Annotated in this window: 102 protein-coding genes, 2 pseudogenes and 1 riboswitch (1 of these 105 cut by a window edge); of the genes and pseudogenes, 63 read left to right on the forward strand and 41 right to left on the reverse strand. The window is 64.9% G+C overall.

Features of this window, described 5'->3' with window-relative positions; genetic code table 11:
- Nucleotides 1–59 precede the first annotated feature (59 nt).
- Both HU751_RS00450 and HU751_RS00455 read right to left on the reverse strand, forming a co-directional pair.
- Nucleotides 60–1742 carry a GspE/PulE family protein gene (locus HU751_RS00450; RefSeq protein ID WP_186735784.1) on the reverse strand — a complete coding sequence of 561 codons (1683 nt, stop codon included), beginning with the start codon at nt 1740–1742 and terminating at the stop codon, nt 60–62.
- A gap of 99 nt (nt 1743–1841) precedes the next feature.
- Nucleotides 1842–2156, reverse strand: coding sequence for an ACT-like domain-containing protein (locus HU751_RS00455; RefSeq protein WP_186735785.1), 315 nt, complete (start codon nt 2154–2156; stop codon nt 1842–1844).
- Nucleotides 2157–2282: 126 nt separating this feature from the next.
- Between HU751_RS00455 and HU751_RS00460 the strand changes: the two genes are divergently transcribed.
- A complete protein-coding gene (locus HU751_RS00460; RefSeq protein ID WP_050707492.1) occupies nt 2283–2753 on the forward strand; it encodes an Lrp/AsnC family transcriptional regulator in 471 nt (156 codons plus the stop codon).
- A 72-nt stretch (nt 2754–2825) separates the two neighbouring features.
- Here HU751_RS00460 and HU751_RS00465 read toward each other — a convergent pair whose 3' ends face one another.
- Nucleotides 2826–4205 (reverse strand): CYTH domain-containing protein, encoded by a 1380-nt coding sequence (locus HU751_RS00465; protein WP_186735786.1) that lies wholly within the window; start codon nt 4203–4205, stop codon nt 2826–2828.
- Between the two features lie 236 nt (nt 4206–4441).
- On the opposite strand from HU751_RS00465, the gene argE reads away from it, so the two are divergent.
- Nucleotides 4442–5587, forward strand: a complete 1146-nt coding sequence (argE, locus tag HU751_RS00470; RefSeq protein WP_186735787.1) for an acetylornithine deacetylase — start codon at nt 4442–4444, stop codon at nt 5585–5587.
- 109 nt (nt 5588–5696) lie between these two features.
- Nucleotides 5697–6995 carry an amino-acid N-acetyltransferase gene (argA, locus tag HU751_RS00475; RefSeq protein ID WP_050707433.1) on the forward strand — a complete coding sequence of 433 codons (1299 nt, stop codon included), beginning with the start codon at nt 5697–5699 and terminating at the stop codon, nt 6993–6995.
- Nucleotides 6996–7112: 117 nt separating this feature from the next.
- Here the strand turns inward: argA and HU751_RS00480 are convergent, their stop codons facing one another.
- Complete coding sequence (locus HU751_RS00480; RefSeq protein WP_050707432.1) at nt 7113–8489, reverse strand: glutamine synthetase family protein; 1377 nt, start codon at nt 8487–8489, stop codon at nt 7113–7115.
- Nucleotides 8490–9156: 667 nt separating this feature from the next.
- Here HU751_RS00480 and HU751_RS00485 point away from each other — a divergent pair.
- The 7 genes from HU751_RS00485 to HU751_RS00515 all read left to right on the forward strand — a co-directional run bounded on the left by HU751_RS00485 (nt 9157) and on the right by HU751_RS00515 (nt 17455).
- Nucleotides 9157–10515, forward strand: coding sequence for a glutamine synthetase family protein (locus HU751_RS00485; RefSeq protein WP_028688542.1), 1359 nt, complete (start codon nt 9157–9159; stop codon nt 10513–10515).
- Nucleotides 10516–10563: 48 nt separating this feature from the next.
- Complete coding sequence (locus HU751_RS00490) at nt 10564–11925, forward strand: aspartate aminotransferase family protein (protein ID WP_186735788.1); 1362 nt, start codon at nt 10564–10566, stop codon at nt 11923–11925.
- Between the two features lie 169 nt (nt 11926–12094).
- Nucleotides 12095–13192, forward strand: coding sequence for a polyamine ABC transporter substrate-binding protein (locus HU751_RS00495; RefSeq protein WP_011536274.1), 1098 nt, complete (start codon nt 12095–12097; stop codon nt 13190–13192).
- A gap of 161 nt (nt 13193–13353) precedes the next feature.
- The gene (locus HU751_RS00500) at nt 13354–14448 is read left to right on the forward strand and encodes a polyamine ABC transporter substrate-binding protein (RefSeq protein WP_186712570.1); all 1095 of its coding nucleotides are present in this window, start codon (nt 13354–13356) and stop codon (nt 14446–14448) included.
- A 57-nt stretch (nt 14449–14505) separates the two neighbouring features.
- On the forward strand, nt 14506–15648 hold the full coding sequence (gene potA, locus HU751_RS00505) for a polyamine ABC transporter ATP-binding protein (RefSeq protein WP_028688539.1): 1143 nt from the start codon (nt 14506–14508) through the stop codon (nt 15646–15648).
- Between the two features lie 35 nt (nt 15649–15683).
- Nucleotides 15684–16565 (forward strand): ABC transporter permease subunit, encoded by an 882-nt coding sequence (locus tag HU751_RS00510; protein ID WP_186735789.1) that lies wholly within the window; start codon nt 15684–15686, stop codon nt 16563–16565.
- Nucleotides 16562–17455 (forward strand): ABC transporter permease subunit, encoded by an 894-nt coding sequence (locus tag HU751_RS00515; protein WP_028688537.1) that lies wholly within the window; start codon nt 16562–16564, stop codon nt 17453–17455. The genes HU751_RS00510 and HU751_RS00515 overlap by 4 nt, the downstream gene beginning before the upstream one ends.
- A 73-nt stretch (nt 17456–17528) precedes the next feature.
- On the opposite strand, the gene HU751_RS00520 is transcribed toward HU751_RS00515, so the two are convergent.
- The gene (locus HU751_RS00520) at nt 17529–18695 is read right to left on the reverse strand and encodes an AAA family ATPase (RefSeq protein ID WP_186732395.1); all 1167 of its coding nucleotides are present in this window, start codon (nt 18693–18695) and stop codon (nt 17529–17531) included.
- A gap of 140 nt (nt 18696–18835) precedes the next feature.
- Here HU751_RS00520 and HU751_RS00525 point away from each other — a divergent pair, with 140 nt between their 5' ends.
- From HU751_RS00525 to HU751_RS00555, 7 genes are all read left to right on the forward strand, one after another.
- Nucleotides 18836–19924 carry an efflux RND transporter periplasmic adaptor subunit gene (locus HU751_RS00525; protein WP_186732396.1) on the forward strand — a complete coding sequence of 363 codons (1089 nt, stop codon included), beginning with the start codon at nt 18836–18838 and terminating at the stop codon, nt 19922–19924.
- Nucleotides 19921–20988 carry an efflux RND transporter periplasmic adaptor subunit gene (locus HU751_RS00530; RefSeq protein WP_186732397.1) on the forward strand — a complete coding sequence of 356 codons (1068 nt, stop codon included), beginning with the start codon at nt 19921–19923 and terminating at the stop codon, nt 20986–20988. Before HU751_RS00525 ends, HU751_RS00530 begins: the two co-directional genes overlap by 4 nt.
- The gene (locus HU751_RS00535; protein WP_186732398.1) at nt 20985–24038 is read left to right on the forward strand and encodes an efflux RND transporter permease subunit; all 3054 of its coding nucleotides are present in this window, start codon (nt 20985–20987) and stop codon (nt 24036–24038) included. Before HU751_RS00530 ends, HU751_RS00535 begins: the two co-directional genes overlap by 4 nt.
- A gap of 219 nt (nt 24039–24257) precedes the next feature.
- Nucleotides 24258–24440, forward strand: coding sequence for a sulfur starvation response protein OscA (gene oscA, locus HU751_RS00540; RefSeq protein WP_016489716.1), 183 nt, complete (start codon nt 24258–24260; stop codon nt 24438–24440).
- Between the two features lie 48 nt (nt 24441–24488).
- Entirely contained in the window at nt 24489–25496 is a 1008-nt protein-coding gene (locus HU751_RS00545; protein WP_186732399.1) for a sulfate ABC transporter substrate-binding protein, read from the forward strand.
- Between the two features lie 327 nt (nt 25497–25823).
- Nucleotides 25824–26294 (forward strand): GNAT family N-acetyltransferase, encoded by a 471-nt coding sequence (locus HU751_RS00550; RefSeq protein ID WP_186733825.1) that lies wholly within the window; start codon nt 25824–25826, stop codon nt 26292–26294.
- A 258-nt stretch (nt 26295–26552) separates the two neighbouring features.
- The gene (locus tag HU751_RS00555) at nt 26553–26873 is read left to right on the forward strand and encodes a helix-turn-helix domain-containing protein (RefSeq protein ID WP_186733824.1); all 321 of its coding nucleotides are present in this window, start codon (nt 26553–26555) and stop codon (nt 26871–26873) included.
- A gap of 102 nt (nt 26874–26975) precedes the next feature.
- Here HU751_RS00555 and HU751_RS00560 read toward each other — a convergent pair whose 3' ends face one another.
- From HU751_RS00560 to HU751_RS00580, 5 genes are all read right to left on the reverse strand, one after another.
- Nucleotides 26976–27710 carry an ATPase gene (locus HU751_RS00560; protein ID WP_186733823.1) on the reverse strand — a complete coding sequence of 245 codons (735 nt, stop codon included), beginning with the start codon at nt 27708–27710 and terminating at the stop codon, nt 26976–26978.
- Nucleotides 27697–27960, reverse strand: coding sequence for a hypothetical protein (locus tag HU751_RS00565; protein WP_186733822.1), 264 nt, complete (start codon nt 27958–27960; stop codon nt 27697–27699). Before HU751_RS00565 ends, HU751_RS00560 begins: the two co-directional genes overlap by 14 nt.
- A gap of 334 nt (nt 27961–28294) precedes the next feature.
- Entirely contained in the window at nt 28295–28831 is a 537-nt protein-coding gene (locus HU751_RS00570) for a BRO-N domain-containing protein (protein WP_186733821.1), read from the reverse strand.
- Between the two features lie 195 nt (nt 28832–29026).
- Nucleotides 29027–30277, reverse strand: a complete 1251-nt coding sequence (locus tag HU751_RS00575) for a ribonucleotide-diphosphate reductase subunit beta (RefSeq protein WP_050704266.1) — start codon at nt 30275–30277, stop codon at nt 29027–29029.
- A 638-nt stretch (nt 30278–30915) separates the two neighbouring features.
- The gene (locus tag HU751_RS00580) at nt 30916–33795 is read right to left on the reverse strand and encodes a ribonucleoside-diphosphate reductase subunit alpha (RefSeq protein WP_186733820.1); all 2880 of its coding nucleotides are present in this window, start codon (nt 33793–33795) and stop codon (nt 30916–30918) included.
- Nucleotides 33796–34589: 794 nt separating this feature from the next.
- Here HU751_RS00580 and HU751_RS00585 point away from each other — a divergent pair.
- On the forward strand, nt 34590–35285 hold the full coding sequence (locus HU751_RS00585) for a response regulator (RefSeq protein WP_186733819.1): 696 nt from the start codon (nt 34590–34592) through the stop codon (nt 35283–35285).
- Nucleotides 35282–36886 carry an ATP-binding protein gene (locus tag HU751_RS00590; RefSeq protein ID WP_186733818.1) on the forward strand — a complete coding sequence of 535 codons (1605 nt, stop codon included), beginning with the start codon at nt 35282–35284 and terminating at the stop codon, nt 36884–36886. Before HU751_RS00585 ends, HU751_RS00590 begins: the two co-directional genes overlap by 4 nt.
- On the opposite strand, the gene HU751_RS00595 is transcribed toward HU751_RS00590, so the two are convergent.
- Both HU751_RS00595 and HU751_RS00600 read right to left on the reverse strand, forming a co-directional pair.
- Nucleotides 36883–37584 (reverse strand): 4'-phosphopantetheinyl transferase family protein, encoded by a 702-nt coding sequence (locus HU751_RS00595; protein WP_186733817.1) that lies wholly within the window; start codon nt 37582–37584, stop codon nt 36883–36885. The genes HU751_RS00590 and HU751_RS00595 overlap by 4 nt on opposite strands.
- Nucleotides 37585–37708: 124 nt before the next feature.
- The gene (locus tag HU751_RS00600; protein ID WP_186733816.1) at nt 37709–38500 is read right to left on the reverse strand and encodes a dienelactone hydrolase family protein; all 792 of its coding nucleotides are present in this window, start codon (nt 38498–38500) and stop codon (nt 37709–37711) included.
- A gap of 123 nt (nt 38501–38623) precedes the next feature.
- Here HU751_RS00600 and HU751_RS00605 point away from each other — a divergent pair, with 123 nt between their 5' ends.
- The 4 genes from HU751_RS00605 (at nt 38624) to HU751_RS00620 (ending at nt 43114) form a co-directional block, all read left to right on the forward strand.
- Complete coding sequence (locus HU751_RS00605) at nt 38624–39229, forward strand: outer membrane protein (protein ID WP_050704272.1); 606 nt, start codon at nt 38624–38626, stop codon at nt 39227–39229.
- Nucleotides 39230–39357: 128 nt separating this feature from the next.
- The gene (locus tag HU751_RS00610; RefSeq protein ID WP_028690933.1) at nt 39358–40035 is read left to right on the forward strand and encodes a response regulator; all 678 of its coding nucleotides are present in this window, start codon (nt 39358–39360) and stop codon (nt 40033–40035) included.
- Nucleotides 40032–41372, forward strand: coding sequence for an ATP-binding protein (locus tag HU751_RS00615; protein WP_186733815.1), 1341 nt, complete (start codon nt 40032–40034; stop codon nt 41370–41372). The genes HU751_RS00610 and HU751_RS00615 overlap by 4 nt, the downstream gene beginning before the upstream one ends.
- Nucleotides 41373–41791: 419 nt before the next feature.
- Nucleotides 41792–43114, forward strand: a complete 1323-nt coding sequence (locus tag HU751_RS00620; protein WP_028690931.1) for a dicarboxylate/amino acid:cation symporter — start codon at nt 41792–41794, stop codon at nt 43112–43114.
- 68 nt (nt 43115–43182) lie between these two features.
- Here HU751_RS00620 and HU751_RS00625 read toward each other — a convergent pair whose 3' ends face one another.
- Both HU751_RS00625 and HU751_RS00630 read right to left on the reverse strand, forming a co-directional pair.
- Nucleotides 43183–43677 (reverse strand): SprT family zinc-dependent metalloprotease, encoded by a 495-nt coding sequence (locus HU751_RS00625; protein ID WP_186733814.1) that lies wholly within the window; start codon nt 43675–43677, stop codon nt 43183–43185.
- A 140-nt stretch (nt 43678–43817) separates the two neighbouring features.
- Nucleotides 43818–44417, reverse strand: a complete 600-nt coding sequence (locus tag HU751_RS00630) for a Yip1 family protein (RefSeq protein WP_028690929.1) — start codon at nt 44415–44417, stop codon at nt 43818–43820.
- Between the two features lie 264 nt (nt 44418–44681).
- Here HU751_RS00630 and ttcA point away from each other — a divergent pair, with 264 nt between their 5' ends.
- Nucleotides 44682–45506, forward strand: coding sequence for a tRNA 2-thiocytidine(32) synthetase TtcA (gene ttcA / locus HU751_RS00635; protein ID WP_011532643.1), 825 nt, complete (start codon nt 44682–44684; stop codon nt 45504–45506).
- 4 nt (nt 45507–45510) lie between these two features.
- Nucleotides 45511–46182: a DNA-3-methyladenine glycosylase I gene (locus tag HU751_RS00640; protein WP_050704524.1), complete on the forward strand. Its 672-nt coding sequence runs from the start codon at nt 45511–45513 to the stop codon at nt 46180–46182.
- A 61-nt stretch (nt 46183–46243) separates the two neighbouring features.
- On the opposite strand, the gene HU751_RS00645 is transcribed toward HU751_RS00640, so the two are convergent.
- Genes HU751_RS00645 through arsC form a run of 3 tightly spaced genes read right to left on the reverse strand, consistent with a single transcriptional unit; the run spans nt 46244 to nt 47605 of the window.
- A complete protein-coding gene (locus tag HU751_RS00645) occupies nt 46244–46657 on the reverse strand; it encodes a DUF2069 domain-containing protein (protein WP_186733813.1) in 414 nt (137 codons plus the stop codon).
- A complete protein-coding gene (wrbA, locus tag HU751_RS00650; RefSeq protein WP_050704525.1) occupies nt 46650–47255 on the reverse strand; it encodes an NAD(P)H:quinone oxidoreductase in 606 nt (201 codons plus the stop codon). Before wrbA ends, HU751_RS00645 begins: the two co-directional genes overlap by 8 nt.
- Nucleotides 47252–47605, reverse strand: coding sequence for an arsenate reductase (glutaredoxin) (gene arsC / locus HU751_RS00655; RefSeq protein ID WP_186733812.1), 354 nt, complete (start codon nt 47603–47605; stop codon nt 47252–47254). The genes wrbA and arsC overlap by 4 nt, the downstream gene beginning before the upstream one ends.
- A gap of 86 nt (nt 47606–47691) precedes the next feature.
- On the opposite strand from arsC, the gene HU751_RS00660 reads away from it, so the two are divergent.
- Nucleotides 47692–48159 carry a TlpA disulfide reductase family protein gene (locus tag HU751_RS00660; RefSeq protein WP_028690924.1) on the forward strand — a complete coding sequence of 156 codons (468 nt, stop codon included), beginning with the start codon at nt 47692–47694 and terminating at the stop codon, nt 48157–48159.
- Nucleotides 48160–48219: 60 nt separating this feature from the next.
- Here the strand turns inward: HU751_RS00660 and HU751_RS00665 are convergent, their stop codons facing one another.
- The 4 genes from HU751_RS00665 to HU751_RS00680 all read right to left on the reverse strand — a co-directional run bounded on the left by HU751_RS00665 (nt 48220) and on the right by HU751_RS00680 (nt 52905).
- Nucleotides 48220–48624, reverse strand: coding sequence for an META domain-containing protein (locus tag HU751_RS00665; RefSeq protein ID WP_050704527.1), 405 nt, complete (start codon nt 48622–48624; stop codon nt 48220–48222).
- Complete coding sequence (locus tag HU751_RS00670; protein ID WP_028690922.1) at nt 48625–49059, reverse strand: hypothetical protein; 435 nt, start codon at nt 49057–49059, stop codon at nt 48625–48627.
- A 31-nt stretch (nt 49060–49090) separates the two neighbouring features.
- Entirely contained in the window at nt 49091–50080 is a 990-nt protein-coding gene (locus tag HU751_RS00675) for a 2-hydroxyacid dehydrogenase (protein WP_186733811.1), read from the reverse strand.
- Between the two features lie 68 nt (nt 50081–50148).
- Entirely contained in the window at nt 50149–52905 is a 2757-nt protein-coding gene (locus HU751_RS00680; protein ID WP_186733810.1) for a response regulator, read from the reverse strand.
- Nucleotides 52906–53124: 219 nt separating this feature from the next.
- On the opposite strand from HU751_RS00680, the gene HU751_RS00685 reads away from it, so the two are divergent.
- The 7 genes from HU751_RS00685 (at nt 53125) to HU751_RS00715 (ending at nt 61525) form a co-directional block, all read left to right on the forward strand.
- Complete coding sequence (locus HU751_RS00685; protein ID WP_186733809.1) at nt 53125–53841, forward strand: response regulator transcription factor; 717 nt, start codon at nt 53125–53127, stop codon at nt 53839–53841.
- A gap of 3 nt (nt 53842–53844) precedes the next feature.
- Complete coding sequence (locus tag HU751_RS00690) at nt 53845–55239, forward strand: histidine kinase sensor domain-containing protein (RefSeq protein WP_186733808.1); 1395 nt, start codon at nt 53845–53847, stop codon at nt 55237–55239.
- A 166-nt stretch (nt 55240–55405) separates the two neighbouring features.
- Complete coding sequence (cysM, locus tag HU751_RS00695; RefSeq protein ID WP_186733807.1) at nt 55406–56305, forward strand: cysteine synthase CysM; 900 nt, start codon at nt 55406–55408, stop codon at nt 56303–56305.
- Nucleotides 56305–57663, forward strand: coding sequence for a 23S rRNA (uracil(1939)-C(5))-methyltransferase RlmD (gene rlmD, locus HU751_RS00700; RefSeq protein ID WP_186733806.1), 1359 nt, complete (start codon nt 56305–56307; stop codon nt 57661–57663). The genes cysM and rlmD overlap by 1 nt, the downstream gene beginning before the upstream one ends.
- 99 nt (nt 57664–57762) lie before the next feature.
- Nucleotides 57763–60003 (forward strand): GTP diphosphokinase, encoded by a 2241-nt coding sequence (relA, locus tag HU751_RS00705; RefSeq protein WP_186733805.1) that lies wholly within the window; start codon nt 57763–57765, stop codon nt 60001–60003.
- 122 nt (nt 60004–60125) lie between these two features.
- Nucleotides 60126–60959: a nucleoside triphosphate pyrophosphohydrolase gene (mazG, locus tag HU751_RS00710; RefSeq protein ID WP_050704535.1), complete on the forward strand. Its 834-nt coding sequence runs from the start codon at nt 60126–60128 to the stop codon at nt 60957–60959.
- A 26-nt stretch (nt 60960–60985) separates the two neighbouring features.
- Nucleotides 60986–61525, forward strand: a complete 540-nt coding sequence (locus HU751_RS00715) for a DUF2058 domain-containing protein (protein ID WP_050704536.1) — start codon at nt 60986–60988, stop codon at nt 61523–61525.
- Nucleotides 61526–61571: 46 nt separating this feature from the next.
- Here HU751_RS00715 and HU751_RS00720 read toward each other — a convergent pair whose 3' ends face one another.
- From HU751_RS00720 to purM, 4 genes are all read right to left on the reverse strand, one after another.
- Nucleotides 61572–61754, reverse strand: coding sequence for a hypothetical protein (locus HU751_RS00720; RefSeq protein WP_050704537.1), 183 nt, complete (start codon nt 61752–61754; stop codon nt 61572–61574).
- Nucleotides 61755–62009: 255 nt separating this feature from the next.
- Nucleotides 62010–62720: a DUF3108 domain-containing protein gene (locus HU751_RS00725; RefSeq protein ID WP_050704538.1), complete on the reverse strand. Its 711-nt coding sequence runs from the start codon at nt 62718–62720 to the stop codon at nt 62010–62012.
- Nucleotides 62721–62728: 8 nt separating this feature from the next.
- Nucleotides 62729–63373 carry a phosphoribosylglycinamide formyltransferase gene (purN, locus tag HU751_RS00730; RefSeq protein ID WP_186733804.1) on the reverse strand — a complete coding sequence of 215 codons (645 nt, stop codon included), beginning with the start codon at nt 63371–63373 and terminating at the stop codon, nt 62729–62731.
- The gene (gene purM, locus HU751_RS00735; protein WP_050704540.1) at nt 63373–64431 is read right to left on the reverse strand and encodes a phosphoribosylformylglycinamidine cyclo-ligase; all 1059 of its coding nucleotides are present in this window, start codon (nt 64429–64431) and stop codon (nt 63373–63375) included. The genes purN and purM overlap by 1 nt, the downstream gene beginning before the upstream one ends.
- 342 nt (nt 64432–64773) lie before the next feature.
- Between purM and HU751_RS00740 the strand changes: the two genes are divergently transcribed.
- From HU751_RS00740 to HU751_RS00765, 6 genes are all read left to right on the forward strand, one after another.
- Nucleotides 64774–65829 carry a DUF2066 domain-containing protein gene (locus tag HU751_RS00740; protein WP_186733803.1) on the forward strand — a complete coding sequence of 352 codons (1056 nt, stop codon included), beginning with the start codon at nt 64774–64776 and terminating at the stop codon, nt 65827–65829.
- An 11-nt stretch (nt 65830–65840) separates the two neighbouring features.
- Nucleotides 65841–66914 (forward strand): AI-2E family transporter, encoded by a 1074-nt coding sequence (locus HU751_RS00745; RefSeq protein ID WP_186733802.1) that lies wholly within the window; start codon nt 65841–65843, stop codon nt 66912–66914.
- 187 nt (nt 66915–67101) lie between these two features.
- Nucleotides 67102–67806, forward strand: coding sequence for a DnaA regulatory inactivator Hda (gene hda / locus HU751_RS00750; protein ID WP_050704543.1), 705 nt, complete (start codon nt 67102–67104; stop codon nt 67804–67806).
- Nucleotides 67807–67931: 125 nt separating this feature from the next.
- Nucleotides 67932–68567: a C40 family peptidase gene (locus HU751_RS00755; protein WP_186733801.1), complete on the forward strand. Its 636-nt coding sequence runs from the start codon at nt 67932–67934 to the stop codon at nt 68565–68567.
- A 146-nt stretch (nt 68568–68713) separates the two neighbouring features.
- On the forward strand, nt 68714–69247 hold the full coding sequence (locus HU751_RS00760) for a C40 family peptidase (RefSeq protein ID WP_186733800.1): 534 nt from the start codon (nt 68714–68716) through the stop codon (nt 69245–69247).
- A gap of 139 nt (nt 69248–69386) precedes the next feature.
- Nucleotides 69387–71957: a dermonecrotic toxin domain-containing protein gene (locus HU751_RS00765; RefSeq protein WP_186733799.1), complete on the forward strand. Its 2571-nt coding sequence runs from the start codon at nt 69387–69389 to the stop codon at nt 71955–71957.
- 11 nt (nt 71958–71968) lie between these two features.
- Here the strand turns inward: HU751_RS00765 and HU751_RS00770 are convergent, their stop codons facing one another.
- Nucleotides 71969–72547 carry a hypothetical protein gene (locus tag HU751_RS00770; RefSeq protein ID WP_186733798.1) on the reverse strand — a complete coding sequence of 193 codons (579 nt, stop codon included), beginning with the start codon at nt 72545–72547 and terminating at the stop codon, nt 71969–71971.
- Nucleotides 72548–72699: 152 nt separating this feature from the next.
- Nucleotides 72700–72918, forward strand: a riboswitch (cobalamin riboswitch).
- A 112-nt stretch (nt 72919–73030) separates the two neighbouring features.
- Between HU751_RS00770 and cobO the strand changes: the two genes are divergently transcribed.
- From cobO to HU751_RS26750, 19 genes and pseudogenes are all read left to right on the forward strand, one after another.
- On the forward strand, nt 73031–73642 hold the full coding sequence (cobO, locus tag HU751_RS00775) for a cob(I)yrinic acid a,c-diamide adenosyltransferase (RefSeq protein ID WP_028690903.1): 612 nt from the start codon (nt 73031–73033) through the stop codon (nt 73640–73642).
- Nucleotides 73639–74934, forward strand: a complete 1296-nt coding sequence (locus tag HU751_RS00780) for a cobyrinic acid a,c-diamide synthase CobB (RefSeq protein WP_186733797.1) — start codon at nt 73639–73641, stop codon at nt 74932–74934. The genes cobO and HU751_RS00780 overlap by 4 nt, the downstream gene beginning before the upstream one ends.
- On the forward strand, nt 74931–75581 hold the full coding sequence (bluB, locus tag HU751_RS00785; protein WP_186733796.1) for a 5,6-dimethylbenzimidazole synthase: 651 nt from the start codon (nt 74931–74933) through the stop codon (nt 75579–75581). The genes HU751_RS00780 and bluB overlap by 4 nt, the downstream gene beginning before the upstream one ends.
- Nucleotides 75578–76486: an adenosylcobinamide-phosphate synthase CbiB gene (gene cbiB / locus HU751_RS00790; protein ID WP_186733795.1), complete on the forward strand. Its 909-nt coding sequence runs from the start codon at nt 75578–75580 to the stop codon at nt 76484–76486. Before bluB ends, cbiB begins: the two co-directional genes overlap by 4 nt.
- Nucleotides 76479–77471, forward strand: a complete 993-nt coding sequence (cobD, locus tag HU751_RS00795) for a threonine-phosphate decarboxylase CobD (RefSeq protein WP_186733794.1) — start codon at nt 76479–76481, stop codon at nt 77469–77471. Before cbiB ends, cobD begins: the two co-directional genes overlap by 8 nt.
- Nucleotides 77468–78922 (forward strand): cobyric acid synthase, encoded by a 1455-nt coding sequence (locus HU751_RS00800; RefSeq protein WP_186733793.1) that lies wholly within the window; start codon nt 77468–77470, stop codon nt 78920–78922. The genes cobD and HU751_RS00800 overlap by 4 nt, the downstream gene beginning before the upstream one ends.
- 1 nt (nt 78923) lies before the next feature.
- Complete coding sequence (cobU, locus tag HU751_RS00805; protein WP_186733792.1) at nt 78924–79445, forward strand: bifunctional adenosylcobinamide kinase/adenosylcobinamide-phosphate guanylyltransferase; 522 nt, start codon at nt 78924–78926, stop codon at nt 79443–79445.
- The gene (cobT, locus tag HU751_RS00810) at nt 79442–80497 is read left to right on the forward strand and encodes a nicotinate-nucleotide--dimethylbenzimidazole phosphoribosyltransferase (RefSeq protein ID WP_186733791.1); all 1056 of its coding nucleotides are present in this window, start codon (nt 79442–79444) and stop codon (nt 80495–80497) included. The genes cobU and cobT overlap by 4 nt, the downstream gene beginning before the upstream one ends.
- On the forward strand, nt 80494–81063 hold the full coding sequence (gene cobC / locus HU751_RS00815) for an alpha-ribazole phosphatase family protein (RefSeq protein WP_186733790.1): 570 nt from the start codon (nt 80494–80496) through the stop codon (nt 81061–81063). The genes cobT and cobC overlap by 4 nt, the downstream gene beginning before the upstream one ends.
- Before the next feature lies 1 nt (nt 81064).
- The gene (locus HU751_RS00820; protein ID WP_186733789.1) at nt 81065–81799 is read left to right on the forward strand and encodes an adenosylcobinamide-GDP ribazoletransferase; all 735 of its coding nucleotides are present in this window, start codon (nt 81065–81067) and stop codon (nt 81797–81799) included.
- A gap of 255 nt (nt 81800–82054) precedes the next feature.
- Nucleotides 82055–83245, forward strand: a complete 1191-nt coding sequence (locus HU751_RS00825) for a glycoside hydrolase family 5 protein (RefSeq protein WP_186733788.1) — start codon at nt 82055–82057, stop codon at nt 83243–83245.
- Nucleotides 83246–83287: 42 nt separating this feature from the next.
- Complete coding sequence (locus HU751_RS00830) at nt 83288–83692, forward strand: MarR family winged helix-turn-helix transcriptional regulator (protein WP_050704557.1); 405 nt, start codon at nt 83288–83290, stop codon at nt 83690–83692.
- Nucleotides 83693–83756: 64 nt separating this feature from the next.
- Nucleotides 83757–84959, forward strand: coding sequence for an MFS transporter (locus HU751_RS00835; protein ID WP_186733787.1), 1203 nt, complete (start codon nt 83757–83759; stop codon nt 84957–84959).
- A complete protein-coding gene (locus tag HU751_RS26980; RefSeq protein WP_264082593.1) occupies nt 84956–85078 on the forward strand; it encodes a hypothetical protein in 123 nt (40 codons plus the stop codon). Before HU751_RS00835 ends, HU751_RS26980 begins: the two co-directional genes overlap by 4 nt.
- A 46-nt stretch (nt 85079–85124) precedes the next feature.
- On the forward strand, nt 85125–85685 hold the full coding sequence (locus tag HU751_RS00840) for a glutathione peroxidase (protein ID WP_186733786.1): 561 nt from the start codon (nt 85125–85127) through the stop codon (nt 85683–85685).
- A 100-nt stretch (nt 85686–85785) separates the two neighbouring features.
- Nucleotides 85786–86673: an RHS repeat-associated core domain-containing protein gene (locus tag HU751_RS00845; protein WP_186733785.1), complete on the forward strand. Its 888-nt coding sequence runs from the start codon at nt 85786–85788 to the stop codon at nt 86671–86673.
- A gap of 19 nt (nt 86674–86692) precedes the next feature.
- A pseudogene (locus HU751_RS00850) lies at nt 86693–86863 on the forward strand (glutathione peroxidase); the annotation flags it as partial.
- 84 nt (nt 86864–86947) lie between these two features.
- Nucleotides 86948–87232 (forward strand): annotated as a pseudogene (locus tag HU751_RS27095) (RHS repeat-associated core domain-containing protein); the annotation flags it as partial.
- 258 nt (nt 87233–87490) lie between these two features.
- On the forward strand, nt 87491–87832 hold the full coding sequence (locus HU751_RS26750) for a hypothetical protein (RefSeq protein ID WP_225933300.1): 342 nt from the start codon (nt 87491–87493) through the stop codon (nt 87830–87832).
- A gap of 191 nt (nt 87833–88023) precedes the next feature.
- On the opposite strand, the gene HU751_RS00860 is transcribed toward HU751_RS26750, so the two are convergent.
- From HU751_RS00860 to HU751_RS00870, 3 genes are all read right to left on the reverse strand, one after another.
- Nucleotides 88024–89286, reverse strand: coding sequence for an OmpP1/FadL family transporter (locus HU751_RS00860; protein WP_186733783.1), 1263 nt, complete (start codon nt 89284–89286; stop codon nt 88024–88026).
- 144 nt (nt 89287–89430) lie between these two features.
- Nucleotides 89431–89913 carry a hypothetical protein gene (locus tag HU751_RS00865; protein WP_186733782.1) on the reverse strand — a complete coding sequence of 161 codons (483 nt, stop codon included), beginning with the start codon at nt 89911–89913 and terminating at the stop codon, nt 89431–89433.
- A gap of 244 nt (nt 89914–90157) precedes the next feature.
- On the reverse strand, nt 90158–90382 hold the full coding sequence (locus HU751_RS00870; RefSeq protein ID WP_050704563.1) for a hypothetical protein: 225 nt from the start codon (nt 90380–90382) through the stop codon (nt 90158–90160).
- 941 nt (nt 90383–91323) lie between these two features.
- Here HU751_RS00870 and HU751_RS00875 point away from each other — a divergent pair.
- Nucleotides 91324–91743 carry a tetratricopeptide repeat protein gene (locus HU751_RS00875; protein WP_186733781.1) on the forward strand — a complete coding sequence of 140 codons (420 nt, stop codon included), beginning with the start codon at nt 91324–91326 and terminating at the stop codon, nt 91741–91743.
- A 332-nt stretch (nt 91744–92075) separates the two neighbouring features.
- Nucleotides 92076–93434 (forward strand): DNA recombination protein RmuC, encoded by a 1359-nt coding sequence (locus tag HU751_RS00880; RefSeq protein WP_186733838.1) that lies wholly within the window; start codon nt 92076–92078, stop codon nt 93432–93434.
- On the opposite strand, the gene HU751_RS00885 is transcribed toward HU751_RS00880, so the two are convergent.
- Together HU751_RS00885 and HU751_RS00890 are read right to left on the reverse strand one after the other, a co-directional pair.
- Nucleotides 93406–96882 (reverse strand): hybrid sensor histidine kinase/response regulator, encoded by a 3477-nt coding sequence (locus HU751_RS00885; RefSeq protein WP_186712765.1) that lies wholly within the window; start codon nt 96880–96882, stop codon nt 93406–93408. The two genes, HU751_RS00880 and HU751_RS00885, sit on opposite strands and share 29 nt — an antisense overlap.
- 120 nt (nt 96883–97002) lie before the next feature.
- Entirely contained in the window at nt 97003–98184 is a 1182-nt protein-coding gene (locus HU751_RS00890; RefSeq protein ID WP_186733780.1) for an MFS transporter, read from the reverse strand.
- 172 nt (nt 98185–98356) lie between these two features.
- Between HU751_RS00890 and HU751_RS00895 the strand changes: the two genes are divergently transcribed.
- Nucleotides 98357–99496, forward strand: a complete 1140-nt coding sequence (locus HU751_RS00895) for a TDT family transporter (protein WP_186733779.1) — start codon at nt 98357–98359, stop codon at nt 99494–99496.
- A 210-nt stretch (nt 99497–99706) separates the two neighbouring features.
- Nucleotides 99707–101581 (forward strand): MFS transporter, encoded by a 1875-nt coding sequence (locus HU751_RS00900; RefSeq protein ID WP_186733778.1) that lies wholly within the window; start codon nt 99707–99709, stop codon nt 101579–101581.
- 16 nt (nt 101582–101597) lie between these two features.
- On the opposite strand, the gene sugE is transcribed toward HU751_RS00900, so the two are convergent.
- From sugE to HU751_RS00935, 7 genes are all read right to left on the reverse strand, one after another.
- Nucleotides 101598–101915 carry a quaternary ammonium compound efflux SMR transporter SugE gene (sugE, locus tag HU751_RS00905; RefSeq protein ID WP_050704569.1) on the reverse strand — a complete coding sequence of 106 codons (318 nt, stop codon included), beginning with the start codon at nt 101913–101915 and terminating at the stop codon, nt 101598–101600.
- A 181-nt stretch (nt 101916–102096) separates the two neighbouring features.
- Nucleotides 102097–102750, reverse strand: coding sequence for an HAD family hydrolase (locus HU751_RS00910; protein WP_186733777.1), 654 nt, complete (start codon nt 102748–102750; stop codon nt 102097–102099).
- A 13-nt stretch (nt 102751–102763) separates the two neighbouring features.
- Nucleotides 102764–103753 (reverse strand): ABC transporter ATP-binding protein, encoded by a 990-nt coding sequence (locus HU751_RS00915; RefSeq protein WP_186733776.1) that lies wholly within the window; start codon nt 103751–103753, stop codon nt 102764–102766.
- A 1-nt stretch (nt 103754) separates the two neighbouring features.
- Nucleotides 103755–104549 carry an ABC transporter permease gene (locus HU751_RS00920; RefSeq protein WP_186733775.1) on the reverse strand — a complete coding sequence of 265 codons (795 nt, stop codon included), beginning with the start codon at nt 104547–104549 and terminating at the stop codon, nt 103755–103757.
- Nucleotides 104539–105378: an ABC transporter permease gene (locus HU751_RS00925; RefSeq protein WP_011532723.1), complete on the reverse strand. Its 840-nt coding sequence runs from the start codon at nt 105376–105378 to the stop codon at nt 104539–104541. Before HU751_RS00925 ends, HU751_RS00920 begins: the two co-directional genes overlap by 11 nt.
- Entirely contained in the window at nt 105375–106181 is an 807-nt protein-coding gene (locus HU751_RS00930) for an alkaline phosphatase family protein (RefSeq protein WP_186712771.1), read from the reverse strand. Before HU751_RS00930 ends, HU751_RS00925 begins: the two co-directional genes overlap by 4 nt.
- Before the next feature lie 128 nt (nt 106182–106309).
- Nucleotides 106310–107368, reverse strand: coding sequence for an ABC transporter substrate-binding protein (locus tag HU751_RS00935; protein WP_186733774.1), 1059 nt, complete (start codon nt 107366–107368; stop codon nt 106310–106312).
- Between the two features lie 327 nt (nt 107369–107695).
- Between HU751_RS00935 and HU751_RS00940 the strand changes: the two genes are divergently transcribed.
- On the forward strand, nt 107696–108409 hold the full coding sequence (locus tag HU751_RS00940; RefSeq protein ID WP_186712772.1) for a UTRA domain-containing protein: 714 nt from the start codon (nt 107696–107698) through the stop codon (nt 108407–108409).
- A 32-nt stretch (nt 108410–108441) separates the two neighbouring features.
- Here the strand turns inward: HU751_RS00940 and HU751_RS00945 are convergent, their stop codons facing one another.
- From HU751_RS00945 to HU751_RS00955, 3 genes are all read right to left on the reverse strand, one after another.
- The gene (locus HU751_RS00945) at nt 108442–110595 is read right to left on the reverse strand and encodes a mechanosensitive ion channel domain-containing protein (protein WP_186733773.1); all 2154 of its coding nucleotides are present in this window, start codon (nt 110593–110595) and stop codon (nt 108442–108444) included.
- A 44-nt stretch (nt 110596–110639) separates the two neighbouring features.
- Entirely contained in the window at nt 110640–110810 is a 171-nt protein-coding gene (locus HU751_RS00950; RefSeq protein ID WP_167388396.1) for a hypothetical protein, read from the reverse strand.
- A gap of 136 nt (nt 110811–110946) precedes the next feature.
- On the reverse strand, nt 110947–111716 hold the 3' portion of the coding sequence (locus HU751_RS00955; RefSeq protein WP_028690868.1) for a M18 family aminopeptidase. 520 nt of this gene lie beyond the right edge of the window; 770 of the gene's 1290 nt are visible here — the last part of the coding sequence; its start codon lies off the right edge, out of view; the stop codon is at nt 110947–110949.

The raw sequence follows: 111716 nt of genomic DNA on the forward strand, positions 1-111716 counted from the left end.
ATGCCGGTTTGATCCGGTTTACCACTGCCAAGTTCCCGACCACACAGGGGATTTCTTACTTATCCACAGACCCGCAGCACCTCCTCCAAGGAGGTCAGCCGTTGCTCGGCCAGCCGGCGCCCGCAGCGGCGCAGGTCGTGCAGGCCATCGGCGGCCGCCTGCTGGCGCAGCGCCTCCAGGTCGGCGCCCGGGGTGATGCGCTGGCGCAGCGCGCTGCCGACCCGGAGCAGCTCGAATAGCCCGGTGCGGCCATGAAAGCCGCTGCCCCGGCAGGTCTGGCAGGCGGGGCGATCGGTGTGTTCCATGCCTTGGCAGGATGGACACAGGGTGCGCACCAGGCGTTGGGCCATGACCCCGAGTAGCGTGGCCCTGATCAGATAGTCGGCCACCTTCAGTTCCTGCAGGCGGGTGATCGCCGCGCAGGCATCGTCGGTATGCAGGGTGGACAGCACCAGATGGCCGGTCAGCGCCGCCTGTACCGCCACCTGAGCGGTTTCCTGGTCGCGGATCTCGCCGATCATGATGATGTCCGGGTCTTGCCGCAGCAGGGCGCGCACGCCATCGGCGAAGCCCAGGCCCAGGCCGGGTTGCACCTGCAACTGGTTGATCGCCGGCTCCAGGCGCTCGATGGGGTCTTCGATGCTGCACAGGTTGACCTGGGGCGTGGCCAGGTGGCGCAGGCTGGCGTAAAGGGTGCTGGTCTTGCCCGAACCGGTGGGGCCGGTCACCAGCAGGATGCCCTGGCGCCGCTGCAGCAGGGCTTTCCACTGGGCCAGCAAGGGCGCCTCCAGGCCAAGGTGTTCGAGGGCTTCGTGGCGTAGCTGCGGATCGAACAGGCGCAGCACCAGCTTCTCGCCGAATGGCGTGGGCAGCGTGGACAGGCGCAGTTCGATCTGCGCGCCATCCGGCAGGCGACTTTTCAGGCGACCGTCCTGTGGCCGGCGTTTCTCCGCCACGTTCATCCGGCCCAGGTGCTTCAGGCGGCTGACCATGGCCAGGGTGACGCCCGCCGGGAAGGCGTAGACGGGGTACAGCAGGCCATCGATGCGCAGGCGCAGGTGACCCAGCTCGCGGCGTGGTTCCAGGTGGATATCGCTGGCGCGCTGCTCGATGGCGTACTGCAGCATCCAGTCGACGATGCGCACCACATGTTGATCCTCGGTCCCCGCCTGGGCCTGGCTGGCGCCCAGCCCCAGCAGTTGCTCCAGCTCGCCGAGCCCGGCTGCCGGGGGCTGTCCGGCACCGCGCAGCGAATGCGCCAGGCCGAAGAAGGTGGGCGTCAGCTGGCGAATCTGCCGTGGACTGGCCAGCACCCGTTGCACGCGCTTGCCCAGGCCTTGGCTCAGGTCGGCTTCCCAATCACGTCGATAGGGTTGTGCGCTGGCCACGGTCACGCTGCTGTCGTCCACCGCCACGGCCAGAATGCCGTGACGTTCGGCGAAGGCCGCGGACATCAGGCTGGCGACCTGTGCCAGGTCGATCTGCAACGGGTCGATATGCAGGAACTGCTGGCCTACCTGGTCGGCAAACCAGTGGCAGAGCGCATCGAGGCCCAGGCGCTGGCCAGGGTGCAACGGGTCCGGCAGGGCCAGCTCGGCGATCAGCTCCAGGGGATGTGCGTCAGGGTGCTGCCTGGCCCGCTCGAGCGCCTTGAGCGCGTCGCACGCGGCGATCCGCTGTTCGGCGAGCAAGGCGTCCAGCAGCCGGTTCAGGTCCAGGTCTTGGCTAGCGTTGGCGAACATGGCGATATCCCTGCCAGGTGATCCATGACGCTGGCAAGGCTAGCCAGAGGGCGCGGTAGTTGGGTGAATAAAGGGTTTCGGAATCTTGCCGGAGCGCGATCAGGCCGAGGCGGCCTGGGCCAGGCGTGGCTGGCACTCCAGGCTGACATCGGCCACGCAGACCAGGTTGCGCAGCTTCTGCGCGATGACTTCGGCGCGGTGCCAGCTCAGCCCGCCGATGCCGATTTCCATGTCCAGCAGGTCATCGCACTGGTTGACCCGCACGCTGTGCGGCGTGAGGAACTGCAGGGCGAACAGGTTGAGCACCCGGCACAGGCTGTCCGGTTCCACCTCGGCCTGCAGGCGATAGTGGACAGTGCTGTGGGCGGTGTTGGCGGCCCAGGCGTCGATCCTGGGGTGTTCGGCTGCGTGCATGGCGTTTCTCCGCGAAGGTGGAGAAATTCTTGCACGTTGGCGGTGGTATTTTTTCGCTATGATTTGAGTGTTTTGTATTGTTTGCGAATAATTCAATTCGCAAAGTTGAACTTTGGAGAATTAATAATGCATGGCGAACTGGATGCCTATGATCGGCGGATCCTCGAATTGCTGCAGGAGGACGCGTCACTGTCCAGCGCGCAGATCGCCGAGCGTGTGGGCCTGTCGCAGTCGCCGTGCTGGCGGCGCATCCAGCGCTTGAAGGAAGAGGGCGTGATCCGTGGGCAGGTGACCCTGCTGGATCGCAAGAAGGTGGGGCTGAACACGCAGATCTTTGCCGAGGTGAAGCTCAACGCCCACGGGCGTTCGAACTTCGCCGAGTTCACCGAGGCCATCCGCGGTTTTCCCGAAGTGCTGGAATGCTACGTGCTGATGGGGGCGGTGGACTTCCTGCTGCGCATCGTCACCTCGGATATCGAGGCTTACGAGCGGTTCTTCTTCGAAAAACTATCGAACGTGCCGGGTATCCAGGAAGTGAATTCGATCGTGGCGTTGTCGGAGATCAAGTCGACCACCAGCTTGCCGCTGAGACCCTGAAGAGTCGATCGCGGGGCAAGTCGCAACGGCGCACCGCCGCTCCCACGCAGTGCGGGAGCGGGCGGTGCGGACTCAGGCCTTGAGCAGGTGTTTCCAGGCGCGGTTCTGCTCGATGGCGCGGGCCTGCTCGATGCGGGCTTCGAGCAGTTCTTCCTTGCCTTCTTCCACCAGCGGCTGCTCGGCCAGCTCGTGCAGCTTGTTCAGCTCGCCGTAGAGGCGGTCCTGCTGCGGCAGGTCCAGCACCTGGCGGGCGTGGTGCAGCCAGGTCTGCACGCATTCGATGCGCGGCAGCTGTTCGGCCAGGTCTTCCGGACGCTGCACGTACAGCGGCAGCTTCAGGGCGCGGGACTCCTCGCCCAGCAGGTGCTGCAGCCAGCTGGCCAGCTGCGCCTTGCCCTGACGCTCGCCACGGCCCTTGCGCTCGGCGGTCCAGGCGCGGGCGCTCAGCCAGCGCGCGGTCTCCAGGGAGAACTGGCCCCAGCGCGGGTCTTCCAGTTCTTCGGCGAACTGCTCGGGGGCGGCGCGGCGAATGTCCTCGTCATCGTTGCCGGCCAGCACCAGCGGGCGCCAGTCTTCCAGCAGCGCGTCGAGGCTGGCGCGCAAGGCGCGGGTGGTCGGGCGCGGCGCGGCCTGGCCGAGGCTGGCGGTGAGGGCGCGCAGTTCGGCCAGGCAACGAACCCAGTCCTGCAGCAGGCGCCAGTGGCCATTGTGGCGATACTGCTCGGCCAGGCGCTGGCTGCTGCCCAGCAGTTGCCAGGCGAGGGCGGCATAGGCGTCGTCCAGCTGCATCTCGGCCTGCAGTTCGGTCACCGGCAGGCCCAGCTCGTAGCTGTCCGGATCGAGCAGGCGGTAGCCGCGCTCGGCCTTGCTGATGTCGCAGGGCATCAGCGGCAGGCTGGCGGCCAGCTCGGCGGCCAGCTCCAGCAGCGCCTCAGGGGTGCCTTCACGCAGTTCCAGCTCCAGCTCGCAGATTTCTTCCTTGCGCTTGCCTGCGATCACGAAACCTTGATCCAGCGCGGCCTCGATCACTACCTTCGCCTTGCCGCGGCCCCAGGCGATCTCGGCGTACTCGCGGGTGAAGTCGGTGGTGAACAGCGGCTTGATGGTCTTCTTGTCCAGCTCGGCCAGTTGCTCGGGCCAGCAGGTGGCGTCGAGCTTCTTCAGGTCGAGCTTGACCTTGTCCAGGTGCCACTCGTGCTCGTTGCGCTCGGACAGCCCGGCGACGCTCTGGCCACGGCACTTGAGGGTCTGGATGATGACCTCGCCATCACGGCGCAGGCGCAGGGCGACACGGGCGGCGGACAGGTCGCGCTCCGGGGTGTCGAAGTACTGGTTGAGCAGTTCGCGGGTCTGCCAGCCGGACTTGTTGCGCTTCTTCAGCAGGGGGTGCTCGCGCAGGGCGGCAAGGGTCTCGCGGCTGGCGCGGAGTTTGAGTTCGGTTTCTTTGTGCATCGCGGGCTCGGGAAGGGGGCGTCGTAGGCGTGCAGTCTACCGCAGTTACGGCCTGAATCCTTGTTCGTGGGAGCGGGCTTGTCCCGCGATGCTGGCAGATCCGAATGCGAGGGTGTGCAGGCTTGCGCCATCGCGGGGCAAGCCCGCTCCCACCAAGTTGTCTTCATCAGGTTTTCGGCTTGCCCTGTGAAGCTTTCACGTTGTTATGATGAACCACGCTTCCGAGGAGTCCGCGCATGCCGTTGCCGTCGCTGAAAGACCAGTTCGCCGCCCTGATCGCCGCGCCCTCGGTCAGTTGCACCCAGCCTGCGCTGGACCAGTCCAACCGCGCGGTCATCGACCTGCTGGCCGGCTGGCTGGACGACCTGGGGTTCACCTGCGAGATCCAGCAGGTCAGCCCCGGCAAGTTCAACCTCCTGGCCAGTCGCGGTACCGGCCCGGGCGGCCTGGTGCTGGCCGGGCACAGCGATACCGTGCCCTACGACCCGCAGCTGTGGGGTAGCGATCCACTCAAGCTGACCGAGGTCGATGGCCGCTGGGTCGGGCTGGGCAGCTGCGACATGAAGGGCTTCTTCGCCCTGGTCATCGATGCGGTCATCCCGCTGCTCGAACACGATTTCAAGCAACCGCTGCTGATCCTCGCCACCTGCGACGAGGAAAGCTCGATGTCCGGCGCCCGTGCCCTGGCCGAGGCCGGCCAGCCGCTCGGCCGGGCGGCGGTGATCGGTGAGCCCACCGGGCTCAAGCCGATCAGGATGCACAAGGGCATCCTCATGGACCGCATCGATATCCTCGGACGCAGTGGCCATTCGTCGGATCCGAGCCTGGGCCGCAGCGCCATGGAAGCCATGCACGCGGTGATGGGCGAGCTGATGGGCCTGCGCCGCACCTGGCAGGAGCAGTACCGCAACCCGCAGTTCACGGTGCCGACGCCGACCCTGAACTTCGGCTGCATCCACGGTGGCGACAACCCCAACCGCATCTGTGGCCAGTGCGCCCTGGAATTCGACCTGCGCCCGCTGCCGGGCATGGATGTCGAGCAGCTGCGCGCGGCGATCCGCGGCAAGATCGCGCCACTGGCCGAGCGCCACGACGTGCGTATCGACTATGCGCCGCTGTTCCCCGAAGTGCCGCCGTTCGAGCAGAACGCCGACAGCGAACTGGTGCGCCTGGCCGAACGCCTGACCGGCCACCGCGCCGAAGCGGTGGCCTTCGGCACCGAAGCGCCTTATCTTCAGCAGCTCGGTTGCCAGACCATCGTGCTCGGCCCGGGAGACATCGCCTGTGCCCACCAGCCCGGCGAATACCTTGAAATGTCACGAATCGAGCCTACCGTGCGTCTATTGCGTGACCTGATCCGGCACTATTGCCTGAGCCATTGATCTTTCCCTGAGCAGAGGAGACCGCGCGTGACCGCAAGCCTGTTCCGACGATGACTTTCGAACGTTGTGCGCCTTTTCGTTCTCCGTTCACTTATCCACAGGCCCTGTCATGCCCGATTACGTCAACTGGCTGCGTCATGCGTCTCCCTACATCAACGCCCACCGCGACTGCACCTTCGTGGTCATGCTCCCCGGTGACGGCGTCGAACACCCGAACTTCGGCAACATCGTCCACGACCTGGTGCTGCTGCACAGCCTTGGCGTGCGCCTGGTGCTGGTCCACGGCTCGCGCCCGCAGATCGAAAGCCGCCTGGCCGCGCGCGGCCTGACCCCGCACTACCATCACGGCATGCGCATTACCGACGCGGCGACGCTCGATTGCGTGATCGATGCGGTCGGCGCCCTGCGCCTGGCCATCGAGGCGCGCCTGTCGATGGACATGGCGGCCTCGCCGATGCAGGGCTCGCGCCTGCGGGTGGCCTCCGGCAACCTGGTCACCGCACGGCCGATCGGCGTGCTCGAAGGGGTCGACTACCACCACACCGGCGAGGTGCGCCGGGTCGACCGCAAGGGCATCAACCGCCTACTCGACGAGCGCTCCATCGTGCTGCTGTCGCCGTTGGGCTATTCGCCGACCGGCGAGATCTTCAACCTCGCCTGCGAGGACGTGGCCACCCGCGCCGCCATCGAGCTGGGTGCCGACAAGCTGCTGCTGTTCGGCGCCGAACCGGGCCTGCTGGACGCGCATGGCCAGCTGGTGCGCGAGCTGCGGCCGCAGCAGATCGCCCCGCACCTGCAGCGCCTGGGCAGCGACTACCAGGCCGAGCTGCTGGATGCCGCCGCCGAGGCCTGCAAGGGCGGCGTGGCGCGCAGCCATATCGTCAGCTATGCCGAGGACGGTGCGCTGCTGACCGAGCTGTTCACCCGTGGCGGTGGCGGTACGCTGGTGTCCCAGGAGCAGTTCGAAGTGGTGCGCGAGGCGACCATCGAGGATGTCGGCGGCCTGCTGGAGCTGATCAGCCCGCTGGAAGAGCAGGGCATCCTGGTGCGCCGTTCGCGCGAGGTGCTGGAGCGGGAGATCGAGCAGTTCAGCGTGGTCGAGCGCGAGGGCATGATCATCGCCTGTGCGGCGCTGTACCCGATTGCCGACTCCGAGGCCGGGGAGCTGGCGTGCCTGGCGGTGAACCCGGAGTACCGGCATGGCGGGCGTGGCGACGAACTGCTCGAGCGCATCGAGGAGCGGGCGCGCAAGCTTGGGCTCAATACCCTGTTCGTGCTGACGACTCGGACCGCGCATTGGTTCCGTGAACGCGGTTTCGCGCCCAGTGGCGTGGAACGGCTGCCGGCGGCGCGGGCTTCGCTGTACAACTACCAGCGCAATTCGAAGATCTTCGAGAAGCCGCTCTGATGCCATCGCGGGTCAAGCCCGCTCCCACGGTGTACACGGGCTGGCACACGTGGGAGCGGGCTTGACCCGCGATGCGATGGCAAAGAAAAACGCCGCCCTTGTGGGCGGCGTTTTCGTTTACACGGTATGCAGGTACCAGTTGTACTCGAGGTCGGAGATCGAATGCTCGAACTCCTCCAGCTCGCTCTCCTTGCACGCGACGAAGATGTCGATGTACTTCGGATCGATGTACTTGTTGAGGATCTCGCTGTCGTCCAGCTCGCGCAGGGCATCGCGCAGGTTGTTCGGCAGGCTCTGCTCCAACTGCTCGTACGAGTTGCCTTCGATCGGCTCGCCCGGTTCGATCTTGTTGGTCAGACCGTGGTGCACGCCGGCCAGCACGGCGGCCATCATCAGGTACGGGTTGGCGTCGGCGCCGGCCACGCGGTGCTCGATGCGCACGGCGTCCGCCGAGCCGGTCGGCACGCGCAGGGCCACGGTGCGGTTGTCCAGGCCCCAGCTCGGTGCGTTCGGCACGTAGAACTGCGCGCCGAAACGGCGGTACGAGTTGACGTTCGGGCAGAGGAACGCCATCGAAGCGGGCAGGGTCTCGAGCACACCGCCGACAGCGTGACGTAGCGCGGCGTTCTGCTCGGGATCCTCGCTGGTGAAGATGTTGTTGCCATCCTTGTCCAGCACGGAAATGTGTACATGCAGGCCGTTGCCTGCCTGGCCCGGGTAGGGCTTGGCCATGAACGTGGTGTCCATTTCATGGTCGTAGGCGATGTTCTTGATCAGGCGCTTGAGCAGCACCGCGTAGTCACAGGCCTTGAGCGGGTCGGCGACGTGGTGCAGGTTGACTTCGAACTGCGCCGGGGCGCTTTCCTTGACGATGGCGTCGGCCGGGATGCCTTGCTCCTTCGCGCCTTCGAGGATGTCCTGCAGGCAGTCGGCGTATTCGTCGAGGTCGTCGATCAGGTAGACCTGGGTCGATTGCGGGCGCTTGCCCGAGATCGGCGAGCGCGGCGGCTGCGGACGGCCGTTCACGTTCTCCTGGTCGATCAGGTAGAACTCCAGCTCGAACGCGGCGCAGATGGTCAGGCCCATCTCGGTGAACTTGCTCACCACCTGGCGCAGCACTTCGCGCGGGTCGGCGAAGAAGGGCTCGCCTTCGAGTTCGTGCATGGTCATCAGCAGCTGCGCGGTCGGGCGCTTCTGCCAGGGTTCGTTGGAGAGAGTGCCGGGGATGGGGTAGCAGATGCGGTCGGCATCGCCGATGTCCAGGCCAAGGCCGGTGCTTTCGACGGTCGAACCGTTGATATCCAGGGCGAAGAGGGAGGCAGGCAGGTTGATGCCTTTCTCGTAAACCTTGTGGAGGCTGGTGCGCTCGATGCGCTTGCCACGCACCACACCATTCATATCTGCAATCAGAAGGTCAACGTAGAGAACCTCAGGATGTTCCTTAAGGAACGCGTTCGCTTCGTTAAGCTGAACGGCACGCGGGGGTACCGACATGATGCAACACCTTTGTTGTTAAAAATATCAATCAAGGGGGGCTTGCAACCCCAGTCAATCGGAAAGACCAGGTGAAGTCAAGCCAAGCCCATGATGCCCTTAAATGGCACATCTACGGCAGATTTGCTGCATATCGGGGCGTGCCATTATCCGCTATTTTCGCCCTGAAGGGTTATCCCGAGCAGGGCGTGTTTTATTTTTTACGGAGAGGTTGTGTAAAAAAATGAACGAGGATAAGCTCGGTCACAACCCAGAACACAATAATACGAGGGTCACATGGTCCGCTTGCCGAGACCTGTCAGCGCCGCATGCACGGTGCGTTCAGGTACATCTCCCGGTTGCCGTCCGGTCATCGCACGCCTGCATCGAAGGGGCGCCGCGCTGGCCGCAATAATTGACGGTTCGCGTAAAAAAGCCATACCTCGTAACGCTTTACCGCAACACCTCCTTTCTTTCTGCCCTTCGCTTTCTGTCCGGACGCGCCGCCATGGCGTGCTTGCACTGTCGTCCTGCGCGAGGGTTTTTGCTTTAGCCATGCACAGCATCCAGAATCAAGGCGCGGGCCTTTCCAGGCCCCTCGGCGCCCTGCGCGCCGACTTTGCCCGACGCCTGGCGTCAGTGGCCGCCGGTTGCCTTCAATCGCGCCACATTACCTCCTGAGGTATTTATGAGTCACAACCTCGACCAGCTCACCGATTGGTTGAAAGAGCACAAGATCACCGAAGTGGAATGCCTGATCAGCGACCTGACCGGCATCACCCGCGGCAAGATCTCGCCCACCAACAAGTTCATCGCCGAGAAGGGCATGCGCCTGCCCGAAAGCGTGCTGCTGCAGACCGTGACCGGCGACTACGTCGACGATGACATCTATTACGAACTGCTCGACCCGGCCGACATCGACATGATCTGCCGCCCCGACGAGAACGCGGTGTTTCTCGTGCCATGGGCCATCGAACCGACCGCCCAGGTGATCCACGACACCTACGACAAGAAGGGCAACCCGGTCGAGCTGTCGCCGCGCAACGTGCTGAAGAAGGTCCTGAAGCTCTACGCCGACAAGGGCTGGCAGCCAATCGTCGCGCCCGAGATGGAGTTCTATCTCACCAAGCGTAGCGAAGACCCGGACTTTCCGCTGCAGCCGCCGGTGGGCCGTTCCGGCCGTCCGGAAACCGGGCGGCAGTCGTTCTCCATCGAGGCGGCCAACGAATTCGACCCGCTGTTCGAGGATGTCTACGACTGGTGCGAACTGCAGCAGCTGGACCTCGACACGCTGATCCACGAGGACGGCACCGCGCAGATGGAAATCAACTTCCGTCACGGCGATGCCCTGCACCTGGCCGACCAGATCCTGGTGTTCAAGCGCACCATGCGCGAGGCCGCGCTCAAGCACAACGTGGCCGCCACCTTCATGGCCAAGCCCATGACCGGCGAGCCGGGCAGCGCGATGCACCTGCACCAGAGCGTGGTCGACGTGGCCACCGGCAAGAACATCTTCTCCAACGCCGACGGCAGCATGAGCGAGTTGTTCCTGCACCACATCGGCGGCCTGCAGAAGTTCATCCCCGAGGCGCTGCCGCTGTTCGCCCCCAACGTCAACTCGTTCCGCCGCTTCCTGCCGGATACCTCGGCGCCGGTGAACGTCGAGTGGGGTGAAGAGAACCGTACCGTCGGCCTGCGCGTGCCGGATGCCGGCCCGCAGAACCGCCGGGTCGAGAACCGCCTGCCAGGCGCCGACGCCAACCCCTACCTGGCCATCGCCGCGAGCCTGCTGTGCGGCTATATCGGCATGGTCGAAGGCATCGAGGCCAGCGCGCCGGTGCAGGGCCGTGGTTACGAGCGGCGCAACCTGCGCCTGCCGCTGACCATCGAGGACGCCCTCGAGCGCATGGAGAACAGCCGCGCGCTGGTGCAGTACCTGGGCAAGAAATTCATCACCGGCTACGTCGCCACCAAGCGCGCCGAGCATGAGAACTTCAAGCGCGTCATCAGCTCCTGGGAGCGTGAGTTCCTGCTGTTTGCTGTGTGATCAACCCTGAGGCCGCCTGCGGGCGGCCACCGGAAAATGGAGAGGCACATGAGCGTCAACAACCCGCAAACCCGTGAATGGCAAACCCTGAGCGGCGAGCACCACCTTGCACCTTTCAGCGACTACAAGCAGCTGAAGGAGAAGGGGCCGCGCATCATCACCAAGGCGCAGGGCGTGCATTTGTGGGACAGCGAGGGGCACAAGATCCTCGACGGCATGGCCGGCCTGTGGTGCGTGGCGGTCGGCTATGGCCGCGAAGAGCTGGTGCAGGCGGCAGAAAAGCAGATGCGCGAACTGCCGTACTACAACCTGTTCTTCCAGACCGCCCACCCGCCGGCGCTGGAGCTGGCCAAGGCGATCACCGACGTGGCGCCCAAGGGCATGACCCATGTGTTCTTCACCGGTTCCGGTTCCGAGGGCAACGACACCGTGCTGCGCATGGTCCGCCACTACTGGGCGCTGAAGGGCAAGCCGCACAAGCAGACCATCATCGGCCGCATCAACGGCTACCACGGCTCCACCTTTGCGGGTGCGTGCCTGGGCGGCATGAGTGGCATGCACGAGCAGGGCGGCCTGCCGATTCCGGGCATCGTGCATATCCCGCAGCCGTACTGGTTCGGCGAGGGGGGCGACATGACCCCGGACGAATTCGGCGTGTGGGCGGCCGAGCAGCTGGAGAAGAAGATTCTCGAAGTCGGCGAGGACAACGTCGCCGCCTTCATCGCCGAGCCGATCCAGGGCGCCGGCGGGGTGATCATTCCGCCTGAGACCTACTGGCCGAAGATCAAGGAGATCCTCGCCAAGTACGACATCCTGTTCGTTGCCGACGAAGTGATCTGCGGTTTCGGCCGCACCGGCGAGTGGTTCGGCTCCGACTACTACGACCTTGCGCCCGACCTGATGACCATCGCCAAGGGCCTGACCTCCGGTTACATCCCCATGGGCGGTGTGATCGTGCGTGACACAGTGGCCAAGGTGATCAGCGAAGGTGGCGACTTCAACCACGGATTTACCTACTCCGGGCACCCGGTGGCGGCGGCGGTGGGCCTGGAAAACCTGCGCATCCTGCGTGACGAGAAGATTGTCGAGCGTGCCCGCAACGAAACGGCACCGTATTTGCAAAAACGACTGCGTGAGCTGCAGGACCACCCGCTGGTGGGCGAGGTACGCGGCCTGGGCCTGCTCGGCGCGATCGAGCTGGTCAAGGACAAGGCCACCCGCAGCCGCTACGAGGGCAAGGGCGTCGGCATGATCTGCCGCACCCACTGCTTCGAGAACGGCCTGGTGATGCGCGCGGTGGGCGACACCATGATCATCGCGCCGCCGCTGGTGATCAGCCGCGAAGAGATCGACGAACTGGTGGAAAAGGCGCGCAAGTGCCTGGATCTGACCTACGAGGCGGTGAAATGACAGTCTGCTAGGCTGGCGAGGTGACATTAATGTCGTTGCAAGGCCCTGCTTCTGTTGAAACAGCGCCTTGTAACTTGCCAGACTAACGGCTGTTTAGTCGCCCAACGCGCGTCCCGTGGTACCTGGCTGCTGAACAGATGGCTTGATAATAAATTCTGGAGCATTACGCATGAAGAAATTGGGCAAGACGCTGCTGGCCGCCGCCCTGATGGGTGCCATGGCCACCGCTGTTCAGGCTGACGACAAGGTGCTGCACGTCTACAACTGGTCGGACTACATCGCCCCGGACACCGTGGCCAACTTCGAGAAGCAGACCGGCATCAAGGTGGTCTACGACGTCTTCGACAGCAACGAGACCCTCGAAGCCAAGCTGCTGGCGGGCAAGTCGGGCTACGACATCGTCGTGCCGTCCAACAACTTCCTGGCCAAGCAGATCAAGGCGGGCGTCTATCAGGAACTGGACCGCTCCAAGCTGCCCAACTGGAAGAACCTCGACCCGGCGCTGCTCAAGGCCGTGGGTGATGCCAGCGACCCGGGCAACAAGTTCGCCTTCCCGTACATGTGGGGCTCCATCGGCATCGGCTACAACCCGGAGAAGGTCAAGGCCGCGCTTGGCGTGGACAAGATCGACTCGTGGGATGCCGTGTTCAAGCCCGAGAACATCGCCAAGCTCAAGAGCTGCGGCGTGAGCTTCCTCGATGCCCCGACCGAAATGATCCCGGCCGCGCTGCACTACCTGGGCCTGCCGAGCGACAGCACCAAGAAGGAAGACCTGAAGGCCGCGGAAGACCTGTTCCTGAAGATCCGTCCTTCGATCACCTACTTCCACTCCTCCAAGTACATCTCGGACCTGGCCAACGGCAACATCTGCGTGGCCGTGGGTTACTCGGGTGACCTGGAGCAGTCCAAGGCCCGTGCCCATGAAGCCGGCGACAAGGTCAAGCTGAGCTACACCATTCCGAAGGAAGGTGCCGGTACCTTCTACGACATGGTCGCCATTCCGAAGGATGCCGAGAACGTCGAAGCCGCCTACAAGTTCATGGACTTCCTGCTGCAGCCGGAAGTGATGGCGGGCATCACCAACGCCGTGCGCTTCCCGAACGGCAACAAGGCCGCCACCCCGCTGGTGGACAAAGAGATCACCAGCGATCCGGCGATCTACCCGTCCGATGAAGTGAAGGCCAAGCTGTACGCCATCAAGGCACCGGAGAAGACCGCCCAGCGCGAGATCACCCGCAGCTGGACCAAGATCAAGTCGGGCAAGTAAGCCTGATGCAAGGCCCTCTGGGCCGGGGTTTCCCGGCCCGGAGGCAGGTAAAGGCAAATAAGTTTGCGGCATCCACGCCGTGAAGGTAAGTTGCGCGCCGGTTTTGCGTGTGCGGCCGAGTTTTTCCGCCACTTGAGGCACTGATTGTGAGGACCACCCACTTGTCTATTTCTGTATTTCGCAAGGCCTTGATGGCCGGAGCGGGTCTGACGCTGGCTTGCAGCGTCCAAGCGGCGCCCACGGTGCACATCTACAACTGGTCCGACTACGTTGGCCCGAATACCCTCGCCGATTTCCAGAAGGAAACCGGCATCACCCCGAAATACGACGTCTTCGACAGCAACGAGACGCTGGAAGGCAAGCTGCTGGCCGGACGCACCGGCTATGACGTGGTCGTGCCGTCCAACCATTTCCTCGGCAAGCAGATCAAGGCGGGCGCGTTCCAGAAGCTCGACCGTGATTTGCTGCCCAACTACGCGAACCTCGACCCGGCGCTGATGAAGCGCCTGGAGAAGAACGACCCGGGCAACCAGTACGCCGTCCCCTACCTGTGGGGCACCAATGGCATCGGCTACAACGTCGAGAAGGTCAAGGCGGCGCTGGGCACCGACAAGATCGACTCCTGGGCGGTGCTGTTCGAACCCGAGAACATGAAGAAGCTCAGCAAGTGCGGCGTGGCCTTCCTCGACTCGGCCGACGAGATGCTCCCTGCGGTGCTCAACTACATGGGGCTGGACCCGAACAGCAGCAACCCCAAGGACTACCAGAAGGCGGAAGAGAAACTGCTGGCCGTGCGCCCGTACGTGACCTATTTCCACTCCTCGAAGTACATCACCGATCTCGCCAACGGCGACATCTGCGTGGCCGCCGGCTTCTCCGGCGACATTTTCCAGGCCAAGGCCCGCGCTGAAGAAGCGAAGAAGGGCGTGAAGCTGGCCTACGCCATTCCCAAGGAAGGCGGCAACCTCTGGTTCGATGTGCTGGCGATTCCCAAGGACGCCAGCAACGTCAAGGAGGCCCACGCCTTCATCAACTATTTGCTGAAACCTGAGGTGATCGCCCAGGTCAGTGATTACGTCGGTTACGCCAACCCGAACCCCAAGGCTGGCGACCTGATGGACCAGGCCGTGAGGACTGACGCCGCGGTTTACCCACCGCAGGAAGTGCTGGACAAGATGTTCGTCAACGCCGAGTTGCCACCCAAGGTGCAACGTTTGATGACCCGCAGCTGGACCAAGGTCAAGTCGGGCAAGTAACAATCCAGGCCCGCCAGCGCAGCGGCGGGCACATAAATCTTGTTGGGAGTTTCACTCATGGCAGTTGCCTCCGGTGCCTATAAGAAAGCCCTCGAGGGTGGCCAGCAACCCAAGCAGGTGCTGGTCAAGATCGACCGGGTCACGAAAAAATTCGACGAAACGGTAGCCGTGGACGATGTGTCCCTGGAAATCCGCAAGGGTGAGATCTTCGCCCTGCTGGGTGGCTCCGGGTCTGGCAAATCGACCTTGCTGCGCATGCTGGCCGGCTTCGAGCGTCCGACCGAAGGGCGGATCTTCCTCGATGGCGTCGACATCACCGACATGCCGCCCTATGAGCGGCCGATCAACATGATGTTCCAGTCCTACGCGCTGTTCCCGCACATGACCGTGGCGCAGAACATCGCCTTCGGCCTGCAGCAGGACAAGATGCCCAAGGCCGAGATCGACGCCCGCGTGGCCGAGATGCTCAAGCTGGTGCACATGACCCAGTACGCCAAGCGCAAGCCGCACCAGCTGTCCGGTGGCCAGCGCCAGCGCGTGGCCCTGGCCCGCTCTCTGGCCAAGCGTCCCAAGCTGCTGCTGCTCGACGAACCGATGGGCGCGCTGGACAAGAAACTGCGCTCGCAGATGCAGCTGGAGCTGGTGGAGATCATCGAGCGCGTGGGCGTGACCTGCGTGATGGTGACCCACGACCAGGAAGAGGCCATGACCATGGCCCAGCGCATCGCCATCATGCACCTGGGCTGGATCGCCCAGATCGGCAGCCCGATCGACGTCTACGAGACCCCGACCAGCCGCCTGGTCTGCGAGTTCATCGGCAACGTCAACCTGTTCGAGGGCGAGGTGGTCGACGACGCCGAAGGCCACGCGATCATTGCCAGCCCGGAACTGGAGCGCAAGATCTACGTCGGCCACGGCGTCACCACCTCGGTCGAGGACAAGCACATCACCTACGCCCTGCGTCCGGAGAAGCTGCTGGTCACCACCGAGCAGCCGACCTGCGAGCACAACTGGTCGCGCGGCAAGGTCCACGACATTGCCTACCTCGGCGGCCACTCGGTGTTCTACGTCGAGCTGCCCGGCGGCAAGATCGTCCAGTCGTTCGTCGCCAACGCCGAGCGCCAGGGCACCCGCCCGACCTGGGATGACGAAGTCTACGTGTGGTGGGAAGACGACAGCGGCGTGGTACTGCGCTCATGAAACCACGAAAGCTCAAACGAGCCCTCCAGCGCTTGATCCCCGAAGGACGGCACCTGGTGATCGGCGTGCCGTTCATCTGGCTGTTCCTGTTCTTCATGCTGCCGTTCTTCATCGTCCTGAAGATCAGCTTTGCCGAAGCCGACGTGGCGATCCCGCCGTACACCGAGATCTACACGTATCTGGAAGGCAAGGTCCAGCTGGTACTGAACCTGGCCAACTACGGCCTGCTCACCGAGGATGAGCTGTACATCGCGGCCTACCTCGGCTCGTTGAAGGTGGCCTTCTTCAGCACTTTGCTGTGCCTGCTGATCGGCTATCCGATGGCCTACGCCATCTCCAAGGCCAAGAAGGAGTCGCAGACCGTCCTGTTGCTGTTGATCATGATGCCGACCTGGACCGCGATCCTGATCCGCGTCTATGCCTGGATGGGCATTCTCAGCAACAACGGGCTGCTCAACAGCTTCCTGCTGTGGCTGGGCCTGATCGACCAGCCGCTGCAGATCCTCAACACCAACCTGGCGGTGTATATCGGCGTGGTCTATTCGTACCTGCCGTTCATGATCCTGCCGCTGTACGCCAACCTGGTGAAGCATGACGAGAGCCTGCTCGAGGCTGCTTCGGACCTGGGTTCGAGCACCTTCAACAGCTTCTGGAAGATCACCGTGCCGCTGTCGAAGAACGGCATCATCGCCGGCTGCATGCTGGTGTTCATCCCGGTGGTGGGCGAGTTCGTCATCCCCGAGCTGCTCGGCGGCCCGGAAACCCTGATGATCGGTAAAGTGCTGTGGCAGGAGTTCTTCAACAACCGCGACTGGCCGGTGGCGTCCGCCCTGGCGGTGGTGATGCTGGCGATCCTGATCGTGCCGATCCTGCTGTTCAACCGTAGCCAGGCCAAAGAGATGGAGGGCCGCGCATGAAACGCTTCAGTTTCTCCAAGCTGATGCTGGTGCTCGGCTTGCTGTTCATCTACCTGCCGATGCTGATCCTGGTGATCTACTCGTTCAACGCCTCGAAACTGGTGACGGTGTGGGGCGGCTGGTCGGTGAAGTGGTACGTCGGCCTGCTCGACAACACCCAGCTGATGGGTTCGGTGATGCGTTCGCTGGAGATTGCCTGCTACACGGCGGTCGCCGCGGTGGCGCTGGGCACCCTGGCGGCCTTCGTGCTGACCCGGGTCACCCGCTTCAAGGGCCGCACCCTGTTCGGTGGCCTGGTCACCGCGCCGCTGGTGATGCCCGAGGTAATCACCGGTCTGTCGCTGCTGCTGCTGTTCGTGGCCATGGCGCAGATGATCGGCTGGCCCCAGGAGCGGGGCATCGTCACCATCTGGATCGCCCACACCACGTTCTGCGCCGCCTATGTGGCGGTGGTGGTGTCGGCGCGCCTGCGCGAGCTGGACCTGTCCATCGAGGAAGCGGCCATGGACCTGGGTGCCAAGCCGTGGAAGGTGTTCTTCCTGATCACCATCCCGATGATCGCGCCGTCGTTGGCGGCGGGCGGCATGATGTCGTTCGCCCTGTCGCTGGATGACCTGGTGCTGGCCAGCTTCGTTTCCGGCCCGGGCTCGACCACCTTGCCGATGGAAGTGTTCTCGGCCGTGCGCCTGGGCGTGAAGCCGGAGATCAACGCCGTTGCCAGCCTGATCCTGCTGTCGGTGTCGTTGGTGACCTTCCTGGTCTGGTACTTCAGCCGCCAGGCCGAAGAGCGTCGCCGCCGGGCGATCCAGCAGGCCATCGAAGAGGGCGCCGCGGCGAACGTCTCGCAGCCGCAGGTCCGTCGTCCGGCCCAGGCCACTGCGCAGGCCTGATCCGACGCATCGCGGGGCAAGCCCGCTCCCACGCCAATGACCAGCGTGGGAGCGGGCTTGCCCCGCGATCATTTCAGCCTTGGTCCGGCCAGTTCCAGGCCGGCTCATCCAGCATGCCCTGCCCGACGATACCGGTCTGCCCCAAGGTTTTCTCCAGGTGGATCGAATTGCAGTCGGCATCCTCCTCCAGCGCCGCCACCAGCCGGGGCGCGTGCGATACCACCCATACCTGACATTGCTGTGCCGCGCGGCGGATCAGGCGTGCCAGTGCCGGCAGCAGGTCGGGGTGCAGGCTGGTCTCCGGCTCGTTGAGCACCATCATGCTCGGCGGGCGCGGCGTGAGCAGGGTGGCCACCAGCAACAGGTAGCGCAGGGTCCCGTCGGACAGCTCCGCGGCGCTCAGCGGCCGCAGCAGCCCGGCCTGGTGGAAACGCAGGCCGAACAGGCCGCCGGGCTGGGCGTCGACCGCGAGCCGGGCGCCGGGAAAGGCGTCGCTCACGGCGTCCTGCAGGGCCTGCAGGTCGCCGATCTCGTCGATGGTCTGCAGCGCGGCGGCGAGGTCGCGGCCGTCGTGATGCAGCACTGGCGTGCGCGTGCCCAGCCGCGCTTGCCGGGCAGGGGCTTCGGCATCGGTACGAAAATGGTCGTAGAAACGCCAGCTGCGGATCTGTTCGCGCAGATGCAATACCTCGGGGGAGCCCTGGAGACTGCCGACCTGGTCGAACAGGCTGTCGAACTCGGTCATGTGCTGGTGCAACACCTGCCATTGGCGCCCGTCACGGGCCTTGACCATCCCTGCGATACGCTGCACCAGCTGGCTGGCGGGTCGGCACAGGGGCCCGGCCCAGATCGTCTCCTGCTTGATCTGCGGGTCCAGGGCGAACTGCGACCGGCTGGGTTCGGGCAGGCCGAGGCTGATCGCGTAGCCGAATTCTTCGCCGGCGAAGCCCATCTTCAGGCGCCTGGCTTGCTGGCGTGGCCCGCCTTCCACCGGCACCTCGCCGTTGAGCATGCGCCGGGTGAGCTTCTCGGGGCCGGCCCAGAAGGTCGACTCCAGCCCGCCCTCGGCAGCCAGCGCGTTGACCACGCCGCCGCGGGCGGTCTCGGCCAGCAGGCGCAAGGCCTTGTATAGGTTGGACTTGCCGCTGCCGTTGGCACCGGTGATCACGTTTAGGCGCCCGAGCGGCATCACCAGCTGGTTGATCGAGCGATAGTTGGCAATGGCCAGGGTGGTCAGCATCGGCGGTGTCCTTGAGCGTCTGGCTGGCAGTATCGCCGATAGTGCTGTGCTTTGTTGAGCCGACATCGGTGTCGTTTGTCCATCCCTGATCTACGCTTCAAACGCATCCCTCTCTCCCTTTGTCGAAGCAAGGAGCCTGCATGACGGTAACGCGTCCGCCGATGGTCGTTTGCCTGGGGCTGCTGTTCATGCTTGCGGGCTGTGGCAAGGAGGAGGCCGCCCCGGTATTGCCCCGGGTCGCGGTGCAACAGGTGCAGCCCACCGACTTCGCCGCCCGGGTCACCTTGACCGGTGACGTGCAGGCGCGGGTGCAGACCGACCTGTCGTTCCGCGTGGGCGGCAAGATCATCGCCCGCAGCGTCGATGTCGGCGACCACGTCAAGGCCAACCAGGTGCTGGCGCGCCTGGATCCGAAGGACCTGCAGAACAACGTCGACTCGGCCAAGGCCGAAGTGTTCGCCGAGCAGGCCCGGGTCACCCAGACCAGCGCCGCGTTCGTGCGCCAGCAGAAGCTCCTGCCCAAGGGCTACACCAGCCAGAGTGAGTACGACTCTGCCGAAGCCGCGCTGCGCAGCAGCCAGAGTGCGCTCAAGGCCGCCCAGGCGCAGTTGGCCAACGCCAACGAGCAGCTGAGCTACACGGCGCTGGTGTCCGAAGCCGACGGGGTGATCACCGCGCGCCAGGCCGAGGTCGGCCAGGTGGTGCAGGCGACCATGCCGATCTTCAGCCTGGCGGTCGATGGCGACCGTGACGCGGTGTTCAATGTCTACGAATCGCTGCTGGTGAAATCCCCCAGCGACGAGGGCGTCGTCGTCAGCCTGCTGGACAACCCGGCAATCAAGGCCGAAGGCCGGGTCCGCGAGATCACCCCGACGGTGTCCGCCGAGAGCGGCACGGTGCAAGTCAAGGTCGCGCTGCGCAACGTGCCGGCCGGCATGCAGCTGGGCTCACCGGTCACGGCCACTGGCAACACCCAGGGCCGGCCAAGCATCGAATTGCCGTGGTCGGCGCTGACCAAGGCGCTGAAGGAGCCGGCGGTGTGGGTGGTGGGCGAGGGCGACAAGGTCGAATTGCGCAAGGTCCAGGTCGCGCGCTACCTCACCGGCAAGGTAGTGATTGCTGACGGTATCAAGGGCGGCGAGATCGTGGTGGTGGGCGGTGGACAGCTGCTGCACCCGGACATGCAGGTCGAGAAGGTCACCGCCAAGGACGGAGGGGCCGCGCCATGAAACGTCAGTTGCTGATACTGTCCGCCAGCCTGATGCTGGGGGCCTGCGGGAGCGATGAGGCGCCGCCTGAGGCGATACGCCCGGTGCTGTCGACGCTGGTCGAGCCGCAGGTACAGTCGCAGCTGGGCCGCTTTGCCGGCGCCATCCAGGCCCGCTTCGAAAGCACCCTGGGGTTCCGGGTGTCCGGACGCATCGCCCGGCGCTGGCTGGATGTCGGCGCCCGGGTAAGCCCTGGCGACACCCTGGCCACCCTCGACCCGACCGACCAGCAGAACCAGCTGCGCGCCGCCGAAGGCGACCTGGCCAAGGTCCAGGCGCAATGGATCAATGCCCAGGCCAATGCCCGCCGCCAGCAGCAGCTGTATGACCGCGGTGTCGGCGCCCAGGCCCAGCTGGACATCGCCCAGACCGACCTGAAAACTACCGGTGCCGCGCTGGAGCAGGCGCGCTCGGCGGTCAGCCAGGCCCGCGACCAGCTCGGCTACAGCACCCTGCGCAGTGATCATGCGGCAGTGGTCACCGCCTGGCAGGCCGAGGCGGGGCAGACCGTCAGTGCCGGTCAGGCCGTGGTCACCCTGGCCCGCCCTGACGTCAAGGAGGCGGTGATCGACCTGCCGATTCCGCTCGCCGAACAGCTGAACAAGGACCTCACCTTTACCGTCGCTTCGCAGCTCGACCCGGGCATCAATACCACCGCCACGCTGCGCGAGCTCGAGCCACAGGCTGACGCCACCACCCGTACCCGCCGCGCCCGCTTGACCCTGACCAGCACGCCCGATGCCTTCCACCTGGGCACCGCGGTCAGCGTCACCCTGACCTCGGCGGTGAGCCCGCGCAGCGAATTGCCGCTGACCGCGTTGCTTGAACGTGATGGCAAGACCCAGGTGTGGGTGGTCGATCCGCAGCAGAAAACCGTGGCCACCCGCGACGTCGCGTTGATCGAGCGTACCGCCGACAGCATCGTCCTGGCCTCCGGCGTGCAGCCCGGCGAGCGCGTGGTGACCGCCGGGGTGAACAGTCTCAAGCCCGGCCAGAAGGTCACCTTCGACGAGGACGCGCAATGAAAGGAAGCTTCAACCTCTCGGAGTGGGCGCTGAAGCACCAGTCCTTCGTCTGGTACCTGATGTTCGTCGGTCTGCTGATGGGGATCTTTTCCTACTTCAACCTTGGTCGTGAGGAGGACCCGTCCTTCACCATCAAGACCATGGTCATCCAGAGCCGCTGGCCGGGCGCCACCCAGGACGAGACCCTGTACCAGGTCACCGACCGCATCGAGAAGAAGCTCGAGGAACTCGACTCGCTCGACTACGTGAAGAGCTACACCCGCCCGGGCGAATCCACGGTCTACGTCTACCTGCGCGACACCACCAAGGCCAAGGACATCCCCGAGATCTGGTACCAGGTGCGCAAGAAGATCCAGGACATCCGCGGGCAGTTCCCCGCAGGTATCCAGGGGCCGGCCTTCAACGATGAGTTCGGCGACGTGTTTGGCTCGATCTACGCGTTCACCGCCGACGGCCTCACCCTGCGCCAGTTGCGCGACTATGTCGAGGTGGCGCGGGCCGAGGTGCGCGAAGTGCCCAACATTGGCAAGGTCGAGCTGATCGGCACCCAGGACGAAGTGTTGTACCTGAACTTTTCCACCCGCAAGCTGGCCGCACTGGGCATCGATCAGCGCCAGGCCATGCAGGCCCTGCAGCAGCAGAACGCGGTGACCCCGGCCGGGGTGATCGAGGCCGGGCCCGAGCGCATCTCGGTGCGCACCACCGGGCAGTTCGCTTCGGAGAAAGACCTGGAGACGGTGAACCTGCGCATCAACGACCGGTTCTTCCGCCTGGCCGACATCGCCGATATCGAGCGCGGCTATGTCGACCCGCCTTCACCGATGTTCCGCTTCAATGGCCAGACCGCCATTGGCCTGGCGATCGGCATGAAGGCCGGTGCCAACATCGAGGTGTTCGGCGCGGCCCTGAAGGCGCGGATGGACAGCATCGTCCGCGACCTGCCGGTGGGCGTTGGCGTGCACAACGTGTCCGACCAGGCGGTGGTGGTCAAGCAGGCAGTCGGTGGCTTCACCAGCGCGCTGTTCGAGGCGGTGGTGATCGTGCTGGCGGTGAGCTTCGTCAGCCTGGGTATTCGCGCGGGGCTGGTGGTGGCTTGCTCGATTCCGCTGGTGCTGGCCATGGTCTTCGTGTTCATGGAGTACAGCGACATCACCATGCAGCGGATCTCGCTCGGTGCGCTGATCATCGCCCTGGGGCTGCTGGTGGATGACGCGATGATCACCGTCGAGGTGATGGTCACGCGCCTGGAGATGGGCGAGACCAAGGAGCAGGCGGCCACCTTCGCCTACACCTCCACGGCGTTCCCCATGCTCACCGGCACCCTGGTGACGGTGGCCGGCTTCGTGCCGATCGGCCTCAACGCCAGTTCCGCCGGCGAGTACACCTACACGCTGTTCGCGGTGATCGCCGTGGCCTTGCTGGTGTCCTGGGTGGTGGCGGTGTTCTTCGCCCCCGTGCTGGGCGTGCACATTCTCAGCAGCAGCAAGCTCAAACCCCACGAGGCCGAGCCCGGGCGTGTCGGCCGGGCGTTCGAGGGCGGGCTGCTGTGGTGCATGCGCCACCGCTGGCTGACCATCATCGGCACGGTGCTGCTGTTTGCCCTGTCGATCTTCAGCATGCGCTTCGTGCAGAACCAGTTCTTCCCGTCGTCGGACCGGCCGGAGATCCTGGTCGACCTGAACCTGCCGCAGAATGCCTCGATCGAGGAAACGCGCAAGGTCGTCGACCGCCTGGAGGCGAGGATCAAGGACGACCCGGACCTGGTGCGCTGGAGCACCTATATCGGCCAGGGCGCGATCCGCTTCTACCTGCCCCTCGACCAGCAATTGCAGAACCCGTACTACGCCCAGCTGGTGATCGTCAGCAAGGGCTTCGAGGAGCGCGAGGGCATGATGCAGCGCCTGCAGAAGCTGCTGCATGAGGAGTTCGTCGGCATCGGCACCAACGTCCAGTCGCTGGAGATGGGCCCGCCGGTGGGTCGACCGATCCAGTACCGGGTCAGCGGCAAGGACATCGACCAGGTGCGCAGGCACGCCATCGAGCTGGCGACCCTGCTCGACAGCAACGAACACATCGGCGAGATGATCTACGACTGGAACGAGCCCGGCAAGGTGCTGCGCATCGAGATCGCCCAGGACAAGGCGCGCCAGCTGGGCCTGTCGTCCGAGGACGTGGCCAATGTGATGAACAGCATCGTCAGCGGCGTGCCGGTCACCCAGGTCAACGACAACATCTACCTGGTCAATGTGGTGGCCCGCGCCGAAGACAGCGAGCGCGGCTCGCCGGATACCTTGCAGAACCTGCAGATCGTCACGCCCAGCGGCGCCTCGATTCCGCTGCTGGCCTTCGCCACCGTGCGCTACGAGCAGGAGCAGCCGCTGGTATGGCGCCGCGACCGCAAGCCGACCATCACCATCAAGGCCTCGGTGGTCGGTGACATCCAGCCCACCGACCTGGTGGCCGAGCTCAAGCCCGGCATCGATGACTTCGCCAGCAAGCTGCCGGTGGGCTACGACGTGGCCACCGGCGGTACGGTGGAGGAGAGCAGCAAGGCCCAGGGGCCGATCGCCGACGTTATCCCGCTGATGCTGTTCCTGATGGCGACCTTCCTGATGATCCAGCTGCACAGCGTGCAGAAGCTGTTCCTGGTGGTCAGCGTCGCGCCCCTGGGGTTGATCGGCGTGGTGCTGGCGCTGGTGCCCACGGGCACGCCGATGGGCTTTGTGGCGATCCTCGGGATCCTCGCCCTGGCCGGGATCATCATCCGCAACTCGGTGATCCTGGTGACCCAGATCGACGAGTTCGAGGAGCAGGGCTATTCGCCCTGGGATGCGGTGGTGGAGGCGACCAATCACCGGCGCCGGCCGATCCTGCTGACGGCCGCGGCGGCGAGCCTGGGCATGATCCCGATCGCACGGGAAGTGTTCTGGGGGCCGATGGCCTACGCCATGATCGGCGGCATCATCAGTGCAACGCTGCTGACGCTGCTGTTCCTGCCGGCGCTGTATGTGGCCTGGTACAAGATCCGCGAGCCAAAGCGCGAGTCCTGACGCGCACTTCGTGGGAGCGGGCTTGCCCCGCGATGACGATGGTGAACCCATTCATGTCATCGCGGGGCAAGCCCGCTCCCACGATTCGCAAAAGCAGTTATATAAACATTCTTAAACAGTATTTTTAAGAATATCCGCGCCTCACTAGTATTGCCTTCAAGCCAGGCGCAAATCCCCTTCAAACCTCTGCCCGGCACCCTTACTCACAGGAGAACGAGCATGAGTGCATCTCTGCGCAGCATCGACGGTCAGGACGAAGCCACCATTCTGCGTGAAATCCAGAGCGCACTGCGCGACCTGCGCTTCGGCGCGGTGGAGATCACCGTGCACAACGCCCAGGTGGTGCAGATCGAACGCAAGGAGAAGTTCCGCCTGCAGCAGCCCGGCAACAAGTCCGGCTGACACCGCATCACTTCAAAAACTAGAAAAATGCCAATCGGGAGCTTCACCATGTCCATCCGCCGTTATGCGCTTGCCGCCCTGGCCAGTGCCGTTTTTGCCGGTTCCGCGATCGCCAAGGACTACGAACTGCTGAACGTGTCTTATGACCCGACCCGCGAGCTGTACCAGCAGTACAACGCCGAGTTCATCAAGCACTGGCAAGCCGCCCACCCGGGCGACAAGGTGAAGATCCAGCAGTCCCACGGTGGTTCGGGCAAGCAGGGGCGCGCGGTCATCGACGGCCTGCGCGCCGACGTGGTGACCCTGGCCCTGGCCGGCGATATCGACGAGATCGCCAAGCTCGGAAAGACCCTGCCGGAGGACTGGCAGAAGCGCCTGCCGGACGCCAGCACGCCGTATACCTCGACCATCGTGTTCCTGGTGCGCAAGGGCAACCCGAAAGGCATCAAGGACTGGGGCGACCTGATCAAGAAGGACGTCTCGGTCATCACTCCCAACCCGAAAACCTCCGGCGGCGCCCGCTGGAACTTCCTCGCCGCCTGGGCCTACGGCCTGAAGGCCGGCGGCAATGAAGACAAGGCCAAGGCCTACGTGCAGGAGCTGTTCAAGCACGTGCCGGTGCTCGATACCGGCGCCCGTGGCTCGACCATCACCTTCGTCAACAACGGCCAGGGCGATGTGCTGCTGGCCTGGGAGAACGAGGCCTTCCTGGCGCTGAAGGAAGACGGCGGCGCCGACAAGTTCGAGATCGTCGTGCCTTCGCTGTCGATCCTGGCCGAGCCACCGGTGGCGGTGGTCGACAAGAACGCCGAGAAGAAGGGCAACGAGAAGATCGCCGAGGAATACCTCAAGCACCTGTACAGCCCAGCTGGCCAGAAGATCGCCGCAGAGAACTTCTACCGTCCGCGTGACGCCAAGGTCGCCGCCGAATTCGGCAAGCAGTTCCCGAAACTGGACCTGGTGACCATCGACAAGGACTTCGGCGGCTGGAAGACTGCGCAGCCGAAGTTCTTCAATGACGGTGGGGTGTTTGATCAGATCTATCAGGCACAGTAAGCGGTAAGGAGAAGCGGGGCCGCTGTGCGGCCCTTTCGCGACACAAGGCCGCTCCTACAAGAATCCGCGATCCCCTGTAGGAGCGGCCTTGCCGGGGCGCCGGACCGGTCGGAAAGGGGCGCAATGCGCCCCCGGCAATCTCAAGCCTTGCCCCTATCCAGAGTCCCAAATTGGTCTGGCAACTACCAGCTAATTGGCAGGTAAAAACCAACCATTTATCCGCTATAAAACCCAAGCCCGCAAGCAACCACCAAGGAAGGCAAGCGCTACGGGCAGGCCGGCCCCCTCACTCATCCACACTGCTTTGCCCAAAAAGGGGTTCCACCAATGACCACCACCCAACCACCCGTCTTCATCCGCGAAGTGAAGCAAACCGACCTCCAGCCCTGGCACGACTACTGGGCGCAATACCAGGCCTTCTACCAGGTAGACCTGGGCCCAGCCATCACCGAGCGCACCTGGGCCCGTTTCTTCGACCCTGCCGAACCCATGCACTGCGCCGTGGCCACCGACGGCGAGCGGCTCTTCGGCTTCGTCCACTATGTGTTCCACCGCTCGACCTGGGGACGCAACGACTTCTGCTACCTGGAAGACCTGTACGTGTGCCCGAGCGCCCGGGGGCGGATGATCGGCAAGAAACTGATCGAGTACGTCCAGGACCAGGCCCGGCAGCAGCAGTGCGACCGGCTGTACTGGCATACCCAGGAGACCAACCGGACTGCGCAGCGGTTGTATGACTGGATTGCCGAGAAGCCGGGGGTGATCGAGTACCGGATGCCGTTGGATGTTGCTCACTAAGGCCATTGTGCTAAGTCCATTGTGAGCAGATAAGGGCGTGGGAGCGGGCTTGCCCTGCGAAGGGGAGCACCGGCTTTGCGGTGCAATCTCCTGCGGCGCAGTGCCACTCCCACGCCCCAGCCATTAGAAATCCTCCTTTGAAATCTGCCTGAGTCTTACGGTGTTGTCAGACCATTCAGAAAGACGATCCTTTTTATGGCAGAGGAATACTTAATCCAATATTTTGTGCCTTAACTGCGATTTATTGAGTTAACACACATGAAGTTGGATTTAAGTCTTACCAAACCCAGCGAACTCATGAGGGCGTTGTGCGAGCGTTTGCGCACCGAGCGGCTTGCCCAGCAGATGACGCAAGCGGAGGTAGCCGGTCGCGCAGGTATCGCTACCAATACGGTGTCGAACCTGGAAGCAGGGCGTAATGTCGGGTTCGAAAACCTGGTGCGGGTTGCCATGGTGCTGGGACGTGGCAAGGAGCTCGAGACCCTGTTCCTGCCCAAGCTCGACAGCCTTGCGCAGTGGCAGCGTTATGAACTGGGGGCCAAGCGTCAGCGCATTCGCAAGAAACTTGACCAAGATTGAGTCTGACAGCCAAGCTACCGACCTCTTGGCGTGGATTCGCGGATCCTGCATCCCACACGACTGTCGGGAGGGGTTGATGAAGGGGCAGTTACTACGCTGGCTTCACGTTTCCAGCACTTTGCTCACATATGCATCCAGGAACCAATCCGGCATTTCATCCTGATGGAATTCGAGTGCCGTGCCATCGGTTATCTCAGCCAAAAAAATCGATTCGTCACCGGTGTTATCGAAAATGTAGGCGCGGTTGGTGGTCGCGATAGCCTCGGGCAGCAGTGCCAGGGTGCGGGCGTAGCGCTGGACGATTTTGTCCTTAGGTACGTCGTGTCCGCCGTCTTCGACCCTGTTAGCCACCCTCAGGATATTGATCTGGGGTGAGTTGGTTGCGACGAAGTACAGGTAGGTTCGATAACCCTGTTGTTGGGCCTCATTCATGAACCTGACCTTTTCGGCCGACGACATGACAGTCTCGAAGGTGAAACTGGCTTTACGCTCGAGAAGCTCATGCCGGATGAAGTCCGCAATGACCGAGGCATAGTAGGAGTTCATGGTGATAGCGCGAAGGTCTATGCACTGCCCACTAAGCGCTATTGCACCTACGGTGTGCTGCAGCTGCGCCTTGATCAGCAAGGGGTGATTAGCCAGGAAGGTAGTCAGCTTCTGGAGAGGCGGGCTGATACTGAATTCGGCCAGATTGATGAAGCCGGTTGCACGTGCAGCTTTTTCCAAGTCATCTGCATTGATGTAGGTATTTATCAGGCCTGCCGGGATCTGATCCTTGATGGTGCTTTTGCCGGAGCCATTGGGCCCGGCAAAAACCCTCAGTTTAGGCGCGCCCATCGATCTTGCGAACGGTAAGGACCTGGCCTTTCTGGACCTTGCGCCGTGGCCGGGATTCGACCAACACCTCAACCTGCCCGTCAGCGTGGGTTGCTACGATTCGATCCTGCTCGACGGTAACCACGGTGTGCCCTGCTGCGACGGCGCGGTAGTAGGCAAGGCGCGTAGCAGCAGCTGCCATTTCTGGAATCTGGCTTTCCAGATTTTCGAGTGCTGCGTCACTGAGCTGTTTTTTCTGAACGGTTGCCATGGGGTCTCCTGGGCCAGTCAGGTGCGAAGACGCGATGTGTGCCATTGTAGCGCTGGCTAGCGTTACCAAACAGGGGCGCGAGGTGTCTTATTGGTACAAGCTATGAGCGCATCGCTCTGCATCGGGTCGTGTCGGTTGTGCATGCCTTCGATGTCGCAAGGCTCATGATCTGCTTTAAACTCATCAATGGTCTTGCCCTCGACCACGTGACTGGCATGTTCCAGTCCGGCACATCGATGCCCTTTGTGGCGAGGGCAAGCCCTTCTTCTGCCATTACCGCTTTGAGTGGGAGCGGGGTTACCCGCGAAGGGCCGCAGAGCGGCCCCTGGGATCTTCAATCCCCAACCCCATGCAACCGCAACGCCCGCTGCGCACATTCCTTCCAGCTCAGCTTGCGCCGCTCGGGCACCACCACGGGCCTCTCCGCCGCCATCACCACCGGCATATCCCGCATACGTACCCAAGGCTCACTCTGCCAATACAACAGACTCGCCGTATGCCCACCCGGCCAGCACATCCTGCCCAGGCGCGGCAGGTCTTCCAGCGCCGAGTCCTGCCCATCGCGCAGCACCGCCACCACCTCATGGGTCAGCCAGTGGCGCAGGTGGCGGTTTTCCGGAATGTGATGATGGGCCAGCAGGGTATAGGCACCGGACTCGCTGACCATGGTGGTCTCGCTGTACTGGCCGTAGCGCAGCAGCTGAATGGTGCAATGCTGGTCCGGGTCGAGCTTGCGGATGCAGTGTTCGTCGAAGAAGCGCCCGGTCATCCGGCCGAGTTCGTGGGCGCAAAACCAGGCTTGGGATTCGAGCCAGAGGGTGTGGAGGGGGCGGTTGTGGCGGGTGAAGAGGGTGGAGGAGTAGTGAGTCATGATGGGCTATCCAAGTCAGGGAGAGCCGTTTCTAACGGGAACGGAATTCCGCCATGTGAGCGTTCTTAGCGCTCAGACAAACTACCGTGGTTTCCTTTGGTTAAGTAGTGATACGTATGTAGGAGGTTTCTTGATTTTGAGGCTCGGTAAATAAAAAAGGCTGCCCAAGGGCAGCCTTTCTGGATAGCTGGACGATCAATCCCAGCTCAGAGCACCACCAGTCTGATACTCGATAACCCGAGTCTCAAAGAAGTTCTTCTCCTTCTTCAAGTCCATGATCTCGCTCATCCATGGGAACGGGTTGGTAGTCCCCGGATACTCTTCCTTCAACCCAATCTGAGTCAGTCGACGGTTGGCAATGAACTTGAGGTAATCCTCCATCATCGCCGCGTTCATGCCCAGCACGCCGCGTGGCATGGTGTCACGGGCGTATTCGATCTCCAGCTGGGTACCCTGCAGAATCATCTGGGTAGCCTCTTCCTTCATCGCGGCATCCCACAGGTGCGGGTTCTCGATCTTGATCTGGTTGATCACGTCGATGCCGAAGTTCAGGTGCATGGACTCGTCGCGCAGGATGTACTGGAACTGCTCGGCGACGCCGGTCATCTTGTTGCGGCGACCCATGGACAGGATCTGGGTGAAGCCGCAGTAGAAGAAGATGCCTTCCAGGACGCAGTAGTAGGCGATCAGGTTGCGCAGCAGCTCTTTGTCGGTCTCGACGGTGCCGGTGTTGAACTCCGGGTCCGAGATGGCGCGGGTGTACTTCAGGCCCCAGGCGGCTTTTTTCGCGACCGACGGGATCTCGTGGTACATGTTGAAGATCTCGCCTTCATCCATGCCCAGCGACTCGATGCAGTACTGGTAGGCGTGGGTGTGGATCGCCTCTTCGAAGGCCTGGCGCAGGATGTACTGGCGGCACTCCGGGTTGGTGATCAGGCGGTACACGGCCAGGGCCAGGTTGTTGGCCACCAGCGAGTCGGCGGTGGAGAAGAAGCCGAGGTTGCGCATCACGATGCGGCGCTCGTCTTCGGTCAGGCCGTCCATGCTCTTCCACAGGGCGATGTCGGCGGTCATGTTGACCTCTTGCGGCATCCAGTGGTTGGCGCAGCCGTCGAGGTACTTCTGCCAGGCCCAGTCGTACTTGAACGGTACCAGCTGGTTGAGGTCGGCGCGGCAGTTGATCATGCGCTTTTCATCGACCGCGACGCGGGCCGAGGAGCCTTCCAGCTCGGCCAGGCCTTCGGCGATGTCCAGGGCGTCCAGCGCAGCCTTGGCGCGCTTGACGGCGTCGGAGTCGGCGGCGGTGGCGGCGCGGGCTTCCAGGGCGGCGGCACCGCCGGCGCTGTCGAGCTTGTCGAGGGTGGTGGCGGCTGCGGCCTGCGCGGGGGTGTTGCCTTTGGCGGCGACTTCACCGTCTTCTTTGTCGAATTCGTCCCAGCTCAGCATGGTCCTGGCTCCTGCTAGAGGGTTGCGCGGGGCAACCGGTTGGATTTTGAAGTGATGCCTGTACGGCGCGACGCCAACGGGCGCTGCGGCAAGCAGTGAGAGCGGGCTCTCGTCACGTTTGAAGGTGTTCGGGTCGGCGCCTGGCCTGCACTCGGGCGAGGGGGCAGGGCACCTGGAAGCTGTACGGCAACGATAAAACCTGCGGTGTGGCCCCGGGGGGCTTGCTTCACGCAGTCGATCATTGGCTCATCCCTTTTTGGGGCCGCGAAGTATACCGGAAATCACTTTGGATCGGGGCGGCGCAGAGGGCGCAGGGCGGTAAATTTTCGACCTGCATTACGTGCTTCCGTTCACTGGATACCGGTGGTTCGTCACGGGGTAAGAGTCTAGCCCTAAATGGGATTAGATCCTATATGTAGTAGGATTTTTTTTGTTTGGCGCTACATATGGTGTTTTGATCTTGGTCAGGGCCTAGGGGGTGCATTGCCTGTAGGGGCCCTGTCGCGGGGCAAGCCCGCTCCCACGTGCCGTTCCCACGCACCGCTCCCGCAGGGGGATGTCGGGGCGCAAAAAAATGCCGCCTCAGCCACCCGTGAGGGCGATTGAGGCGGCATGTTCAGCTCAGCGCTGCGAAGGCCTTATTGGCAGGCTTCGCAATCCGGCTCGTCGATGGCGCAGGCCTTCGGTACCGGGGCTGGGCCGGCGGCCTGGACCGGGGCGCTGTCGCCGCCGCTCGACACGGCGTTGAGCTTGCCGGTGTTGATGGTGGACTTCTCGGTGCTGGTCGCGGCCAGGGCACGGAGGTAGTAGGTGGTCTTCAGACCACGGTACCAGGCCATGCGGTAGGTCACGTCCAGCTTCTTGCCCGAAGCGCCGGCGATGTACAGGTTCAGCGACTGGGCCTGGTCGATCCACTTCTGGCGACGGGAGGCGGCGTCGACGATCCACTTGGTCTCGACTTCGAACGCGGTGGCGTACAGGTCTTTCAGCTCTTGCGGGATACGCTCGATCTGCTGCACGGAACCATCGTAGTACTTCAGGTCGTTGATCATTACCGAGTCCCACAGGCCACGGGCCTTCAGGTCGCGGACCAGGTACGGGTTGATCACGGTGAATTCGCCCGACAGGTTCGATTTCACGTACAGGTTCTGGTAGGTCGGCTCGATAGACTGCGACACGCCGGTGATGTTGGCGATGGTCGCGGTCGGCGCGATGGCCATGATGTTCGAGTTACGAATACCTTTCTTGACGCGCTCGCGCACCGGTGCCCAGTCCAGGCTCTCGGTCAGGTCGACGTCGATGTACTTCTGGCCACGGGCCTCGATCAGGATCTGCTGGCTGTCCAGCGGCAGGATGCCCTTGGACCACAGCGAACCCTGGAAGGTCTCGTAGGCGCCGCGCTCGTCGGCCAGGTCGCAGGAAGCCTGGATCGCGTAGTAGCTGACCGCTTCCATCGACTTGTCGGCGAACTCGACGGCAGCATCGGAACCGTACGGGATGTGCTGCAGGTACAGCGCGTCCTGGAAGCCCATGATGCCCAGGCCGACCGGGCGGTGCTTGAAGTTCGAGTTGCGCGCTTGCGGCACCGAGTAGTAGTTGATGTCGATCACGTTGTCGAGCATGCGCACGGCGGTGTTCACGGTGCGTTGCAGCTTGGCGGTGTCCAGCTTGCCGTCGACGATGTGGTTCGGCAGGTTGATCGAGCCCAGGTTGCAGACCGCGATCTCATCCTTGTTGGTGTTCAGGGTGATCTCGGTGCACAGGTTCGAGCTGTGGACCACGCCCACGTGCTGCTGGGGCGAGCGCAGGTTGCACGGGTCCTTGAAGGTCAGCCATGGGTGGCCGGTCTCGAACAGCATCGACAGCATCTTGCGCCACAGGTCTTTGGCCTGGATGGTCTTGAACACCTTGATCTTGTTGTACTCGGTCAGGGCTTCGTAGTACTCGTAGCGCTCTTCGAAGGCCTTGCCGGTCAGGTCGTGCAGGTCAGGCACTTCCGATGGCGAGAACAGGGTCCACTTGCCGTCATCGAAGACGCGCTTCATGAACAGGTCAGGGATCCAGTTGGCGGTGTTCATGTCGTGGGTACGACGGCGGTCATCACCGGTGTTCTTGCGCAGCTCGATGAATTCTTCGATGTCGAGGTGCCAGGTTTCCAGGTAGGCGCACACGGCGCCTTTGCGCTTGCCACCCTGGTTCACGGCGACGGCGGTGTCGTTGACCACTTTCAGGAACGGCACGACGCCTTGCGACTTGCCGTTGGTGCCCTTGATGTACGAGCCCAGTGCACGCACCGGGGTCCAGTCGTTGCCCAGGCCACCGGCGAATTTCGACAGCATGGCGTTGTCGTGGATCGCGTGGTAGATGCCCGACAGGTCGTCCGGCACGGTGGTCAGGTAGCAGCTGGACAGCTGCGGACGCAGGGTGCCGGCGTTGAACAGGGTCGGGGTCGAGGCCATGTAGTCGAAGGACGACAACAGGTTGTAGAACTCGATCGCACGGGCTTCTTTATCTTTCTCTTCCAGCGCCAGGCCCATGGCCACACGCATGAAGAACACCTGCGGCAGCTCGAAGCGCACGCCATCCTTGTGGATGAAGTAGCGGTCGTACAGGGTCTGCAGGCCCAGGTAGGTGAACTGCTGGTCGCGCTCGTGGTTGATCGCCTTGCCCATGCGCTCCAGGTCGTAGCCTTTCAGCGCCGGGTCAAGCAGTTCGAACTCGACGCCTTTCTCGACGTAGGCCGGCAGGGCCTTGGCGTACAGGTCGGCCATCTCGTGGTGGGTGGCGCTGTCGGCCACGCCCAGGAAGCCCAGGCCTTCGGCGCGCAGGGTGTCCATCAGCAGGCGGGCGGTGACGAACGAGTAGTTCGGCTCGCGCTCGACCAGGGTACGGGCGGTCATTACCAGGGCGGTGTTGACGTCCTTCAGGGCCACGCCGTCGTACAGGTTCTTCAGGGTTTCGCGCTGGATCAGGTCGCCATCGACTTCGGCCAGGCCTTCGCAGGCTTCGCTGATGATGGTGTTCAGGCGGGCCATGTCCAGAGGCGCCAGGCTGCCGTCGGCGAGGGTGATGCGGATGCTTGGGTGCGGCTCGACCACGGCGTCGGCATTGGAGCGGGTGGCGCGCTCTTTGGCACGCTGGTCGCGGTAGATCACGTAGTCGCGGGCGACTTTCTGCTCGCCGGCGCGCATCAGGGCCAGTTCGACCTGGTCCTGGATTTCTTCGATGTGGATGGTGCCACCCGATGGCATGCGACGCTTGAACGTGGCGGTGACCTGCTCGGTCAGGCGCGCGACGGTGTCGTGGATGCGCGACGAGGCGGCGGCGGTGCCGCCTTCAACTGCGAGGAACGCCTTGGTGATGGCAACGGTGATCTTGTCGTCGGTGTAGGGGACGACAGTGCCGTTGCGCTTGATCACGCGCAGTTGGCCAGGCGCGGTGGCTGCCAGATCCTGATTGGAATCGGCGGCCTGCGGCGCTTTGCCCTGCGGGTTCTCGCGAGTTGTGTCGGTTTGCATGGGTGGGTGTCTCCACAGTTTCTAGTTTGTTCAGGCGCCTTGTTGGGGCGCCCACCGTTCCGTCCACTTGCTCGATGGCCCGGGCGGGGAGGCGTCATGCACGCGCATACGCCCGCTCGGGCTTACCGACTTCGGGACAGACTCAGGAATAAGGGGCAATAACCTGCCGCTCCCTGGCCGAAGTCAAAGGTTCTGGGCGTACCCAAAATCTGTTGCTGATGAGTGGCAAGGCACCGCCTGCAACACTCATACCCGAACAAGGCCGTCTGCGGCTTGCCTCGGTCGCCCTCCGCAGGAGCGGTTTGGCTGTTGAAATCACGTTAAGTTCAGTCGGTAAATTCGCTTGAATTTGCCTGGCGACTTGTGTTTGTGATTTTGCGCGAAACCCAACATCTAGTGGTTCGCTGCGATAGGGATACAAGATAATGCGGTCTCGGGGGCTTTGCAAGGTGAGCGCCTGTGGATAACTTGTGGGTACTTTGTGAGTGATCCGTGGGTATTCGCTGTAGCCCTTGTCCCAAGAGGTTTGCACTATTTTTTGTCTGTGCTATGTCGCCGCGCAGATTTTTTCGGGCGCGCACCCTATCACAAAAAACGGTTCAGTCGTGGGGCGTTCTGGGTGGTTGGCAGGGGTGGGGGCGGGACGTAGTATCCGGGGCTGATGTTGCGCTTTGGTGAAGGTGGATTTTCACTGGAATCAAAGGGTTGTACCGGCCGCATCGCGGGCTTGCCCCGCGATGAGGCCGGAACAGCCAACAGCAAGGCCCGAAAAAAACCAGAAGAAGGGTAAGGCCATGGACCAGCCAATCAACCGCATCCTCATCGTCGAGGACGACCAGCGCCTCGCCGAACTCACTGCCGAGTACCTCCAGGCCAACGGCTTCGAGGTGGCGGTGGAGGGCGATGGCGGCCGTGCCGCCCGGCGCATCATCGACAGCCAGCCGGACCTGGTGATCCTCGACCTGATGCTGCCCGGCGAGGACGGCCTGAGCATCTGCCGCCGGGTGCGTGGCCAGTATGCCGGCCCGATCCTCATGCTCACCGCCCGCAGCGACGAGCTGGACCAGATCCAGGGCCTGGACCTGGGCGCCGACGACTATGTGTGCAAGCCGGTGCGCCCGCGCGTGCTGCTGGCGCGCATCAACGCCCTGTTGCGCCGCAGCGAGGCCCCGGAGCGGCGCCAGGAGCTGAGCTTCGGCCCGCTGCATATAGATAGCCGCCAGCGTGAGGCGCGCCTGAGCGGCCAGCTGATCGAGCTGACCGGCGCCGAGTTCGACCTGCTCTGGCTGCTGGCCAGCAACGCCGGCCGGGTGCTGTCCCGCGAGGAGATCTTCACCTCGCTGCGCGGCGTCGGCTACGACGGCCAGGACCGCTCCATCGATGTGCGCATTTCCAAGATCCGCCCCAAGATCGGCGACGATCCGATTACCCCGCGGCTGATCAAGACCCTGCGCAGCAAGGGCTACCTGTTCGTCGGCGAGGCGCCATGAACTCGATCTTCCTGCGCATCTATGGCGGCATGCTCGCGGTGCTGGTGCTGGTGGCCGTGCTCGGCGTGCTAAGCCTGCACCTGCTCAACGAAATCCGCGCCGGCCAGCACCGCGAGCGCCTGGCCCAGGGTACCTTCAGCCTGATGGCCGACAACCTGGCGCAGCAGAACGCGGTGGAGCGCACCCGTTCGCTGGTGATCTGGGAGCGCCTGCTGGGCGTGCCGCTGGACCTGCAGCCGCTGTCGGCGTTCACCCTCGACGGTGGGCAGCGGGCGCGGCTGTACCGCGACCTGGTGGTGGTGGAGAAGACCGGTCCGCATGCTGCCCGGGTATTGCGCCGGGTTGGCCACGAGGACCTGCTGCTGGTGGCCGAGGTCAAGCAGATCAGCGAGCAGTTGGCCCGCGCCACGCTTTATCTATTGGCCGACGAGCTGGTGCGCTACCCGGTGACCGAGCAGCAGGCGCGCCTGGCGCAGTTGCGCCAGAGCAAGGGTTTCGGCTTCGACATTGCCTTGCAGCGCATCGAGCGCGCCGCCCTGGACGACGACCAGCGCCGCCGGGTGGAAGAGGGCGACACGGTGATGGCCCTGGGCCGGGACGGCGATTCGATCCGCGTGTTCGCGGGGCTGTCCGGTTCGCCCTGGGTGCTGGAGATCGGCCCGCTGTATCAGCTCAACCCGTATCCGCCGCAGTTGCTGATCCTGATCGCCTTCCTCGGCCTGTGCCTGATCGGCCTGGTGGTCTATCTGCTGGTGCGCCAGCTGGAGCGGCGTGTGTCGGGCCTGGAGGTGGCGGCCACGCGCATCGCCCAGGGCAGCCTCGACACCCGCGTGCCGGCCGGCGATGCCGACTCGGTGGGGCGCCTGGCCGAGGCCTTCAACGGCATGGCCGAGCACCTGCAGCGTTCATTGACCATGCAGCGCGAGCTGGTGCGGGCGGTGTCCCACGAGTTGCGCACACCGGTGGCGCGGCTGCGCTTCGGCCTGGAGATGATCGAGAGCGCCAGCACCGACGAGGCCCGGGCCAAGCACCTGGCCGGCATGGACGGCGATATCCAGGACCTGGACAAGCTGGTCGACGAGATGCTGACCTACGCCCGCCTGGAGCAGGGCGCGCCGGCCCTGCATTTCCAGGTGGTGGACCTGGACGAGCTGCTGGCGCGGGTGATCGAGGAGCTGGCGCCGCTGCGGGCCGAGGTGCGGGTGGTGCGTGGGGGGTGCCACGGGCTCGACGGCGGCGACGCCCGGGTCGAGGCCGAGCCGCGCTACCTGCACCGGGCCCTGCAGAACCTGGTGCGCAATGCCATGCGCCATGCCGAATCGGAAGTGCGCCTGAGCTATCAGATCGGCCAGCAGCGTTGCCGTATCGACGTAGAGGATGACGGCCCCGGGATTCCCGAAGGGGTGTGGCACCGCATCTTCACCCCGTTCACCCGCCTCGACGACAGCCGCACCCGGGCCTCGGGCGGGCATGGATTGGGGCTGTCGATCGTGCGACGGATCATCTACTGGCACGGCGGCCGTGCCCTGGTCGGGCACAGCGAGCAGCTGGGCGGGGCGTGTTTCAGCCTGAGCTGGCCACGTGAGCAGCCGCGCGACTAGACGCTGATCAAGCTCAGCAGATGGCCGTCCTGCAGGCAGAACTGGCCATCGAGTTCGACGCCGTGGTGCCACTCGGCCGACAGGTCGGTGAGCAGGCGCAGGCGGGCATGGCCGTCGGCGGACCAGGTCAGCAGCTCGGCGTGTTCGAAATAGAAGCGCTGTTTGGTGAGCGGATAGAGGGTCTTGAACAGGCTTTCCTTGAGCGAGAAGGTCAAGGTCACGGCCAGGGCTTGCTGGCTGCGGTCCAGGCGCTCCAGCTCGGCAGGGGTGAGGATTTCCCCGGCCAGGCGTTCGGCGCGCTCTTCGCTGAGCAGGGTTTCCTGGTCCAGGCCCAGGCCACGGCATTGGCCGTCGGCTGCGACAACCGCGGCGGCCCAGCCTTGGCCGTGGGTGATCGAGCCGTGGATGCCGGCGGGCCAGATCGGCGAGCGGTCTTCATGCGGGGCGGGAACGTAGCTGCGACCGTCGAGAATCCGCAGCGCCTCGCGGGCGCAGACCCGGCCGGCCAGGTACTCGGCCTGGCGCTTGGCCACTGAGCGTTGCAGGCTGGCGGTTTGCTCGATGCCGGCGCGCTGGAAGTCGTCGGCGGCCAGGCGGGCCGGGTCGAAGGCGCAGCTGACCAGCACCGCGCCGGGGACCGGGCGGGGCAGGGGCCAGTGGTGCTGGAGCGGGGCGCAGCAGGTGGGGAGTCTGTTCATGACGGGTATTGTGCCAGCCGTGAACGCTGGCGCAAATCACCGGAGCGTCATCGCGGGGCAAGCCCGCTCCCACGAATGGCTTAGTTTTCCGGCGTGGGAGCGGGCTTGCCCCGCGATGGACCCTTCAGTCAAACGCGCTCTTCAAGAACGCCTGCATATCCTTCCAGGAACTCTCATCAGCCGCCTTGTCATACCCGATATCCGGCCCGCCATGCCCCCCATGCCCCAACCGATCCGCATCCGGGTTGGTAAACCCATGCTTGGCCCCCGGAATCCCGACGAACTTGTAGTCGGCCTTGGCCGCATCCATCTCCGCCTTGAACGCCGCCACCTGCTCCGGGGTGACCATGCTGTCGGCCTCGCCGTGCTCCACCAGGATCTTCGCCCGGATCACCCCGGGCTTGGCCGGGGTCTGGGTCACCAGCGCGCCATGGAAACTCACCACGCCATCGAGCTTCTCGCCCCGGCGCGCCGCATCCAGTACCACCTTGCCGCCAAAGCAGTAACCGATGGCCGCCAATTGGTGCTTGTTGGTGTTGGGCTGGATCTTCAATAGCTCAAGCCCGGCATCGAAGCGCCGGGCTGCCGCCGCCGGGTCCTTCATCGCCGCCGCCATGAACGCCTGGGCGTCGGCCGGGTGCTCGGTGTTCTTGCCGTCGCCATACATGTCGATGGCCAGGGCGTTGTAGCCCAGCGCCGCGAGGTCGCGGGCGCGGCGCTTGGCGTAGTCGTTCAGCCCCCACCATTCATGCACCACCACCACGCCCGGGCGCTTGCCCTCGAGGGCGTCGTCGTAGGCGTAGTAGCCGATCAGCGCGGTGCCGTCGGCATCCTGGTAGCGAATCTCGCGGGTCTGCACCGCCGCCTGGGCAAGGCTGGCGCTGCACAACAAGGCCAGGGCAAGCAGGGTACGCATGGTCGAGCTCCTTCTTCGGTTCGTTCAGCCAAGGTTCAGGCCAGGTTCAGCAGGGGTTCAGGGCGCCCTCCCTACTCTAGCCCCCAGACAGCAACAACGCATCCAACCCGGAGTACCTGAATCATGAAAACCCTCAACACCCTGATTGCCGCCATGGCCGTTTGCGCCGCCGGCCTCACCAGCGTTGCCCAGGCCGATGACAACTTCGCCAGCCTGACCTACGGCCAGACCAGCGACAAAGTCCGCAAGTCCGGCCTGCTGCAACGTAACACCGACGGCCTGAACGCCGACGGCATCATCGGCAAGGACAGCACCTGGGGCGCGCGCCTGGGCAAGATCAACGACCAGGGCCGCTACTACATCACCTACGACAACGTCTCGGGCGATCACAGCGGCGTCAAGCTGCGCCAGGAGAACCTGCTGGGCAGCTATGACCTGTTCCTGCCGGTGGGCGATACCACCAAACTGTTCGGCGGCGGCAGCCTGGGCATGACCAAGCTGACCCAGGATTCGCCGGGCGCCCGCCGCGACACCGACTACGGTTACGCCGTCGGCCTGCAGGCCGGTGTGATCCAGGAAGTCACCGACAACACCTCGGTGGAGCTGGGCTACCGTTACCTGCGCAGCAACGCCGCCACCGAGATCGGCGCCCACGGCGGGCCGAAGGACGGTACCCTGCGCCTGACCAGCAGCGCGCAGACCTACCTGGCGGCTACCTACAAGTTCTGAGGTCGCTGTTATCCTGTGCAGGCCTTTTCGCGGGTAAACCCGCTCCCACAGGTGGTGCACAACCCTGTGGGAGCGGGTTTACCCGCGAAAAGGCCGGCACAGGGCATTCCCATTGAAAGGAGATCCACATGAAATTGCTGGTGGTCGAGGACGAGGCGCTGCTGCGTCATCACCTGTTCACCCGCCTCGGCGAAGGCGGCCATGTGGTGCAGGCGGTGGCCAACGCGGAAGAAGCCTTGTACCAGGCCGAGCAGTACAACCACGACCTGGCGGTGATCGACCTGGGCCTGCCGGGCATGAGCGGGCTGGACCTGATCCGCCAGCTGCGCAGCCTCGGCCAGACCTTCCCGATCCTCATCCTCACCGCCCGCGGCAACTGGCAGGACAAGGTCGAAGGCCTGGCCGCCGGCGCTGATGATTACGTGGTCAAACCGTTCCAGTTCGAGGAGCTGGAAGCCCGTCTGAATGCCTTGCTGCGCCGCTCCAGCGGCTTCACCCAGTCGACCATCGCCGCAGGGCCGCTGGTGCTCGATCTCAACCGCAAGCAGGCGACCCTGGACGAGCAGCCGCTGGCGCTGACCGCCTACGAATACCGCATCCTCGAGTACCTCATGCGCCATCACCAGCAGGTGGTGGCCAAGGACCGGCTGATGGAGCAGCTGTACCCGGACGACGAGGAGCGCGACCCGAACGTCATCGAGGTGCTGGTCGGCCGCCTGCGCCGCAAGCTCGAGGGCGACAACGGCTTCAAGCCGATCGACACCGTGCGCGGCCTGGGCTACCTGTTCACCGAGCGCTGCCGATGATCCGTTCGCTGCGGGTGCGCCTGATGCTGGCGGCGGCGTTGCTGGCGCTGCTGTTCATGCTGGCACTGCTGCCGGCCTTGCAGAAGGCCTTCAGCCTGGCGTTGCAGGAGTCGATCGAGCAGCGCCTGGCCTCGGACGTGACCACCCTGATCTCGGCCGCGCGCATCGAGCGCGGCCAGCTGCAGATGCCGGCGCTGCTGCCGGACGAACGCTACAACCTGCCTTACACCGGCCTGCTCGGCTACATCTTCGACCGCCAGGGCACGTTGGTGTGGCAGTCGCGGGCCACCCGTAACCGCAATATCAACTATCACCCCCGCTATGACGGACGCGGCAACGAGTTCGCCCGTATCCACCAGGACGACGGCGACGAATTCTTCGTCTACGACGTCGAGGTCAAGCTGCTCGGTGGCAAGAGCGCGGCGTTCAGCATCGTCGCCCTGCAGCCGGTGCGTGAATACCAGGACACCCTCAACGGCCTGCGCGAGAAACTCTACCTGGGCTTCGGCGCGGCGCTGCTGGCGTTGATGGTGCTGCTCTGGGCCGGCCTGACCTGGGGCCTGCGTTCATTGCGCCGGCTCAGCTCCGAGCTCGACGATGTGGAGAGCGGAGCCAGAGATGGGCTGAGTCGCGAGCATCCACGCGAGCTGCTGCGCCTGACCGGCTCGCTCAACCGCCTGCTGCGCAGCGAGCGCGAGCAGCGCCAGCGCTACCGCGACTCGCTCGACGACCTGGCCCACAGCCTCAAGACCCCGCTGGCCGTGCTGCAGGGCGTTGGCGAGAGCATGGAGCAGGGCGACCGCGAACAGGCGCGGGTGCTGCAGAGCCAGATCGAGCGCATGAGCCAGCAGATCGACTACCAGCTGCAGCGCGCCAGCCTGCGCAAGAGCGGCCTGGTCCGCCACCAGGTCGAGCTCAAGCCGTTGCTCGACAGCCTGTGCAGCACCTTGGCCAAGGTCTATCGCGACAAGCGCGTCGAGGTCAGCCTCGACATCCCGGCCCTGGCGCGGGTGCCGATGGAGCAGGGCGCCTTGCTGGAGCTCTTGGGCAACCTGCTGGAAAACGCCTACCGGTTATGCCTGGGGCAAGTGCGGGTCAGCCTGCAGCAGTCGCCGGGGCTGCTGCAGCTGTGCGTCGAGGACGATGGACCGGGCGTGCCGCCGGATCAACGCGAGCGGATTCTCGAGCGCGGCGAGCGGCTGGACCGCCAGCACCCCGGGCAGGGGATCGGGCTGGCGGTGGTCAAGGACATCATCGACAGCTATGACGCCGAGCTGAGCCTGGGCGATTCGCCGTTGGGCGGGGCTGCGTTCCGCATCGCTTTCCGGCTCGATTGATTCTGCCTTTCCAGTGCAGGGGGCGGTGCGTGGGAGCGGGCTAGCCCCGCGATACCGGCGAAGCCGGTGCCATCCGGCGCGGTCCTCATCGCGGGGCAAGCCCGCTCCCACCGGGAAGTCCCACCGAAGACCTCTGAGGCGGATTCCCGCCAACCCAGCCTGTACGATTTCCGCCATCGGGCGGAAATCCGCCATTCCCTACGTGGTTCTTCGCCCCGTCCCGGGGCATTCACACCCTGTAATCATTGGCTGTGCACCTCAAGCGGGCACTTTGGCATCGCCCTTGCTATTCAGCTGGCAGAGGCCTGCCCAGGCACTCGCCCACAACGACAAATCCCTCCGGGTACAGGAGGGTTCGCGATTCAGGTGCCCCGACATCCTGGGAAGGATGCGCCGGCCCACTTGAGGAAAAACTAGCCATGACGACTCGTCAGCCGCTGTACAAATCGCTGTATGTCCAGGTGATCGTCGCCATCACCATCGGTATCCTGCTCGGCCACTACTACCCGGAAACCGGCGTAGCCCTCAAACCCCTGGGTGACGGCTTCGTCAAGCTGATCAAGATGGTCATCGCCCCGATCATCTTCTGCACCGTGGTCAGCGGCATCGCCGGCATGCAGAGCATGAAGTCGGTCGGCAAGACCGGCGGTTACGCGCTGCTGTACTTCGAGATCGTCTCCACCATCGCCCTGATCATCGGCCTGGTCGTGGTCAACGTGGTCCAGCCGGGCGCCGGCATGCACGTCGACGTCAGCACCCTGAACGCCAGCAGCGTGGCCGCCTACGCCGCCGCCGGCGCGCAGCAGACCACCGTGGGCTTCCTGCTCAACGTCATCCCCAACACCGTGGTCGGCGCCTTCGCCAACGGTGACATCCTGCAAGTGCTGATGTTCTCGGTGCTGTTCGGCTTCGCCCTGCACCGCCTGGGCAGCTACGGCAAGCCGGTGCTGGACCTGATCGACCGCTTCGCCCATGTCATGTTCAACATCATCAACATGATCATGAAGCTGGCCCCGATCGGCGCCTTCGGTGCCATGGCCTTCACCATCGGCCAGTACGGCGTGGGCTCGCTGGTGCAGCTGGGCTACCTGATGGCGTGCTTCTACATCACCTGCGTGCTGTTCATCCTGGTGGTGCTGGGCGGTATCTGCCGCGCCCACGGCTTCAGCGTGATCAAGCTGATCCGCTACATCCGTGAAGAACTGCTGATCGTGCTGGGCACCTCGTCCTCCGAGTCGGCCCTGCCGCGCATGCTGGCCAAGATGGAGCGCCTGGGCGCGAAGAAATCCGTGGTTGGCCTGGTGATCCCGACCGGCTACTCGTTCAACCTGGACGGCACCTCGATCTACCTGACCATGGCCGCGGTGTTCATCGCCCAGGCCACCGACACCACCATGGACATCACTCACCAGATCACCCTGCTGCTGGTGCTGCTGGTGGCCTCCAAGGGTGCCGCGGGCGTCACCGGTTCGGGCTTCATCGTGCTGGCCGCGACCCTGTCGGCCGTTGGCCACCTGCCGGTGGCGGGCCTGGCATTGATCCTGGGTATCGACCGCTTCATGTCCGAAGCCCGCGCCCTGACCAACCTGATCGGCAACGCCGTGGCCACCGTGGTCGTGGCCAAGTGGGTCAAGGAGCTGGACACCGACACCCTGCAGGCGGAACTGGCGTCCGGCGGCTCGCCGCTGGTCGACACCCGTCCGACCGACGACCTGGGCGTGGCCGAAGGCCCGGCGCGTTGATCGCGGTGTGAAATGAAGAAGGCGACCCTCGGGTCGCCTTTTTTGTGAATGCTAGGGGGTATGGGCATCTACTCGACCCGGGTCTCGCCGCTGTACACCAATATCTCCCGGCACCGCCGGCACAGGTACCGCCGCCCCTGGCGCACCAGCTTGTGCCGCTGGGCGGTGAACGGAAAGTCGCTCTCCGGGCACGGGCAGCGGTAGATGTAGCGCGTCACCACCCGCCGCTGCACCTCGTAGTTGTGGCAACGGTTCGGCGGCAGTTCGTACACCCCGCGCATGATCAGCTGCCACTCCTCGCCATGGGCCTGGATGCGGTCACCGAACAGCTGGTGGGCCACCAGATGGGCCACCTCGTGGGCCACGGTCTGGCGCAGGAAGTCTTCCTGGTTCTCGCGGTATAGCTGCAGGTTGAAGCGCAGCAGGTTCTCGTGCAGGTGGGCGACACCGGCTTTCTGGCCGCGCAGCTTGAAGCTGACCTGCGGGCGCGGAAAAGGGCGTTTGAAGAAGGTTTCGGCTTGCTGGTAACAGGTTTCGACGCGTTGTCTGAGCAGCTCGGGCATGGCGGGGTAGTTCTCCTGACCGGGCATTATGCCGCAGGCACAGGCCGGCTGCCGAGCCGCCGGTCAGGCACACGAAACGAAGCCGCCTTGCGGCGGCCTCGGGTGATGCCCCAGTGCTGGTTGGATCTGATAGGTATGCGTCAGTTGGTGTAGACGGGCCCCACGCCCAGTCCCCAGATGATCACGGTCGCGGCCATGATCGCCACCAGTACCACCAGGCCCACCGCCAGCACCGAGCTGGAGAACAGGAAGCCTTCATCCGACGGTATGTTCATGAACGTCGGCAAGCCGACATACAACAGGTACACGGTGTAGCAGATGGCCGCCGTGCCGATCAGCATGCCCAGCCACAGGTGCGGGTAGAGCGCCGCGAGGCCGCCGATGAATAGCGGGGTGGCGGTGTAGGTGGCGAAGGCGATGCACTGCGCCATGCTCGGGTTGGCGTCGTAGGTGCGCGCCATCCAGTGGATGAAGGCGCCCATCACCGCGACCCCGGCGAGCATCGCCAGGTACGACATGATGCTCATCCACAGCGCGCTTTCCATGGTCAGCATCACTGCCGGCCGCTCGCCGATCACCCAGCCGACCTGGGTGGTGCCGATGAACGCCGAGACGGCGGGGATCGCCGCCAGGATCAGCGTGTGCGTCAGGTACATGTGGCTGATGCTTTCTTCCTCGCCACGGATCTCCCGCCACTCCTGGTCAGGGTGGGTGAACAACCCTACAACGTGATGAATCATACTGGTCACTCCTATCGTCGTTGCCAAACGCCCCCCAGATGGAGCGCCTGTGGCCCGAGGCCAGGAACACCGATTGCTGCGGTCATGTGGCCTTATGTCGCAGTATAGGAAGTGGATCCCGGCACAAAACCGGCTTTTTAGAGCAAATTGCGCTGTCAGGCCCGGTGCTGATTCCCTTGAAGTCTTTATCGGATTCACCTACTGCGCCGTGCGGTTTGTGCGTAAAATAGCCGGCTTTTGTCACACCTCGCGGATCCAAGCGCTATGGGCACCCTCTCGGTCAACCAGAACAAACTGCAAAAACGCCTGCGTCGTCTCGCCGGCGAAGCCATCACCGACTACAACATGATCGAGGATGGCGACAAGGTCATGGTCTGCCTGTCCGGCGGCAAGGACAGCTACACCATGCTCGACGTTCTGTTGCACCTGCAGAAGGTGGCGCCGATCAAGTTCGACATCGTCGCGGTGAACATGGACCAGAAGCAGCCGGGCTTCCCCGAGCACGTGCTGCCGGCCTATCTCAAGGAACTGGGCGTCGAGTACCACATCGTCGAGAAGGACACCTACTCGGTGGTCAAGGAGCTGGTACCCGAGGGCAAGACCACCTGCTCGCTGTGCTCGCGCCTGCGTCGCGGCACCCTGTACACCTTCGCCGACGAGATCGGCGCGACCAAGATGGCCCTGGGGCACCACCGCGACGACATCGTCGAGACCTTCTTCCTCAACATGTTCTTCAACGGCGCGCTCAAGGGCATGCCGCCGAAGCTGCGCGCCGATGATGGCCGCAACGTGGTGATCCGCCCGCTGGCCTACTGCAGCGAGAAGGACATCCAGGCCTATTCGGACATGAAGGAGTTCCCGATCATCCCGTGCAACCTGTGCGGCTCGCAGGAAAACCTGCAGCGCCAGGTGGTCAAGGACATGCTGGTGGAGTGGGAGCGCAAGCACCCGGGCCGTACCGAGAGCATCTTCCGCGCCCTGCAGAACGTCGCGCCATCGCAGCTGGCCGACCGCAACCTGTTCGACTTCACCAGCCTGAAGATCGACGAGAGCGCCACCCCGCGTTTCCTCGACGTGCTGAACATCTGAGCCCATGCGCGACTATCAGTGGCTGCATGAGTACTGCCTGAACCGCTTCGGTTCGGCCCAGGCGCTGGAAGCCTTCCTGCCGCAGCCGCGCACGCCCGCGCAGCTGCGCGACATCCCTGACGACCGCTACCTGTCGACCCTGGCCCTGCGCGTGTTCCGCGCCGGGCTCAAGCACAGCCTGGTGGACGCCAAGTGGCCGGCGTTCGAGCAGGTGTTCTTCGGTTTCGACCCGCAGAAGGTGGTGCTGATGGGCGCCGAGCACCTGGAGCGGCTGATGCACGACGAGCGCATCATCCGCCACCTGGGCAAGCTCAAGAGCGTGCCGCGCAATGCCCAGATGGTGCTGGACGTGGCCAAGGAGAAGGGCAGTTTCGGCGCGTTCATCGCCGACTGGCCAGAGACCGATATCGTCGGGTTGTGGAAGTACCTGGCCAAGCATGGCAACCAGCTGGGCGGTTTGTCGGCGCCGCGGTTCCTGCGGATGGTCGGCAAGGATACCTTCATTCCCACCGATGACATGGCGGCGGCGTTGATCGCGCAGAAGATCATCGACAAGCCGCCGACCAGCCAGCGGGATCTTGCGCTGGTGCAGCAGGCGTTCAATCAGTGGCATGCCGAGAGCGGCCGGCCGTTGTGTCAGTTGTCGGTGATGCTGGCGCATACCGTCAACCACTGAGATTGCTGGGGCCGCGGTGCGGCCCTTTCGCGGCACAAGGGCTGCAAAGCAGCCCCGGAATTTAACGCCCTTCACCCGCCAGGCGCCGCTCCTGCTGGAACTTCCAGCGCACAAACAGCAACCCGCTGACGAACAACCCCAGGCTCACCAGCACCTCGACCCAGCCGAACAGCGCCCGCGCCGGATCGAACGCCGCCAGCACGCCCTTGATGAAGTAGATGTTCACCACGAAGCAGGTCCAGGCATGCGCCCGGGCGCTGCCCATCAGCATGCCCGGCAGCAACAGCAGCAGGGGGATCAGCTCGATGGCCATGATCACCTCGACCCGCGCCCCGTGCAGGTTGGCGAACCACAGGTTGTTCACCACCAGCAGGGCGATCAGGCCGAAGAAGCAGGCCAGGCTCAAGGCGCGGGTAAAGCGCACCCGCGGGGCCAGCCAGTCCAGTGGCGGCAAGACCTTCGGCTTTCTAGCCACGTTCGCCACCCAGGGCCTTGGCCGTCTTCGCCAGGCGCTGTCCGAGCGCGCGGCACAGGGTGATCTCGTGCGGGTCCAGCTCACGCTTGCCGTCGGCGCCGGCATGGTGGCTGGCGCCGTACGGCGTGCCGCCGCCACGGGTTTCCAGCAGCGCCGATTCGCTGTAGGGCAGGCCGGTGACCAGCATGCCGTGGTGCATCAGCGGCAGCAGCATCGACAACAGGGTGGTCTCCTGGCCGCCGTGCAGGCTGGCGGTGGAGGTGAACACCGCCGCCGGCTTGCCCACCAGCTCGCCGCCCAGCCACAGGCTGCTGGTGCCGTCGAGGAAGTACTTGAGCGGCGCGGCCATGTTGCCGAAGCGGGTCGGGCTGCCCATGGCCAGGCCCGCGCAATGGCGCAGGTCGTCGAGGGTGGCGTACAGCGCGCCGCTGGCCGGAATGTCCGGGGCCACGGCCTCGCACTCGGTGGAGATCGCCGGCACGGTGCGCAGGCGCGCCTCCAGGCCGGCCATCTCGACGCCGCGGGCGATATGCCGGGCCATCTCGCTGGTCGAGCCGTGGCGGCTGTAGTACAGCACCAGGATGTAGGGTTCGCTCACGGCAGGATCTCCAGGACCTTCTCCGGTGGGCGGCCGACCACGGCCTTGTCACCGGCCACCAGGATCGGGCGTTCGATCAGCTTGGGATGCTCGACCATCGCCTTGATCAGCTGGGCGTCGCTCAGGGCCGGGTTGGCCAGCTCCAGGGTCTTGTATTCGTCTTCGCCGGTGCGCAGCAACTGGCGCGCGCCGATGCCCAGCTTGGCGAGCAGCTGTTCGAGGGTGGCGGCGTCCGGCGGGGTCTCGAGGTAGCGCACGATGGTCGGCGCCAGGCCGCGTGCCTCGAGCAGTTCCAGGGCGCCGCGGGATTTCGAGCAGCGCGGGTTATGATAGAGGGTCAGATCGGTCATGACGGGTCGCATCCAGCTGGGTGTGGCGGCTATTCTAACCGCAGCGACCGACTTCAATGCTTGAAAACTTCGAGAAGGATTGACCCATGGCAAGGCGTTTGGCAGCTGCACTGGCCATCACCGCGAGCCTGTTGCTCGGCGGCTGCGGTGCGGACTACGGCGTGGACCAGCACGGCAACACGGTAAAGGCCGAACAGATCGACGGGCACTGGCTGGTGCTCAACTACTGGGCCGAATGGTGTGGCCCGTGCCGCACGGAAATCCCTGAACTCAATGCCGCCGCCAAGCAGTGGGAGGCGCAGGGCATTCGCGTGGTGGGGGTGAACTTCGATGGTTTGCAGGGGCCGGACCTGAAAGCCGCCGCCGATACCCTGGGCATCGGTTTCACCGTGCTGGCCCAGGACCCGGCCGAGCGCTACGAGCTGCCGCGCAGCGAGGCGCTGCCGGTGACCTACATCATCGACGACAAGGGCAAGGTGCGTGAGCAGCTGATGGGCGAGCAGACGCTCGAAGGGCTGCAGGCGAAGATCAGGGCGCTCAAGGGCGGCGCCTGAGTTCCAGCATCGCGGGGCAAGCCCGCTCCCACGTGGGAGCGGGCTTGCCCCGCGATGGTTTCAGCCTTCCTCAGGCCAGAACCGCAGCGGCTTGCCCTCGACCGGCCAGAAACGGATCTGCTCGATCGGCGACACATCCCAGCGCTGCACCGTTTCCAGCGCCTGCAGGAAGCGTTTTTCCTGGTCCATCAGCGCCGGCGCGCACAGCTTGCGGGTCTTGCCGACCTTGCCGAAGCTGATGCGCTCGCCATCCAGCGTGTAAGGCGCGAACCAGTGGTTGCAGCCGCCGTTGCCGTAGGCGCGACCATCGCTGGCCAGAGTCAGCGTCAGGTGGCTGTAGTCGATCAGCGGGCGCTCACCGATCCACTCCAGCACGTAGCTCTGCTCCTGCTGCAACTTCGAGGGTTGTGCGGCGCAGCCCATCAGGCCGCAGGCGATCAGCGCGCCGGTCAGCAGCTGTTTCACTCAACCACGCTCCCGGCACTGCGGGCACAGGTGCTTGTCGCCCTTGCTCGCCCAGCCCAGCTCCTGGATACGCGCACTGGCGGCCGGGGCCTGGCCCTTCTTGCCCAGCTTGGCGTCGTTGGCGAACTCGAAGTCCAGCACCGCGTCGCAGCTGTCGCACTTGACCTGCCAGTTGAGGATTTCCAGCTCGTTGAACGCCGGGCCCTGGGCCACGGCGACCCACTGGCCGTGCGGGTTGATCAGGTGGCGCACGGTCTCGACGGTCAGGCGCATGGACAGGTCCTTGCTGCCCTTGAGGGTGACCAGCAGGACGTCGCCCTTCTGGATCGAGCCGCCGTTGCCGGTGACCTGGTAGCGGCCAGGCACCAGCGCGCGGCACTCGATCAGGGTGTGTTGCGGGTTGAAAAGGGTGTAGCGGAAATCGTGTTCGACCATGGGTCCTCCAAAATTGCCGCGTATCCTAGCATCAACCGTTTACAAGATTGTGTGGATTGCCTGCCGCCCAGCGGTTGATGTTGTCCAGGGTGGTCTCAGCGATGGCGTCCAGGGCCTCGCGGGTGAGGAAGGCCTGGTGGGCGGTGACGATCACGTTGGGGAAGGTCAGCAGGCGTGCCAGCACGTCATCCTGCAGCGGCAGGTCGGAACGGTCCTCGAAGAACAGCTGCGCCTCCTCTTCATACACATCCAGCCCCAGGTAGCCGAGCTGGCCGCTCTTGAGCGCGTCGATCAGCGCGGGGGTGTCGACCAGCGCGCCGCGGCCGGTGTTGATCAGCATGGCGCCGGGCTGCAACTGGGCCAGGCTCTGGGCGTTGATCAGGTGGCGGGTGTGCTCGGTCAGCGGGCAGTGCAGGCTGATGATGCGCGCCTGGCGCAGCAGCTCGGGCAGTTCCAGGTAGCGGGCGCCGAGGGCGACCAGCTCGGGGTTGGGGTAGGGGTCGTAGGCCAGCAGCTGGCAGCCGAAGCCGGCCATGATGCGGGCGAAGGCGGCGCCGATCTGGCCGGTGCCGACCACGCCGACGGTCTTGCCGTGCAGGTCGAAGCCGGTCAGCCCGTGCAGGGTGAAATCGCCTTCGCGGGTACGGTTGTAGGCCCGGTGCAAACGGCGGTTGAGGGCCAGGATCAGGGCCACGGCATGCTCGGCGACGGCGTGGGGCGAATAGGCCGGGACGCGGACCACGGCCAGGCCCAGGCGCTGTGCTGCGGCCAGGTCGACATGGTTGTAGCCGGCCGAGCGCAGGGCGATCAGGCGCGTGCCGCCGGCGGCCAGGCGCTCCAGCACCGGGGCATCGAGCTCGTCGTTGATGAAGGCGCAGACCACCTCGAAGCCCTGGGCCAGGGGCGCGGTGTAGAGGGTCAGGCGGGCGGGCTGGTAGTGCAGCTCCACGCTGCCCGCACTGGCGGCGCGGGTGAAACTTTCCTGGTCGTAGTGTTGGCTGCTGAACAACAGGGCGCGCATGGTCTGAGTCCTATCTGAAATGCCACCAGTCTAGCCATATGGCTGGTCTTGGCGTTGACCTGTGTCTCCTACGCGCTCTGGCGCGCCTGCTCGGCCAGTCGGTTGATGGCCTGGTCCAGTTCGTCCAGCGCCTGCAACGCCTGGGGGCTGTCCTGCTTGAGCAAGGTTTCGCTGCGCTGGCAGGCCGCACGCAACTGCGGCACGCCGCAATAGCGCGAGGCGCCGTTGAGCCGGTGCACGCGCTCGATCATCGCCGTGCGGTCGGCGGCATTGCGCGCGGCCCGAATGGCTTCACGGTCGGATTCCAGCGAGGCCAGCAGCATCGCCAGCATGTCCGCCGCCAGGTCCGGCTTGCCGGCCGCCAGGCGCAGGCCTTCCTCCGGGTCGAGCACCTTCAGCTCGCTGCTGTCGGCCAGGCGTTCGCTGGCGCGTTCCGGTGGCGGTGAGCCCAGGCTCAGGCCGGTCCACTTCATCACCACCTGGGACAGCTGGCGCTCGCTGATCGGCTTGGTCAGGTAGTCGTCCATGCCACTGTGCAGCAGGGCGCGCTTTTCGTTGGCCATGGCGTGGGCGGTGAGGGCCACGATCGGCAGGGGCGGGCCGCTCTGGCTGCTTTCCCACTGGCGGATCTGCTCGGTGCAGGCACGGCCATCCATGCCGGGCATCTGTACATCCATCAGTACCAGGTCGAAGGGTTCGTCCTGCACGGCCTGTACCGCGCCGTAGCCGTTGTCCACCGCCAGCACTTCGGCGCCCATGCCTTCGAGCAGGGTCTGCACCAGCAGCAGGTTGGCCGGGTTGTCGTCGACGCAGAGGATCTTCGGCATGCGCTGGCCACCGTGGTTGCGCTGCTCGCACACTGGGCGGCGCGGCTGCACCAGTTCCAGCAGCAGGCGACGCAGCTTGCGGGTGCAGGTCGGCTTGGCCAGCAGTTGGCCATGGGCATTGGGCAGGTAAGGGTGGTAGAGCGGCTGCTCGGTGGTCGGACAGAGCACCACGCACTGGCAGCCGAGACGTTCGAGCTGCTGGTGGTACTGGCCCAATTGTTCCGGCGCCAGGCTGCCCAGGTTGACCCCGAGCACGGCGAACTCGAACGGCTGCCCGGCCTGGCTGGCGGCCTGCACGCCTTGCAGCAGCTGGTCGCAGGAGGCGAACACGCTGACCGCCAGGCCGCAGTCCTCCAGTTGGTGCTCCAGCGCCTGGCGCGCCAGGTCGTGGCCGTCGACGATGGCCACGCGGCGGCCGAGCAGGGCCTGGGCGGGTTGCTCCTCGGCGTCGTCGTGGGCTTTGGGCAGGTTGAGGCTGATCCAGAACTGCGAGCCTTCGCCGGGCGTGCTGTCGACGCCGATCTCGCCGCCCATCTGCTCGATCAGGCGCTTGGAGATTACCAGCCCCAGGCCGGTACCGCCGGGTTGGCGCGACAGCGAGTTGTCGGCCTGGCTGAAAGCCTGGAACAGGGTGCGCACGTCCTGGGGCGAGAGGCCGATGCCGGTGTCCTGCACACTGATGCGCAGCTGCACGCTGTCTTCCTGTTCGTCCTCGAGCATGGCGCGCACGACGATGGTGCCTTCGCGGGTGAACTTGATGGCGTTGCTCACCAGGTTGGTGAGGATCTGCTTGAGCCGCAGCGGATCGCCCACCAGCGACAGCGGTGTGTCGCGGTAGACCAGGCTGAGCAGTTCAAGCTGCTTGGCGTGGGCGGCCGGGGCGAGGATGGTCAGGGTGTCCTGGATCAGGTCGCGCAGGTTCAGCGGGATGCTGTCGAGCACCAGCTTGCCGGCCTCGATCTTGGAGAAATCGAGGATCTCGTTGATGATCCCCAGCAGGTTGTCGGCTGACTTCTCGATGGTGCCGAGGTAGTCGAGCTGGCGCGGGGTCAGCTCGCTCTTCTGCAACAGGTGGGTGAAGCCGAGGATGCCGTTGAGCGGAGTGCGGATCTCGTGGCTCATGTTGGCGAGGAACTCGGACTTGATGCGGCTGGCCTCCAGGGCCTCCTTGCGCGCCATGTCCAGCTCGATGTTCTGGATCTCGATGGTCTCCAGGTTCTGGCGCACGTCCTCGGTGGCCTGGTCGATGCTGTGCTGCAGCTCTTCGTGGGCGCTGTGCAGGGTCTCGGCCATACGGTTGATACCGGCGGCCAGTTCGTCGAGCTCATGGCTGCCCATGGCCGGCAGGCGCTCGTCCAGGTGGCCGTCCTTGAGCTGGTTGACCGCGTGCTTGATGCGGTTGATCGGGTTGTTGATGGTACGGCTCATGCGCAGGGCCAGCAGCGCGGTCAGGCTCAGGCAGGCGAGGATCAGCAGCAGGCTGGTGAACAGGTTGCGGTAGCCGCGCAGCAGGGTGCCGTCGTGGGACAGTTCGATCTCCACCCAGCCGAGCAGGCGTTCGGCCTCGGCGGGCACGGCATCGGTGGCCAGGTCGCGGTGATGGCCGAACACCGGCATCAGGTAGCGGGTGGCGTCGTTGCCCGTGCGTTGCAGCAACTGCGTGCCGGTGCCGCCGCTGGGCGGCTGGTTGAGCATGCTCGGGCCGGCGTGGGCCAGGCGCGTGCGGTCGGCGGCGAGGAACGCCACGGCGCGCACATCGGCCTGCTCCAGGGCCTGGGCGGCGATGCGCTCCAGTTGCGCCGGGGCCTGGCGGGCGAGGGCCGGTGCCGCCAGCGGTGCCAGTTGCTCGGCGATCATCTTGCCGCGTTGCAGCAGTTGCGTGCGCAGGTCGCTCTGTTGCAGCCAGGTGAAGTAACTGCCCAGCACCAGGGCCATCAGGCTGGCGGGCAGCAAGGCCAGCAGCAGGACGCGGCTGCGGATTCCCAAACGGTCGAGCACACCTGTCTCCTGTCATGTGCTGTTAAAGGCGCGGTTCGCGCATCAGCGGGAACGTTACTCTGCACTGAGGGGTAATGCACAGGATTTGTAGTGGTTTTTGCTTTTCTCGGCTGGCGTTGCCGGCGCGGCCACTTCGAGGTCACGTCAGTCGGACGACGGTTGCCTTGTTCGGACCGCTTGTCCAATAATCGCGTAACTGAGAATTGATGGCAGTTGCCAATGCATCCTGAAGCGATTCACGCGACCAACATCCTCGCCATCGAGGACGACCCCGTGCTGGGCGCCTACCTGCATGACGAGCTGCAGCGCGGTGGCTTCCAGGTGACCTGGTGCCGCAATGGCCTCGAAGGCCTGGAGGCGGCGGGGCGGCAGGTGTTCGACCTGGTGCTGATGGACATCCTGCTGCCTGGCCTCAATGGTCTGGACGCCCTGGCCAGTCTGCGTCGGCGCAGCGCCACGCCGGTGATCCTGATGTCGGCGCTGGGCGCCGAGGCCGACCGCATCAGCGGCTTCGAACGCGGCGCGGACGACTACCTGCCCAAGCCGTTCAGCTTTGCCGAGCTGCGGGTGCGCATCGAGGCGATCCTGCGCCGGGTGGCCTTCGAGCGGCGTGCTCGGGCACCGCGTGAGGTGGACGCCGGGCAGTTGCATTTCGACGAGCAGACCACCGATGTCAGCCTGGCCGGGGCCTGTGCCGGGCTGACCCCCAGCGAGTACCGCCTGCTCGACACCCTGCACCGCAGCCAGGACGAGGTGCTGAGCAAGCCCTTCCTCTACCAGCAGGTACTGCAGCGCGGCTACTCGCGGCATGACCGCAGCCTGGACATGCACGTCAGCCAGATCCGCCGCAAGCTCAAGGCCATCGGCTACCACGAACGGCAGGTGCGTACCGTGTGGGGCAAGGGCTATGTGTTCGGCGCGGGCGAGGCCGACTGAATCGTGCTAGACCGTCACTCACTGTTCTGGAAACTGACCGTCCTGCTGGTGGGCTTCTGCCTGCTGATGATCGGCCTGAGCTATAGCTGGGGCCGGCACATGGAAACCCAGGATGCCTTCCTCTCCGAGCCGGCGCGACAAGTGCTGCGCGGCTATGCGGCCGAAGCCGAGCAGGCCTGGCGCAGCGGCGACCGCGAGGGCGTGGATGCCTGGCTGGCCACCATGCGCGAGCGCGAGCGGGGCTGGGTGGGCGTGCTCGATGGCGACCTGCAGCCGCTGGGCAGCGCCGACCTGACCGCCGGCCAGGCCCAGCGCCTGACCCGCCTGCGTGGCGTCGACTGGCCCATGAGCCGGCGCACCATCGGCCAGCCCTGGTTGCGCCTGCCGTTCCCCGGCGCCCCGGAGCAGGGCATGCTGGTGATCGAGCTGCCGGAGCGTTTCAACCCTGGCCAGTACCGGTTGTTCTGGCGCGTCGTCACCAACGGCATCATCCCCGGGCTGTTCACCTTGCTGCTGTGCGTCGGCCTGTACCGCATGCTCATCGTGCCGCTCAACCAGTTGCGCGAGCAGGCCAATGCCTGGCGCGCCGACCAGCTGGCGGCGCGCCTGGACTCGCGCACCACCCGGCGCAAGGACGAACTGGGCGAGCTGGCCCGCGCCTTCGACCAGATGGCCGAGCGCCTGCAGGGCACCGTGGCCCTGCAGCAGCAGTTGCTGCGCGACCTGTCCCACGAGATGCGCACGCCGCTCAGCCGCCTGCGTGTGGCCTGCGATGGCGAGACCGACCTGCAGCGCCTGCGCGAACGTCTGCACCGCGAGGTGGATGGCATGCAGCAGCTGGTCGAGGACACCTTGCAACTGGCCTGGCAGGACGCCGAGCGCGCACCGGTGAACCTCGAGCCGATCCAGGTGGCGGCGCTGTGGGACCTGCTCAGCGAGAACGCCTGCTACGAAAGCGGCTGGGCGCCGCAGAGGCTGCGCTGCGAGCTGCCGGCCGACTGCTGGGTGCAGGGCAGCCTCAATGACCTGGCCCAGGCATTGGAGAACATGTTGCGCAACGCCATCCGTCACTCCCCGGAGGCGGGCGTGGTGCGCCTGAGCGGCTGGCGTGAGGGCGGGTATTGGCGTATCGACCTGGAGGACGAGGGCGGTGGCGTGGCCGAGGAAGACCTGGAGCGTATCTTCGCGCCGTTTTCCCGGCTGGAGGGTTCGCGGCCCGGGGATGGTGGTTTCGGCCTGGGCTTGAGCATTGCCCGCAATGCGATCCGCCGCCAGGGCGGGAGCGTGTGGGCGGTCAATGGCGAGCATGGCCTGCGCTTGTGCATGCGCCTGGCTGCGGGGGAGTCGAGCCCATTGCGGGACAAGCCCGCTTCCATAAAGCCTCCGCTCTCCGTGTAGGAGCGGCGGTGCGCCGCTGCGACTTGCCCCGCGATCACCCGCAAAGCGGGTGCCAGGCCTCCGCACTTATAGCCACCCGTTATAACATCCAGCAATTGCGTGATATGGCCACGCTGGGTTTGCCGGTATGATAGTCGCCCCTGCCGTCCGGATTGCGAAAACGCCCATGACCCTGCAGTACCCAACCATCGCCGATTGCATCGGCCATACGCCACTGGTTCGCCTGCAGCGCATCGCCGGGGACACCAGCAACACCTTGCTGCTCAAGCTCGAAGGCAACAATCCGGCAGGTTCGGTCAAGGACCGGCCGGCGCTGTCGATGATCACCCGCGCCGAGCTGCGTGGCCAGATCAAGCCCGGCGACACCCTCATCGAAGCCACCTCCGGCAACACCGGCATCGCCCTGGCCATGGCCGCGGCGATCAAGGGCTACAAGATGATCCTGATCATGCCGGACAACTCCACCGCCGAACGCAAGGCGGCGATGACCGCCTACGGCGCCGAGCTGATCCTGGTGACCAAGGAAGAGGGCATGGAGGGCGCGCGCGACCTCGCCGAGAAGATGCAGGCCGAAGGCCGCGGCCTGGTCCTCGACCAGTTCGCCAACGGCGACAATCCGATTGCCCACTACAACAGCACTGGCCCGGAAATCTGGCAGCAGACCCAGGGCACCATCACCCATTTCATCAGTTCCATGGGCACCACCGGCACCATCATGGGCTGCTCGCAGTACCTCAAGGAGCAGAACCCGGCAGTGCAGATCGTCGGCCTGCAGCCGATGGAAGGCTCGGCCATCCCCGGCATCCGCCGCTGGCCCCACGAGTACCTGCCGAAGATCTTCGACGCCACCCGGGTCGACCGCGTGGTCGACATGTCCCAGCAGGAGGCCGAGGAGACCACCCGTCGCCTGGCCCGCGAAGAGGGCATTTTCTGTGGCGTATCCTCCGGCGGTGCGGTGGCGGCGATGCTGCGCCTGTCCCGTGAAGTCGAGAACGCGGTGATGGTCGCCATCATCTGCGACCGCGGCGACCGTTATCTCTCCACCGGCCTGTTCGATCCGACCTGATGTCCAGAAAGAAAAGTAATGCCGGCCTGCGTTTCCAGCCGGCCGGCGGCAACCGTGCCGCACAGGTGCCCGTGGGCAAGAAGCAGCGTCTGTCGATCGAGCGCGTGGCCGGTGACGGTCGCGGCATCGCCTTCATCGAAGGACGTACCTGGTTCGTCAGCGGCGCGCTGGCCGGCGAGGACGTCGAGGCGCGGGTGCTCGCTGCCCGGGGCAAGGTGGTCGAGGCGCGCCTGGAGCGTGTGTTCCAGGCCAGCCCCGAGCGCCGCGAAGCGCCTTGCCGGCACTACGCCCGCTGCGGTGGCTGCAACCTCCAGCACCTGCCCCATGACGGCCAGCTGGCACTCAAGCAGCGCCTGCTCGCCGAGCAGCTGCAGCGGGTGGCCGGCGTGCAGCCCGAGGAGTGGGCTGTTCCCCTGAGCGGACCGGAATTCGGCTACCGCCGCCGGGCGCGGGTCGCGGTACGCTGGGACACCAAGGCGCGCCAACTGGACGTTGGGTTCCGCGCCGAGGCCAGCCAGGACATCGTCGGCATCGACGAGTGCGCGGTGCTGGTACAACCCTTGCAGTCGATCATGCGCCACCTGCCGACCGTGTTGCGCAGCCTGGGCAAGCCGCAGGCGCTGGGGCACGTGGAGCTGTTCAGCGGCACCGCCGAGGCGGTGCTGGTACGGCATGTGGCGCCATTGCCAAGTGAAGACCTGGCGCGGCTCGAGGCGTTCTGCCGCGAAGCCGGCGCCCAGCTGTGGCTGCAGGGCGAGGGCGAGCCGGCGCCGCTGGATGCCGCAGCGCAACTGGGCTTTGCCCTGGAGCCCTGGGGCCTGGAACTGGCCTGGCGGCCGGGTGATTTCGTCCAGGTCAACGCCCAGGTCAACACCTTGATGATCCAGCAGGCCCTGGCCTGGCTGGCGCCCGAGGCGCACGAGCGGGTCCTGGACCTGTTCTGCGGCCTGGGCAACTTCGCCTTGCCCCTGGCTCGCCAGGCGCGCGAGGTGGTGGCGGTGGAGGGTGTGCAGGCCATGGTCGAGCGCGCCGCGGCCAACGCCGATGGCAACAATGTGCATAACGCTCGGTTTTTTCAGGCCGATTTATCGCAGCCTTTGGCAGGCGCCGGATGGGTCGCCGAGGGCTTTTCTGCGGTACTCTTGGATCCACCGCGCGACGGGGCTTTCGAGGTGGTGCAAGGCATCGCCCGGCTGGGTGCGAAGCGGCTGGTCTACGTATCGTGCAACCCGGCCACGCTGGCGCGAGACGCGCAGGTGCTGGTCGGGCAGGGGTACCGGTTAAAAAGGGCCGGGATTCTCGACATGTTTCCTCAGACGGCGCATGTCGAGGCCATGGCGTTATTCGAAGCGGGCTAGCCGGGCTGGCCCTCTTGGTGCGCCCTTCAGGGAGTGAGGGACGCACAGGTGATAGCCAGTGCACCCGCGTGGTGCGCTGTATGGAAAGGTAGAACAAAGATGGTACAGGTGAGAGTGCACCAGCCGGTCAACCACGACGGCAGTATCAATCTCGAAGCATGGCTCGATCATGTGGTGAGCGTCGATTCGCAGCTCGATCGCCTTGGGCTGAAAGAGGCCTGCGAGTTCGCCCATGAAGTCGAGAAGAAAGGCAATCCGGCCAAGCATTCCTGGGCCGACGGCACCTCCAGTTTCCAGGCGGGGCTGGAGATCGCCGAAATCCTCGCCGACCTCAAGCTCGACCAGGATTCGCTGGTGGCGGCGGTCATCTACCGTTCGGTGCGCGAAGGCAAGGTGACCCTGGCCGAGGTCGGCCAGCGTTTTGGCCCGGTGGTGTCCAAGCTGATCGACGGCGTGCTGCGCATGGCGGCCATCAGTGCCAGCCTCAGCCCGCGCCAGTCGCTGGTGCTCGGTTCCCAGGCGCAGGTCGAGAATCTGCGCAAGATGCTGGTGGCCATGGTCGACGACGTGCGCGTGGCGCTGATCAAGCTCGCCGAACGTACCTGCGCCATCCGTGCGGTCAAGGCCGCCGATGACGAAAAACGCCTGCGCGTGGCCCGCGAGGTGTTCGACATCTATGCGCCGCTGGCGCACCGGCTGGGCATCGGTCATATCAAGTGGGAACTTGAAGACCTGTCGTTCCGCTACCTCGAGCCCGACCAGTACAAGCAGATCGCCAAGCTGCTGCACGAGCGCCGGCTGGACCGCGAGCGCTTCATCAGCGACGTGATGAACCAGCTGCAGAACGAGCTGCTGGCCACCGGCGTCAACGCCGACATCAGCGGCCGGGCCAAACACATCTATTCGATCTGGCGCAAGATGCAGCGCAAGGGCCTGGAATTCAGCCAGATCTACGACGTGCGCGCGGTGCGCGTGCTGGTGCCGGAAGTGCGCGACTGCTACACCGCGCTGGGCATCGTGCACACCCTGTGGCGGCACATTCCGAAGGAGTTCGACGACTACATCGCCAACCCCAAGGAAAACGGCTACCGCTCCCTGCACACCGCGGTGATCGGCCCCGAGGGCAAGGTGCTGGAGGTGCAGATCCGCACCCACGCCATGCACGAGGAAGCCGAGTTGGGTGTATGCGCGCACTGGCGCTACAAGGGCACCGACGTCAAGCCCAGCTCCAACCACTACGAAGAGAAGATCTCCTGGCTGCGCCAGGTGCTGGAGTGGCACGAGGAACTGGGCGACATCGGCGGCCTGGCCGAACAGCTGCGTGTCGATATCGAGCCGGACCGGGTCTACGTGTTCACCCCCGACGGCCACGCCATCGACCTGCCCAAGGGCGCCACGCCGCTGGACTTCGCCTACCGGGTGCACACCGAGATCGGCCACAACTGCCGTGGCGCCAAGATCAACGGTCGTATCGTGCCGCTGAACTACAGCCTGCAGACCGGCGAGCAGGTGGAGATCATCACCAGCAAGCACGGCAACCCGAGCCGCGACTGGCTGAACTCCAACCTGGGCTACGTGACCACCTCGCGGGCCCGGGCCAAGATCGTCCACTGGTTCAAGCTGCAGGCCCGCGACCAGAACGTGGCCGCCGGCAAGACCCTGATCGAGCGCGAACTGAGCCGATTGGGCCTGCCCCAGGTGGACTTCGAACGCCTGGCGGAAAAGGCCAACGTCAAGACCGCCGAGGACATGTTCGCCGCCCTTGGCGCCGGCGACCTGCGCCTGGCGCACATGGTCAACGCCGCCCAGCAGCTGCTCGAGCCCGAGCGCCTGGAGCCGGTCGAGCTGATCCCGCGCCAGGCCCGCGGCATCCGCGCGGGCAAGCGCAGCGACATCCAGATCCAGGGCGTCGGCAACCTGCTTACGCAGATGGCCGGGTGCTGCCAGCCGCTGCCGGGCGATGCCATCGTCGGCTACATCACCCAAGGCCGTGGCGTGAGCATTCACCGCCAGGATTGCGCCTCGGTGCTGCAGCTGGCGGGCAAGGAGCCGGAGCGCATGATCCAGGTCAGTTGGGGGCCGATCCCGGTGCAGACCTACCCGGTCGACATCGTCATCCGTGCCTACGACCGCCCGGGGCTGCTGCGCGACGTGTCGCAGGTGCTGCTTAACGAGAAGATCAACGTGCTGGCGGTCAACACCCGCTCGAACAAGGAAGACAACACCGCGCTGATGTCGCTGACCATCGAGATCCCGGGCCTGGACGCCCTCGGGCGCTTGCTGGGGCGGATCTCGCAGTTGCCCAACATCATCGAGACGCGGCGTAATCGTACCCCTTGAGAAACGGGGCCGCTGTGCGGCCCATCGCCGGCAAGCCGGCTCCCACAGGATGTCACTGTACCCTGTGGGAGCCGGCTTGCCGGCGATCGAGGGCGAAGCCCTCGCCTAGGAACAGGCTTGATATGACCTACACCCTTGAAGACCTGCTGCACCTCATGGCCCGCCTGCGCGACCCGCAATATGGCTGCCCCTGGGACCTCAAGCAGGACTACGCCAGCATTGTCCCGCACACAATCGAGGAAGCCTACGAAGTCGCCGACACCATCGAGCGCGGCGACTTCGAGCACCTGCAGGGCGAACTGGGCGATTTGCTGTTCCAGGTGGTCTACTACAGCCAGCTGGCCCGTGAGGAAGGGCGCTTCGAGTTCGATGGCGTGGTCGATTCGATCACCCGCAAGCTGATCCGCCGCCATCCCCATGTATTCCCTACCGGCGAGCTGTACGCACCGTTGGACACACCCAAGCTCGACGAGGCCCAGGTCAAGTCGCGTTGGGAGGAGATCAAGGCCGAGGAGCGTGCCGAAAAGAGCGAGCCAGAGCAGTTGTCGCTGCTCGACGACGTGCCCGCGGCCTTGCCCGCCCTGTCCCGCGCCGCCAAACTGCAGAAGCGCGCCGCCACGGTCGGCTTCGACTGGCCCGAGGCGCTGCCAGTGCTGGACAAGGTCCGCGAGGAGCTCGACGAAGTGCTGCAGGCCATGGCCGACGGCGACAGCGATGCGCTGGAGGACGAACTGGGCGACCTGCTGTTCGCCACCGTCAATTTGGCCCGGCACCTCAAGCACGACCCGGAAAACGCCCTGCGCCGCGCCAACCGCAAGTTCGAGCGGCGCTTCCGATTCATCGAACAGGCATTGCGCGAGCAGGGCCTGAACATCCAAGATCGTACCCTCGACGAGCTGGACGCCCTCTGGGGCGAGGCCAAGCGTCAGGAAAAGAACCTGCCCAGCTGCGGCTGAGCCGATGCATAAGTGAGTGAACACCCATGAGCCTTTCCCTTCGCGACCAATTGCTCAAAGCCGGCCTGGTCAACCAGAAACAGGTTTCGCAGACCAACAAAGCCCAGAAGAAACAGAAACGCCTGGAACACAAGGGCCAGGTGGAGGTGGACGACAGCCAGCAGCGCCTGGCCAAGGAAGCCATGGCCGAGAAGGCCAGGAAGGACCAGGAACTGAACCGCCAGGTCCAGGAGAAGGCCGAGCAGAAGGCCCGTGCCGCGCAGATCAAGCAACTGATCGAGGCGACCCGCCTGCCCAAGCTGACCACCGAGGACTACTACAACTTCGTCGATGACAAGAAGGTCAAGCGCATCGCCGTCAACGCTCTGATGCGCAGCAAGCTGAGCAATGGCGCGCTGGCCATCGTCGCCCATGGTGGCGGCTACGAAGTGATCCCGCGCGAGGCGGCGGTGAAGATCCAGGAGCGTGACCCCAATCGCATTCTGCTGCTCAACACCCATGTCGAGGAGGCGGACGAGGACGATCCGTACGCGGCCTACAAGATCCCTGACGATCTGATGTGGTAAGCACGAAAAACCCCGCCTTGGCGGGGTTTTTTATTGCAGGGCCGGGTCACTGCGCCGGGCGTTGGCGCTCGAGGTACTCCAGCTCCATGCGGTATTGCTGAGCCTGTTGCTCGTCATGGAACATGCCGACCAGCTGGCCTTGTTGATGCACGTCCCAGATCCGCAGGCCAGCGGCCTGGCCTTCGTGGGACATTTTCGATTCGTCGCGTTCGGTTACCTGGACTGTCATCGTCAAACTCCACTGCTTGGGTTGGCTGCGGCACTCTGTCGCAGGCCACCTTTATAGGATTTGTTAGCAGGCTAAGTAAATAAAACAGCGATGAAACAAGTTTCATGAAAGGGCTAATCGCGGGGCAAGCCCGCTCCCACGAACCGATCACAAACCTGCGTGGGAGCGGGCTTGCCCCGCGATTTGGCGATACAGGTATTGACCAAAAAAGAAGCCCCGCACAAGGCGGGGCTTCGGGCGTTGCAGGCAGCGGTATCAGTTACCCTTGACCGCCTTGCCATCGACCGTGCCATCCTGCAGCACGATCACGTACTCCTTGCCATCGGTCTCGACCTGGCGCAGCTGCACCAGCAGGTAGTCCCAATCCTTGGCGAACCACAGCTCGGTGATGCGCTTGCTCTGGCTCGGGTCGCGCACGCGCTCGACCTTGATCGCGTCGACCTGGCCGGTCTTGGTGGTCACTTTTTCGGTGCCCAGCACGCGGAAGTCGTAGGTGTCGATCTCGTCACCGTCGACCACCTGGTAGGTCATGCTCTTCTTGCCGGCGGCCACGTCATGCTGCAGGGCCAGCTGGTAGGACGATTTGTCCAGCACGCCGCGGTTGAGCGGCAGGTTGATGGCGTCGCCACGGTCGCTGCCGGTGATCTTCTTGCCGGCCCAGTCGAAGTTAAGGTCGACCTTCTTCGCCTTGCCCAGGCCGCCGCGTTCGAAGTGATACTGCTGCGGCAGCAGGGTGTCGTTCTCGAACTTGAGGGTGCTTTGCTCGGTCAGGCTGGCAATCATCATCGAAGCCTTGAAGTTCAGGCTCCAGGTGCCGTTGGCGTTCTTTTCCAGGCTGCGTGCGGCGGTGCCGCTCATCGGCAGCTGTTTCCAGTCGGCGGTGTAGCTGGCCGCGAAAGGCTTCAGATCAGCTGCCTGGAGGGGCAGGGCGAGCACGGCGAGAGCCAAGAGCAGGGCGCGACGCATAAATTCTCCTAGGATCGAATCAAGTGACCGCTGGCCGCCAGCGGCTGGCCATCCAGTAATGCACCCTGTTCACCCAGACGCAAGCGTCCTTCGGCGAACCAGCGCACCGCCAGCGGGTAGATCTGGTGTTCCTGCAGGTGCACGCGCTGGGCGAGCGTCTGCGCGGTGTCATCCGTTGCCACGGGCACCACAGCCTGTACGACCAGAGGCCCGCCATCGAGTTCCTCGGTGACGAAGTGCACGCTGCAGCCATGCTCGGCGTCGCCCGCTTCCAGCGCGCGCTGGTGCGTGTGCAGGCCTTTGTACTTCGGCAACAGTGACGGATGGATGTTCAGCAGGCGGCCCTGGTAGTGGCGCACGAAATCGCCACTGAGGATGCGCATGAAACCGGCCAGCACCACCAGGTCGGGCTGGAAGCCGTCGATCAGCGCCGTCAGCGCCGCGTCGAAGGTTTCGCGCCCGTCAAACCCGGTATGCGACAACACGGCGGTTTCGATGCCGGCGGCCTTGGCACGCTCGAGGCCGTAGGCATCGGCACGGTTCGAGATGACCGCGCGGATGCGTGCCGGGCTGTCGCTGGCGCTGTTGCTGTCGATCAGTGCCTGCAGGTTGCTGCCGGAGCCCGACAGCAACACGACTACATTGCAGGGCATCAGTGTGCCTTGAGGTTCTGCAGCTCGACCTGTGCGGCGCCTTCGGCGGCCACGTCGATACGGCCGATCACCCACGGTTGCTCGCCTTCGGCGCGCAGCACGTTCAGGGCGTTGTCGACCTGGTCCTGGGCCACGCAGATGACCATGCCCACGCCGCAGTTCAGCACGCGGTGCATTTCATGCTCGTCGACGTTGCCTTTTTCCTGCAGGAAGTCGAATACCGCCGGACGCTGCCAGCTGGCCACATCGACCACGGCCTGGGCGCCTTTTGGCAGTACGCGCGGGATGTTGTCCAGCAGGCCGCCGCCGGTGATGTGGGCCATGGCCTTGACCGCGCCGGTCTGCTTGATCAGTTGCAGCAGTGGCTTGACGTAGATGCGGGTCGGCGCCATCAGCAGGTCGGCCAGCGGCTTGCCGTCGAGCTGGGTGTTGTCGATGTCGGTGCCGGAAACCTCGAGGATCTTGCGGATCAGCGAGTAGCCGTTGGAGTGCGGACCGGAGGACGGCAGGGCGATCAGGGCGTCGCCGGTGACCACTTTCGAGCCGTCGATGATCTCGGCCTTTTCCACCACGCCGACGCAGAAGCCGGCCAGGTCGTAGTCTTCGCCTTCGTACATGCCAGGCATCTCGGCGGTTTCACCACCGACCAGCGAGCAACCGGCCAGTTCGCAACCGGCGCCGATGCCGGTGACCACGGTGGCGGCCACGTCGACGTTGAGCTTGCCGGTGGCGTAGTAGTCGAGGAAGAACAGCGGCTCGGCGCCGCACACCACCAGGTCGTTGACGCACATGGCGACCAGGTCCTGGCCGATGCTGTCGTGCTTGTTCAGGTTCAGTGCCAGGCGCAGCTTGGTGCCGACGCCGTCGGTGCCGGAGACCAGCACCGGCTGCTTGTAGCCGGCCGGGATCTCGCAGAGGGCGCCGAAGCCGCCCAGGCCACCCATGACTTCAGGACGTGCGGTGCGCTTGGCGACGCCCTTGATGCGTTCGACCAGTGCTTCGCCGGCGTCGATGTCTACACCGGCGTCTTTGTAGCTCAGGGAGGGTTGCTTGCTCATTGATCCAGGCCTTTAGGAGGGAGGGATTCAGAAAAACGACCGGGACGGCCAAGGCCGGTTTCAGAAACGGCGGCTGCCTGTACGTCACTGGTCTGCGAAGGCGCGCGATTTTATCAGGGTTGCCCCAAGGCGGCCATCCTCAGGCCGACGGGCAGGCGGGAAATCTGGGCAAAAAACCGAGTTTCACCCCGTGCGACTGGTTGCCGCGCCGGTGCCTGTATAAGGTATAGGCATGGCGACCCACGTAACGGGCCGGCAACGCGGAGCATTTTCCGTGGTTGCGCGGTCACAGCCGACAGGCAAGGGCGTGTCGCCCAAAGGTCATCTGGACAGGAATCCTCAATGCGTCTTCTCAATTTCCTCGCGGGCGCCTGCCTGGCTGTGGCCGGCACCGTCGCCCAGGCCGAAACCGTCTCTGGTTTGTATCAGGTGCACGAACCGGTCGAAGGGCAGGGCGGCGAAGCCCGCGCCCAGGCCACCGGCAAGGCCCTGGATACCTTGGTGCTGCGCCTGACCGGCGATCCCAAGGCGGTGCAGAACCCGGCATTGGCCGCGCTGCGCAAGGACCCGCAGCAGATCATCAACCAGGTCGGCAGCGAGGCCGGACCGCCGGAGTCGGTGCTGGTCGAGTTCGACCCCGGCAGCACCGAGCGCGCCCTGCGCCAGGCCGGCCTGGCGCTGTGGGGCAGCAACCGGCCGTCGATCCTTGGCTGGTGGCTGAACGACAGCGTCGAGGGCAGCAGCCTGGTCGGCGATGGCCAGGCCGTCGCCGAACCCCTGCGCCGGGCCGCCCAGCACCGCGGCCTGCCCCTGCGCCTGCCGTTGGCCGACCTGCAGGAGCAACTGGTGGCCAATGCCAAGCTGCTCGAAGGCAACGACCCGGCGCCGCTGCGCGAGGCCTCCGAGCGCTATGGCGCCGATGCCCTGCTTGCGGTGCACGCCCATGAGGCCGACGGCAAGTGGCAGGGCAAGTGGCAGTTGTGGCTGGGCGACCAGCGTGAGCAGGGCAACGCCGAGGGCGCCGACCAGGCGGCCCTGGCCGATGCCGTGCTGCTGGCGGTGAGCAACCGCCTGGCGCCGCGTTACGTCACCCGTCCCGGCGCCAGCAGTGACCTGCAGGTGCAGGTCCAGGGCATGAACCTGGCGCGCTACGCCGAGCTGAGCCGGGTGCTCGAGCCTTATGGCGCGCGCCTGCAGATGGCCGATGGCGGCACCCTGACCTACCGCGTAACCGGCAATCGCGAGCAGCTGCGCGCGCAGTTGAGCCTGGCCAAGCTCCAGGAACTGCCCGCCGAGCCTGTGCCCACCACGCCTGCGCCGAGCACGCAGGACCCGGCCGGCGCGACGCCGCCGGCCACCGCCGCCAAGCCGTTCGACGGCCTGCGTTTTCGCTGGTAAGGAATACTTGAATGATTGATATGCGTCGCTGGATCTGGTTGGGCGCGGCTTTTGTGGCCGCCGTGCTGCTGTACTTCCTGCACAACATCCTCTCGCCGTTCCTGGTGGGCATCCTGTTGGCCTACCTGGCAGACCCGCTGGTGGATCGCCTGGAGCGGCTCGGCCTTTCACGCACCTGGGGCGTGGTGGTGGTGTTCAGCCTGTTCACCCTGATCTTCCTGGCCCTGCTGTTGGTGTTGGTGCCGATGCTGGCCAAGCAACTGGTGCGCCTGTACGAGTTGGCGCCGCAGATGCTCGACTGGTTGCAGCATGTGGCGCTGCCCTGGGTGCAGAGTCGCCTGGGCCTGGCCGATGGTTTCTGGAAGTTCGACAAGATCAAGGCTGCCATTGGCGAGCACATGGGCCAGACCACCGACATCATCAGCGTGCTGCTGTCCCAGGCCACCGCTTCGAGCCTGGCGCTGATCGGCTGGCTGGCCAACCTGGTGCTGATCCCGGTGGTGGGCTTCTACCTGCTGCGCGACTGGGACCTGATGATGGCCAAGCTGCGTAGCCTGCTGCCGCGCCAGCGCGAGCCGCAGGTGGTGGGGCTGGCAGGCGAGTGCCACGAGGTGCTGGGGGCATTCGTGCGCGGGCAGTTGCTGGTGATGCTGGCGCTGGGCGTCATCTATTCCACCGGCTTGATGCTGGTGGGCCTGGAGCTGGGCCTGCTGATCGGCATGCTCGCGGGGCTGGCGGCGATCGTGCCGTACATGGGCTTCATCATCGGCATCGGCGCGGCGCTGGTCGCCGGGTTGTTCCAGTTCGGCGGTGAGCTTTACCCGATGCTGGGCATCGTCGCGGTGTTCATGGTCGGGCAGGCGCTCGAAGGCATGGTGCTGACACCGCTGCTGGTGGGCGACCGCATCGGCCTGCACCCGGTGGCGGTGATCTTCGCGATCCTGGCCGGCGGCGAGCTGTTCGGCTTTACCGGGGTGTTGCTGGCGTTGCCGGTGGCGGCGGTGATCATGGTGCTGCTGCGGCATGTGCATGACCTGTACAAGGAATCGGACATGTATGCCGGGGAGATCGACCCGGAGCTATGATCGATCGCTCCCATGTCCGCCTGGCTTTCGTGGGAGCGGGCTTGCCCCGCGATGCTTGTAAAGTGGTGCAACTGATTGATTTTACTTGCGCTATTCCCCTCGCTGATTGTGCCGTCAGCGCTGCGGGTATAGACTTTGCACACTGTTCATCAAAGGCCCCCTGTGGTCCCCGCGACCGCCCGCGAGCATGAAACCGATCCAGTTGCCCCTGGGTGTGCGTCTGCGCGACGACGCCACCTTCATCAACTACTACCCCGGCGCCAATGCTGCGGCACTGGGCTATGTCGAGCGGCTGTGCGAAGCCGACGCCGGCTGGACCGAAAGCCTCATCTACCTGTGGGGCAAGCAGGGCGTGGGCCGTACCCACCTGTTGCAGGCCGCCACCCAGCGTTTCCAGCAGTTGGGTCAACCCGCCGTCTACCTGCCCCTGGCGCAACTGCTCGATCGTGGCGTCGAACTGCTCGATCACCTCGAACAGTACGAGCTGGTGTGCATCGACGACCTGCATGTGATTGCCGGCAAGGCGGACTGGGAAGAGGCGATGTTCCACCTGTTCAACCGCCTGCGTGACAGCGGCCGACGCTTGCTGCTGGCGGCGTCCAGTTCGCCACGGGAACTGCCGATCAAGCTGGCCGACCTGAAATCGCGGCTGACCCTGGCACTGATCTTCCAGATGCGCGGCATGTCCGACGAGGACAAGCTGCGCGCCTTGCAACTGCGTGCCTCGCGCCGCGGCCTGCACCTGACCGACGAGGTCGGCCACTTCATCCTCACCCGCGGCACGCGCAGCATGAGCGCGCTGTTCGACCTGCTCGAGCGCCTCGATCAGGCTTCCCTGCAGGCCCAGCGCAAGCTGACCATCCCGTTCCTCAAGGAAACCCTCGGCTGGTAACCCTGAGAACACGGTGCCAGAGCGTCAAAACGGAAAAGTCACATCTTTTTCGATAAAATTTGCAAATGGGTCCGATAGAAGGCATAGTTTCCCCCTTCTAAAGGACTACAGACACGGTCGTGCCCATGCTGAAGCGCTTCGCACCCCTCGTGCCACTTGCACTTGTCACCCTACTTTACGGCTGCGCCTCCACTGGCCCGGTCGAGCCTTCGCAGGACCACCGCGTGGCCGCCGAGCAATCGGTCAAGGCCAAGGCTTCCGCCTCTTCCGTATTCACCGAGGAAGAGCTGGCCAGCGAAGATGACCTCGACGCCTTCTCCAGCAACGGCAAGCCGTACCAGCTGCCTGTGCTGGCCGATAGCATTCTCGAACGCGGCATGGCCCTGATCGGCACCCGCTACCGTTTCGGCGGTACCTCCGAGAAGTCCGGCTTCGATTGCAGCGGTTTCATCGGCTACCTGTTCCGCGAAGAGGCGGGCATGAACCTGCCACGCTCGACCCGCGAGATGATCAACGTCGACGCGCCAAAGGTCGCCCGCAACAAGCTCAAGCCCGGCGACCTGCTGTTCTTCAGCACCAACGGCCGTGGCCGCGTCAGCCATGCCGGCATCTACCTGGGTGACAACCAGTTCATCCACTCCAGCAGCCGCCGCAGCGGTGGCGTGCGCATCGACAGCCTGGGCGATCGCTACTGGAGCAAGACCTTCATCGAGGCCAAACGCGCGCTCGCCATGGCGCCGACCACGATCTCGCGCAATTGATTTGATATCAAAATGCTGTAACCTCGCACGGCGGCGTAGCTGAAAAGCTCGCCGCCGTGCGCATTTACAGAAAGCGTCTAATCTAAATTCTCAACTCTTTTTACCTTCGGCCGTGGCCGTCGGGTTTTCGACAGGACGTTCGCATCATGGCGATGTTGGCGCGCTTCGCATTCCTTTCCCTGGTGGCCCTGCTTGCGGCCTGCTCCAGCCGTGCGCCCGCACCGGCACCGGTAGCCAAGTCGCCGATGGTGTTCAATCAAGCGCCTTCCTCGCCTGCGGCTGATGATGTGCTGTTCCGCGCCATCGGCCTGGTGGGCACGCCGTACCGTTGGGGTGGCAACACGCCGGATTCCGGGTTCGATTGCAGCGGCCTGATCGGCTACGTCTACCGTGACGCGGCGGGCATCAGCCTGCCGCGCTCGACCCGCGAAATGATCGTCATGCGCGCGCCGAATGTGGACATCAATGCGCTACAGTCGGGCGACCTGGTGTTCTTCGCCACCAGCGGTGGGTCGCAGGTCAGCCATGCCGGCATCTACGTCGGCGAAGGGCGCTTCGTGCATGCACCGTCGACGGGCGGCACCGTGCGCCTGGACTACCTGTCCAACAGCTATTGGTCCAAGGCCTACCTGCAGGCCAAGCGGGTGCTGCCGCCGGGGCATCTGGCGCAGAATCCCTGATCCGTGATGGCTTTCGCCAATCCTGTCTGAGTGTTTTGGCGAGCCGCAGGGCGTTCCTGACTCTACAAGCTTCTACCGCTCCTCCTCCTGCCCGTTGCGCCAGGATGCCCGTCCCATAACGACATCCCGGGAGCGGGTCATGACCACGATCAAGGAGCGCGTGGAGCGCAGTCTCGACGCATTGGAAGCAGGGCGGCCGCTGGTACGCCTGGTGGACGAAATCGTCCGCGAATTCCCCGATCCCTATGTGCTGGCAACCCAGCACGCGCAGCGCATCGTACTCAAGCACACCGGCAAGCCAATCGATCCACGGTTTATCTGGTGGCATCAGTTCGGCACTGCCAGCACCAGCAGCCGCAGTTTCACGGGGTGGCAGCACAGCGGGCCGCCGTTGAAGTCGATGACCTTGACCGAGCTTGTGATCAAGCGCTTCGATGCCCACTTTCAGGAGGCACCGGACGAGCTTGATCTGTACGGTGGCTTCTATCTGCAGGGGCGGCAGGCCAATCACTTTGATGAGCGCAACGAAGTGGCGATGCTTGGCAGCAAGGTGCAGGAAGACCTGTGGGCGCTGGACTTCGCGATGGCCTATCGCGCCGACATCACGCGATTCTGGAACACCTATTCACAACATTTTCGTGTCCTGGCCAAGGTCAACCTGTTGGGGCAGGGGAGTATCGCCTTTCGCGCAGGGCGAATCAGCGAGAGTGACTGGGCTTCGTTGCGGGCAATGATTGCCGACGGGCTGGCTGCCGGCGTGCTGCCGACGCTGGACGCGCTCAAGCAGGGCAGTTCGACAACGCCCTTTTCGGTCTTCCGCTACGTGCTGGATCAAGGCGATCGCGGTTGCCTCTACAGCTTTGTGGTGGGCAGTGGTCGTACGCTCCTCTATCGCCCCTGGGCAAGCGAGGCGCTCAAGAGTTTCGCATCGGAGCAGGATCAGGCTGGGTGGCTACGCGGACAATTGCAGGATCCCGCCACCCTGGCCAGCTATGTGACAGCTGCCCACACCGATGCCCGTGACCCTTCGCGTGCCCACTCGGTCAGGACGCATCTGCAAAGTATCGCCAACAGTGCGACCGATGAGGCGGCGCTGGTGTTGCTCGGCTACCTGAAGCGGCCGATCACCATGGACCTCTTCACCTACCTGGCCAATCAGGCCACCACTGAGATGAACGACAACGCCACGGCCATGCTGGACAACGCCCAACTTCGCAAGGCGATGTGGAGTGGTTATCTCTCGGCGTTCATCAAGGTGTTCGGTGGCTTTGCGCCGCTCGGCTGGCCGATGACGCTGATGCTGCTGGGGGCCAGCCTGGGCAAGGTGGGGTTGGATATCGATGCCGCCTTGCATGCCGCCGACGAGCAGGGTCGCAAGAGTGCATTGCGCGATGCCATGCTCGACAGCCTGTTCGCGGCCTTGAACATGGTCGATCTGGGGTTTCAGTCGAGTTTTGCCGCTTTGGCCCATGACGTGCCGTTCGATGAGTTGGATGGCAATCTGGACCAGTGGCAGGTGTCGCAGTCCGCCACCCTGCTGGTCGAAGGGCAGGAGAGCAACGAGCTGCTCAGTGGTGAGCAGGTGACCTCCGGGCGTTTGCGTGGCATCAGGCTGGGAAGCGATGGCAGTTGCTGGATCGTGCTCAATGGTTTGTCGTACCGCGTGCGGTATGACCATGAGCTGCATACCTGGCTGGTTGTGCCGGCCCATAATCCGTTTGCTTTCGGCCCTCTTTACCCGGTACGGCTGAACGAGGCGAACGAGTGGGAGTTACTGGTACCGCCGCGGTTGGTCGGGGGGACGCCGCCCGTTGTGGGGGGCATGTCCAGCACCAGATCGAGGTTCTGGGATCTGCACCTTGCCGTGGACGATGTGCGTAGCAAGGTGTTCTCCGCCAATGCTTTGCGCCGTCAGAAAGCGCTGCTTCAGGCTCGCCCTATTCCGCTGCTGGAGCGGGATCAGGTGCCTGATGTGGATGCCAATGGCCTGGATTGCGTGCTGGTCGACGGCCGACTCCAATACTCGTATCGCTATGGCCGCGAGTACTACAACTCCCTGATCGAGTACTACACCAGCGACGAGTCCAAGGTGAACGACGTTTTTCGCTCAGGTACTTATCGATACGACGACGAGGACGATTACATTCGAGCGTTGGCCGATACCCTGGACGAGCTACCCGAGAGCAACGAGGTGAGCCTGTATCGTGGCGGGCACGCATCCCGTGGCACCAGTGGCCAGCACTATCGCAATGGCCAGCTGCGGGTGGGGGATGTGCTGGTCAATACCGACCTGACCTCGTTTACCGAGAACCCCTACAAGGTCGCCGAGTTCGCCTCACAACCTTCGGTCGATGCACCCGGCCAGTTGCCAGGGGTGTTCGACGACACATCGGTAGTGTTCGAACTGCCCCTCGGGCGTTATCAGGAGGGCACGCCGATCAGTGCATTCTCGCTTTACTGGGACGAAGGGGAGACCCTGTTCCTACCCGGCCACTATTTCCAAATTGACAATCTGGAGCAGGTCTACGGTGATCACTATCGCTTCGTCCATGTCACGCTCCACCAGGTGCCCAAGCCTGCTGCTGGGCCTGTCTACGACCTGCGCACCGGCCTGTTGTTCGACGAACAGGCCTACAAGGCGCGCTTCAGGACACCTGGACTGGCAGAGCGTTTCTTTCCCGTAGATCCTCCGGCAGCAGCCGCCAACTGAGGCGACGGGGATCATGCCTGCTTGAGCAGCAACGCCACCCCCGGGTAGTACTGCCCCAGTTCGTTGTGCAGCTTGCGGTAGGCATACGGGAAGTACCAGGCAATCGCACAGGCCGTATGTTTCTGCAGGTCGTCCACCAGGTCCTGCAGTTCCTCGGGGCTGGCGTGCTGGCCGGCCTTCCACGGCGTGACGAACAGCGCCCCGGCCTTGAGCTGGCTGCCATAGGCGATCGGCTTGGCCAGGGTGGCGGTTTCCTGCAGGGCCGCCGTCAGGTCGAGGCGCGCGATGCGCGGCCAGCGCTGGCCGGCGTGCAGGTACAGCGACTCCTCGGCGCTGCTGATCGACAGGTCGCAGCGCCCGTCGCGCTCGCCCTCGTCGCGCTGCTTCTTGCTCATGTGCCGCTCCAGCGCCACCAGCTCACCCTGCCAGGCAGCAGCGGCGAGCAGGCCGACGTTGGCGGCCGTGCCGTGCCAGTAGGGGGCCTCGTTGTCGCCCTGCAGCTGGTTGAAGCGGTCGATGCAGTCGACCCAGCGTTCGAGGGCCGGGCGCAGGAACTCCAGGCGCGGGTTGTTGATGATCAGGCCTTGCATGCTGCGCTCTCCTTGTCATTGTGATCGAGGTCAGCCAAAAATAGTGGCTATGTGATATCACTGCTTTGAGTGTGGCACAAGCTGGCGGATCGGCCATTGATCCAGGCCAGATCGGCCCTCGTTCGATTGACGCTCCCGGTGCAACCCTCTAACCTTCGCGGCGTGTTTCAGGTGCCCTGCGAGCCGCGGCTCGGCAGGGTGAAACTGGGAAGCCGGTGGGCGCCAGCAGGCGCGAGTCCGGCGCTGCCCCCGCAACGGTAGATGAGTCGACGGTTACGCAAGGCCACTGGATTTCCAAGTCCGGGAAGGCGCGTGGCCAGGGCCTGCGCCCGCTCATGAGCCCGGAGACCGGCCTGTCACTGCCAAACGGCATCACGGAGGGTGATGCGCGGTGCGATGTGGCTGTTGCCATGCCCCTGCGCGCTCCTCGTCTGCCTGCCTTTTATCTGTCGCCGCCGCCGCGACAGCCTGCGGAGACCCCTGATGAGCGAATCCATCGAACGCGACGAACGTCACCTGGCGCGCATGCAGCGCAAGAAGGCGATCATCGACGAGCGCATCGCCAATTCCCCCAACGAATGCGGGCTGCTGCTGGTGCTGACCGGCAATGGCAAGGGCAAGAGCAGCTCGGCCTTCGGCATGCTCGCCCGCGCCCTGGGCCATGGCATGCAGTGCGGCGTGGTGCAGTTCATCAAGGGGCGCAACAGCACCGGCGAGGAGCTGTTCTTCCGTCGATTCCCCGAGCAGGTGCGCTATCACGTGATGGGCGAGGGCTTTACCTGGGAAACCCAGGACCGCCAGCGTGACATCGCCGCCGCCGAGGCCGCCTGGGCAGTCTCGCGGCAGTTGCTGCAGGATCCGTCTATCCAGTTCGTCGTGCTCGATGAGCTAAACATCGCCCTCAAGCACGGTTACCTGGACCTGGATCAGGTGCTTTCCGATATCCAGGCCCGTCCGCCGATGCAGCATGTGATCGTCACTGGGCGCGCCGCCAAGCCGGAAATGATCGAACTGGCCGACACCGTCACCGAGATGGGCATGCTCAAGCACGCCTTCCAGGCCGGTATCCGCGCGCAGAAGGGCGTCGAACTGTGAGTGAGTCGCGCCAGTGTCCCGCCGTGCTGATCGCCGCCCCGGCCTCGGGCCAGGGCAAGACCACGGTCACCGCCGCCCTGGCCCGTCTGCACCGCAACCTCGGGCGCAAGGTGCGGGTGTTCAAGTGCGGGCCTGACTTTCTCGACCCGATGATCCTCGAACGCGCCAGCGGCGCGCCGGTCTACCAGCTCGACCTGTGGATGATCGGTGCCGAGGAGAGCCGGCGCCTGCTGTGGGAGGCGGCAGGTGAGGCCGACCTGATCCTGATCGAGGGCGTGATGGGCCTGTTCGACGGCACGCCCTCGAGCGCCGACCTGGCGCGCCACTTCGGCGTTCCGGTGCTGGCGGTGATCGATGGCACGGCCATGGCCCAGACCTTCGGCGCCCTGGCCCTGGGCCTGGCACGCTACCAGTCCGACCTGCCGTTCGCCGGGGTGCTGGCCAACCGGGTCGGCAGCCTGCGCCATGCGCAACTGCTCGAAGGCAGCCTGACCGAAGGCCTGCGCTGGTACGGCGGGTTGTCCCGCGAGCGCGGCATCGAGCTGCCCAGCCGTCACCTAGGCCTGGTCCAGGCCAGTGAGTTGAACGACCTGGATGCACGCCTGGATGCCGCCGCCGAAGCGCTGGGCGCCAGCTGCGATGCCGCGCTGCCGCCACCGGTCCGTTTTTCCGGGCCTGAGCCTGTGAATGTAACTGCGTCGTTGACCGGGGTGCGCATCGGTGTAGCTCGTGATGAGGCCTTCGCCTTCACCTATGGCGCCAATCTCGACCTGCTGCGCGGCCTTGGCGCGCAGCTGGAGTTCTTCTCGCCGTTGCATGACCGCGAGCTGCCCGTGGTGGACAGCCTCTACCTGCCCGGTGGCTACCCCGAGTTGCATCACCAGGCGCTGGCCGCCAACGCACCGATGCTGGAAGCGATCCGCGCCCATCATGCCGCCGGCAAGCCATTGCTGGCCGAGTGCGGTGGCATGCTCTACCTGCTCGACGCACTGACCGACGTGGCAGGCGAGCGCGCCGCGCTGCTGGGCCTGCTGCCGGGCGAGGCGACCATGCAGAAGCGCCTGGCGGCCCTGGCCCTGCAGGCGGTCGAACTGCCCGAAGGCACCCTGCGTGGCCACACTTACCATCATTCGCTGACCAGCACCGAGCTGGCGCCGATCGCCCGTGGCCTGAGCCCCAACGGTGGCCGGGGCAACGAGGCGGTCTACCGCCTGGGGCGCCTGACCGCCTCCTACGTGCACTTCTATTTCCCTTCCAACCCCGACGCGGCGGCGGCGCTGCTGCGACCATGAGCCGACACGCCTACAGCGAAGCCGAGCGCCAGGCCATTTATCGGGCCATTGGCGAACGCCGCGACATGCGCCATTTCGCCGGGGGGGAGGTGGCCCCCGAGCTGCTCGGGCGCCTGCTCGCCGCCGCCCACCAGGCGCCCAGCGTTGGCCTGATGCAGCCGTGGCGCTTCATCCGTATCAGCCAGCGTGCATTGCGCGAGCGGATCCAGGCGCTGGTGGAGCAGGAGCGGGTGCGCACCGCCGAGGCCTTGGGCGAGCGCTCCGACGAGTTCATGAAGCTCAAGGTCGAAGGCATCAACGACTGCGCCGAAGTGCTGGTGGCCGCGTTGATGGACAAGCGCGAGGCGCACGTCTTCGGCCGCCGCACCCTGCCCGAGATGGACCTGGCCTCGCTGGCCTGCGCCATCCAGAACCTGTGGCTGGCGGCACGCGCCGAGGGGCTGGGGATGGGCTGGGTGTCGCTGTTCGACCCCCAGGCCCTGGCCGAGCTACTGGGCATGCCCGCTGGCGCCAAGCCCATGGCGGTGCTGTGCCTGGGGCCGGTGACCGAATTCTATCCGGCACCGATGCTGGTGCTGGAGGAGTGGGCCGAGCAACGGCCCTTGAGCGAGATGCTGTACGAGAACCATTGGGGAGAGCGCCCATGAGCGTGGCCTTGCTGACCGTGGCGGGCGTGGCCCTGGATGCGCTGCTGGGCGAGCCGCGCCGGCGGCATCCGCTGGTGGGGTTTGGCAACTTCGCCTCGCGCCTGGAACAACGCTTCAACGCCGGTGGGCGCGGTTGGCGCAGCCATGGCGTCACCGCGTGGTTCCTGGCGGTGGTGCCGCTGACCCTGCTGGCGCTGATCCTGTCCTGGCTGCCGTACATCGGCTGGCTGGTGGATGTGCTGGCGCTGTACTGCGCCCTGGGCCTGCGTAGCCTGGGCGAGCATGTGCTGCCGGTGGCCCAGGCGTTGCGCCAAGGTGACCTGGGCGAGGCGCGGCGGCGCGTCGGTTACCTGGTCAGCCGCGAGACCCGCGAGCTGGACGAGCCCGCCGTGGCCCGGGCGGCCACCGAATCGGTGCTTGAAAACGGCAGCGACGCGGTGTTCGCCGCGCTGTTCTGGTTCGTCGTGGCCGGTGCGCCGGGGGTGGTGCTGTACCGCCTGAGCAATACCCTGGATGCCATGTGGGGCTACCGCAACGAGCGCTTCGAACGCTTCGGCTGGTGCGCGGCGCGCATCGACGATGGGCTGAACTATATTCCCGCCAGGCTGGTGGCGCTGACCTATGCGCTGCTGGGCAAGACCCGCCTGGCCCTGGCCTGCTGGCGCAACCAGGCGCCGCTGTGGGACAGCCCCAACGCCGGCCCGGTGATGGCGGCGGGGGCCGGCGCGCTGGGCGTGGAACTGGGCGGCCCGGCGGTGTATCACGGCGAGCTGCACGAACGGCCGCGCCTGGGTGAAGGGCCGATGGCCGACGCCGATGCCATCGAGCGCGGTTGGAGCCTGGTGCAGCGCGGCGTGTGGCTGTGGGTGCTGTTGATCTGCGTGGGAGCCTATCTGAATGCTTGAACACGGTGGCCGCCTGCTGCGGGCGGTGAAACAGTACGCCATCCCTCGGGAGCAGTGGCTCGACCTGTCCAGCGGTATCGCGCCATGGTCCTACCCGATACCGTCGATTCCGCTGGAGGCCTGGGCCCGCTTGCCGGAGACTGAGGACGGCCTGGAGGCGGCGGCGCGGCAGTACTATGGCGCGCAGCCGCTACTGGCGGTGGCCGGTTCCCAGGCGGCGATCCAGGCCTTGCCGTACCTGCGCCCGACCGGGCGGGTCGGGGTCCTCTCGCCGTGCTATGCCGAGCACCCGCATGCCTGGGCACGGGCAGGGCACACGCTGGTCGAGCTGGACGAGAGCGAGGTCGAGGACGTGCTCGACAGCCTCGACGTCCTGGTGCTGGTCAACCCCAACAACCCCACTGGTCGACGGGTGACCCGCGAACGCCTGCTGGCCTGGCATGCGCGTCTGGCCGAGCGTGGTGGCTGGCTGCTGGTGGACGAAGCCTTCATGGACAACACGCCCGAACACAGCGTGGTCGAGCAGGCCGGGCAACCGGGCTTGATCGTGTTGCGCTCGTTTGGCAAGTTCTTTGGCCTGGCTGGTGTGCGGCTGGGCTTTGTCGTTGCCCAGCCCGATGTGCTGCGGCGCCTGGCCGAAGCGCTCGGGCCCTGGACCGTCAGCGGCCCGACCCGAGTGCTGGGGCAGGCCTGTTTCGTCGATGACACGGCGCATCAGGCGCAGATTGCCCGTTGCGCCCAGGCCAGCCAGCGCCTGGCCTCGTTGCTCGACGGCGCAGGCCTGACACCCAGCGGTGGCTGCGACCTGTTCCAGTACGTGCGTGATGAGCGCGCCGCGCACCTGCATGACTTTCTCGCCCGCCGCGGCATCCTGGTGCGCCAGTTCGAGCAGCCGCCCGCGCTGCGTTTTGGCCTGCCCGCCACGGCCGCCGATGAACAACGCCTGGCCCAGGCCCTGGCGGACTACCAGAAGGAATCGGCATGACCACCCTCATGGTGCAAGGCACCACCTCCGATGCCGGCAAGAGCACGCTGGTGACCGCATTGTGCCGCTGGCTGCTGCGCCAGGGCATCGCCGTGGTGCCGTTCAAGCCGCAGAACATGGCGCTCAACAGCGCCGTGACCGCCGACGGCGGCGAGATCGGTCGCGCCCAGGCAGTGCAGGCCCAGGCCTGCCGGCTGGCGCCGCACACCGACATGAACCCGGTGCTGCTCAAGCCCAACAGCGACACCGGCGCCCAGGTGATCGTCCATGGCCGCGCGGTGACCAGCATGAACGCCGTCGCCTACCACGACTACAAGGCCATCGCCATGCAGGCGGTGCTGGCGTCCCACGAGCGCCTGAGCGAAGCCTACCCGGTGGTGATGGTCGAAGGCGCCGGCTCTCCGGCGGAGATCAACCTGCGTGCCGGCGACATCGCCAACATGGGCTTCGCCGAGGCGGTCGACTGCCCGGTGATCCTGGTGGCCGATATCAACCGGGGCGGCGTGTTCGCCCACCTGGTCGGCACCCTGGAGCTGCTGTCGGCGAGCGAGCAGGCGCGGGTCAAGGGTTTTGTCATCAACCGTTTCCGTGGCGACATCGCCTTGCTGCAACCGGGCCTTGACTGGCTGGAGCAGCGCACCGGCAAGCCGGTGCTGGGCGTGCTGCCCTATGTCACCGACCTGCACCTGGAGGCCGAGGACGGAATCGATACCCGCCAGGGGGCGAAGGGCGAGCGCCTGCTCAAGGTGATCGTCCCGGTGCTGCCACGGATCAGCAACCACACCGACTTCGACCCGCTGCGCCTGCATCCGCAGGTGGACCTGCAGTTCATCGGCCCGGGCCAGCCGATCCCGCCCGCCGACCTGATCATCCTGCCAGGCTCCAAGAGCGTGCGCGGCGATCTGGCGCAACTGCGCGAGCGTGGCTGGGACACCGCCATCGCCCGGCACCTGCGCTACGGCGGCAAGCTCATCGGCATCTGCGGCGGCCTGCAGATGCTCGGCGAGCAGGTGCACGATCCACTGGGCCTGGAAGGGCCCGCCGGCTCCAGCGCCGGTCTCGGCCTGCTCGCCTACAGCACCGTGCTGGAGGCCGAGAAGCAGCTGCGCAACGTGACCGGCACGCTCGATCTCGAGCAGGCGCCGGTGTCGGGTTACGAGATCCATGCCGGGGTTACCCAGGGCCCGGCACTGGAGCGTCCGGCGGTGCAACTGGCCGATGGCCGCGTCGACGGTGCCATCAGCGCCGACGGGCAGATTCTCGCCACCTACCTGCATGGCCTGTTCGAGGGCACACAGTCGTGCGCCGCGCTGCTGCGCTGGGCGGGTCTGGCCGAGGTGCAGCCCATCGACTACGAGGCCCTGCGCGAACGCGATATCGAGCGCCTGGCCGACCTGGTCGAGCAGCACCTGGACACCGCGCGCCTGCGCCAACTGTGTGGAGTCGCCTGACATGCGCAACCTGATTCTCGGCGGTGCCCGTTCGGGCAAGAGCCGCCTGGCCGAACAACTGGCCGGGGCCAGCGGCCTGCCGGTGACCTACATCGCCACCAGCCAGCCGCTGGATGGCGAGATGAATGAACGCGTGCGTCTGCACCGCGAGCGCCGTCCGGTCCATTGGGGGCTGGTCGAGGAGCCCGTGGCGCTGGCTGATGTGCTGCGCGCCGAAGCCGCCGAAGGGCGCTGCCTGCTGGTGGACTGCCTGACCCTGTGGCTGACCAACCTGTTGATGCTCGAGGATGACCTGCGCCTGGCGCAGGAGCGCGATGCGCTGCTCGATTGCCTGGAACAGCTGCCGGGCACCCTTGTCCTGGTCAGCAACGAAACCGGCCTGGGCGTTGTGCCCATGGGCGAACTGACCCGTCGCTACGTCGACCTGGCGGGCACGCTGCACCAGGCCGTGGCCGAACGCTGCCAGCGCGTGGTGCTGACCGTGGCCGGCCTTCCTCTCATGCTCAAAGGACCTGCCCTATGACCCAGATCTGGTGGCGTGACGCCTGCCAACCCCTCGACACCGCCGCCATGGATCAGGCCCGCGCCCGTCAGCAGCAGCTGACCAAACCCGCCGGTTCCCTCGGCCAGCTCGAAGGCCTGGCGATCCGCCTGGCCGGCCTGCAAGGGCGCGAGCGTCCCAGCCTGGAGCGGGTCGCCATCACGATCTTCGCCGGTGACCATGGCGTGGTGGAGGAGGGTATCTCCGCCTACCCGCAGGCGGTGACCGGGCAGATGCTGCGCAACTTCGTCGGTGGTGGCGCGGCGATCAGCGTGCTGGCGCGCCAGCTGGACGCAGACCTTGAGGTGGTTGACCTCGGTACTGTCGACCCGACGTTGCAACTGCCCGGTGTCCATCACCTGAATCTTGGAGCCGGCACGGCCAACTTCTCCCGTCAGCCGGCGATGACCGACGCGCAACTGGCTGCGGCGCTGCAGGCCGGTCGCGACAGCGCCTTGCGCGCACTCGACAACGGCGCCCAGCTGTTTATCGGCGGCGAAATGGGCATCGGCAACACCACTGCAGCGGCGGCTGTGGCCAGCACCTTGTTGGGCTGCCCGGCGCGCGAGCTGAGCGGCCCGGGCACCGGCCTGGACAGCGCTGGCGTGCGGCACAAGGCCGAAGTGATCGAGCGTGCCCTGGTGCTGCACGGTCTGCGTGCCGACCAGCCGCTGAAGGCGCTGGCCTGTGTCGGCGGCTTCGAGATCGCCGCCCTGGCCGGTGCCTACCTGGCGTGCGCCCAGCATGGCGTGGCGGTGCTGGTCGATGGCTTCATCTGCAGTGTCGCCGCCTTGGTGGCGGTACGCCTCAATCCGCAGTGCCGCCCTTGGCTGCTGTTCGCCCACCAGGGCGCCGAACCGGGTCACAAGGCCCTGCTGGCGGCCCTGGAGGCCGAGCCGCTGCTGGCCCTGGGGCTGCGCCTGGGCGAGGGCAGCGGCGCGGCGCTGGCGGTGCCGCTGATCCGCCTGGCCTGCGCGCTGCACGGACAGATGGCGACCTTCGCCGAGGCGGCGGTGGCGGATCGCCCGGCATGATCCTCGAACTGCTGCGTCATGGCGAGACGGAACTGGGAGGCGGCCTGCGCGGCAGCCTCGATGACGCCCTGACCGAAACCGGCTGGGCGCAGATGCGCCAGGCCGTCGCCGACGCCGGCCCCTGGGACGTGTTGGTCAGTTCGCCGTTGCAGCGCTGCGCGGCGTTCGCCGATGAACTGGGTGCGCGCCTGAACCTGCCGGTGCTGCGCGAGGCCGGTGTGCGCGAGTTGCACTTCGGCGAGTGGGAAGGGCAAAGCGCCGCGCAGATCATGCAGGTTGACGCCGATGCCCTGGGGCAGTTCTGGAATGACCCCTATGCCTTCACCCCGCCGGGCGGCGAGCCGGTGCTGGCCTTTGCCGAACGGGTGCTGGCGGCGGTCGAGGGTTTGCGCAGCGTGTATGCAGGCCAGCGCGTGCTGCTGGTCACCCATGGCGGGGTGATGCGGCTGTTGCTGGCGCGGGCACGTGGCTTGCCGCGTGAGCAGTTGCTGCAGGTCGAAATCGGGCACGGCGCGCTGGCGCGTCTGATGCTGGATCACGACGGCCAGATGCGCGAGGTGGGTTGAGATGCTGCCGTTCTGGATCGCCCTGCAGTTCCTCAGCAGCCTGCCGGTACGCTTGCCGGGCATGCCGGAACCCCAGGAGATGGGGCGCTCTCTGCTGTGCTATCCGCTGGTGGGGCTGCTGTTCGGCCTGTTGCTGTGGCTGGCCAGCCATCTGTTGCAAGGCACTGCGGCGCCGTTGCACGCGGCCTTGCTGCTGGTGCTGTGGGTGCTGCTCAGCGGCGCGCTGCACCTGGATGGCCTGGCCGACAGTGCCGATGCGTGGCTGGGGGGCTTCGGTGATCGCGAGCGTACCTTGCAGATCATGAAGGACCCGCGCAGCGGGCCGATTGCCGTGGTCACGCTGGTGCTGGTATTGCTGCTGAAGTTCTGCGCCCTCTGGGTGCTGGTCGAGCGGGGCGCTGGCGGCCTGCTGGTACTGGCGCCGGTGGTGGGGCGGGCGGCGATGCTTGGGCTGTTTCTCGGCACGCCTTACGTGCGTGCGGGCGGACTGGGTGCGGCCTTGGCCGAACACCTGCCCCGGCGCGGCGCGATCTGGGTATTGCTGGGCTGTGCGTTGGCCTGCCTGGCGCTCGGGGGCTGGGCGGTGCTGTGGCCGCTGCTGGCGGCGTTGGTGGTGTTCGTGTGGCTGCGTCAGCTGATGTGCCGTCGCTTGGGTGGAACCACAGGAGATACGGCCGGGGCGCTGTTGGAACTGCTGGAATTGACGGTGGTGGTTACCCTGGCACTATGCGCATAGCTTCAGGCTGACACGTCCCCCTGTAGGAGCGGTCTTGCCGAGGCGTCGGACCGGTCGGAAAGGGCCGCAAAGCGGCCCCGGCGATATCAGCTTGATGCCCGAATCTAGGGGACGCTTCGCACCCCTTTCCGACCGGTCCGACGCCTCGGCAAGGCCGCTCCTACAACGGGACGTGTCTTACATAGATCCCGGAAACCTTCCGCAACCATTGCGTCTATCTTCGTTCGTTCCCCAAAACCACCAGGAACCCCCGCCATGCACCACTGGATACTCGCCAGCCTGCTGGCCCTGACCGCCATACCCGCCACCGCCGCCGACCTGATCGATTTCTGGAACACCCCCCGCCACGGCGGCAACAGCTTCAATCGCCTGCCCCCGAACCAAGCCTACTTCGCTGCCCTGAAAGGCTACGGCGCCAGCTGGGTGCGCCTCTCCTACGATAAATGGCAGCCGGCCGAACGCGATTTCCTGCTGGGCAACGCCGACGATTACCAGGGCCTGGCCGACGCCGACCTGAAGCAGCTCATTGCGGTGCTGGACCGCGCCCACGCCGCCGGCCTCAAGGTGGTCATCACACCGCTGTCGCTCCCCGGCATGCGCTGGGCGCAGAACAACCAGAATCGCTTCGACGACCGGCTATGGCAGGACAAGCGTTACTGGACCCAGTCCGCCCGCTTCTGGCGAGACGTTGCCCAGGCCCTCAAGGACCACCCGGCCGTTGCCGCCTACAATCTCATCAACGAGCCCGCGCCCGAGAAGCATGGCGGTCTGGCCGAGCACGCCGACCTTGATCGGATGAAGCAGTGGTACGCCCGCGAGCAGGGCGGTGCGCGTGACCTGCCGGCGCTCTATCGGCAGTTGCTGGCGGCGATCCGTGAGGTCGACGGCAAGACGCCGATCATGGTCGATGCCGGCTGGTATGCCGCCGCCGATGCCTTCGGCTACTGGCCCAAGGTGCTGGCGGATGAGCGTGTGCTGTACAGCGTGCACATGTACGAACCCTATGCCGCCACCAGTGCGCCTAATCTTGCCCGCAAGCAACCCTTCGCCTATCCGGGGCCTGTGCCGTTTGCCGGGCAGACCCGGCAGTGGGATGCCGAGCAGGTAGCCCGCTATCTACAGCAACCGGTGGACTGGGCCGATTCGATCAAGTTGCCGCGTTCGCGGCTGGTGGTGGGAGAGTTCGGCTGCATGCGCCGGCTGCCCGGGTGCCGGCAGTATCTGGAGGATGTGCTCACGGTGCTGGACCGCCAGCAACTGCATTGGGCCTTCTACAGCTTCCGCGAGGACAGTTGGGACGGCATGGATTACGAGCTGGGTTCGGCCAAGGTGCCGTGGCGCTATTGGCAAGCCATCGAAAACGCCGCGCCGGACCCTTTGCCGCGCAAGGTCACGGCCGAGTTCGAGCCGATCCGCCAGCGCCTGCAGCCTGAACCGACACCGTGAAATCTCTTGCAACATCCATAATGCGGGTATATACACGTAACCATGCTGACCAGTGAATGCATCTGTACCCATCTGCGTCGTGCCGCCCGTGGGGTGAGCCGGCATTACGACGAGGCCCTTGCCGGCTTCGGCATCAATGTCGCCCAGTTTTCCCTGCTGCGCCATGTGCAGCGCCTCGACCGCCCCAGCATCACCTGCCTGGCCGAGGCCATGGGCCTTGAGCGCAGCACCCTGGGCCGTAACCTCAAGGTGCTCGAGGCCGATGGCCTGGTGCGTCTTGCCGACGGCGATGACCAGCGCAACCGCGTGGTGCTGCTGAGCGAAGCGGGCAGGGCGCGTCTGGACGCCGCCTACCCGGCCTGGCAGCAGGCCCAGGCGCAGTTGGTGGAACGGCTGGGTGAAAGCCAGCGTGACGAGTTGGTGCGCTTGCTGGAGCAGCTTGCCTGAACGGCTACGATAGAAAGCGGGTATATACCCGCATCAACCTTGCGATGGGCTGGAGACAACGACAATGACTTCCCTTTGGCGGAGCAGCGGTTGGGTACTTCTGGGGGCGGCGCTGATCCTGGCGTTGTCGCTGGGGGTGCGACATGGTTTCGGCCTGTTCCTGGCGCCGATGAGTGCCGAATTCGGCTGGGGCCGCGAAGTGTTCGCCTTCGCCATCGCCTTGCAGAACCTGATCTGGGGGTTGGCCCAGCCGTTCACCGGCGCCCTTGCCGACCGCCTGGGCGCGGCCAAGGTGGTGGTGATCGGCGGCATTCTCTACACCGCCGGCCTGGTGATGATGGGCATGGCCGACTCGGCCTGGTCGCTGTCGCTGAGCGCCGGCCTGCTGATCGGCATTGGCCTGTCCGGCACCTCGTTCTCGGTGATCCTCGGCGTGGTCGGGCGCGCCGTGCCGGCGGAAAAACGCAGCATGGCCATGGGCATCGCCAGCGCCGCCGGCTCCTTCGGCCAGTTCGCCATGCTCCCTGGCACCCTCGGCCTGATCCAGTGGCTGGGCTGGTCGGCGGCGTTGCTGGTGCTGGGCCTGATGGTGGCGTTGATCGTGCCGTTCGTAGGTATGCTGCGCGACCGCCCGCTGCCCAGCCATGGCGCCGAGCAGAGCCTCGGCCAGGCGCTGCGCGAGGCCTGTTCGCACTCCGGTTTCTGGCTGCTGGCACTGGGCTTTTTCGTCTGCGGCTTCCAGGTGGTGTTCATCGGCGTGCACCTGCCGGCCTACCTGGTCGACCAACACCTGCCGGCGATCACCGGCACCACTGTGCTGGCGCTGGTCGGCCTGTTCAATATCGTCGGCACCTACACCGCCGGCTGGCTCGGTGGGCGCATGTCCAAGCCGCGCCTGTTGACCGGCTTGTACCTGCTGCGCGCCGTGGTCATCGTGTTGTTCCTCTGGGCACCGGTGACCCAGTTCAGCGCCTACCTGTTCGGTATCGCCATGGGCCTGCTGTGGCTGTCCACGGTGCCATTGACCAATGGTACCGTGGCCACGCTGTTCGGCGTGCGCAACCTGTCGATGCTCGGCGGCATCGTGTTCCTGTTCCACCAGTTGGGCGCGTTCCTGGGTGGCTGGCTGGGCGGGGTGGTCTATGACCAGACCGGCAGCTACGACCTGGTATGGCAGATCTCGATCCTGCTCAGCCTGCTGGCCGCGGCCCTCAATTGGCCGGTGCGCGAGCGTCCGGTCGCTCGCCTGCAGGCCCAGGCCGCATGAACCGCCTGTTCGGGCGTGGCCTGCTGCTGGTCGCCGCCGTGCTGGTGCTGGCGCTGGTGTGGTGGGGCTGGCACAAGGGCGGGCTGGCGTTGATGCAGTTGGGCATGAGCCTGTGTTAAGCGCTACCCTGCACAGTCAAGGAATCATGTGCAGGAGATCGCTATCATGCATGCCCGCTGGCTGACCCTACCCCTGCTGGCCCTGGCCGCCGCCACTTCGAGCTGGGCGGCCGACTGCCCGGCGCTGCTCCAGGGCAGCCTGCCGGAGCTGCGCGGCAAGGAGCAGATCGACCTGTGCCAGCGCTTCGCCGGCAAGCCGCTGGTGGTGATCAACACCGCCAGCTACTGCGGCTTCGCCCCGCAGTTCGAAGGCCTCGAGGCGACCTACAAGGACTACCGCGAGCAGGGCCTGGAAATGCTCGGTGTGCCGTCCAACGACTTCAAGCAGGAAGACGCCGACAGCGACAAGACCGCCAAGGTCTGCTACGCCAACTACGGCGTGACCTTCACCATGACCAAGGCCCAGCCGGTGCGCGGCAAGGACGCGATTCCGCTGTTCGTCGAGCTGGCCCGGCAGAGCAGCGCGCCGAAGTGGAACTTCTACAAGTACGTGGTGGACCGCAAGGGCAAGGTGATCGGCAATTTCTCCAGCCTGACCAAGCCGGATGATCCGGCGTTCAGGGCGGCGATCGACAAGGCGATTGCTTCGCAACCTGTGGGGCAATAGGTCCGGCGTGGCTTTAGTATGACCTGATATTTTTGCCAGTTTCCCTCGGTGGCGAAGTGGTTCAGCCTTGCTGAAACATCGCGCTCGCCCGGAGGGCATCATGGCAATGAACTATCTAACGGCATGCGACCAGCAACATTCCGTTCTGGTGTCGGCAGGTGCTGCCCGGGGCTACACGCCTTATGGTGCATTGCCATCGGCTACGGGGCCGCGGCTGGCGTATGTCGGCCAGGTGCGTGAATCTTTGATGGGGCTTTATCACTTGGGGAATGGGCATCGAAGTTACGATCCCTGCTTGATGCGCTTTTTATCTCCAGATGCGTTGAGTCCGTTTGGCAGGGGAGGCATGAATGCGTATGTCTACTGTGCTGGAGATCCGGTGAACTATCAGGATCGGAATGGTAGGTGGCCAACTGGTAGAGGGGCGAAAATTCCTGATGGCTGGGCGCCTGGGAATGGGTCAATTAGAAGTCAAATGTTTTCTAGTGCTCCTGGTTCTGAAGGATATGGTTCAACGCTAACTTATGATTTGCCTGCCGGAGCCTCGACACCAGGTGTCTCGGGAGTGGATGACTCTATGTTGTCGAAAGGCATAGGGGTTGCTTCGGCGGGTATGACCATTGCTCATGGGTGGTTCGCCATGAAAGCATTCAGAAAAGGCAATTTCAAGGAAGCGGGTGCTCATGGATTCGCATTCGTCACCAATGCCGGAGGTACAGCAGTAGCGGTTACGGATTATTTTATGTGGGGGAAAGGTAATGCCGCTGATGGTGATGTGATATTTACTCAGATTCCTTACGAATCATTTAGTGTTTTTGCAAAGATTGCACAAGGGTTAACTTCTAGTTTTGCGTTTGGTATTTCTTCGGGGGGCGGTGGTGTAGCGGTAAAAAAACCGGATACGATGATCGAAATGCAAGAAACTAGAACTTTAAATCAAGCTACTCGCGAGGGTGATGCCAGGGAGAATCTACTCTCAAAACTTTGAGCATGTTCCCGAGAGGGGCGGCAAGGACGAGATCCCGCTGTTCGTCGAACTGGCCCGGCAGAGCAGCGCGCCGAAGTGGAACTTCTACAAGTACGGGGTGGACCGCAAGGGCAAGATGATCGGCAATTTCTCCAGCCTGACCAAGCCGGATGACTGCGAGGGCTATAGGTCCTGCGTGGGCCGACAATGACCTGATATTTTTGCCAGTTTCCCTCGGTGGCGAAGTGGTTCAACCTTGCTGAAACATCGCGCTCACCCGGAGGGCATCATGGCAATGAACTATCTAACGGCATGCGACCAGCAATATTCCGTTCTTGCGTCGGCAGGTACTGCTCGAAGCTATCCGCCTTATGGTGAATTGTCAGCAGCTACTGGCCCACGGTTGGCATACTGTGGGCAACTCCGTGAGGCATTGACGGGAGCTTACTACCTGGGTAGTGGACATCGCAGTTACACCCCGCGTTTGATGCGGTTTATATCTCCGGATTCGTTGAGTCCGTTCGCAAAAGGAGGCATCAATGCGTACGCCTATTGTGCGGGAGATCCGATAAACTATCAGGATCGTACTGGTCGTGCGCCTAGACGTAATTATACTTTGCCGAAGATTGGTGGCCCTGACTGGAATCTTCGAGGTAATATGTTCCGTAACGCTACTGGATCTGAGGGTAGTTACCAAATATCGAGCTCGACGCAAGCTTATAACTCGTATTCTGAGTCCCCGGCGGTAGAACCCTCGTGGGTAGGTGATGCTGCACAGGGATGGGAGTATACTTCATATACTTTTGCCCTTGCTCATGCAACGGCTGGATTTAGACTGATGAGCTCTAACCCAGTGGCAGCGATTGCTAACTTTGGCGCAGCAACTGTCCATGCCTTCGGCGCCGGAGCGGCGAGGACATTACGTTTAAGTGGGGTGGCTGGCTCTTTGCCAATGAATGCTACTGAACAATGGTTATATGGGTTTGGTACCAGTTATGTGATTGGTTTACAGATTGCAAGTGCCAGTGGTGCAGTTTACATGTCTAGGTCTACGCCAAGTGCTAATGGCGGGCAGTCGGACAATAGTGTCGAAATGCAGGCATTGAATGCAGGTAGTGGTTCTTCGGCAGTTCCACCTGGTAATAGTGAAGCGGGCACGCTATTACGCGAAAGCAATTGAGCACCTTTCGGAGACACTCAAAATCGAGAGGTTCGTCCAAATCCCAGGGGCCGGGTGACGACTTTACTCTATCGGCGCACGCTCGTTGGGGTGTGAGGTGAAGTTCATGCTCATGGATTTGGGCGAGCAATGGCCTGTGCAGGCATGAAAAAACCGCCACGAGGGCGGTTTTTTCATGCTGCGGCAGTGACTCAGAAGCGGTAGGTCAGCGAAGCACCAACGCCGTGAGCGCTGTTTTCGTACTTGGCCTGGTAGGTACCCTTGGTCGGGCTTGCCAGGTTGACCTTGGTGTCTTCCTCCCACAGGTAGGAGTAGGCCACGTCGATGGTCATATCGTCGTTCGGGCTCCAGCCGGCACCCAGGCTGAAGATCTTGCGATCGCCCGTGGGGATGCGTGGCGACCGGTCCTGGTTGTTGGTCGGCGACTGGTCGACCGAGAAGCCGGTACGCAGGGTCCACTGCTTGTTCACCTTGTAGGAGGCACCAACAGCGCCTGCCCAGGTGTCATGCCAGTTCTGCTCTTCGGTGATGGTGCCGAACTGGGCGCGCAGCGCCGCTGGGACTTCGTTGTCGACGGTGATGTCCTTCAGGCGGCTCCAGCGCGTGAAGGTGGTGCCAGCGTACAGGGTCCACTGGTCGTCGAGCTCGTGGGTGACCGAGAAGTCTACCGACTCAGGGGTCTTGATCTTCAGTTCGGCATCGAACTTGCTGCCGCTGTACGGTCCGATCAGGGCGCTGTTGACCTTGGTGTTGCCTTCGAGCTTGTAGTCCACCATCGAGTGGTAGGTCAGGCCGAGGCGGGTGTGGTCGGTGGCCTGGACCAGGATACCGATGTTGTAGCCGACGGCGGTGTCGTCACCCTTGATCTTCACTTCGCCATCGTTGCGGCCAGGGGTGAAGCGGTTGACGATGTTCGAACCCAGCTCGCCCTTGATGCGGTTGATGGTCGGGCCGAAGCCGATCGACACCTTGTCGTTGAAGGCATAGCTGATGGTGGGCTGGAAGGTCACCACTTCGACATGGCTCTTCTTGCCCCAATAGCGCGCGGCGTCGCCGCTGCCGTAGTCGGTGACCAGGCCGAACGGCACGTAGACGCCGAAACCGACAGCCCAGTGGTCATCGATCGGCTTGACGTAGTAGCCCATCGGCACGCCGACGGTCGGGACCATGTCTCCGTCGGTTTCTCCCCCGAGGTTGCTGCCGCGGCCCGAGATATCGGACTTGGCGAAAATGGCTGCGCCACCTACGGTGACTTCCTGACGCTTGAGGCGTGACATACCTGCCGGGTTTCCGTAAACGGTGCTGGCATCATCGGCAGAAGAAGAACGCCCCGCAAAACCTGTTCCCATGCCGCTGACACTTTGTTCGTTCAGCGCGAAACCGCTGGCGAGCAAGTGGCTGGAAGCGAAGGCAACGGCAATACCGAGAGAGGTTTTGAGCAATACTTTTTTCATTATTAGAAACTCCTTGGGATCTCCGAGGCGGAAAGCTACCAACAAATGCCGCGCTGCGCCATAGGCTGAAACGCAGGAGATAGAGCGGTTTTGTAGGACAATCCGACCAAAATTCCGTTTATTCCGGTTGTAGGACGCGTTAGCTCAGGAGGCGGGGGCCAGCATCGGCTCGATGCAATGGTGCCAGGCCTGGGTGAAATCCCGCAGGCGCCCCTGGGGCTGGAAGGTCTGCCGCCAGATCCGCGCCAGGCCCAGCAGATCGTCGGCCGCCGGCAAGGGCAGGGCCTGCTCTTCGATCAGCATCCAGGCAATGGCGGTGGCGTAGCGCAGGTTGACGGTCAGCTCGAGGTGCGGGCCGCCGAGGAAGGCGTGCTGGCTGGCCAGGCCACGCACCAGGCTGGCTAGTTCGGGGTCACGGGCCAGGTATTCGTCCCACAGGCAACGGTGACGATTCCCACCGATCCTGTAGAGCCCATGGCCACGTCGGTCATGCAGGGCAGCCCCCAGCGCAGACTGGCTCGCGGCAACGCCCAGTAACAAAGCTTCGGCGCTTTCGCAGTGGCGACCCAGGTAGATCAGGGTCGGCCGGATCACATATCGACTCAACTCGTTCGCAGCGATGCCCATGATGCCCTCTGCTGAAAAGGGCCGACGGGCGCTGGAGCTTGGCAGCTGGTGAGTGGTCAGGCCCGCCGGAAGCGGCAGGAGCCGCTCGAGTTGAAGTGTAGTGTGATAACTGTGGTGTAAAGGGCTGTTTTTAAATCGATTGCAGCCCGAAGGCGCGGGGCATATGCCCGCTGGCGATTAGGCCAATTACCTTCAGGCTGGGTGTTGCATGGCGTATTCATGGCGTGAATCACCCGCCATTCGTTCATGCGGTCAGCGACTGGCGGGTACGCTCGATCACCGCCTGCAGCGGTTCGGCCCGGTTGTATTGTTCCGGGTAGAGGCGCTCGCTGTGGCAGGCGATGCCATGCTCGTCGACCAGGGTGAAGCTGAAGCTGCCCTTGCGAGGGGCAACGATAAGGCACTTCAGTGGGGCGAAGGCCTGGGAAAGGGTGCCAAAGGCAGCCTGGATCTGTTGATGGTTACTCATATTGTTGGATGTTCCTGCGTAAGACACGGTGTTTGATCCGTGCACAATAGAAACGTTCCAGTGACGTCTTTATTAAGGAGACGCAGAACCTGACTGGAACAGGGCAGCCAGAGGGGCGCATGCATTAGGTGGGCGCTGGGCTGACTGGTAGGTACGACAGAAGGCAGGCGACACACCGACACCAGGGTTCTGGGCGTCGGGGAAGATCCTGATCAATCTGAAACGTGATTCGTGCTGGGCAGGGTCTGCCGAGTGAATCATCGAATGGGCCGGTCCCGATGGGGCAGCGTCTGCTCGTTGTGGAGCGTTGGGCTGCAGGGACTGAGTGGCCAGAATGACTTCAGCTGGGTACTAACGGGGCGCAACCCTACACGAACTTTTCGGGGTTGGCAAGCTTTTGGCTTTTCTGGCGGGAAGCCGACCATTATGTCGTCAATCGCGCCTGCTGTGAAGAGGGGGAAATGCCCGCCCAATTGCCCGTCTGTACCGTTTTCGTGCACTGCGATGCCGTTTGTTGGTGCAGTTGTACACACTCGGCTGAACAGTTGTAACCCTCCTGCAACATCCTGTGGACGGCTCGCCAATGACTTGACTGGGGGCTTAAGTCAATGAAAAAAAACACTAATTTATGCTGGTGAAAAAATCGACAGTTTGACTGAAAGCCCCATTTCACAGGGGTTTGCGGGCTGCCTCAAGGGGTTGTCCACCGAGTTATCCACAGGTTCTGTGGATTGTCCCGGGCGCTTGCTCTAGTACGGGCGTGCCAGCTGTTTCATCGATTGTCCGACAATTGGTGGGTGAGGGTGGCATGGGCATTTTCCCTGGGAAAACGTCAAGAAAAAATCATGGAAAAAAATGTCGATCAGCCGAAAGTCGCTCGGGCCAGTCCACAAAAAATGGAGTAGAGTGGCGCGCCTCTCGAGTCACCCTTGCTGTTGGTCATGAAGCTTCGCGGTAAACACTTCGCCAGTCCTGATGCCTCGTCATCGCTGCCTTCCCCCAAGCGCTTTTCCCTGAAAGTGGCCCTGTGGCTGCTCGATAGCCCACGCCTGGGCGATAAACCCAGCGTCAAGCACCTGGCCGGGCGCATGCTCAAGCAGCCGGCGCGCCAGGGCGTGGTGGTGGCCCAGAGCCGCCTGGGGCAGATGCTCTGCCGCGACTGCGGCAATGCCCGCGACCGGCGCATCGGCCATGAACTGCTGCGCCAGGCGGCCCGCGCCGGCGATCGCCGGGCCCAGTTGGAATATGGCCGCTTGTGCCAGGCCCAGGAGCCGGAGCAGGCTCGCTACTGGCTGGAGCTGGCGGCGGGGCAGGGCTCGCAAGAGGCGCGGCGGTTGTTGCGCCAGTGGTTCGGTGGTTAGCGGAGTATCAATCCTCGCGTTCCCCCTGTAGGAGCGGCCTTGTGCCGCGAAAGGGCCGTGCAACGGCCCCAGGGTTCAGCGTTGACGCAAAGATCGCTGGGGCCGCTTCGCACCCCTTTCGCAGCACAAGGCCGCTCCTACAGGGGGCACCGACCAGGCAACCCTGCCACCAGGCTGATAAGCTGCGCAGCATTCGTCAACGTTCGATCGGGGTAAGCATGACAGTGGATCTGACCAGCATTCTGCTGGGCTTGGTGGCGGGCGCCGTGCCCTGCCTGGGCTGGGTCATGCAGGTGCAGCGCGGCCAGGGCGCGCGCAAGGCCGAGCAGGCCTTGCTCGAAGAACGCCTGAATGCCGCCCAGCTGACCCAGGCCGGCCTGCAGGCCCAGTTGGAGGCCAGCCGCGACGAGATCAGCGACCTCAGCGAGGCCAACACCGTCAAGCAGACCCAGCTGGCCGCCCAGGGACGTGAATTGGAACTGCTGCAGATCGACCGCGACAACGCCCGTGACGCCGCCCATGCCTGGCACCTGGAGCGCGCCAACCGCGAGGCCGAGCTGCGCCGCCTCGAGGCCCAGACCGCACGCCTGGAGGCCGAGCTGCGTGAACAGCAGGAGAGCCACCAGCAACGCCTCGAGGACTTGCAGGAAGCCCGTGACACCCTGCGCGCGCAGTTCGCCGACATGGCCACCAAGATCTTCGACGAGCGCGAGCAACGCTTCGCCCAGACCAGCCAGCAGCACCTGGGCCAATTGCTCGACCCGCTCAAGGAGCGTATCCACGCTTTCGAGAAGCGCGTCGAGGAAAGCTACCAGCAGGAGGCCCGCGAGCGCTTCTCCCTGGGCAAGGAACTCGAGCGCCTGCAGCAGCTCAACCTGCGCCTGTCCGACGAGGCCACCAACCTCACCCAGGCGCTCAAGGGCCAGAAGACCCAGGGCAACTGGGGCGAGCTGATCCTGGAGCGGGTGCTGGAGCACGCAGGCCTGGAGAAGGGGCGCGAGTACCAGACCCAGGTCAGCCTGCGCAGCGCTGACGGCGAGCGCTTCCAGCCTGACGTGCTGATCATGCTGCCGGGCGACAAGCAGGTGGTGGTGGATGCCAAGGTCAGCCTGACGGCCTACCAGCAGTTCGTCGGCAACAACGACGAAGCCGCGCTCAAGCAGCACGTGCAGTCACTGCGCAACCACGTCAAGGGGTTGTCGAGCAAGGACTACAACCGCCTGGAAGGCCTCCACAGCCTCGACTTCGTGCTGCTGTTCGTGCCCATCGAAGCGGCCTTCTCGGCGGCGCTGCAGGCCGAGCCCAACCTGTTCCAGGAGGCCTTCGACCGGCAGATCGTGATCGTCAGCCCGACCACCTTGCTCGCCACCCTGCGGGTGATCGACAGCCTGTGGAAGCAGGAGCGCCAGGGGCAGAACGCCCGGGAGATCGCCGAGCGCGCCGGCTGGCTGTACGACAAGTTCGTGCTGTTCATCCAGGACCTGGACGAGCTCGGCGCGCGCCTGGCCCAGGTGGACAAGGCCTACGCCGCGGCGCGCAACAAGCTGTGCGAGGGGCGCGGCAACCTGGTCAGCCGCAGCGAGCAGCTCAAGCTGCTCGGTGCCCGGGCCAGCAAGAGCCTGCCGGCCGATTTGATCGAGCGCGCCCTGAGCGACGAGGCGCTTACTGAACCAGGCTCAGATGCCGATTGAGCAGGGCGCGCAGGGCCGCCGGCTTGACCGGCTTGGCCAGGTAGTCGAGGCCCGCGGCATGCACCAGGGCGATGGTCTCGTTGCGTCCGTCGGCGCTGATCACCACCCCGGGCACTGGCTCGCCCAGGCGCGTTCGTAGCCAGCCCATCAGCCCGGTGCCGGTCTCGCCGTCATCCAGGTGGTAGTCCACCAGCGCCAGGTGCGGGCGCAGGCCCTTGCCGAGCAGGGCCTCGCATTCGGCCTGGTTGCGCGCGGTCCACACCTGGCAGCCCCAGCGGCTGAGCAGGCTGTTCATGCCGATCAGGATGCTGTCCTCGTTGTCCACGCACAGCACCTGCAGGCCGGCCAGTGGCTGCCCGGCCTGCTCGACGGGTGCGGGCGTCGCGGGCGCGGGGCTGTGGGCGATGGGCACGCTGACGCGGAACACGCTGCCCTTGCCCGGCCAGGAGCGTACCTCCAGCGGATGCCCGAGCACCCGGCACAGGCCGTCGGCGATCGCCAGGCCCAGGCCCAGGCCCTTCTCGGCGCGGGTCTGGTGGCTGTCCAGGCGCTTGAACTCCTGGAAGATCACCTGCAGCTTGTCGTCGGCGATGCCCGGGCCGCGGTCCCACACCTCCAGCCACAGGCGTCCACTTTGACGCCGTGCGCCCAGCAGCAGCGGGCTCTTGCCGTAGCGCAGGGCGTTGGTGAGGAAGTTCTGCAGCACCCGGCGCAGCAGCTTCATGTCGCTGTCCACCCGCAGGCGGCTGCCGCGTAGGCGGAACTCCAGGCCCTTCTCGGCGGCCAGCACCTTGAACTCGGCGCCGAGGGTGTCGAACAGCTCGTTGAGGGCGAAGGGCTTGATGTCGGGGGTGACCTTGCCGTTCTCCAGGCGCGAGATGTCGAGCAGGTCGCTGATCAGCTCCTCGGCCGAGCGCAGCGAGCTGTCCATGTGCTGCACCAGTTGCCGGGCCTCGTCGTTCATGGCCTCGGCCTGCTGCGACAGGGCGGCGGAGAACAGCCGGGCGGCGTTGAGCGGCTGCATCAGGTCGTGGCTGACGGCGGCGAGGAAGCGGGTCTTGGACTGGCTGACCGCCTCGGCGCGGCTCTTGGCCTCGGTCAGCGCCTGGTTGAGCTGCGACAGCTCGTGGGTGCGCTCGGCGACGCGCTGCTCCAGGCCCTCGTTGGAATCGCGCAGGGCCTGCTCGGCTTCGCGGAACGGGGTGATGTCGGTGAAGCTCATGACGAAGCCGCCGCCAGGCATCGGGTTGCCGATCAGCTCGATCACCCGGCCATTGGGGAACAGCCGTTCGGAGGAGTGGGCGCGGCCCTGGCGCATCCAGTGCAGGCGCCGCGCCACATGCACCTGGGCCTCGCCCGGGCCGCACAGGCCGCGCTCGGCGTTGTAGCGGATGATGTCGGCAATCGGCCGGCCGACGCTGATCAGTCCGTCGGGGTAGTTGAACAGCTCCAGGTAGCGGCGGTTCCAGGCCACCAGGCGCAGGTTCTGGTCGACCACGCTGATACCCTGGTTGATGTTCTCGATGGCGCCCTGCAGCAGCGCGCGGTTGAACTGCAGCACCTCGCTGGCTTCGTCGGCGATACGCACCACGTCCTCGAGCTGCATGTCGCGGCCTTCGATGGCGGCCTTGACCACGGCGCGGGTCGAGGAGGTACCGAGCACGCCGGCCAGCAGCCGTTCGGTGTGCTCGATCCAGTCGCCATCGGCGTTCTGGTTGGGGTTGAAGCCCTTGCCCTGGCGGTAGGCGAAGCGGATGAAGCTTTGCCGGGCGCGCTCCTCGCCGACGAAGCGCGCGGCCAGCTTGAGCAGGTCGTCGATCTGCACCGCCAGCAGGGGTTTGCTGGAGGGACGGGCGCTGGTCTGCTGGCCGATGAAGCGCCCGGCCTGCCAGTGCTCGGAAACCCGTGTGCGGGACAGGATCGAGACCCAGGCGAACAGGGTGAAGTTGCCCGCCAGCGACAGCACCACGCCCTGGGTGAGCGGGGTGATCGGCAGGTTGAGCGGGTTGCCGTGCAGCCAGGCCAGCCCCGGGAACAACTGCAGCGACCAGCCCAGGCTGTGGGCGGCGATCGGCAGCACCAGGGTGTAGAACCACAGGAAGATGCCGGCGGCCAGGCCGGCGAACACGCCGCGGCGGTTGGCCTGCTTCCAGTACAGCGCGCCGAGCATCGCCGGGGTCAGCTGGGTTACCGCGGCGAAGGCGATCTGGCCGATGGTCGCCAGGCTCGCGGTGGAGCCGAGCAGGCGGTAGCTGACGTAGGCCAGCAGCAGGATGACGACGATGGTCACCCGGCGCACCGAGAGCATCCAGTGGCGGAACACCTCAAATGGTCGCTCGGCGTTGTTGCGCCGCAGCAGCCAGGGCAGCAGCATGTCGTTGGAGACCATGGTCGACAGCGCCACGGCCTCGACGATGACCATGCCGGTGGCCGCCGAGGCGCCGCCGATGAACGCCAGCAGGGCCAGGCTGGGGTGAGCCTCCGCCAGCGGCAGGCTGATCACGAACGAGTCGGAGATCACCGTGCCCGGCAGCAGCATCTGCCCGGCCAGGGCGATGGGCACCACGAACAGCGCGGCCAGGGCCAGGTACAGTGGGAACACCCAGCGCGCCAGGCGCATGTCCTGGGGCTCGATGTTCTCCACCACGGTGACGTGGAACTGCCGCGGCAAGCAGATGATCGCCATCATCGCCACGGCGGTCTGCACCACCATCGACGGCCAGTTGATGGTCTCTTCCCAGTAGTCGCTCAGGTGCACCGACTGCTGGGCCTGGGTGAACAGGTCATCAAAGCCGTCGTACAGGTTGAACACCACGAAGGCACCCACGGCGAGGAAGGCCAGCAGCTTGACCAGCGACTCGAAGGCGATCGCCAGGACCATGCCGCGGTGGTGCTCGGTGACGTCCAGGCTGCGCGTGCCGAAGACGATGGCGAACAGCGCCAGCACCAGCGACACCACTAGCGCGGTGTCCTGCACCCGGCTGCCGGTGGCATCGGCGTTGGCGCCGATCAACAGGTTCACCCCCAGCACGATGCCCTTGAGCTGCAGGGCGATGTACGGCAGCACGCCGACCAGGCAGATCAGCGCCACCACCACCGCCAGGGTCTGCGACTTGCCGTAGCGGGCGGCGATGAAGTCGGCGATCGAGGTGATGTTCTGCTGCTTGCTGATCAGCACCATCTTCTGCAGCACCCAGGGCGCGAAGATCAGCAGCAGCACCGGGCCCAGGTAGATGGGCAGGAACGCCCAGAGCTGCTCGGCGGCCTGGCCGACCGCGCCGAAGAAGGTCCAGCTGGTGCAGTACACCGCCAGCGACAGGCTGTACACCCAGGCGCGCAGGCGCGGCGGCAACGGCGTGCTGCGGCGGTCGCCATAGAAGGCGATGGCGAACATGATGGCCATGTAGGCCAGGGCGACCACGGCGATCAGCCCGCTGGACAACGACATGCAAACTCCGGAGCAAAAATAGAAACGCGGTCCCGATCAATCAGTCTGGCACGCAGGGCGCGGTTCGTCAGCGCCGACCATGGTCGCAGTGGCAGGACGTCGCAGGGCCCCGCGATGGCATCACTCGGGTCGGCGCGTCCCCAGCCAGTAGAACACACCTGCCAGTATCACCGACCCGATCAGCAGATAGAACACCGCCACCGGCACCAGGTGCCCCAGGGCGGCGCCCACCAGCACCGGCCCCAGTGCCGCGCCCAGATTGCCCAGGTTCTGTGCGCCGTAGTAGATACCGCGCAGGTGCTCCGGGGCGATCAGGTCGATGAACATGTACTCGGCGGGAATCACGATGATCTCGCCCAGGGTGAACACCAGCATCGCCAGGCACCAGGCCAGCGCCGTGCCGGCCAGGGAAAAGCCCAGCAGCCCGGCGACGAACAGGCCCATGCCGGCCATCAGCCAGGGCATCAGCCGGCGCCGGTCGATGCGCTTGCCGATCAGGTACTGCAAGGCGATCACCGTCACCGCGTTGGTGGTGACCAGGTAGCCGACCAGTCGCGCCGCTTCGGCGGGGTTGCGGGTCACCACCAGGTACTGCGACAGGTAGGCGGTGAACTGGCCGAACACTACCGCGCTGAGCACGCCGCCCAGGGTAAAGCACACCAGCCGCCGGTCGCGCAGAAGGCCCAGCGCCACCTGGGCAAAGCCGGCACCGGGCTGTGGCCGGTCCTGGGGCTGCAGGTCGCGAACGCCCAGGCGCTGGTAGGCCAGGCACATGGCGAGGCCGATCAGCGCCGAGACCACGAAGGGCAGGTGGCCGTCCACCTCGATCAGGGCCACGCCGAGCATCGGCCCCACGGCGTAGGCGATGTTGCTCAGGGTGTACTTGATGGCGAACACCTCGGCACGCTGCTCCACCGGCAACAGGGCGCAGAAGGCGGCCTTGGCGGCGATGTCGACCAGCGCCAGGGCCAGGTTGATCACCACCAGGCAGAAGAAGAACAGGGCGGCCGAGCGACTGGCGATGGCGCCGACGAAGGCCAGGGCGAACACCAGCAGGCTGGCGATCACCAGGGTATGGTTGCGCACGGTGTCGACCAGGTGCCCACCGTACAGGCTCAGCAGCGAGGCGACGATCAGCGCGCCGCCGATCACCAGGCCGATACGGCCGACCGAGAGCTGGAAATTGTCGGCCAGGTACACCACCAGGTAGGGCAGGGTGATCGCCCGGGCCATGGTCAGGGTGAAGGTGGTGAGCAGGAGCAGGCGTACCGGGTTGGGGTAGCGCTTGAGGGCGGTGAGCATCGACAGGTCCTTGTCATTATTGTCATCAGGAAAACCGCGCCAAGCATATTCCAGAGCCTGTACGTTTAGCTATATCTGTAAAACAGATAACAGATAGAGAAATTACCCGTTATATAGATATTCTTCGAGGGCATAAGATAAATCCACCTTACACAAGGCCAGGAGACATCCCATGCCATGCACCCAGACCCGCGCCCCCTCGTGGCGCCCGTTGAGCCATCTGGCCCATCCCCGTGAAGTGATTCGCCAGTTCACCCCCAACTGGTTCGCCGCGACCATGGGCACCGGCGTACTGGCCCTGGCGTTGCACCAGGTGCAGGTGCCACTGCTGGACACGCTTGCCGAGGGCCTGTGGTGGCTGACCATTGGCCTGTTCACCCTGTTCTGCGTCCTGTATGGCGCCCGCTGGGTGATGTTCTTCGATGAGGCGCGGCGGATCTTCGCCCACTCCACCGTGTCGATGTTCTTTGGCACCATCCCCATGGGCCTGGCCACCATCCTCAACGGCGCCCTGGTATTCGGCCTGGCGCGCTGGGGCGAGTCGGTGGTGCCGTGGGTGGAAATGCTCTGGTGGCTGGACGTGGGCCTGGCGCTGCTGTGCGGCGTGGCCATTCCCTACCTGATGTTCACCCGCCAGGAGCACAGCATCGACCAGATGACCGCGGTGTGGCTGCTGCCGGTGGTGGCGGCGGAAGTCGCCGCCGCCAGTGGCGGGTTGCTGGCACCGCACCTGGTGGATGCGCACCGGCAGTTCCTGGTGGTGATCACCAGCTATGTGATGTGGGCGGTGTCGTTGCCGGTGGCGTTCAGCATCCTCACCATCCTCATGCTGCGCATGGCCCTGCATAAACTGCCGCCAGCGAACATGGCTGCCTCCAGCTGGCTGGCGCTGGGCCCGATCGGTACCGGCGCGCTGGGCATGCTGGTGCTCGGTGGCGATGCTCCGGCGGTATTCGCCGCCAATGGCCTGGGTGGCCTCGGCGAGGTGGCCCGTGGGCTGGGGCTGGTGGCCGGTATCGTGCTCTGGGGCGCCGGCTTGTGGTGGCTGCTGACGGCGGTGCTGATCACCTTGCGCTACATGCGCCAGGGCATGCCGTTCAACCTGGGCTGGTGGGGGTTCACCTTCCCGCTGGGGGTGTACTGCCTGGCCACCCTGAAGCTGGCGGCCTGGTTGGGACTCGGTTTCTTCAGCGTGTTTGGCCTGGTACTGGTGGTGGCGCTGGCCTTGCTCTGGGCGGTGGTGGCCAGCCGTACCTTGCAGGGTGCCTGGCGCGGCGAGCTGTTCGTATCGCCGTGTATCGCGCAGCACTGAGTTTGTTGTCCTTTGTGAAGGCGTTGTGGGAGCGGGCTTGCCCCGCGATGATGGCTTGATGTCTGGCTTAGCCCCCATCGCGGGGCAAGGCCCGCTCCCACAAAGCCCGCCCTCACAAGTTCCTTGTGCCTGTGGACATTCCCGTGCAGATTTGTGGCTTATCACGCTGTACGTGCCTCCAATGACAAAGCCCAACCAGGTACAAGGACGATGAGTCACCCCTCGCAATTCACCCTGCTCGGCAAGCGGCGTTTCCTGCCGTTCTTCATCACCCAGTCGCTGGGCGCCTTCAACGACAACCTGTTCAAGCAGTCGCTGATCCTGGCGATCCTCTACAAGCTGAGCCTGGAAGGCGACCGCTCGATCTGGGTCAACCTCTGCGCCTTGCTGTTCATCCTGCCGTTCTTCCTGTTCTCGGCGCTGGCGGGGCAGTTCGGCGAGAAGTTTGCCAAGGATCGGCTGATCCGCGCGATCAAGCTGGCTGAGATCGTCATCATGGCCATCGGCGCGACCGGTTTCGTCACCCATCACCTGGAGTTGATGCTGGTGGCGCTGTTCGCCATGGGCACCCACTCGGCGCTGTTCGGTCCGGTGAAGTACTCGATCCTGCCCCAGGCCCTGCGTGAGGAGGAACTGGTGGGCGGCAACGGCCTGGTGGAGATGGGTACCTTCCTGGCGATCCTGGCCGGGACCATCGGCGCCGGGATGCTGATGTCCTCCAGCCAGTACGCGGTACTGGCCGCCGCCGGGGTGGTGGCCACCGCGGTGCTGGGCTACCTGGCCAGCCGCTGGATCCCCCGTGCCGCCGCTGCCGCGCCGCAGATGAAGCTGGACTGGAACATCTTCAAGCAGTCCTGGCTGACCCTGCGCCTGGGCCTGGGCCAGACCCCGGCGGTGTCGCGTTCGATCGTCGGCAACTCGTGGTTCTGGTTCGTCGGCGCCATCTACCTCACGCAGATCCCGGCCTACGCCAAGGACTGGCTGCACGGTGACGAGACCGTGGTGACCCTGGTGCTGACCCTGTTCTCGGTGGGCATCGCCGTCGGTTCGCTGCTGTGCGAACGCCTGAGCGGGCGCAAGGTGGAGATCGGCCTGGTGCCGTTCGGTTCGTTCGGCCTGACCCTGTTCGGTTTGCTGTGGTGGTGGCATTCGGGGGATGTGCCGGTCGGTGCCGTGCCCCATGACTGGCTGGCGTTGCTGGGCATGAGCCAGGCCTGGTGGATCATGCTGTCGATCATTGGTCTGGGCATTTTCGGCGGTTTCTACATCGTGCCGCTGTACGCGCTGATCCAGGCGCGCACCCCGGAAGACCAGCGGGCCCGGGTGATCGCCGCCAACAACATCCTCAACGCGCTGTTCATGGTGGTGTCGGCGATCATCACCATCGCCCTGTTGAGCGTGGCCAAGCTGAGCATCCCGCAGCTGTTCCTGGTGGTATCGCTGCTCAATATCGCGGTCAACGCCTACATCTTCCGCATCGTGCCGGAATTCACCATGCGCTTCCTGATCTGGCTGCTCAGCCACTCGATGTACCGGGTCGAGCACCGCGAGCTGCAGCGTATTCCCGATGAAGGCGCGGCGCTGCTGGTGTGCAACCATGTGTCGTTCGTCGATGCGCTGCTGATCGGTGGGGCGATCCGCCGGCCGATCCGTTTCGTCATGTACTACAAGATCTACAACCTGCCGGTGCTCAACTTCGTGTTCCGCACCGCCGGCGCCATTCCCATCGCCGGGCGCGGCGAGGACGAGGCCACCTACGAGCGTGCCTTCGCCCGTATCGCCCAGTACCTGGCCGACGGCGAGCTGGTGTGCATCTTCCCCGAAGGCAAACTGAGTTCGGACGGTGAGATCGATGTGTTCAAGGGCGGGGTGAACCGCATCCTGCAGGAGACGCCGGTGCCGGTAATTCCGCTGGCGTTGCAGGGGCTGTGGGGCAGTTTCTTCAGTCGCGACCCGAACAAGGGCTTCTTCAAGCGCCTGTGGTCGCGGGTGACCCTGGTGGCCGGTGCCGCCATCCCGGTGGAGGCGGCGCAGCCCGAAGTGCTGCGCGAGCAGGTGAGCCTGCTGCGCGGCGACGTTCGCTAAGGGAAACGCAGGGAGGTCAGCTGGCGCTGACCTTCAGGCCGACCAGGCCGGTGATGATCAGGGCGACACTGGCCAGGCGGATCAGCGCCATGGATTCGCCAAACAGGATGATCCCGGCGATCACCGTGCCGACCGCACCGACACCGGTCCAGATGGCATAGGCGGTTCCCAGCGGCAGTTCCTTCATGGCCAGGCCCAGCAGGCCGAGGCTGATGACCATGGCGCCGACGGTGAGGATGGTGGGCATGGGGCGGGTGAAGCCGTCGGTGTACTTGAGGCCGACAGCCCAGCCGACTTCGAACAGGCCGGCGAAGAACAGGATGATCCAGGACATGGTAAGTCTCCATCGATTCAATGATGGGGCCGTCCCCGGTATGTTCACGCACAGCGTCGTGAGGCCGTCCTCACAGTGCGCACTATACTGCACATTTGTGATGGGTGAGGCAAGCGTGACGGATCAATGGTGCTTGTACCGGCCATACTCAATGGCTGGTCGGTACATCCGCACACCTGCGTCAAGACCAGCTCAGAATCGGCCAGCCATTGGTCTGCGCATGCTCGCGCAGCACCGGGTCCGGGTTCACCACGTGCGGGTGATCGACCTTCAGCAGCAGCGGCAGGTCGTTGCGCGAATCCGAGTAGAAACTCGCCCCCTCCAGGTTCTCCTGCTCCTGGTCCAGCCACTCCAGCAGGCGGGTGATCTTGCCTTCGCGGTAGGTGAGCACGCCGTGGGTCTTGCCGGTGAACACGCCGTTGACCGCCTCCAGCTCGATGGCCAGGTACTCGTCCACGCCCAGGCGCGCCGCGATCGGTCCGACCAGGTGAGTGCCGCTGGCCGAAATGATCAGGATCCGGTCACCGCGCTTGCGGTGCTCGGCGATGCAGCGGCAGGCGTCGCCGTAGATGATCGGCTCGATCACCTCCTCGACCCAGGGCTCTACCAGGTGCTCCACTTCTTCCAGGGTGCGCCCGGCCAGGGGCTCCAGGCTGAAGGCCATGTAGTCCTCCATCGCCAGGTGGCCCTTGCCGTAGGCTTCCATCAGCTCATGATCGCGCTTGAGGAAAGCCTTGCCGTCCACCCAGCCCAGCCGGGCCATCTGCTCGCTCCACAGCGACGCGCAGTCGCCGTGGATCAGGGTTTCGTCCAGATCGAAGATTGCCAGTGCCATGCGTTGCTTCTCCTTAGGCCACTTCCCGTAGCGCCGTGGGGTCGATCGACAAGGATACCCGCTGCCCGTCCGCGTGCAGGTCGGCCGCGCAGCGGTTGAGCACGTCGACCACCAACTCGACGTCGCGCACCCGCACCCGGTAGCGGATGACGTTGCCCAGCAGGCTGTGGGTGCGGATCTCGCCGTCGAGTTCGCCGTTCAGGCCCAGGGTGATGGACTCCGGGCGGATCGCCAGGCGACCGTTGACCGGGCGTTGCAGCAGGCGGCTGGCGCTGTCGGCGTCGAGCAGGTTGTAGTTGCCGATGAAGCCTGCGGCGAACAGGTCCACGGGCGCGGTGTAGAGGGTCTCGGCATCGCCGCTCTGGACGATGCGGCCCTGGTTCATCAGGACGATGCGGTCCGACATGGTCAGCGCCTCTTCCTGGTCGTGGGTGACGAAGATGGTGGTCAGCCCCAGCTCGCGCTGGATGGCACGGATCTGCTCGCGCAGGTGCTTGCGGATGCGCGCATCCAGCGCCGACAGCGGCTCGTCGAGCAGCAACAGGCGTGGGCGGGTGACCAGCGAGCGGGCCAGGGCCACGCGCTGGCACTGGCCGCCGGACAGCTGGTGCGGGTAGCGCCCGGCGAAGCTGCCCAACTCGACCAGGTCGAGTACTTCGCGCACCCGCGCCTGGCTTTCGTCGGCCTTGACCTTCTGCATGCGCAGGCCGAAGGCGACGTTCTGTTCCACGGTCATGTTGGGGAACAGCGCGTAGCTCTGGAACACCATGCCGATGCCGCGCTTCTGCGGGCTCACTGGCACGATGTCCTGGCCGTCGAGGAGGATCCGCCCGCTGTCCACCGGGGTCAGCCCGGCGATGCAGCGCAGCAGGGTGGACTTGCCGCAGCCGGAAGGGCCGAGCAGGGTGACGAACTCGCCGCGCTCGATCTGGCAGTCGATGTTCTCGAACACCGGGCTGCCGGCGTAGCTCTTTTGCAGTTTCTGTACGCTGACGAAGCTCATGTCAGGTCTTGTCCTTGTTCAGGCGGTTGGCGACCCAGGTCAGCACCAGCACGAAGGCGAAGTAGGAGATGACCAGCGCGCTGTTGAAGTGGCCGCTGCTGTTGCGCATGTTGTTCAGGTACACCTGCAGGGTCTCGTAGCGGGTGCCCACCAGCAGGTTGGCGAACACGAACTCGCCGAACAGGAACGAGAACGACAGCAGCAGCGCCACCATCAGGCCCTTGCGCAGGTTGGGCAGCACCACCAGGAACGCCGCCTGCCAGGTGCTGGCGCCGAGCAGCTGGGCGGCGTCCATCAGGTCGCGCAGGTTGATGGCCTGCAGGTTGTTGGTGATGGCCCGGTACATGAACGGCAGGGCGATGGTGAAGTAGCAGCCGATCAGGATCCACGGCGTGCCGACCATGGCCATCGGCCCGCTGCCGTACAGCTGCAGCAGGCCCACCGACGACACCACCGGCGGCACGGCGAACGGCAGCAGGATGAGGATGTTCATCAGCGCGTCGAGCTTGGGGAAGTGGTAGTGGACCACGAACAGCAACGGCAGGATCAGCAGTACCGACAGCAGCAGCGCGCCGACGCACACCAGCAGCGACTGGCCGAAGGCGGCGAGAAAGCGCGGCTCGCTCCACAGCGCGACGTACCACTTGAAGGTCAGCCCGCTGGGCAGCAGGGTCGCTGACCAGCTGGTGGCCAGCGAGTAGAGCAGGGTGCCGGCCAGCGGCAGCAGCAGGATGAGGAACAGCAGGTACACCACCGCGCGGTGGTAGAGCCCGCCGGCGTTGTTTTCAGCGCGCATGGTAGCTCCTCTTGAGCAGCCATTGATGGACCACCGTGACCACGGTCATCAGACCCACCAACACCATCGCCAGGGCACTGGCCAGGTTCGGGTCGAGGCTGATGTCGCCGGCCACAAGGCCCGCGATGCGGATCGGCAGCACGTTGAAGTTGCCGGTGGTCAGGGCGTAGACGGTGGCGTAGGCGCCCAGGGCGTTGGCCAGCAGGATGACGAAGGTGCCGAGCAGCGCCGGGGTGAGCACCGGCAGGCCGATGTGCCGCCAGAACTGCCAGTGGCTGGCGCCGAGCAAGGCCGCCGATTCGCGCCAGTCCTCGCGCAGGGCGTCGAAGGCCGGGTAGAGCAGCAGCACGCCCAGGGGGATCTGGAAGTAGGTGTACACCAGGATCAGACCGGTCTTGGAGTAGATGCTGAAGTCACCGAGCAGGCCCATCTGCTTGAGCAGCAGGGTGAGCGCGCCATTGAAGCCGAGCAGGATGATGAAGGCGAACGCCAGGGGCACGCCGGCGAAGTTGCTGGTCATGTTGGCGAAGGCGCTGACGAAGTCGCGCAGCTTCGAGTCGACCCGGCGCAGCGAATAGGCGCCCAGGGTGGCGATGACGATGCCGAACAGGCTCGACCAGAAGCTGATCTCCAGGCTGCGTTGCAACGCCTGCAGGTAGAACTTCGAGGCGAAGATCTTGCTGAAGTTGGCCAGGCCCCAGCCGCTTTCGCTCTGCAGGCTGTTGAGGGCGACCCAGGCCAGCGGCGCGACCTGGAAGATGATGAAGAACACGGCGAACGGCAGCAGGCAGAGCAGGGCCAGGTAGCGGCCGCGATGGCTTGCATTCACTTGAGCAGCTCCCGGCAGACCGGTTTGTCGTGGGCGGCGCCGAGCAGCTCGCAGATCGTGCCGCACAGCTCGGTCTGCAACGGCTTGGCCGCGGGGTCGAGGCTGAACGCCTCGCCGAACACGAACAGCGGCACTTCGCGCTCCTCGGCGAGCAAGCCGTTGTGCGAGCGGTCGTTGTTCATGCCGTGGTCGGCGGTGACCAGCACCTGATAGCCCTCCTCGAGCCAGCGCGGCAGGTAGTCGGCCAGCAGGATATCGGCGCTGCGCGCGGCGTTGCGGTACTGGCTGCTGTCCAGGCCATGGCGGTGCCCGGCGTCGTCGATGTTCATCGGGTGCACCAGCAGAAAGTTCGGCGCATGGCGGCGGCGCAGGTATTCGGCGTCGGCCAGCAGGTGCGAGTCGGGGTAGTGGTCGGCGTAGTAGAACAGGCCGTGCTGGATCGGCAGCTTCGGCGCATGGGTGTGGCGGTCGCGCAGCGGGTCGAAGGGCGAGCGGTTGTACAGCTCGCTCATCCAGTGATAGGCCGCCGCCGCGGTGCCCAGGCCGGCCTCGCGGGCGTAGTGGAACACGCTGCGCTGGTTGGACAGGCGGTTGACGTTGTTATGCACGATGCCGCTGTCGATTGGTGGCACGCCGGTGAGGATGCATTCGTACAGCGGTCGCGACAGCGACGGCAGTTCGCATTCCAACCGGTACAGCGCGGCGCGATCGGCCTCGACGTAGGCGTGCAGATGGCCCATGGCATGGTGCGCGACCTGGTGGTTGAGGCCGTCGAGCAGGACCAGGATGACGTTGTGTTGCATGATTGCTCCGGGAAAATTCCGCGGTGGGGGCCTTCGCCGGCAAGCCGGCTCCTACAGGTTCGGCGTATCCCCTGTAGGAGCCGGCTTGCCGGCGAAAGGGTCGGTCAAGGCAGAAGAGCTGCCAGGCCTTACTCCATCTCGATGATCACCTGCTCCTGCCACTTCTGCGGCAGGGCCTTGGAGGTCGCTTCCCAGGCTTCGGCGTTCTTGATCGGCTGGGCGGCCTTGTACTGCTCGTTGGGCAGCAGCTTGGCCTGCACATCCGCCGGCAGCTTCAGGTGCTCGGCGCGGATCGGACGGGCGTGGCCGATGGCCAGGTTGGTCTGTCCGGCATCGCTGAAGATGTACTCACGGGCAAGCTTGGCCGCGTTCGGGTGCTTGGCGTACTTGTTGATGATGGTGGTATAGCCGGAAGTGATCGAGCCGTCCGACGGAATCAGCACCTCGAAGCGTTTCGGGTCGATCTGGTCGCGGTAGCTCAGGCCGTTGAAATCCCACACCACGCCGACTTCCACCTCACCCTTCTCGAGGGTCTGGATGGTCGGGTTGGCCAGCGACAGGCGCTTCTGCTGGGCCAGCTTGGTGAACAGCTGCAGGCCCGGCTCGATGTTGCTTTCGTCGCCCTTGTAGGCGATGGCGGCGGCGAGCACGCCATTGGCGGCCTGGGCGGCGGTGCCGACGTCACCGATGGCGACCTTGTACTTGCCCTTTTCCAGGTCGTGCCAGGTACTGGGGCGTTCGCCTTCCTTGACCAGGTCCTTGTTGATGATGAAGGCGATGGTGCCGGTGTAGGCCAGAGCCCAGTGGCCGTCCTGGTCCTTGGCCCACGCCGGCACCTGGTCCCAGGTGCTTGGCTTGTAGGCCTGGGTGACGCCCTTGGCGGCCGCGATCGGGCCGAAGGCGGCGCCGACGTCGCCGATGTCGGCGCTGGCGTTGTCCTTCTCGGCGTCGAACTTGGCGATCTCCTGGGCCGAGCTCATGTCGGTGTCGCTGTGCTTGAGGCCGTACTTCTTGGCCAGGTCTTCCCAGGTGCCTTTCCAGTTGGCCCAGGCATCGGGCATGCCCACGCTGTTGACGGTGCCTTCCTTGCGGGCGGCGTCTTCAAGGGCCTTGAGGTCCTGGGCCATGGCCGAGGTGCAAAAAGCGATGGCCGAACCGAGCAGTGACGCCATGAACAACTTTTTCATCCGAAGCTCCTTTGGTGGGTGCCTTGCATTCGTTGTTATGAACAGAAGCGGTGCTTGCGAACCCTTGGTCTAGGTCAGCAAACCTTGAGCCAAGGTAGGCCTGTTGCGTGACAGTTTGATGTAAGGAGAGGGCGCGGGTGGCAGGCCGATGGCTCTGGGAATACAGCGTAGACCACATCGAAAGCCTTGAATCGCGTGGCCTGGCCCGGATCTGGCAAGTCCCCGGGCGAGGCTTTGTCACAGGATGTTCATCAGCCTTGCCTAGGCTTGTAGCCATCGCCACATGCCCTGTTATGGGGCTGGACTAGTCCAGATAGGTAACCTTTGATGCAAGCGACGCCACCGCGCGCGGTAACAGCCATCTGCCATGCCCTGCAGGAGCAGATCGAACACGGCCTGTTGGCCCCCGGCGGCAAGTTGCCGGCCGAGCGCAGGCTCAGCGAAGTGTTCGACACCACGCGCATCACCCTGCGCGAGGCGTTGGTGCAGCTGGAGGCCCAGGGCCTGATCTACCGCGAGGAGCGCCGAGGCTGGTTCGTCGCGCCCGAGCGGCTGACCTACGACCTGATCGAGCGCAGCCACTTCCATGCGATGGTGCGCGATCAGGGGCGGGTGCCGAGCACCGAGTTGCTGTCGGCGCGCCTGCAGCCGGCCTCGGCGGCGATCTGCGCGCGCCTGCGCCTGCCGGCGTTGTCCAGCGTGGTGCGGATCTGTCGTCTGCGTCGCATCGATGGGCGAGCGGTGCTGTACGCCGAGCACTATCTCAACCCGCGCTACTTCCCGGGGATCCTCGAACTGGACCTGGCCCGGTCGCTGACCGAGATCTATGCGCGGGAATACGCCATTCACTATGGGCAGGTGTGCTTCGAGATCCTGCCGACTGCGTTGCCGGTGGCCGCGGCGGGGGCGCTGAAGGTTTCGGCGGGGAGCCCGGGCTTGCACATCACCCGGGTCAACAGCGACCAGCATGGGCATCTGATCGACTGTGACCTGGAATATTGGCGGCACGATGCGATCCGCATCCGCGCCGAGGCTGGGTAGGGTGAACATCGCGGGGCAAGTCGCGATGCGATCTAGCTGGAAACGTTGCTCTGAGCCATTGCCCCTCCGCCAGCCGTCACCACCTGCACCGACAACCTTGGCGTCGCCAGGTCCAGCCCCGCCTCGTCCAGCTGCCTTTTCAGCGCCAGGTTGAACGCCCGCGACACCTCCCACTGCTTGATCGGCGCGGTCTTGAACCGCGCCCGCAAGATCGCTGAGCCCGACTCGAAACTCTCCACCCCCTGAAGCTCCAGCGGCGACCAGATGTTGCGACGCATCAGCGGGTCGTTGCGCAGCTTCTGGCCGACTTCGCGGATCAGCGTGATGGCCTGGTCGATGTTCATGCTGTGGGGAATCGCCACGCGGAAGATCGCATAGCCGAACTCCCGCGAGTAGTTCTTGATGCTCTTGATCTCGCTGAACGGGATGGTATGCACGATACCGTCGATGTCTCGCAGGCGCACGGTGCGGATGGTCAGGCCCTCGACCGTGCCCAGGTGGCCGCCGACGTCGACGTAGTCGTCGATCGCCAGCGAGTCCTCGATGATGATGAACAGCCCGGTGATCAGGTCGGCCACCAGCGACTGGGCGCCGAAACCGATGGCCAGGCCGATGACGCCGGCACCGGCCAGCAGCGGGGTGACGTTCATGCCCATGTTGGCCAGGGCGACGATCACCGCGATGATGAAGATCACCACGAACATCACGTTGCGGATCAAGGGCATCATGGTCTGCGCCCGGGCGTTGGCCAGGCCGCGGCGCGAGCGCACCAGGGCATGGTGCACGGCGGTGTCGGCGAGGATCCACACCAGCCAGGCGACGATCAGCGTGCCGGCCAGGCCCAGCAGGCGCAGGCTGACTTCATGGCCGTCGCCTTCGGCGAAGCTGATCATCGAGCGGCCCCAGACGCGCAGGCCCAGTTCGATGAACACCAGCCAGATGAACAGGTGCACCAGCACGTAGCCGAAGTTGCGCAGGCGCTCGGTGTAGACCGCCTGGCGCTTGTTGGCGCGCCTGGGCTTGGCGGCGTGGCGCCGCACCAGGCCGTTGAGCACCATGCACACCACCACCAGTACCGTGCACATCAGCGACTGGCGCAGGGCGGTGCTGGTGTCGCCGGCGGAGACGAAGGTGGCGAACAGCGAGATCGCCACCAGGATCAGCGCCGGGACGTACCAGAAGCTGCCTAGCAGCTCGATGGTGTCGCTCAGGGTGCGCCGGGTCAGGCGCCGAGACAGGGGCTGGTTGCGAATCAGGTGGGCGATCGGCCGGCGAAAGCGCAGGATGAACAGCCCGGTGCACAGCGCGGCGACGACATTGGCCAGGGTGGCCAGGGCATGGGCCAGGTGGCTGCCCAGGGCGGTGGTCAGGCGCGGGTCGCTCATCGCCTCGCCGAACGCGGCGAAGCTGCCGATCAGCCACAGCGGACGAAATGCCTGGTGGCGCAGGATGTACAGGGCGCGGTGGCGGTGCGGGCCGTCGAGCAGCGAGAAGGCGATCACGCAGATCGCCGAAAACAGCGTGCCGACCACCAGCGCGTAGGCCAGCACCATGGCCATCGACTTGCCCAGCGAGGAGGGCAGGGCGAAGCTCAGGTACACGGTGAACACCAGTGCCACCAGCCACGGCCCCAGCTTGCGCAGGGCGAAGCGCACCAGGTCCCAGGTGCGTGGGTGCTGGGGCAGTTCCTCGGTCAGGCCGAAGCGCAGGCGCACGCGGTGGCCGATCCAGTTGAAGGCGTAGGCCAGCAGGCTCCAGACCAGGATCACCCCGGCGAAGCCGAACAGGATCGCCGGCCACTGGTGCACCGGCACCACCAGCGCGGCCAGCTCGTCCTGTGCCTGGTCGATTTCCAGCGACCAGCGCTTGAACGGACTGGCATCGCCGCTGAACTGCTGCTCGAAGTCATGCAGGGCGCCGCCGATCAGGCCGAGCACACCCTGTTCGACGGTCGGTTGCGATTGTTTGCTGGCGTCGCGCAGCTTTTTCAGGTCGGCCAGCAGCTTGGCCCGTTGCTGGTCGTTCTCCAGGTTCTTGATCACCTCGTCCAGCGACTTGCCCAGCGGTTCGCTGGCTTCGGGCTGGGCGGGCGTGCTGGAGCCGAGCAGGCCCGGCAGGCCGGCGGCGTGCACCGGGGTGACGAACAGCAGGAACAGCAGCGTGATGCAACGCAGGAGGGCTGGCACCGGAAACTCTACCTCAGGTCAAACGTTTGCCCGAGTGTAGTGGTTTACGACGGCAGTTTCTCGAGGATCTTCCAGCAGGTGAGGCCGAAGATGCCGAGGGTGCCGATCCACATCATCAGCACGCCGACATTGCGCTCGCGCAGGCTGAAGCCGATGGTCAGCAGCATCAGGAACAGGAACACCGGCACGAACAGGGACAGGAAGGGGGATGACATGGACGGCAATCCTTTTGCTGTGGGGCATGTCTTAAGCATAGCGCTTTGCAAGCGCAGCGGATTGATCGGGGGCAGGCAACTCCCGAATCGCGGGACAAGCCCGCTCCCACGGGGCCGTTTGGGAGCGGGCATGTCGTCAGGGCAGTTCGCGACTGCGGTAGAACGCGCTGAGCACCTTCACCAGGTGCGCCAGGTCATGGCTGCCGCACAGTTCGCGAATCGAGTGCATGGCGAAGGTCGGCAGGCCGATGTCGACCGTGCGCACGCCCAGGTGGCTGGCGGTGATCGGGCCGATGGTCGAGCCGCAACCCATGTCGCTGCGCACCACGAAGCTCTGCACCGGCACCTCTTCGGCCATGCACAGGTGGCGGAAGAACCCAGCGGTTTCGCTGTTGGTGGCGTAGCGCTGGTTGTTGTTGACCTTGATCACCGGGCCTGCGTTGAGCTTGGGCCCGTGGTTGCCGTCGTGCTTGTCGGCGTAGTTGGGGTGCACGCCGTGGGCGTTGTCGGCCGAGACCATCAGCGAGCGCTGGATGGTGCGCACATAATCATCGCCCTCGGGCAGCAGGCGCTGCAGGGTCTGCTCGAGCATCGGGCCGTCGGCGCCGCAGGCCGAGCACGAGCCGACTTCCTCGTGGTCGTTGCACACCAGCACGCAGGTCTCGTCGCTGTCGGCACCCAGCAGCGCCTGCAAGCCGGCGTAACACGACAGCAGGTTGTCCAGGCGGGCGGCGGCGATGAAGTCGCCGTTCAGGCCAATCAACGCGGCGTCCTGGGTGTCGTAGAAGCTCAGCTCGTAGTCGAGCACCACGTCGGCGTTGAGGTCGTGCTCGCGGGCCAGCTGCTCGGTGAGCAGGGCGCGGAAGTCGACGCGCTCATCGCCGGCCACCTGGGCCAGGATCGGTG

Source organism: Pseudomonas peradeniyensis, from assembly GCF_014268935.2.
Lineage (GTDB): Bacteria > Pseudomonadota > Gammaproteobacteria > Pseudomonadales > Pseudomonadaceae > Aquipseudomonas > Aquipseudomonas peradeniyensis.

What these genes read in the sequence shown, in the direction of transcription:
- HU751_RS00840 (WP_186733786.1), top strand. Translation starts at nt 85,125, where the DNA reads ATGCATGCCCGCTGGCTGACCCTACCCCTGCTGGCCCTGGCCGCCGCC.
- HU751_RS00820 (WP_186733789.1), top strand. Translation starts at nt 81,065, where the DNA reads ATGCTGCCGTTCTGGATCGCCCTGCAGTTCCTCAGCAGCCTGCCGGTA.
- HU751_RS00920 (WP_186733775.1), bottom strand. Translation starts at nt 104,549, where the DNA reads ATGCGCGCTGAAAACAACGCCGGCGGGCTCTACCACCGCGCGGTGGTG.
- HU751_RS00590 (WP_186733818.1), top strand. Translation starts at nt 35,282, where the DNA reads ATGAACTCGATCTTCCTGCGCATCTATGGCGGCATGCTCGCGGTGCTG.
- hda (WP_050704543.1), top strand. Translation starts at nt 67,102, where the DNA reads ATGAAACCGATCCAGTTGCCCCTGGGTGTGCGTCTGCGCGACGACGCC.
- relA (WP_186733805.1), top strand. Translation starts at nt 57,763, where the DNA reads ATGGTACAGGTGAGAGTGCACCAGCCGGTCAACCACGACGGCAGTATC.
- HU751_RS00755 (WP_186733801.1), top strand. Translation starts at nt 67,932, where the DNA reads ATGCTGAAGCGCTTCGCACCCCTCGTGCCACTTGCACTTGTCACCCTA.
- HU751_RS00745 (WP_186733802.1), top strand. Translation starts at nt 65,841, where the DNA reads ATGATTGATATGCGTCGCTGGATCTGGTTGGGCGCGGCTTTTGTGGCC.
- HU751_RS00625 (WP_186733814.1), bottom strand. Translation starts at nt 43,677, where the DNA reads ATGCCCGAGCTGCTCAGACAACGCGTCGAAACCTGTTACCAGCAAGCC.
- HU751_RS00515 (WP_028688537.1), top strand. Translation starts at nt 16,562, where the DNA reads ATGAAACGCTTCAGTTTCTCCAAGCTGATGCTGGTGCTCGGCTTGCTG.
- mazG (WP_050704535.1), top strand. Translation starts at nt 60,126, where the DNA reads ATGACCTACACCCTTGAAGACCTGCTGCACCTCATGGCCCGCCTGCGC.
- HU751_RS00670 (WP_028690922.1), bottom strand. Translation starts at nt 49,059, where the DNA reads ATGGTCGAACACGATTTCCGCTACACCCTTTTCAACCCGCAACACACC.
- HU751_RS00520 (WP_186732395.1), bottom strand. Translation starts at nt 18,695, where the DNA reads ATGCTGACCACCCTGGCCATTGCCAACTATCGCTCGATCAACCAGCTG.
- HU751_RS00940 (WP_186712772.1), top strand. Translation starts at nt 107,696, where the DNA reads ATGCAAGCGACGCCACCGCGCGCGGTAACAGCCATCTGCCATGCCCTG.
- HU751_RS00935 (WP_186733774.1), bottom strand. Translation starts at nt 107,368, where the DNA reads ATGAAAAAGTTGTTCATGGCGTCACTGCTCGGTTCGGCCATCGCTTTT.
- rlmD (WP_186733806.1), top strand. Translation starts at nt 56,305, where the DNA reads ATGTCCAGAAAGAAAAGTAATGCCGGCCTGCGTTTCCAGCCGGCCGGC.
- argA (WP_050707433.1), top strand. Translation starts at nt 5,697, where the DNA reads ATGCCCGATTACGTCAACTGGCTGCGTCATGCGTCTCCCTACATCAAC.
- HU751_RS00875 (WP_186733781.1), top strand. Translation starts at nt 91,324, where the DNA reads ATGAAGCTTCGCGGTAAACACTTCGCCAGTCCTGATGCCTCGTCATCG.
- HU751_RS00930 (WP_186712771.1), bottom strand. Translation starts at nt 106,181, where the DNA reads ATGCAACACAACGTCATCCTGGTCCTGCTCGACGGCCTCAACCACCAG.
- sugE (WP_050704569.1), bottom strand. Translation starts at nt 101,915, where the DNA reads ATGTCCTGGATCATCCTGTTCTTCGCCGGCCTGTTCGAAGTCGGCTGG.
- argE (WP_186735787.1), top strand. Translation starts at nt 4,442, where the DNA reads ATGCCGTTGCCGTCGCTGAAAGACCAGTTCGCCGCCCTGATCGCCGCG.
- HU751_RS00530 (WP_186732397.1), top strand. Translation starts at nt 19,921, where the DNA reads ATGAAACGTCAGTTGCTGATACTGTCCGCCAGCCTGATGCTGGGGGCC.
- cobD (WP_186733794.1), top strand. Translation starts at nt 76,479, where the DNA reads ATGCTTGAACACGGTGGCCGCCTGCTGCGGGCGGTGAAACAGTACGCC.
- HU751_RS00570 (WP_186733821.1), bottom strand. Translation starts at nt 28,831, where the DNA reads ATGACTCACTACTCCTCCACCCTCTTCACCCGCCACAACCGCCCCCTC.
- HU751_RS00640 (WP_050704524.1), top strand. Translation starts at nt 45,511, where the DNA reads ATGCGCGACTATCAGTGGCTGCATGAGTACTGCCTGAACCGCTTCGGT.
- HU751_RS00555 (WP_186733824.1), top strand. Translation starts at nt 26,553, where the DNA reads ATGAAGTTGGATTTAAGTCTTACCAAACCCAGCGAACTCATGAGGGCG.
- HU751_RS00715 (WP_050704536.1), top strand. Translation starts at nt 60,986, where the DNA reads ATGAGCCTTTCCCTTCGCGACCAATTGCTCAAAGCCGGCCTGGTCAAC.
- HU751_RS00720 (WP_050704537.1), bottom strand. Translation starts at nt 61,754, where the DNA reads ATGACAGTCCAGGTAACCGAACGCGACGAATCGAAAATGTCCCACGAA.
- HU751_RS00525 (WP_186732396.1), top strand. Translation starts at nt 18,836, where the DNA reads ATGACGGTAACGCGTCCGCCGATGGTCGTTTGCCTGGGGCTGCTGTTC.
- HU751_RS00560 (WP_186733823.1), bottom strand. Translation starts at nt 27,710, where the DNA reads ATGGGCGCGCCTAAACTGAGGGTTTTTGCCGGGCCCAATGGCTCCGGC.
- HU751_RS00915 (WP_186733776.1), bottom strand. Translation starts at nt 103,753, where the DNA reads ATGAGCTTCGTCAGCGTACAGAAACTGCAAAAGAGCTACGCCGGCAGC.
- potA (WP_028688539.1), top strand. Translation starts at nt 14,506, where the DNA reads ATGGCAGTTGCCTCCGGTGCCTATAAGAAAGCCCTCGAGGGTGGCCAG.
- HU751_RS00565 (WP_186733822.1), bottom strand. Translation starts at nt 27,960, where the DNA reads ATGGCAACCGTTCAGAAAAAACAGCTCAGTGACGCAGCACTCGAAAAT.
- HU751_RS00765 (WP_186733799.1), top strand. Translation starts at nt 69,387, where the DNA reads ATGACCACGATCAAGGAGCGCGTGGAGCGCAGTCTCGACGCATTGGAA.
- HU751_RS00465 (WP_186735786.1), bottom strand. Translation starts at nt 4,205, where the DNA reads ATGCACAAAGAAACCGAACTCAAACTCCGCGCCAGCCGCGAGACCCTT.
- bluB (WP_186733796.1), top strand. Translation starts at nt 74,931, where the DNA reads ATGAGCCGACACGCCTACAGCGAAGCCGAGCGCCAGGCCATTTATCGG.
- HU751_RS00535 (WP_186732398.1), top strand. Translation starts at nt 20,985, where the DNA reads ATGAAAGGAAGCTTCAACCTCTCGGAGTGGGCGCTGAAGCACCAGTCC.
- HU751_RS00600 (WP_186733816.1), bottom strand. Translation starts at nt 38,500, where the DNA reads ATGCGTACCCTGCTTGCCCTGGCCTTGTTGTGCAGCGCCAGCCTTGCC.
- HU751_RS00550 (WP_186733825.1), top strand. Translation starts at nt 25,824, where the DNA reads ATGACCACCACCCAACCACCCGTCTTCATCCGCGAAGTGAAGCAAACC.
- HU751_RS00950 (WP_167388396.1), bottom strand. Translation starts at nt 110,810, where the DNA reads ATGTCATCCCCCTTCCTGTCCCTGTTCGTGCCGGTGTTCCTGTTCCTG.
- HU751_RS00545 (WP_186732399.1), top strand. Translation starts at nt 24,489, where the DNA reads ATGTCCATCCGCCGTTATGCGCTTGCCGCCCTGGCCAGTGCCGTTTTT.
- ttcA (WP_011532643.1), top strand. Translation starts at nt 44,682, where the DNA reads ATGGGCACCCTCTCGGTCAACCAGAACAAACTGCAAAAACGCCTGCGT.
- HU751_RS00900 (WP_186733778.1), top strand. Translation starts at nt 99,707, where the DNA reads ATGAGTCACCCCTCGCAATTCACCCTGCTCGGCAAGCGGCGTTTCCTG.
- HU751_RS00860 (WP_186733783.1), bottom strand. Translation starts at nt 89,286, where the DNA reads ATGAAAAAAGTATTGCTCAAAACCTCTCTCGGTATTGCCGTTGCCTTC.
- HU751_RS00870 (WP_050704563.1), bottom strand. Translation starts at nt 90,382, where the DNA reads ATGAGTAACCATCAACAGATCCAGGCTGCCTTTGGCACCCTTTCCCAG.
- HU751_RS00885 (WP_186712765.1), bottom strand. Translation starts at nt 96,882, where the DNA reads ATGTCGTTGTCCAGCGGGCTGATCGCCGTGGTCGCCCTGGCCTACATG.
- HU751_RS26750 (WP_225933300.1), top strand. Translation starts at nt 87,491, where the DNA reads ATGAGCTCTAACCCAGTGGCAGCGATTGCTAACTTTGGCGCAGCAACT.
- HU751_RS00660 (WP_028690924.1), top strand. Translation starts at nt 47,692, where the DNA reads ATGGCAAGGCGTTTGGCAGCTGCACTGGCCATCACCGCGAGCCTGTTG.
- HU751_RS00455 (WP_186735785.1), bottom strand. Translation starts at nt 2,156, where the DNA reads ATGCACGCAGCCGAACACCCCAGGATCGACGCCTGGGCCGCCAACACC.
- HU751_RS00845 (WP_186733785.1), top strand. Translation starts at nt 85,786, where the DNA reads ATGGCAATGAACTATCTAACGGCATGCGACCAGCAACATTCCGTTCTG.
- purN (WP_186733804.1), bottom strand. Translation starts at nt 63,373, where the DNA reads ATGCCCTGCAATGTAGTCGTGTTGCTGTCGGGCTCCGGCAGCAACCTG.
- purM (WP_050704540.1), bottom strand. Translation starts at nt 64,431, where the DNA reads ATGAGCAAGCAACCCTCCCTGAGCTACAAAGACGCCGGTGTAGACATC.
- HU751_RS00585 (WP_186733819.1), top strand. Translation starts at nt 34,590, where the DNA reads ATGGACCAGCCAATCAACCGCATCCTCATCGTCGAGGACGACCAGCGC.
- HU751_RS00630 (WP_028690929.1), bottom strand. Translation starts at nt 44,417, where the DNA reads ATGATTCATCACGTTGTAGGGTTGTTCACCCACCCTGACCAGGAGTGG.
- HU751_RS00495 (WP_011536274.1), top strand. Translation starts at nt 12,095, where the DNA reads ATGAAGAAATTGGGCAAGACGCTGCTGGCCGCCGCCCTGATGGGTGCC.
- cysM (WP_186733807.1), top strand. Translation starts at nt 55,406, where the DNA reads ATGACCCTGCAGTACCCAACCATCGCCGATTGCATCGGCCATACGCCA.
- HU751_RS00725 (WP_050704538.1), bottom strand. Translation starts at nt 62,720, where the DNA reads ATGCGTCGCGCCCTGCTCTTGGCTCTCGCCGTGCTCGCCCTGCCCCTC.
- HU751_RS00800 (WP_186733793.1), top strand. Translation starts at nt 77,468, where the DNA reads ATGACCACCCTCATGGTGCAAGGCACCACCTCCGATGCCGGCAAGAGC.
- HU751_RS00610 (WP_028690933.1), top strand. Translation starts at nt 39,358, where the DNA reads ATGAAATTGCTGGTGGTCGAGGACGAGGCGCTGCTGCGTCATCACCTG.
- HU751_RS00865 (WP_186733782.1), bottom strand. Translation starts at nt 89,913, where the DNA reads ATGGGCATCGCTGCGAACGAGTTGAGTCGATATGTGATCCGGCCGACC.
- HU751_RS00460 (WP_050707492.1), top strand. Translation starts at nt 2,283, where the DNA reads ATGCATGGCGAACTGGATGCCTATGATCGGCGGATCCTCGAATTGCTG.
- HU751_RS00450 (WP_186735784.1), bottom strand. Translation starts at nt 1,742, where the DNA reads ATGTTCGCCAACGCTAGCCAAGACCTGGACCTGAACCGGCTGCTGGAC.
- HU751_RS00485 (WP_028688542.1), top strand. Translation starts at nt 9,157, where the DNA reads ATGAGTCACAACCTCGACCAGCTCACCGATTGGTTGAAAGAGCACAAG.
- HU751_RS26980 (WP_264082593.1), top strand. Translation starts at nt 84,956, where the DNA reads ATGAACCGCCTGTTCGGGCGTGGCCTGCTGCTGGTCGCCGCCGTGCTG.
- HU751_RS00830 (WP_050704557.1), top strand. Translation starts at nt 83,288, where the DNA reads ATGCTGACCAGTGAATGCATCTGTACCCATCTGCGTCGTGCCGCCCGT.
- HU751_RS00835 (WP_186733787.1), top strand. Translation starts at nt 83,757, where the DNA reads ATGACTTCCCTTTGGCGGAGCAGCGGTTGGGTACTTCTGGGGGCGGCG.
- HU751_RS00685 (WP_186733809.1), top strand. Translation starts at nt 53,125, where the DNA reads ATGCATCCTGAAGCGATTCACGCGACCAACATCCTCGCCATCGAGGAC.
- HU751_RS00890 (WP_186733780.1), bottom strand. Translation starts at nt 98,184, where the DNA reads ATGCTCACCGCCCTCAAGCGCTACCCCAACCCGGTACGCCTGCTCCTG.
- cobC (WP_186733790.1), top strand. Translation starts at nt 80,494, where the DNA reads ATGATCCTCGAACTGCTGCGTCATGGCGAGACGGAACTGGGAGGCGGC.
- HU751_RS00760 (WP_186733800.1), top strand. Translation starts at nt 68,714, where the DNA reads ATGGCGATGTTGGCGCGCTTCGCATTCCTTTCCCTGGTGGCCCTGCTT.
- HU751_RS00740 (WP_186733803.1), top strand. Translation starts at nt 64,774, where the DNA reads ATGCGTCTTCTCAATTTCCTCGCGGGCGCCTGCCTGGCTGTGGCCGGC.
- HU751_RS00490 (WP_186735788.1), top strand. Translation starts at nt 10,564, where the DNA reads ATGAGCGTCAACAACCCGCAAACCCGTGAATGGCAAACCCTGAGCGGC.
- oscA (WP_016489716.1), top strand. Translation starts at nt 24,258, where the DNA reads ATGAGTGCATCTCTGCGCAGCATCGACGGTCAGGACGAAGCCACCATT.
- HU751_RS00825 (WP_186733788.1), top strand. Translation starts at nt 82,055, where the DNA reads ATGCACCACTGGATACTCGCCAGCCTGCTGGCCCTGACCGCCATACCC.
- HU751_RS00895 (WP_186733779.1), top strand. Translation starts at nt 98,357, where the DNA reads ATGCCATGCACCCAGACCCGCGCCCCCTCGTGGCGCCCGTTGAGCCAT.
- HU751_RS00615 (WP_186733815.1), top strand. Translation starts at nt 40,032, where the DNA reads ATGATCCGTTCGCTGCGGGTGCGCCTGATGCTGGCGGCGGCGTTGCTG.
- HU751_RS00575 (WP_050704266.1), bottom strand. Translation starts at nt 30,277, where the DNA reads ATGCTGAGCTGGGACGAATTCGACAAAGAAGACGGTGAAGTCGCCGCC.
- HU751_RS00675 (WP_186733811.1), bottom strand. Translation starts at nt 50,080, where the DNA reads ATGCGCGCCCTGTTGTTCAGCAGCCAACACTACGACCAGGAAAGTTTC.
- cobO (WP_028690903.1), top strand. Translation starts at nt 73,031, where the DNA reads ATGAGCGAATCCATCGAACGCGACGAACGTCACCTGGCGCGCATGCAG.
- HU751_RS00580 (WP_186733820.1), bottom strand. Translation starts at nt 33,795, where the DNA reads ATGCAAACCGACACAACTCGCGAGAACCCGCAGGGCAAAGCGCCGCAG.
- HU751_RS00910 (WP_186733777.1), bottom strand. Translation starts at nt 102,750, where the DNA reads ATGGCACTGGCAATCTTCGATCTGGACGAAACCCTGATCCACGGCGAC.
- HU751_RS00595 (WP_186733817.1), bottom strand. Translation starts at nt 37,584, where the DNA reads ATGAACAGACTCCCCACCTGCTGCGCCCCGCTCCAGCACCACTGGCCC.
- cobT (WP_186733791.1), top strand. Translation starts at nt 79,442, where the DNA reads ATGACCCAGATCTGGTGGCGTGACGCCTGCCAACCCCTCGACACCGCC.
- HU751_RS00770 (WP_186733798.1), bottom strand. Translation starts at nt 72,547, where the DNA reads ATGCAAGGCCTGATCATCAACAACCCGCGCCTGGAGTTCCTGCGCCCG.
- HU751_RS00480 (WP_050707432.1), bottom strand. Translation starts at nt 8,489, where the DNA reads ATGTCGGTACCCCCGCGTGCCGTTCAGCTTAACGAAGCGAACGCGTTC.
- cbiB (WP_186733795.1), top strand. Translation starts at nt 75,578, where the DNA reads ATGAGCGTGGCCTTGCTGACCGTGGCGGGCGTGGCCCTGGATGCGCTG.
- HU751_RS00620 (WP_028690931.1), top strand. Translation starts at nt 41,792, where the DNA reads ATGACGACTCGTCAGCCGCTGTACAAATCGCTGTATGTCCAGGTGATC.
- arsC (WP_186733812.1), bottom strand. Translation starts at nt 47,605, where the DNA reads ATGACCGATCTGACCCTCTATCATAACCCGCGCTGCTCGAAATCCCGC.
- cobU (WP_186733792.1), top strand. Translation starts at nt 78,924, where the DNA reads ATGCGCAACCTGATTCTCGGCGGTGCCCGTTCGGGCAAGAGCCGCCTG.
- HU751_RS00605 (WP_050704272.1), top strand. Translation starts at nt 38,624, where the DNA reads ATGAAAACCCTCAACACCCTGATTGCCGCCATGGCCGTTTGCGCCGCC.